Source organism: Mesorhizobium sp. M2A.F.Ca.ET.039.01.1.1 (assembly GCF_003998035.1).
Classification (GTDB): Bacteria; Pseudomonadota; Alphaproteobacteria; order Rhizobiales; family Rhizobiaceae; genus Mesorhizobium.
Genome location: NZ_RZRY01000001.1, coordinates 1 through 84,202, shown reverse-complemented (window position 1 = coordinate 84,202; position 84,202 = coordinate 1). Strand labels below are relative to the sequence as shown.

The 84,202-nt window shown below is 63.4% G+C and carries 91 protein-coding genes and 5 pseudogenes; 34 read left to right on the top strand and 62 right to left on the bottom strand.

Annotated elements, in window-relative coordinates:
• The 7 genes and pseudogenes from EOA24_RS00460 to EOA24_RS00430 form a co-directional block, all read right to left on the bottom strand.
• Positions 1-578: pseudogene (locus EOA24_RS00460) on the bottom strand (glycosyltransferase); the annotation flags it as partial.
• Positions 575-1,669 (bottom strand): glycosyltransferase, encoded by a 1,095-nt coding sequence (locus EOA24_RS00455; protein WP_126079196.1) that lies wholly within the window; start codon positions 1,667-1,669, stop codon positions 575-577. The gene EOA24_RS00455 and the pseudogene EOA24_RS00460, both read right to left, overlap by 4 nt.
• Positions 1,666-2,796, bottom strand: a complete 1,131-nt coding sequence (locus tag EOA24_RS00450) for a glycosyltransferase (protein ID WP_126079195.1) — start codon at positions 2,794-2,796, stop codon at positions 1,666-1,668. Before EOA24_RS00450 ends, EOA24_RS00455 begins: the two co-directional genes overlap by 4 nt.
• A gap of 2 nt (positions 2,797-2,798) precedes the next feature.
• Positions 2,799-3,899, bottom strand: coding sequence for a glycosyltransferase family 4 protein (locus EOA24_RS00445; RefSeq protein WP_126079194.1), 1,101 nt, complete (start codon positions 3,897-3,899; stop codon positions 2,799-2,801).
• A complete protein-coding gene (locus EOA24_RS00440; protein ID WP_126079193.1) occupies positions 3,884-5,176 on the bottom strand; it encodes a TIGR04295 family B12-binding domain-containing radical SAM protein in 1,293 nt (430 codons plus the stop codon). Before EOA24_RS00440 ends, EOA24_RS00445 begins: the two co-directional genes overlap by 16 nt.
• A complete protein-coding gene (locus EOA24_RS00435) occupies positions 5,173-6,246 on the bottom strand; it encodes an NAD-dependent epimerase/dehydratase family protein (protein WP_126079192.1) in 1,074 nt (357 codons plus the stop codon). The genes EOA24_RS00440 and EOA24_RS00435 overlap by 4 nt, the downstream gene beginning before the upstream one ends.
• Positions 6,243-7,349: an SDR family NAD(P)-dependent oxidoreductase gene (locus EOA24_RS00430; protein ID WP_126079191.1), complete on the bottom strand. Its 1,107-nt coding sequence runs from the start codon at positions 7,347-7,349 to the stop codon at positions 6,243-6,245. The genes EOA24_RS00435 and EOA24_RS00430 overlap by 4 nt, the downstream gene beginning before the upstream one ends.
• A gap of 189 nt (positions 7,350-7,538) precedes the next feature.
• Between EOA24_RS00430 and EOA24_RS00425 the strand changes: the two genes are divergently transcribed.
• Entirely contained in the window at positions 7,539-7,811 is a 273-nt protein-coding gene (locus EOA24_RS00425; RefSeq protein ID WP_042647258.1) for a hypothetical protein, read from the top strand.
• A gap of 199 nt (positions 7,812-8,010) precedes the next feature.
• Here EOA24_RS00425 and EOA24_RS00420 read toward each other — a convergent pair whose 3' ends face one another.
• The 3 genes from EOA24_RS00420 to EOA24_RS00410 form a co-directional block, all read right to left on the bottom strand.
• Positions 8,011-8,250 (bottom strand): hypothetical protein, encoded by a 240-nt coding sequence (locus tag EOA24_RS00420; protein WP_126079190.1) that lies wholly within the window; start codon positions 8,248-8,250, stop codon positions 8,011-8,013.
• A 41-nt stretch (positions 8,251-8,291) separates the two neighbouring features.
• Positions 8,292-9,470, bottom strand: coding sequence for a zinc-dependent alcohol dehydrogenase (locus EOA24_RS00415; protein WP_126062618.1), 1,179 nt, complete (start codon positions 9,468-9,470; stop codon positions 8,292-8,294).
• A gap of 88 nt (positions 9,471-9,558) precedes the next feature.
• On the bottom strand, positions 9,559-10,344 hold the full coding sequence (locus EOA24_RS00410) for an SDR family NAD(P)-dependent oxidoreductase (RefSeq protein ID WP_126079189.1): 786 nt from the start codon (positions 10,342-10,344) through the stop codon (positions 9,559-9,561).
• 84 nt (positions 10,345-10,428) lie between these two features.
• On the opposite strand from EOA24_RS00410, the gene EOA24_RS00405 reads away from it, so the two are divergent.
• The gene (locus tag EOA24_RS00405; protein ID WP_245467250.1) at positions 10,429-10,698 is read left to right on the top strand and encodes a hypothetical protein; all 270 of its coding nucleotides are present in this window, start codon (positions 10,429-10,431) and stop codon (positions 10,696-10,698) included.
• A 241-nt stretch (positions 10,699-10,939) separates the two neighbouring features.
• Here the strand turns inward: EOA24_RS00405 and EOA24_RS00400 are convergent, their stop codons facing one another.
• On the bottom strand, positions 10,940-11,257 hold the full coding sequence (locus EOA24_RS00400) for a hypothetical protein (protein WP_126079188.1): 318 nt from the start codon (positions 11,255-11,257) through the stop codon (positions 10,940-10,942).
• 128 nt (positions 11,258-11,385) lie between these two features.
• Between EOA24_RS00400 and EOA24_RS00395 the strand changes: the two genes are divergently transcribed.
• Both EOA24_RS00395 and EOA24_RS00390 read left to right on the top strand, forming a co-directional pair.
• Complete coding sequence (locus EOA24_RS00395; protein WP_127409377.1) at positions 11,386-11,826, top strand: hypothetical protein; 441 nt, start codon at positions 11,386-11,388, stop codon at positions 11,824-11,826.
• 297 nt (positions 11,827-12,123) lie between these two features.
• The gene (locus EOA24_RS00390) at positions 12,124-12,486 is read left to right on the top strand and encodes a response regulator (protein WP_126079186.1); all 363 of its coding nucleotides are present in this window, start codon (positions 12,124-12,126) and stop codon (positions 12,484-12,486) included.
• 32 nt (positions 12,487-12,518) lie between these two features.
• On the opposite strand, the gene EOA24_RS00385 is transcribed toward EOA24_RS00390, so the two are convergent.
• The 3 genes from EOA24_RS00385 to EOA24_RS00375 are packed head-to-tail and all read right to left on the bottom strand — an operon-like array spanning position 12,519 to position 17,516.
• Positions 12,519-12,908, bottom strand: a complete 390-nt coding sequence (locus EOA24_RS00385; RefSeq protein ID WP_126079185.1) for a response regulator — start codon at positions 12,906-12,908, stop codon at positions 12,519-12,521.
• 23 nt (positions 12,909-12,931) lie between these two features.
• Positions 12,932-16,507 carry a CheR family methyltransferase gene (locus EOA24_RS00380; protein WP_126079184.1) on the bottom strand — a complete coding sequence of 1,192 codons (3,576 nt, stop codon included), beginning with the start codon at positions 16,505-16,507 and terminating at the stop codon, positions 12,932-12,934.
• Complete coding sequence (locus EOA24_RS00375) at positions 16,461-17,516, bottom strand: chemotaxis protein CheB (protein ID WP_245467249.1); 1,056 nt, start codon at positions 17,514-17,516, stop codon at positions 16,461-16,463. The genes EOA24_RS00380 and EOA24_RS00375 overlap by 47 nt, the downstream gene beginning before the upstream one ends.
• A gap of 336 nt (positions 17,517-17,852) precedes the next feature.
• Between EOA24_RS00375 and EOA24_RS00370 the strand changes: the two genes are divergently transcribed.
• The gene (locus tag EOA24_RS00370) at positions 17,853-18,284 is read left to right on the top strand and encodes a hypothetical protein (RefSeq protein WP_126079182.1); all 432 of its coding nucleotides are present in this window, start codon (positions 17,853-17,855) and stop codon (positions 18,282-18,284) included.
• Positions 18,285-18,321: 37 nt separating this feature from the next.
• On the opposite strand, the gene EOA24_RS00365 is transcribed toward EOA24_RS00370, so the two are convergent.
• A complete protein-coding gene (locus EOA24_RS00365; protein ID WP_245467248.1) occupies positions 18,322-18,897 on the bottom strand; it encodes a response regulator in 576 nt (191 codons plus the stop codon).
• Positions 18,898-19,157: 260 nt separating this feature from the next.
• On the opposite strand from EOA24_RS00365, the gene EOA24_RS00360 reads away from it, so the two are divergent.
• Both EOA24_RS00360 and EOA24_RS00355 read left to right on the top strand, forming a co-directional pair.
• Positions 19,158-19,352 carry a hypothetical protein gene (locus EOA24_RS00360; RefSeq protein ID WP_126079180.1) on the top strand — a complete coding sequence of 65 codons (195 nt, stop codon included), beginning with the start codon at positions 19,158-19,160 and terminating at the stop codon, positions 19,350-19,352.
• An 8-nt stretch (positions 19,353-19,360) separates the two neighbouring features.
• Positions 19,361-19,963: a diguanylate cyclase gene (locus EOA24_RS00355; protein ID WP_126079179.1), complete on the top strand. Its 603-nt coding sequence runs from the start codon at positions 19,361-19,363 to the stop codon at positions 19,961-19,963.
• A 160-nt stretch (positions 19,964-20,123) separates the two neighbouring features.
• Here EOA24_RS00355 and EOA24_RS00350 read toward each other — a convergent pair whose 3' ends face one another.
• Positions 20,124-20,327: a DUF2934 domain-containing protein gene (locus EOA24_RS00350; RefSeq protein ID WP_126079178.1), complete on the bottom strand. Its 204-nt coding sequence runs from the start codon at positions 20,325-20,327 to the stop codon at positions 20,124-20,126.
• Between the two features lie 148 nt (positions 20,328-20,475).
• On the opposite strand from EOA24_RS00350, the gene EOA24_RS00345 reads away from it, so the two are divergent.
• Complete coding sequence (locus EOA24_RS00345) at positions 20,476-20,790, top strand: hypothetical protein (RefSeq protein ID WP_126079177.1); 315 nt, start codon at positions 20,476-20,478, stop codon at positions 20,788-20,790.
• Positions 20,791-21,131: 341 nt separating this feature from the next.
• Positions 21,132-21,299: a hypothetical protein gene (locus EOA24_RS41335; protein ID WP_189341784.1), complete on the top strand. Its 168-nt coding sequence runs from the start codon at positions 21,132-21,134 to the stop codon at positions 21,297-21,299.
• Positions 21,300-21,385: 86 nt separating this feature from the next.
• On the opposite strand, the gene EOA24_RS00340 is transcribed toward EOA24_RS41335, so the two are convergent.
• From EOA24_RS00340 to EOA24_RS00325, 4 genes are all read right to left on the bottom strand, one after another.
• Positions 21,386-21,694, bottom strand: coding sequence for a hypothetical protein (locus EOA24_RS00340; protein WP_126079176.1), 309 nt, complete (start codon positions 21,692-21,694; stop codon positions 21,386-21,388).
• 163 nt (positions 21,695-21,857) lie between these two features.
• Entirely contained in the window at positions 21,858-22,061 is a 204-nt protein-coding gene (locus EOA24_RS00335; RefSeq protein ID WP_126079175.1) for a hypothetical protein, read from the bottom strand.
• A 53-nt stretch (positions 22,062-22,114) separates the two neighbouring features.
• Positions 22,115-24,106, bottom strand: coding sequence for a protein-L-isoaspartate(D-aspartate) O-methyltransferase (locus tag EOA24_RS00330; protein ID WP_126079174.1), 1,992 nt, complete (start codon positions 24,104-24,106; stop codon positions 22,115-22,117).
• Between the two features lie 12 nt (positions 24,107-24,118).
• The gene (locus EOA24_RS00325; RefSeq protein ID WP_126079173.1) at positions 24,119-25,879 is read right to left on the bottom strand and encodes a thiamine pyrophosphate-dependent enzyme; all 1,761 of its coding nucleotides are present in this window, start codon (positions 25,877-25,879) and stop codon (positions 24,119-24,121) included.
• Positions 25,880-26,020: 141 nt separating this feature from the next.
• Between EOA24_RS00325 and EOA24_RS42725 the strand changes: the two are divergent.
• The 5 genes and pseudogenes from EOA24_RS42725 to EOA24_RS00305 form a co-directional block, all read left to right on the top strand.
• A pseudogene (locus EOA24_RS42725) lies at positions 26,021-26,275 on the top strand (alpha/beta fold hydrolase); the annotation flags it as partial.
• A gap of 49 nt (positions 26,276-26,324) precedes the next feature.
• Positions 26,325-26,906 carry an alpha/beta hydrolase gene (locus EOA24_RS00320; protein ID WP_245501727.1) on the top strand — a complete coding sequence of 194 codons (582 nt, stop codon included), beginning with the start codon at positions 26,325-26,327 and terminating at the stop codon, positions 26,904-26,906.
• Positions 26,907-27,140: 234 nt separating this feature from the next.
• Positions 27,141-27,329 carry a hypothetical protein gene (locus EOA24_RS00315; RefSeq protein ID WP_126079171.1) on the top strand — a complete coding sequence of 63 codons (189 nt, stop codon included), beginning with the start codon at positions 27,141-27,143 and terminating at the stop codon, positions 27,327-27,329.
• 370 nt (positions 27,330-27,699) lie between these two features.
• The gene (locus EOA24_RS00310) at positions 27,700-29,814 is read left to right on the top strand and encodes a catalase (RefSeq protein WP_126079170.1); all 2,115 of its coding nucleotides are present in this window, start codon (positions 27,700-27,702) and stop codon (positions 29,812-29,814) included.
• Between the two features lie 231 nt (positions 29,815-30,045).
• Complete coding sequence (locus tag EOA24_RS00305) at positions 30,046-30,309, top strand: hypothetical protein (RefSeq protein WP_126079169.1); 264 nt, start codon at positions 30,046-30,048, stop codon at positions 30,307-30,309.
• A gap of 27 nt (positions 30,310-30,336) precedes the next feature.
• On the opposite strand, the gene EOA24_RS00300 is transcribed toward EOA24_RS00305, so the two are convergent.
• From EOA24_RS00300 to EOA24_RS00290, 3 genes are read right to left on the bottom strand one after another with little or no spacing between them, the layout of a single operon-like run.
• Positions 30,337-30,549 (bottom strand): hypothetical protein, encoded by a 213-nt coding sequence (locus tag EOA24_RS00300; RefSeq protein ID WP_126079168.1) that lies wholly within the window; start codon positions 30,547-30,549, stop codon positions 30,337-30,339.
• Positions 30,550-30,608: 59 nt separating this feature from the next.
• Positions 30,609-31,208, bottom strand: a complete 600-nt coding sequence (locus EOA24_RS00295) for a hypothetical protein (RefSeq protein ID WP_126079167.1) — start codon at positions 31,206-31,208, stop codon at positions 30,609-30,611.
• A 14-nt stretch (positions 31,209-31,222) separates the two neighbouring features.
• Positions 31,223-31,951 (bottom strand): DUF4142 domain-containing protein, encoded by a 729-nt coding sequence (locus EOA24_RS00290; RefSeq protein ID WP_126079166.1) that lies wholly within the window; start codon positions 31,949-31,951, stop codon positions 31,223-31,225.
• 230 nt (positions 31,952-32,181) lie between these two features.
• Between EOA24_RS00290 and EOA24_RS00285 the strand changes: the two genes are divergently transcribed.
• From EOA24_RS00285 to EOA24_RS00275, 3 genes are all read left to right on the top strand, one after another.
• Positions 32,182-32,574 (top strand): hypothetical protein, encoded by a 393-nt coding sequence (locus EOA24_RS00285; RefSeq protein ID WP_126079165.1) that lies wholly within the window; start codon positions 32,182-32,184, stop codon positions 32,572-32,574.
• Positions 32,571-33,167, top strand: a complete 597-nt coding sequence (locus tag EOA24_RS00280; protein WP_245463192.1) for an isochorismatase family cysteine hydrolase — start codon at positions 32,571-32,573, stop codon at positions 33,165-33,167. Before EOA24_RS00285 ends, EOA24_RS00280 begins: the two co-directional genes overlap by 4 nt.
• Positions 33,168-33,563: 396 nt before the next feature.
• Complete coding sequence (locus tag EOA24_RS00275; protein WP_126079164.1) at positions 33,564-34,499, top strand: hypothetical protein; 936 nt, start codon at positions 33,564-33,566, stop codon at positions 34,497-34,499.
• Positions 34,500-34,675: 176 nt separating this feature from the next.
• On the opposite strand, the gene EOA24_RS00270 is transcribed toward EOA24_RS00275, so the two are convergent.
• Together EOA24_RS00270 and EOA24_RS00265 are read right to left on the bottom strand one after the other, a co-directional pair.
• Entirely contained in the window at positions 34,676-35,764 is a 1,089-nt protein-coding gene (locus EOA24_RS00270; RefSeq protein WP_127409375.1) for an HWE histidine kinase domain-containing protein, read from the bottom strand.
• Positions 35,764-36,507, bottom strand: coding sequence for a Crp/Fnr family transcriptional regulator (locus tag EOA24_RS00265; RefSeq protein WP_126079162.1), 744 nt, complete (start codon positions 36,505-36,507; stop codon positions 35,764-35,766). The genes EOA24_RS00270 and EOA24_RS00265 overlap by 1 nt, the downstream gene beginning before the upstream one ends.
• A gap of 107 nt (positions 36,508-36,614) precedes the next feature.
• Here EOA24_RS00265 and EOA24_RS00260 point away from each other — a divergent pair, with 107 nt between their 5' ends.
• Positions 36,615-37,004 (top strand): response regulator, encoded by a 390-nt coding sequence (locus tag EOA24_RS00260; protein WP_126062591.1) that lies wholly within the window; start codon positions 36,615-36,617, stop codon positions 37,002-37,004.
• Positions 37,005-37,018: 14 nt separating this feature from the next.
• Here EOA24_RS00260 and EOA24_RS00255 read toward each other — a convergent pair whose 3' ends face one another.
• Positions 37,019-37,237 (bottom strand): hypothetical protein, encoded by a 219-nt coding sequence (locus EOA24_RS00255; RefSeq protein ID WP_127409373.1) that lies wholly within the window; start codon positions 37,235-37,237, stop codon positions 37,019-37,021.
• A gap of 370 nt (positions 37,238-37,607) precedes the next feature.
• On the opposite strand from EOA24_RS00255, the gene EOA24_RS00250 reads away from it, so the two are divergent.
• Positions 37,608-37,823: a hypothetical protein gene (locus EOA24_RS00250; RefSeq protein WP_126062589.1), complete on the top strand. Its 216-nt coding sequence runs from the start codon at positions 37,608-37,610 to the stop codon at positions 37,821-37,823.
• Positions 37,824-37,910: 87 nt separating this feature from the next.
• On the top strand, positions 37,911-38,165 hold the full coding sequence (locus EOA24_RS00245; RefSeq protein ID WP_127257355.1) for a hypothetical protein: 255 nt from the start codon (positions 37,911-37,913) through the stop codon (positions 38,163-38,165).
• Positions 38,166-38,211: 46 nt separating this feature from the next.
• Here the strand turns inward: EOA24_RS00245 and EOA24_RS00240 are convergent, their stop codons facing one another.
• On the bottom strand, positions 38,212-38,394 hold the full coding sequence (locus EOA24_RS00240) for a DUF982 domain-containing protein (RefSeq protein WP_245467247.1): 183 nt from the start codon (positions 38,392-38,394) through the stop codon (positions 38,212-38,214).
• Positions 38,395-38,731: 337 nt separating this feature from the next.
• Here EOA24_RS00240 and EOA24_RS41330 point away from each other — a divergent pair, with 337 nt between their 5' ends.
• The 3 genes from EOA24_RS41330 (at position 38,732) to EOA24_RS00230 (ending at position 40,555) form a co-directional block, all read left to right on the top strand.
• Positions 38,732-38,893, top strand: coding sequence for a hypothetical protein (locus tag EOA24_RS41330; protein WP_189341621.1), 162 nt, complete (start codon positions 38,732-38,734; stop codon positions 38,891-38,893).
• A gap of 113 nt (positions 38,894-39,006) precedes the next feature.
• Entirely contained in the window at positions 39,007-39,813 is an 807-nt protein-coding gene (locus EOA24_RS00235; protein WP_126079160.1) for a hypothetical protein, read from the top strand.
• Complete coding sequence (locus tag EOA24_RS00230; protein WP_126079159.1) at positions 39,806-40,555, top strand: metallophosphoesterase; 750 nt, start codon at positions 39,806-39,808, stop codon at positions 40,553-40,555. Before EOA24_RS00235 ends, EOA24_RS00230 begins: the two co-directional genes overlap by 8 nt.
• A 116-nt stretch (positions 40,556-40,671) precedes the next feature.
• Here EOA24_RS00230 and EOA24_RS00220 read toward each other — a convergent pair whose 3' ends face one another.
• Positions 40,672-40,953 (bottom strand): hypothetical protein, encoded by a 282-nt coding sequence (locus EOA24_RS00220; RefSeq protein WP_126062585.1) that lies wholly within the window; start codon positions 40,951-40,953, stop codon positions 40,672-40,674.
• Positions 40,954-41,089: 136 nt separating this feature from the next.
• On the opposite strand from EOA24_RS00220, the gene EOA24_RS00215 reads away from it, so the two are divergent.
• Positions 41,090-42,301 carry an FAD-binding oxidoreductase gene (locus EOA24_RS00215; protein WP_126079158.1) on the top strand — a complete coding sequence of 404 codons (1,212 nt, stop codon included), beginning with the start codon at positions 41,090-41,092 and terminating at the stop codon, positions 42,299-42,301.
• A gap of 130 nt (positions 42,302-42,431) precedes the next feature.
• On the opposite strand, the gene EOA24_RS00210 is transcribed toward EOA24_RS00215, so the two are convergent.
• The 3 genes and pseudogenes from EOA24_RS00210 to EOA24_RS00200 form a co-directional block, all read right to left on the bottom strand.
• Entirely contained in the window at positions 42,432-43,442 is a 1,011-nt protein-coding gene (locus EOA24_RS00210) for an ATP-dependent DNA ligase (RefSeq protein ID WP_126079157.1), read from the bottom strand.
• Positions 43,436-43,867 carry a GFA family protein gene (locus tag EOA24_RS00205; protein WP_126083540.1) on the bottom strand — a complete coding sequence of 144 codons (432 nt, stop codon included), beginning with the start codon at positions 43,865-43,867 and terminating at the stop codon, positions 43,436-43,438. The genes EOA24_RS00210 and EOA24_RS00205 overlap by 7 nt, the downstream gene beginning before the upstream one ends.
• Before the next feature lie 47 nt (positions 43,868-43,914).
• Positions 43,915-44,357: pseudogene (locus tag EOA24_RS00200) on the bottom strand (PPC domain-containing DNA-binding protein).
• A gap of 244 nt (positions 44,358-44,601) precedes the next feature.
• On the opposite strand from EOA24_RS00200, the gene EOA24_RS00195 reads away from it, so the two are divergent.
• Genes EOA24_RS00195 through EOA24_RS00185 form a run of 3 tightly spaced genes read left to right on the top strand, consistent with a single transcriptional unit; the run spans position 44,602 to position 48,474 of the window.
• Positions 44,602-45,168 (top strand): (2Fe-2S)-binding protein, encoded by a 567-nt coding sequence (locus tag EOA24_RS00195; protein ID WP_189343248.1) that lies wholly within the window; start codon positions 44,602-44,604, stop codon positions 45,166-45,168.
• Position 45,169: 1 nt separating this feature from the next.
• On the top strand, positions 45,170-46,192 hold the full coding sequence (locus tag EOA24_RS00190; RefSeq protein ID WP_126079155.1) for a xanthine dehydrogenase family protein subunit M: 1,023 nt from the start codon (positions 45,170-45,172) through the stop codon (positions 46,190-46,192).
• A 2-nt stretch (positions 46,193-46,194) separates the two neighbouring features.
• Positions 46,195-48,474, top strand: a complete 2,280-nt coding sequence (locus EOA24_RS00185; protein ID WP_127409371.1) for a xanthine dehydrogenase family protein molybdopterin-binding subunit — start codon at positions 46,195-46,197, stop codon at positions 48,472-48,474.
• A 230-nt stretch (positions 48,475-48,704) separates the two neighbouring features.
• Here EOA24_RS00185 and EOA24_RS00180 read toward each other — a convergent pair whose 3' ends face one another.
• Positions 48,705-49,328 carry an NAD(P)H-dependent oxidoreductase gene (locus tag EOA24_RS00180; protein WP_127409368.1) on the bottom strand — a complete coding sequence of 208 codons (624 nt, stop codon included), beginning with the start codon at positions 49,326-49,328 and terminating at the stop codon, positions 48,705-48,707.
• On the opposite strand from EOA24_RS00180, the gene EOA24_RS41325 reads away from it, so the two are divergent.
• Positions 49,297-49,497 (top strand): hypothetical protein, encoded by a 201-nt coding sequence (locus EOA24_RS41325; protein WP_189343390.1) that lies wholly within the window; start codon positions 49,297-49,299, stop codon positions 49,495-49,497. The two genes, EOA24_RS00180 and EOA24_RS41325, sit on opposite strands and share 32 nt — an antisense overlap.
• A 473-nt stretch (positions 49,498-49,970) precedes the next feature.
• Here EOA24_RS41325 and EOA24_RS00175 read toward each other — a convergent pair whose 3' ends face one another.
• Positions 49,971-50,450, bottom strand: coding sequence for a MaoC family dehydratase (locus EOA24_RS00175; RefSeq protein WP_126079152.1), 480 nt, complete (start codon positions 50,448-50,450; stop codon positions 49,971-49,973).
• A complete protein-coding gene (locus tag EOA24_RS00170) occupies positions 50,447-51,463 on the bottom strand; it encodes an aldo/keto reductase (RefSeq protein WP_126079151.1) in 1,017 nt (338 codons plus the stop codon). Before EOA24_RS00170 ends, EOA24_RS00175 begins: the two co-directional genes overlap by 4 nt.
• A gap of 159 nt (positions 51,464-51,622) precedes the next feature.
• On the opposite strand from EOA24_RS00170, the gene EOA24_RS00165 reads away from it, so the two are divergent.
• From EOA24_RS00165 to EOA24_RS00150, 4 genes are read left to right on the top strand one after another with little or no spacing between them, the layout of a single operon-like run.
• Positions 51,623-52,768 (top strand): acyl-CoA dehydrogenase family protein, encoded by a 1,146-nt coding sequence (locus EOA24_RS00165; protein ID WP_126079150.1) that lies wholly within the window; start codon positions 51,623-51,625, stop codon positions 52,766-52,768.
• Positions 52,765-53,547, top strand: coding sequence for a 3-ketoacyl-ACP reductase (locus EOA24_RS00160; RefSeq protein ID WP_126079149.1), 783 nt, complete (start codon positions 52,765-52,767; stop codon positions 53,545-53,547). Before EOA24_RS00165 ends, EOA24_RS00160 begins: the two co-directional genes overlap by 4 nt.
• A gap of 27 nt (positions 53,548-53,574) precedes the next feature.
• Positions 53,575-54,723 (top strand): dihydrodipicolinate synthase family protein, encoded by a 1,149-nt coding sequence (locus EOA24_RS00155; RefSeq protein WP_127409365.1) that lies wholly within the window; start codon positions 53,575-53,577, stop codon positions 54,721-54,723.
• An 8-nt stretch (positions 54,724-54,731) separates the two neighbouring features.
• On the top strand, positions 54,732-55,592 hold the full coding sequence (locus EOA24_RS00150) for a sugar phosphate isomerase/epimerase family protein (protein WP_126079147.1): 861 nt from the start codon (positions 54,732-54,734) through the stop codon (positions 55,590-55,592).
• A gap of 124 nt (positions 55,593-55,716) precedes the next feature.
• Here EOA24_RS00150 and EOA24_RS00145 read toward each other — a convergent pair whose 3' ends face one another.
• Entirely contained in the window at positions 55,717-56,487 is a 771-nt protein-coding gene (locus tag EOA24_RS00145) for an enoyl-CoA hydratase/isomerase family protein (RefSeq protein ID WP_126079146.1), read from the bottom strand.
• Positions 56,484-58,055 (bottom strand): acyl CoA:acetate/3-ketoacid CoA transferase, encoded by a 1,572-nt coding sequence (locus EOA24_RS42345; protein ID WP_126079145.1) that lies wholly within the window; start codon positions 58,053-58,055, stop codon positions 56,484-56,486. The genes EOA24_RS00145 and EOA24_RS42345 overlap by 4 nt, the downstream gene beginning before the upstream one ends.
• A gap of 113 nt (positions 58,056-58,168) precedes the next feature.
• Here EOA24_RS42345 and EOA24_RS00135 point away from each other — a divergent pair, with 113 nt between their 5' ends.
• Positions 58,169-58,990, top strand: coding sequence for an aldo/keto reductase (locus EOA24_RS00135; protein ID WP_126079144.1), 822 nt, complete (start codon positions 58,169-58,171; stop codon positions 58,988-58,990).
• Positions 58,991-59,036: 46 nt separating this feature from the next.
• Here the strand turns inward: EOA24_RS00135 and EOA24_RS00130 are convergent, their stop codons facing one another.
• The 7 genes from EOA24_RS00130 to EOA24_RS00100 all read right to left on the bottom strand — a co-directional run bounded on the left by EOA24_RS00130 (position 59,037) and on the right by EOA24_RS00100 (position 67,856).
• A complete protein-coding gene (locus EOA24_RS00130; RefSeq protein WP_126079143.1) occupies positions 59,037-60,641 on the bottom strand; it encodes a GMC family oxidoreductase N-terminal domain-containing protein in 1,605 nt (534 codons plus the stop codon).
• Positions 60,641-62,137: an aldehyde dehydrogenase family protein gene (locus EOA24_RS00125; RefSeq protein ID WP_126079142.1), complete on the bottom strand. Its 1,497-nt coding sequence runs from the start codon at positions 62,135-62,137 to the stop codon at positions 60,641-60,643. The genes EOA24_RS00130 and EOA24_RS00125 overlap by 1 nt, the downstream gene beginning before the upstream one ends.
• Positions 62,138-62,203: 66 nt before the next feature.
• A complete protein-coding gene (locus tag EOA24_RS00120; protein ID WP_127409363.1) occupies positions 62,204-63,232 on the bottom strand; it encodes an alcohol dehydrogenase catalytic domain-containing protein in 1,029 nt (342 codons plus the stop codon).
• 8 nt (positions 63,233-63,240) lie between these two features.
• Complete coding sequence (locus EOA24_RS00115; RefSeq protein WP_126079140.1) at positions 63,241-64,182, bottom strand: ABC transporter permease; 942 nt, start codon at positions 64,180-64,182, stop codon at positions 63,241-63,243.
• Positions 64,183-64,191: 9 nt separating this feature from the next.
• Positions 64,192-65,697: a sugar ABC transporter ATP-binding protein gene (locus EOA24_RS00110; RefSeq protein WP_126079139.1), complete on the bottom strand. Its 1,506-nt coding sequence runs from the start codon at positions 65,695-65,697 to the stop codon at positions 64,192-64,194.
• A gap of 7 nt (positions 65,698-65,704) precedes the next feature.
• Positions 65,705-66,670 carry an ABC transporter permease gene (locus EOA24_RS00105; protein ID WP_126079138.1) on the bottom strand — a complete coding sequence of 322 codons (966 nt, stop codon included), beginning with the start codon at positions 66,668-66,670 and terminating at the stop codon, positions 65,705-65,707.
• 73 nt (positions 66,671-66,743) lie between these two features.
• Positions 66,744-67,856: a sugar ABC transporter substrate-binding protein gene (locus tag EOA24_RS00100; RefSeq protein ID WP_126079137.1), complete on the bottom strand. Its 1,113-nt coding sequence runs from the start codon at positions 67,854-67,856 to the stop codon at positions 66,744-66,746.
• Positions 67,857-68,047: 191 nt separating this feature from the next.
• On the opposite strand from EOA24_RS00100, the gene EOA24_RS00095 reads away from it, so the two are divergent.
• Complete coding sequence (locus EOA24_RS00095; protein WP_126079136.1) at positions 68,048-68,758, top strand: TetR/AcrR family transcriptional regulator; 711 nt, start codon at positions 68,048-68,050, stop codon at positions 68,756-68,758.
• A 513-nt stretch (positions 68,759-69,271) separates the two neighbouring features.
• On the opposite strand, the pseudogene EOA24_RS00090 reads toward EOA24_RS00095, so the two are convergent.
• From EOA24_RS00090 to EOA24_RS41320, 19 genes and pseudogenes are all read right to left on the bottom strand, one after another.
• Positions 69,272-70,581: pseudogene (locus tag EOA24_RS00090) on the bottom strand (integrase arm-type DNA-binding domain-containing protein).
• A 400-nt stretch (positions 70,582-70,981) separates the two neighbouring features.
• A complete protein-coding gene (locus EOA24_RS00085; RefSeq protein ID WP_127409361.1) occupies positions 70,982-71,470 on the bottom strand; it encodes a hypothetical protein in 489 nt (162 codons plus the stop codon).
• Positions 71,471-71,474: 4 nt separating this feature from the next.
• Positions 71,475-71,690, bottom strand: coding sequence for a hypothetical protein (locus tag EOA24_RS00080; protein ID WP_127409359.1), 216 nt, complete (start codon positions 71,688-71,690; stop codon positions 71,475-71,477).
• Positions 71,687-71,992, bottom strand: coding sequence for a hypothetical protein (locus EOA24_RS00075; RefSeq protein ID WP_127409357.1), 306 nt, complete (start codon positions 71,990-71,992; stop codon positions 71,687-71,689). The genes EOA24_RS00080 and EOA24_RS00075 overlap by 4 nt, the downstream gene beginning before the upstream one ends.
• Complete coding sequence (locus EOA24_RS00070; RefSeq protein WP_127409355.1) at positions 71,989-72,342, bottom strand: hypothetical protein; 354 nt, start codon at positions 72,340-72,342, stop codon at positions 71,989-71,991. The genes EOA24_RS00075 and EOA24_RS00070 overlap by 4 nt, the downstream gene beginning before the upstream one ends.
• A complete protein-coding gene (locus EOA24_RS00065) occupies positions 72,269-72,721 on the bottom strand; it encodes a hypothetical protein (protein ID WP_127409352.1) in 453 nt (150 codons plus the stop codon). Before EOA24_RS00065 ends, EOA24_RS00070 begins: the two co-directional genes overlap by 74 nt.
• Positions 72,722-72,824: 103 nt before the next feature.
• Positions 72,825-73,154, bottom strand: a complete 330-nt coding sequence (locus EOA24_RS00060) for a hypothetical protein (RefSeq protein ID WP_127409350.1) — start codon at positions 73,152-73,154, stop codon at positions 72,825-72,827.
• 5 nt (positions 73,155-73,159) lie between these two features.
• A complete protein-coding gene (locus EOA24_RS00055; RefSeq protein WP_127409348.1) occupies positions 73,160-73,672 on the bottom strand; it encodes a TIGR02594 family protein in 513 nt (170 codons plus the stop codon).
• 71 nt (positions 73,673-73,743) lie between these two features.
• Positions 73,744-74,847 (bottom strand): late control protein, encoded by a 1,104-nt coding sequence (locus EOA24_RS00050; RefSeq protein ID WP_127409346.1) that lies wholly within the window; start codon positions 74,845-74,847, stop codon positions 73,744-73,746.
• A gap of 3 nt (positions 74,848-74,850) precedes the next feature.
• Complete coding sequence (locus tag EOA24_RS00045; protein ID WP_127409344.1) at positions 74,851-75,087, bottom strand: tail protein X; 237 nt, start codon at positions 75,085-75,087, stop codon at positions 74,851-74,853.
• A complete protein-coding gene (locus EOA24_RS00040) occupies positions 75,084-75,506 on the bottom strand; it encodes a phage tail protein (RefSeq protein ID WP_127409342.1) in 423 nt (140 codons plus the stop codon). The genes EOA24_RS00045 and EOA24_RS00040 overlap by 4 nt, the downstream gene beginning before the upstream one ends.
• Before the next feature lie 10 nt (positions 75,507-75,516).
• Complete coding sequence (locus tag EOA24_RS00035) at positions 75,517-77,826, bottom strand: phage tail tape measure protein (RefSeq protein ID WP_127409340.1); 2,310 nt, start codon at positions 77,824-77,826, stop codon at positions 75,517-75,519.
• A gap of 146 nt (positions 77,827-77,972) precedes the next feature.
• Entirely contained in the window at positions 77,973-78,290 is a 318-nt protein-coding gene (locus EOA24_RS00030; protein WP_127409338.1) for a phage tail assembly protein, read from the bottom strand.
• Positions 78,291-78,296: 6 nt separating this feature from the next.
• Entirely contained in the window at positions 78,297-78,833 is a 537-nt protein-coding gene (locus EOA24_RS00025) for a phage major tail tube protein (protein ID WP_127409336.1), read from the bottom strand.
• Positions 78,834-78,893: 60 nt separating this feature from the next.
• The gene (locus tag EOA24_RS00020; protein WP_127409334.1) at positions 78,894-80,378 is read right to left on the bottom strand and encodes a phage tail protein; all 1,485 of its coding nucleotides are present in this window, start codon (positions 80,376-80,378) and stop codon (positions 78,894-78,896) included.
• Positions 80,379-80,451: 73 nt separating this feature from the next.
• Positions 80,452-80,985, bottom strand: coding sequence for a hypothetical protein (locus EOA24_RS00015; protein ID WP_127409332.1), 534 nt, complete (start codon positions 80,983-80,985; stop codon positions 80,452-80,454).
• Between the two features lie 8 nt (positions 80,986-80,993).
• Positions 80,994-81,803 carry a hypothetical protein gene (locus EOA24_RS00010; RefSeq protein WP_127409330.1) on the bottom strand — a complete coding sequence of 270 codons (810 nt, stop codon included), beginning with the start codon at positions 81,801-81,803 and terminating at the stop codon, positions 80,994-80,996.
• On the bottom strand, positions 81,800-83,074 hold the full coding sequence (locus tag EOA24_RS00005) for a pyocin knob domain-containing protein (RefSeq protein WP_127409328.1): 1,275 nt from the start codon (positions 83,072-83,074) through the stop codon (positions 81,800-81,802). Before EOA24_RS00005 ends, EOA24_RS00010 begins: the two co-directional genes overlap by 4 nt.
• Positions 83,075-83,147: 73 nt before the next feature.
• Positions 83,148-84,202 (bottom strand): annotated as a pseudogene (locus EOA24_RS41320) (DUF4815 domain-containing protein); the annotation flags it as partial.

Below are 84,202 nucleotides of genomic sequence, written 5' to 3'. Positions count from 1 at the left end.
GTGCCAAGATAGCCAAGGTCCCATTCGATGGCGTGTCTGGTGCGACGATGTCGCGTCGGATCGACGGAGCAGTAGAGCGCCTCCGCCCGGCGCGCGCCGAACTCGGACTCCAGCCGCTCCAGCGTCGGTCCGCCGGTGAAGGAGAAGTAGACGTCGAAATAGGGAATCTGCCTGCGGGCAAGATAGTCGCAATCGTCATCGGCAACCCGCGCCAGCGTCACCGGTGTGTCGATGTCATAAAAGCAGAACTGCCCCGTGCAGAGCGAAGCAAGATCGTCGATGATCACCCTGCCTTCCGGCACGAAGGAGCCTATCACCACTGCATCGGCGCGCTGCAGCTCCCGCCGGTGGTTTCGGCGCAGCTCCGAGACTGTCTCGTAGTAGCGCAAGTCGCAGAAATCGGGATCGCGCAGGTCCCGATGATGCGCGTACCAGGAGACGTCGCGTTCGAGGAAGGTGACGCGATGGCCGAGATCGTTGAGCGCGCGCAGCAATCCGCGGAAAGTCGTCGCATGGCCGTTGCCCCAGGACGAAGACAGGGAGAGCCCAAGGAAAACGATGTCGAGCGGTTTCGTCATTCCGCAGCCTCCATTGCGCGGCGCTCGAAATGCGCCTTGAAGATGTCGTCCACCAGCCGAGCCCTCAGCGTGTAGGTATGCTCGGCCCGAACGCGCCGCAGCGCTGCCGCGCCGATCGCCTCCGCCCGCTGTGGCGTCAGCGTGCGCATGATCTCGGCGACATCGGCCCCGTCGCGGGCGACCAGGATCTCTTCGCCGGGGGTCAGGAAAAATTCGATGCCGAGCCAGGCGTCGGTCAGAAGGCACGCGCCGGCCCCCGCCGCCTCGAAGACACGGGTCGCGGGCGAAAACCCGTTGGCCGCCATGCTGTCGCGGCTGATGTTGAGCACGGCCTTCGGCGTGACGTTGAAGGCGTTGTGATCGTTGGTGCCGACATGCCCCAGCCATGAGACATTCGGGGGCAGGGACTTGTCGTCCCAGCCGGAACCGCCCAGCAGGAAGCGCTGGCTGCCGAGCCTGCGGGCCGGGTCGAGGAAGAAGGCGTCGACGCGCGCCTCACGGTCGGGCAGCCGATTGCCGAGGAAGGCCAGGTCGCAGGCAAAGCGCGGATTTGCGGCGACCGGATGATGCGTCTCAGGATCGAGCGCGTTGTAGATCGGCACGCATTCCGCGGCGCCGAGCGCACGATAATCCCAGACGACCGGGTCGCCGCCGCCGTAAGTCAGCACGATGCCGATCCTCTTCAGTGCCTCATGCAACGGGTGTTCGGCGTCGTTGCGCAACTCGCTCAGGGTCGCCGGCGCGTCGACATCCCAGAAAACGGTCAGCGCGTCCGGGCGGGCATTGTCGAGGACTGCCCGCAGCAGCGCATCGTCTTCGAAGCCGACGCCGCTTGCCTTGACGACAACGTCTGCCTGCGCGGCGCGCGAGGCGACCTGCATCAGCGCATGCGGAGTCGGCTCGTAGACCACGACGCTGCACCAGTCCGGAGCTTCGATGTCGCGATGCTTCTGCCGGTCGTAGACGTCGGGCTCATAGAAGACGATGTCATAGCCGCTCTGCGACAGTGCCTTGAGCAGGCCGCGGTAATAGGTGGCGGCGCCGTTCCAGTAGGACGACAGAAGGCTCGATCCGTAAAAGGCAATCTTCATGCGGCCGCCTCCCTTGCAGGCTTGATTTCAGCCGCCGCGCGATTGCCGCATGCGGCGAGGATGTCGAACAGCTCGTCGCCGCGATGCCGGCATGTGTGCCGCGCCTGGATGGTCTCCAGGCCCGATGCGGCCAGCGCGTCCGCTAGCTGGCGATCGTTCAGCACGTCGCGGAGGTGGTCTCGCATCTCGGCGCCGTTTCGGGCGAAGAGGAAATCCGTTCCGGAGCGGAACAGGCCTTCGACATCCGACCATGGCGCAGACACAAGCGGAATGCCGCAGGCCAGCGCCTCGAACATGCGAATGGTGGGAATGCCCGGCAGGCTCTCCCGGTAGGGCCGGCGTGGGATGTGCATGGTGACGCGATGCCGGGCGAAGGCCTTCGGCACGTCGGCATTGGCGATCCAGCCTTCATAGCGCAAGCCGGTATCCGCGAGGGCCGTCAGCGCATCCGGCGGATAGCGCACGCCGTGCACGGTTCCCGACGGCGCGAGGGCGTGCGCGGGCTCGATCAGGAACTCGGCGATCTCGGCGCTGCGTTCGTCGTCGCCCCAATTGCCGATCCAGACGAGATCAGACTCACGGTCGATCTCGGGCAGCGGCTTGAACAGCCGTTCGTCCGCCGCCTCATGCCAGGTGAAGACCCGTCTGCCCCAGCCGGCACGAAGATAGCTCTCCCGCAGCACTTCGCCGAAGACCAGAACCCCGTCATAATGCTCGAGCTGAAGCACCGCGATCGCCTGCGTCGCCGATACGGCGCGATGATGGGTGTCATGGAACAGCAGCGTGAAATCGCCACCCCGGCCCCGAATGCGGCCGATGCGAGCGACGAGCTCAGGGTCAGTCCATTCATGAACGATGACGATATCTGCGCCGGCGAGCCAGGACTCATGCTGGAAACCCGCGTCGTAGGTCACCGCCATCAATTCCGGAAAATCCTTGCGGAAGCGCTCGACGGCGAAGGGGCCTTGCTGGGCGAGCAGGTTCGATCGGCTCCAGCCGTCGGCGGGCTCCAGCGCGATCACCTCATGGCCGCGCGCCACAAGCTCGCGCATGATGCCGCGCTGGAAGTGCGCGTTGCCGTGGTTCCAGTCGGAAACCGCCGAATGGGTGTAGAACAGAAAACGCATGGTCAACGCCCCGCTGCGGTCAGCGCCGCCCGATTGTAGATGTCGCGCATCATCCTCACTTGCTTGCCCAGCGAGAATTTGCGTGCCTGCCGCGCGGCGCGCCTGCCGAGCTTGCGCCGCAAGCTTTCGTCACGGGACAGGCTCTCGATGCAGCCGGCCAGCGCGTGTGGATCACGCGAGTTGAAGAACATGGCCGCGCCGTCCCAGATCTCGCGGTAGGTCGCGATATCGGCGAGCACCAGCGGCGTGGCCGAGAGCGCTGCCTCCAGGGCGGCCAGCCCGAAGGGCTCGTAGATGGAAGTTGACACGAAGATGCCGGCCCGCCTCATGCGGCGCCGAACCTCGCGGTGGTCGATTGAACCGAGAGAGACGCAGTGGTCGAAACGGGCGCGCTGTCCGTCGGGGCCGGCGAGCGGACCGGCGGCCTGAACGGGCCAGGCGCAGAGCGCGGCGGCGGCGTCGAGCGATGCCGCGTTCTTGCCCTCGTCCCACCAGCGCGCGGCAGCGAAGACAAAACGCTCGCGCCGTCCCGGCCTCGGGCCGGGCAGGGCGCCATTATGGACGACGCCCAAGCCTGCGATCGCGCCGTAGCAGGCTTGGAGCATCTCGGCATGGCTTCGGCTCGGAGCGATAACGACATCGGCGCGATCGAATCCGGCCCTGTTGCGATCTCGCTGCCAGGACCAGGCGTCCGCCGGCGCCTGCCCACGCACCGCGTGCAGCCAGGTGGCCACGCATGAATGCGAGACCGCGACGATGGGACATGTCAGATCAAGTCCGGCGGCTTGCGCCGGCGCATTGAGATGGACGAGATCGATCGCATAGGTCTTGGCAAGGCTTCGCAATTCGCCCGGCAAGCGGTCGAGATCTTTTTCATCGCGCGTCATCCAGTCCGGCGGGCTTTTCAGCCAAACCAGCGTGGCGAAAGACTGCGCCTCACGCGCCTGCTCCGGGGAAGGCTCCGGCCCCAGCCCGGCAAGCACGATGCTGTCGCCGCCGGCCGCCAGCTCGCGAGCCAGGTCGAGCGAGTAGCGCCACACCCCGCCGACGGCGTCGGTCGTCATCAGGATGCGCCGCGGACGATGGATCAGTGATTGCAGCATGAGGACTCCAACTCGGCCAGCGCATGCGGGCGCTGGTCCTGGATGTCGCTGAACGAGCGGAAGGAGGCGAGGTAGTGCTCATGCGCGCGCTCCCAGGCGAGGTCGTCGGGTTCGCCCCAGAGTTCGCGATAGCTGGGCGAGCTCGGATAGGGGTAGAGCGGCACGGGCTCGTTCGCCCAGACGCCATGATCGATGAGGTGCTTGCGCCAATAATCCACCAGCGCCGGGTCGTCCTCAACCACGCCGATCAGATTGGCCTGGACGAAAGGCACGTTGCGGCGGGCGTCGATAAGAAGCGCTGCGAGGTCCTCAGTGTCGAGGCGGCAGCGCTTGGCCAGCATCGCGCGGCCCTCGACGGTCAGGCTTTCAAGGCCTGCTTCGATCGAGACGCAGCCTGCCGCGCCGAGCAGCTCGAGCAGTTCCGGCTTCCACAGATCGATGCGCGTCTGGACGCCGAATTGAACGTCGCGATCGACCAGCGCTTCCAGCAGCGCCTTCTGCGGCAGGAAGATTTCGTCGATGAAATAGATGTAGCCGACGCCTTGCGCGATCAGCCCGTCGATCTCGGCGACGATGGCATCGTGCTTTCTGCGCCGATAGGCATCGCGAAAATCGATCTTGGCGCAGAAGCTGCAATTGTAGGGACAGCCGCGCGAGGCCTCCACCTCGGCGCCGGCGCCCTTCTGGACGGTATCGAACCTGTGGTGGTGGTGGCCATGCGCCGCGATCCAGTCGGACGGCCAGGTGAGCGCCAGGTGATCGACGAACGGGCTGACATGAACGCCGCCATTGCAGGCGAGACCGTCGCCCTGGAGGCTGGCCGTATGCGCGACCTTGCTCCAGTCGCTTTGCCGCGCGAGTTCAGCCACGACCTCCTCGCATTCGCCGCGCACGACGACATCGACGCCGAGCTTGCGCAAGGTGGGCGCCGGCGTCGCCGAGCCGTGCGGTCCGACCGCCACCGTGCGGCCGCCGCGCCCGGCGAGATGGTTGAGGAATTCTCCGGGAACACGCAGTTCCGGCGGCGCGCAGCGCCAGAACAGATAGGTCGGGGCGGTGGTCACCACCGTCATGTCCGGCGCGAATGACGCCACCTGCTCGGCCAGCGCCGCGTTGTCGAGGGCCTGCAATTGTCCGTCCAGCATCAGGACGTCGTGTCCATCGGCCTCCAACATCGCTTTGGAATAGCCGAGCTCCAGCGGCAGATGCGGCTGGCGGCAGCCGAAATAGATGCTGTGCTCATACGTCCAGAACGGATTGACCAGGGCTACCTTCATGCGACGTACCTCGTGGCTTCGGGGCGCGATTGGAGCCGATGCCGCAGCAGCCAGTTGGCGAGATCGCAGACGCCTTCGCGCCATAGGACATGCGCTTGCCAGCCGATCGTGGCTTGCAGCTTGCGCGTATCGGCGACGAAGTAGGGCTGATCGCCGGTGCGCTCGTGGTCGTGGCGGATCGCGATGTCGCTGCCGGTCATGTCGGCGATCTCCGCCAGCAGCAGGCGCAGGCTGACCGCGTTGCGCGGGCCGCCGCCCAGATTGAACGCCTGGCCTTTCAGGTCCTCGATCCTGGCGAGCACGCCGCGATAGGCGGCCACGGCATCGGACACATGCAGGATGTCGCGCACCTGCCGGCCGTCGCCGTAAACGGTGATCGGCCGGCCCGACAGCGCGCTGAGAAGAAAATGCGCGACCCAGCCCTGGTCCTCGGTGCCGAACTGGCGCGGCCCGTAGATGCAGCTCATACGCAGCACCGCCGTCGGCAAGCCATAGGACTTGGAATAGTCGAGCACATACTGATCCGCCGCGCCCTTCGAGCAGCCATAGGGCGTGCAGAAATCAAGGCCGACCTTCTCAGCGACGCCGCTCGTACGCACCTCCTCGTCGAGCGGTTCATAGTGATCGTCGGCTTGCCGAACCGCGATCTGGGGCAGGCTGCCATAGACTTTGTTGGTGCTGGCGAAGACCACGGGAGCTCCGGTGCCGCGGGCCGCTTCCAGCACGTTGAACGTCCCCTTGAGGTTTATGTCGAAGTCTTCAGCAGGATCGCTCAGGCTGGTCGTCACGGCTGTTTGAGCGGCCAGATGGAAAATCGCTTTGGCCGGCGCCAGTGCGGTGGCCAACGCGCTCAGATCGCGAATGTCGACGATTTCGACGATCAGCCGCTCGCCATGCTTTTGCGCCAGCCAATCGAGATTCTGCTCGACGCCTGGACGGCTGAGATTGTCGACGACCAGCACTGTCTCTCCATCGGAAAGCAGGCTGTCGGCCAGGTTGGAGCCGATGAAGCCGCTGCCCCCGATAACGGCCACGGGCGCCTGTCGGGCGGGGCGGTGCGTCTGGGTCATGAGACCAATCCTCGCTCTTCCAGCTCGCGCCGCATGTCGGCGCCCCGGTCGATGACGACGCTGTTGCGAACCCAGGCGGCGAATTCGCCGAGCGAATTTTCCAGTCGATGCTTCGGCTCGAAGCCGAGCAGCTCGCGCGCCTTGGCAATGTCGGCGAAGCAGTTGCGGATATCGCCGGAGCGCGCCTTGCCCAGGATTTCAGGCGGGCGCTTGGGAATACCCATCGCCCTGGCAAGCAGGCGAGCCACTTCGCTGATCGAATAGGCGTGGCCGCTGCCGATATTGATGGCATGGCCGGCGGCCTGGCGCTGTTCCAGAGCAAGCCGGAAAGCGGTGGCGACGTCGCGCACATGCACGAAGTCACGCTTCTGCTCGCCGTCCTCGAAGATCGTCGGCCGCTTGCCGCTGGCGAGACGCGAGGCGAAGTTGGCGAGAACGCCGGTATAGGGATTGGAAAGCGCCTGTCCGGCGCCGAAGACGTTGAAGAGGCGCAGCGCCACCGCATCGATGTCATAGGCCTGGCCGAAGATCAGCACCGCGCGCTCCTGCGCGTATTTGGTCAGCGCGTAGATCGAGGCGAGATCCGGCCGCTTCTCCTCGTCCGTGGGAATCGGCGACAGGGCCTCGCCCGATGCCGATCTGAGATCCCACAGGCCGTCCTTGATGTCAGCGTGCTTGCGTCGGGCATTATCCATCCGCTCGCCGTCCGCAGTCCGGTAGAGGCCTTCGCCATAGATGCTCATGGAGGATGCCACGACGATCCGTTCGACCGGATGCTTGATGAGTGCCTCGAGCAGCACCGCCGTGCCGAGGTCGTTGGTGCCGACATAGCGGGCGATCTCGTACATGGACTGGCCGACGCCGACCTCGGCCGCCAGGTGGATGACCGCGTCGATATCCGAAACCGCCTCGGCGACCGCATCGCGATCGCGCACGTCGCCCTTGATCAGCTCGGCTCCGGTCGGAAGGTTGATGGCTTCGGCGCCGTGTACCTGGTCGACAAGTGCATCGAGCAGGCGCACGCGATAACCATGGTCGGCGAGTTCCTGGGCGACGTGGCGGCCGATGAAGCCGCAACCTCCCGTAACCAATACTCGTTTCACGATGACTCCCTTGCGGATTTTGCTTCGGCGCCCCGAACTGCGCGGTAAAAGGTTTGTTCCCTGCATCAACAAAGTTCCCGCCGCGGGAGGTCACGCAGCTCGGACAAGGGCTGTGCAACCCGGTGGAACATTGCCCTTTGGCTGCTGTTAGGGCCGCTCACCAATCCCCGCTGCGAGAAAGGGAAATCCATGTCCGAGGCCAAGACGACCACCAATCACGACGAGATCCGGAAATGGGTGGAAGAACGCGATGGTCAGCCGGCCGTCGTTCGCACGAAAGGCAAGGGCGGCATTCTGCGCATCGATTTCGGCGAGCCCGAAGACACGCTGGAACCGATCGAGTGGGACGAATTCTTCCGCATTTTCGACGAGAACGACCTAGCCTTCCTGCATCAGGATGAAGCCGGCGGCGGAGGAACGAGCCGCTTCAACAAATTCGTCGAGCGCAGCCAGAAGGACTAGAGCAATTCCAGGAAAAGTGTCAGCGGTTTTCCGTTCGGAATTGCGTCAAAACAAAGAGATAGAGCGGCTCGCCGTTTCCGTGAAACGGCGAAACGCTCTAGTGGGTCGAGAAGCTGGCGTCGTGGCGCCGTTGGAGGGAGAGGAGGCCCTGCAACGGCGCCGCGGCAGGCGGTCAGGCTGCCGCATTTGTTCGTGCCGCTCAATCGAGCGGCTTGTCCGTCGGCCTGGGTGTCTGCCCGGTCTGGCGCCGTCGACCGGCGTTGCGGTTTGCAACAGGATTGTCGAGCGGCGAGGTCGAGGGCTCCCGTGCGCCTGAGGTCTTTGGGGCAGTCGGTCTCGCGCCCGCATCGCGGTCCTGCGCATCGCGATGCGGATGCGGAAGCCCCCCGGGATCGGGCGATTTCACCGCAGGCTTGGACGTGTCTTTCGGTTCAGCCATTTTCGAACCTTTCCTCGTTCAGCCGTTCGCTATCCGCGCGATCAGCCGTGCGGGCGCATCACCACCTTGATGCAGCCGTCCTGCTTGTCGCGGAATGTCTTGTAGAGATCCGGTCCTTCCTCCAGGCCCGCGCGGTGGGTGATGACGAAGGACGGGTCGATCTCGCCGCTTAGCACCTTCTGCAGCAGCGGCTCGAGATAGCGGTGAGTATGGGTCTGGCCCATGCGGAAAGTCAGCCCCTTGTTCATCGCCGCGCCGAACGGAATGTGATCCACCAGGCCGATATAGACGCCGGGCACCGAGATCGTGCCGCCCTTGCGGCAGCAATAGATCGCCTCGCGCAGCACATGCGGCCGGTCGGTGCCGAGATAGACGGTGGCCTTGGCCTTATCGAGCATGGAATCGGACGTTGCGGTGGCATCGGCCTCGGTGCCGACGCAGTCTATGCAACTGTCAGGGCCGCGACCGTCGGTCATGGCCATCAGGGCATCGTAAATATCGGAATTGCTGAAATCGAGCGTCTCGGCCTTGCCGTAATCACGCGCCATGGCGAGCCGTTCCGGCACTTTGTCGATGGCAATGACACGGCCCGCGCCGAGCATCCAGGCGCTCTGGATGGCGAACTGCCCGACCGGCCCGCAGCCCCAGATGGCGACAGTGTCGCCTTCCTGGATCCCGGCGTTCTCGGCCGCCATGTAGCCGGTGGGAAAGATATCGGACAGGAACAGCACCTGCTCGTCATCCATGCCGTCAGGCACCTTGATCGGGCCGACATCGGCAAAGGGCACGCGCAGATACTCGGCCTGTCCTCCCCAATAGCCGCCGACCAGATGCGAATAGCCGAACAGGCCCGCTGGCGACTGGCCCATCACCTTGGCGGCCTGCTCGGCGTTGGGGTTCGAGCGGTCGCAGAGCGAGAACAGGCCGTTCTGGCAGAACCAGCACTCGCCGCAGGAGATGTTGAAGGGAACGACGACGCGATCGCCCTTCTTGAACTTCGTGTGAGCGCGGCCGACTTCCACCACTTCCCCCATGGTCTCGTGGCCCAGCACGTCGCCCGATTTCATCGTCGGCATGTAGCCGTCCATCAGATGCAGGTCCGAGCCGCATATGGCGCAGCACGTGACCTTGATGATGATGTCGCGATCGTTCTCGATCGCCGGGTCGGCGACCTGGTCGCAACGAATGTCGCCTTTGCCATGCCAGGTCAGGGCTTTCATCGGTTGTTCCTTTGGGTTGTCGATGCTTAGCGGGCTACGAACCGAACTGGCGCTGGGCGGGAATGTTCCCGGATCAGAGCCCGCGTTTTCAGCCATTCTTCGCCGAACCCGGTTCGGCCATGTTGCGGTGCTGTTCGGCCAGCATGCCGGCCGGTGTGACATGGGCGGCGGCGGCCTGCATCTTGTTCTTCCAGCCGCTGACCACTTGCTCCTCGCCGGCCATCAAGGCGTCGTAGCCGTCCCTGGCCACATCGGCGGGATTGTCCTTCTCTTGCACCCCGATCTCGGTATCCATCATGTCGGCGCGCTCGAAGAAGCGCGTCTGCGTGGCGCCCGGCATCAGCACGGTGACGCTCACGCCGCTGTCCTTCAGCTCGTGACGCAGCGCGATGGCGAAGGAATCGATGAAGGCCTTGGTGCCGTTGTAGACCGCCTGGAACGTGCCTGGCGTGAAGCCGGCGATCGAGCCTGTGAACAGGATCCGGCCGCGACCGCGTCCGACCATCTTGCGGCCGAGCCGATGGGCCAAATAGACCGTGCCGGTGATGTTGGTGTCGATGACGCGGCGTGCCTCGTTCCAATCCTGGTCGATAAAGCCCCGGCCCAGGCCGCGCCCCGCGTTGAGGAACAGGAGATCGATGTCGCGGTCGCCGATCTCGGCGATCAATTTGTCGGCGCCATTCTCGCGTGCAAGGTCGGCCTCCACCGCATCGACCGAGACGCCGTGCGATCGGAGCGCCTCCGCGGCCTGCTCGATGGCCGGCTCATCGGCGACGATGACCAGATCGTAGCCGTCCTTGGCGCAGAGTTTCGCGAGCTCCCTGCCGATGCCGCTCGAGGCACCGGTGACCACCGCCAGTTTCCCGTTTCCCATTCGATCCTCCTGAGTGGTTCGGCCGAACATCCGGTTGGACCGAATGTTCCTTGGGATCGGAGGATTCCGCACGATGAAACTGCAATGCCTTCGGCCGAGGGAACCGCGTGGGCGCTCTGGCTGTTGGATCGGCAAGGAGCAATCGCCATGGGACTCTTTTCCGACCTGAACAAGAAGCTGACCGAAAACCTCTATGCCCATGGCAGCTATCTGAGCGATCCGAGCGCCGACCTGCCGCGGCGGGTGGAGGAGACGGTCGATCTGCTGATGGCCTTCGTGAAACCCGAGGCGCGGGAAACAGTGAAGCTGCAGATCCTCGGTATCATCCACGAGCATATCTTTGACGAGGAGTGACTCCGGCGATCGCTCGATCCACCGGAGACATAACCGTCAGGATGCGGTCATTCCGAACGGCGGGATCCGCGCTGCTTCTCGGCGTCGCGCAGCAGCCGCACAATGGCATCCACTGGAGAGGGGGCGGTCGCAGGCTGTGCTTTCCAGCGCCAAAGATGGCGAAACAGACTTCTCAAGCTGGGCATCGCAATAACCTCCTGCGTTATCAAACCTGGGACGGCGAATGATGTTCCTTCCATGGCTAGTGCAGGGCCGCGGCGAGCAGAAAGGCGACCGCGGCCAGGACAACCAGCGCCACGATGACCAGGACCGGCCCGTTCCTGCTCGGCTCGAGGTGTGGCGCGTTCTCCGGCGGTCGCATCGCGTTGGCAAAGCTCGACTGGTTGGTGAAGTTCGGTTTGCGCGGCTCGGCCGGCGCGGCGGACGTCGAGACAGCACCGGCTTCGGCGTCTGCTTCCTGCGGTGCCGCCGCCGGGTCGAATCCGGGTGTCTTGTCCTGCGTCCTGCCGGCCTGGATTTCGCCGCGGGCCTCGGCCGGTGTGCGTGGGTTGGGTGACATTCGGCGCCTCCTTTGTTCCCAAACCTTCATCCGGCCCCGCTGTTCCAACCGCGCCTTCTTGAAACTCGGAGGGAACTTTCCGGAGCAGGGCAGCTTTGTATTCTCAACACCAAGAGAAAGAGGCAGGAATGCAAGTTCTCGACACAGCGATACATGCCAGTCCCGGAACTGTGACGGTCGAATTTGTCGGCGAGGGCGGCGAAAACATCGCTGTCACGATGGTCGTGTCCAATCCGTTGCTTGACCACGGCGCCCTTGTTGATCGCGCCAAAGAGTTGATGGTTCAGTGCGCGGCTTTCGGCGGCCTGCCTGCACAAGACCGCTCGCAGGGGAACGCAGATGGCGGCCGGCCCGGCATCCAGCGGCAAAGCGATACAGGTGAGGGTCCCTACACATTCGAATATCGCGAGGGTGGCAATGTGAGGCGGCTCGAAGGCGTGGACTTGCCCAACCTGGAAGCCGTTCATGACGAAGCGTTGCGGTCGGCGATCGATCTGCTCGACGATGCGGCCGAACCCTTTCAGGACGGCTGGGCGGTTAGGCAGGAAAGGGCAACCGCCGCCATGTGAGGGAGGCGGCATCTGTGAAAGGTAATATGATGCGTTCCCTCATGTCACTGCATGCGCTTGCGAGTTCACGAGGCGACGGGCTGAGACCTGAGTTCCTTCGCCTGCTTGATGCCCGCGCGGCCTTGTCCCACCCCGACGTGATTGAACTTCAGCAGGAGACGGGGTTGAACCAGGCCGGTCCAAATCCTGTTGGGGAGCTCGAAACCGCTCCGAAGCAAAGCGTGGTGCGTTTCCCTGGCCGGCGGAGTACGATCAGTCGTGCGTCCGGCAGAAATGCGCCTGTCATAGGAGGTCGCCATGGCAACGCCCTTGGCACTGATCATTGAAGACGAATATCTGATTGCGTCGGACGTGGCGAATGGCCTGAAGGAGCGAGGTTTCGAGGCGGCCTGCGTGGCGTCCGAGCGGGCAGCCGCGACTTGGCTGGACGATCACAGGCCGGACCTTGCCATTATCGATATCCAACTGCTCGATGGCCAGCGCGGTGTCACCGCCGCCCGCCTCAAGGAAGCGGGCGTGCCTTTCGTCGTCCATTCGGGCTACGATCCGGAGTTCCAGTCGCCGATCTTCCACGGCGCGCCTTATGTGCCCAAGCCGGCGCCGATCCGGCATCTGGTCGAACTGGCGAGCCAATTGGTAGGGGATCGCACCGAGCAATAGATCAGGCCAATTCAACGAGCCCAAGCTGGACTTCAGCCCGACGCGGCATCACCTTTGCGGAACCGCGACACCGCCTCGATCAGCATCTTGTAGTCGACGGGCTTGGCTAGCTTCTGCGCGTCCCTGAATTGATCGGGGAAGACGGTGACGCTGTCATATCCGGTGAGAAAAATGAAAGGCACGCCGCCACGCGCCAGATGCTCGGCCAAAGGAAAGCTTCGCTCGCCGCGAAGATTCACGTCCAGCACGGCACCATCCAGGGCGATACTGTCCGCTTGATCCAGCGCTTGTTGAACCGTGGGCACCGGTCCGACCACGGTGCATCCGGCACCGCTCAACTGGTCGGCCAAGTCCTGCGCAAGCATGAACACGTCCTCAACCACCAGGACTTTAAGGTCGGACAAGAGTGTATTCGTGTTCATTCCCGGTACCCAGCGCGAGGATGTCAGCGGTCCGTGGCGGGTGCCAACGGTATCTGGATGTCGCACTCAAGCCCGGAGGGCTCGAACCGCAGGTCGACCTTCCCCCCAAGCTCATACTCTAAACTTTGCTTTATAAAGCTTGTTCCGAAATTCAGTCGCGTCGGCTCGTCTACGGCAGGCCCGCCGATTTCCTTCCATCGGATTGACAGCACACCCGATTTGTCGGTTCTCCAGGCCACTTCGACGCGGCCGTCCTCGGTCGAGAGCGCCCCATATTTCGCCGCATTGCTAGCAAGCTCGAAGAACACCATGCCAAGTGTCGCGGCCACGCTTGCGCCGAGCTGCAGTGATTTTCCGTCAATGACGATGTTCTGGCGAAGCTTGCTGCTGTAGGGCGTTAGAACTGCCCGCAGCAGCTGCTCGAGATCGGCATCGCGCCAGTTGTAGGAAGACAGCACTTCGTGCGTTCGGCCCATTGCCTGCAGCCGCTGCTGGAACGAGGAAAAGAAATCACCGATTGAACTCGATGTGCCAACCATGCGTGAAGCCAGCGCGGTGACTGTGGCCAGGATGTTCTTCACGCGATGTTGCAGTTCGTGCAGCAATCTCTCCTGGCTGCGCTCTGCCTCCTTGTGGCTCGATATGTCGACAAGGGTCGCGATGGCGCCGCGCACCTTGCCGTTTTCGTCGAAAAGCGGGTTGGCCGACATCATCACGTCGATGCCCGAACCATTCTCGTGCAGGATTTGCGCTTCGTAGCCGGGGATAGGTTTTCCGGTGCGAATCGCCTTTCGCAGAGGCTGCTCTTCAGCATCCACCTTAACGCCGTTGAGCGTCAGCGGCAGGACGGCGGGAACTGAAATGAGCTTGTCGCCGGTGGAGCGCTGCCCCATGAATTCCACCGCGCGGCGGTTGGCGCGGATCTCCGCGCCGTCGCCGTCTTCGGCGATGAAGATGCCGACCGGCACCAGGTCGAGCAGGGTCTCGAGGCTTTCGACGCGGTTGCGCAGGTCGTGCGAGAGCACGCCGATCTTTTCCTCCGCCCGCGCGATCTGCGTGACATCGACAAAGGTGACGACGACGCCGGCAATCACGTTGTCGACGGTGCGATAGGGCAGGACGCGCATGATGTAGCGCCGGCCGCTGTCGGTACCTTCGACCTGCCGCTCGATCGTGCCAAGCCTCAGCAGCACCTGCTCCATGTCGGCCTGCAGCCCGTCAGCGGGGAAGCGCGGCCGCACATGCGCCAGCGGCCGACCGACATCGCTCTCGACCAGGCGGAAAAGGTCGCGGGCGGTCGGAGTGAAGCTCTTGATGCAGAGGTCGCGGTCGAGAAACACGGTGGCGATCTGCGTGCTTTCGAGCAGGTTGGCCATGTCGTTGTTGGCGCGGCTGAGCTCGTCGACGCGAATGTTGAGCTCGGCATTGACCGTCTGCAGTTCCTCATTGATCGACTGCAGCTCCTCCTTCGAGGTTTCCAGTTCCTCGTTGGACGACTGCAGCTCCTCGTTGATCGACGACAATTCCTCGTTGGAGGATTTCAGCTCCTCATTGGAGGATTCGAGCTCCTCCGTGGTAATCTGCAGCCGCTCCTTGGTTTCCCTCAGCTCCCTTTCGAGCTGGCTGACATTGGCGCTTTCGACATCGTCGGTCGTGTGGACGGGCTCGTCCTCCGACTCCGCCTTGATGCCGCCGATGTCGCGGAAGACCAGCATGTAGAGCGGGTCCGCCGAGCCGTCGGAGGGCAACGGTTGCACGGCCAGGCTGATCGTCTGCCGGCCGCCATTGGTGCCGACGGTGATCTTGTTCTGGATCGCCACCTGTCCTGTGCTGGCCGCCTTGTGGAGCGCCGCGCGCAGGTCCATGCGAAGGCCCCGCCTTGCCATGGAAAAGACGTTGTGGTCGGGGGCGCCCGCGGCGAGCTCGAGATATTTGCCGGTACCGCCCGAACTATGCATCAATTCGCCACCAGCGTTGACCACCACATAGGCCGGCGCAAATCGCTCGACGAGAAGACGCTCCGCCACTTCCTGCAAGGTTCCGTTCGTCGCCCGCTGCCGTGTATTCGGCACGGTGTGCCTGGCGGCGGCGGCGAGCGGGAATTCGGGCAACCGCTGCGGGGTCATCCCGCCACGCTTCTGGAAGATGCGGCTCGCCTTGTCCACGGTGGAGAACAGGCGGGCGTGCCGCGTGACGTTCTCCGAGGATCCGAGAAAGAGATAGCCGTTGTTGCGCAGAGCGTAGTGGAAGATCGGAATGATTTTTTCCTGCAGTTCCGGGCCCATATAGATCAGGAGGTTCCGGCAGGTGATCAGGTCGAGCTTGGAGAAGGGCGGGTCGCGCAACAGGTTGTGCGAGGAAAACAGACAGACCTCGCGCAGATCGGCCGAAACGCGGTAAGTGCCGTCCTCGCGCGAGAAGAACTCCTTGAGCCGCTTCGGCGTTATGTCCGTGGCGATCGTTGCAGGATAGCGCCCGGCGCGGGCCACCTCCAGCGCACGCTCGTCGATATCGGTGGCGAAAATCTGCAGATTGGGCGAGGCGGCGCCCCGCGGAGCGCTCTCCTTTAAGAGCATAGCGATCGAATAGGCCTCTTCGCCCGTCGCACAGCCGGGCACCCATACACGGATCGTCTCGTCGGGCTTTCGGTTCTCGAAGAGCCGGGGAATGACCAGTCTTTCCAGCACATCGAAGGCGTGCTCGTCGCGAAAGAAGCTGGTGACGCCGATCAGCAGGTCCTGGAAGAGCAGATCGACCTGCTGCGGCTCGTCGCGCAGCCGCTCGTAAAAGGCGATCGGGTCGTCGATCTGCAGCACCTGCATCCGGCGCTGGATGCGGCGCAGGATCGTGTTGTCCTTGTAGCCGCTGAAATCATGGCCGGTGCGCACGCGAAGCAGCGCCGCGATGCGCGAAAGCTGCTCGGCGACATCGCGCTTGCGGCGGTCGCGCTCGCCATCGGTGTGGTTGGCGTGGCGGAAATAGCTGGTGAGCTTGCCCGCCATTTCCTCGGCCGGAAGCACCATGTCGACCAGGCCGCTCTGGACGGCGCTGCGCATCATGCCGTCATACTCGGCGCTTTCCTGCGCCAAGGTCAGGCCGCCGCGTTCCTTGACGGCTCTCAGCCCGATGGTGCCGTCACTGCCAGTGCCGGACAGGATCACTCCCGCCGCGTTCTCCGACTGCTCCTGCGCCAGCGAGGTGAAGAAATCGTCGATCGGCGTCCGTCTGGCGCGCGTCGTGGCCATTTTGGCCATATGGAAATGCTGGCCACGCACCGTCACCGATACACCGGGCGGCGTGACGTAGATCTTGTCGGGCTCGATCTCCATGTCTTCGGCCGCCGTCAGCGTCTCGATCGAGGTCGACCGCTGGATGATGCTGGCGAGAACGCTTTCGTGCTCGGCATCGAGATGTTGAATGACCACATAGGCAAAGCCGCTTTCGGCCGGCACTTCGGGAAAGAACCGTTGCAGGGCCGCGATGCCGCCGGCCGACGCGCCGATGCCGATAATCGGGAAAGGTGCCCCCTCCGTTGCGGCCTCGGGCGCGTCGTTAGCCTTCGCTCTTGTCGTGCCTGTCTTCCTCGCCGCCCGCGCCATTGCCGCCTAACCGTGCTCGCCTGCTCTCAAGGATGCGCTCGATGACGGCGGCATCCGCTTCGTATTCCCGCGCCCGCTGGCCGAACTGATTGGCCAGTTCGGAGCGACGCCGTGTCTTTTCCCGCTCGGCCATGCGCCGGGCAAACTCCGCCCGCTGCTGATGCGAGCGAAGCAGGCTCCACAGGATCTCGTCCGCTTCGATAGCCTGAGCCTCTATCACTGCGTCGGCGGTGAAGGCATGCCCGGTATGACACCGATAGCGGAGCATGTCACCGTCTTCGATCTCCCACAACGGCCCGTGGCATTCCGGGCATGTAAACACCGACAATTGCCCAAGTCGATCTTCGTCTTTCATGGTCGAATGCTCCTGCGCGGCGATGGCCGCTTCCAATCTTACCATCGGCGGTGCCGCAAAGGTCTCGCCCGGCGGCTCGGCAGTCAGCTTTGCAAGCAAAGCGCCGAGCTCGGCAGCAGGCAGGCAGTGGTCGACCTCGACATAATGCAGCGCGCTTTCCACCATGGAAGGTACCAGCGTATCTTTAGGATGCTGGACGACCGCCAGCCCGCCGACGGCCTTGACGGCCCTCAACCCGGCGGTGCCGTCGGACATCGCACCCGACAGCAGCACGCCGATGACGCTGGCGCCGTAGCTCAGCGCCGCCGAACGGAACAAAGGATCGATGGCCGGCCGGGCGAGGTTTTCGCGCGGGCCGCGCCGCAGCATCATATGGCCATCGTGAAGGAGAAGATGGAAACCCGGCGGCGCCACATAGATGCAGCCCATCCTGAACGCCGCGCCGTTCCTGGCCGGCTGCGCTTCGAGCCTCCCCGCGCGGTCGAGGATATCGGGCAGGTAGCTGACCTGGCCGATATGCACCACGACGAACACGGCCGCCGCCAGATCGGCGGGCAGATCGGCGACGATCCGCTTCAGAGGCTCGATCCCGCCGGCCGACGCGCCGATAACGATGATGTTGTGGTTGTTCGTTGGGCTTGTGGAACGGGCCATTCCGCGACGAGCCTCCATTGGGCTGTAAGAACCGCTCCGTTGCGGTGATGGCGCCATCGCGGTTCAGCGACCGGTCAGGTGTTTAACAATGCAATCCACGCGATGTTCCATCGCTGCCGGTTCAAGCGCCTGCCCGCTGTCCCAAAAGGTGGCTGGAACATAGGAGATCGCTGGCAGTTCGGGTTCGCTTCGGACGCCATACCAAGGCGTCTGTTGAAGACGGGTGGGCAACACCTGGTCGGCCCGCGCCTGCCCTCGCTGGCGTGGGCTTCAGGCCCCGGCAGAACCTGCCGCGCCGCCGTGCAGATGTCGCCGCCACAACCACAGGAGACAGCAATGAAGCATCAGACCTCATACGAACTTCAATCGGTGGCAATCGTCGATCGGCTCGGCTTGATTCCCCTTGCGACGAGAAGGCAGCGGATCGAGCGGTGGGCGGAATTGCTCGATCGCAATCCTCAGCGTTGCCTCTCGGCGCTGACGGGCACCGAATATGTCGATCCCGGCGTCCGTGAACGGGTGCGGGCGGATGGCTCGCCGCTCGCGGTTGCCTTCGATGATCCGCTGCTGCGCGCGGCCGGGTTGCAATCGGACACCTATGGCGAGGCGAAGCGCTTCTTCGAACTCTCCGATTGGCAATTGCATGATGTCGTCTGCAGCTGCCATACCGGCGCGACGATGCAGGCCAGCTGGGCCGCCGCGCGGGTGCGTCGGATTGTAAAGGGCAATCGGATCCTCGGATGGCTCAGAAGCCGCTTCGTGCAATAAGAGAGTTGCCGGCGAGCGCAGGTCGCCGGCGGCCCGATCAGTGCAAAAGAGAGGCTCCGCGCGACCAGGCTATCCTGCGCATAATGCTGTTCAGCCAGTCGGCGATCGATGAGGCCTCGGGCCTTTTGTCGATATCCTCAAGCGCCTGTTCCAGAGTGTGCTCGACAAGGCGGTCAGAGGCCCCGGCATCGTCCAGCAGCAAACGTGCGGTAAGCCGGAGCTTGGGCAGCAGCGCGACGACGTCCTCCGCCGCAGACACCGGCTGCGCGACGGTCGCTGGCTCTGCGGAGGGCTCCGGCGGGAACAACGCATCGACCAGGCTGATGCGGTTCGAGGACTTGCTCAGGCTGCTGGCGAAACGCAAATGTTCGGGGATGGCGATGTCGTCATATCCGCTGAAGAACACGAAGGGCACGTTGCGCAGCATCAGTTCGTCCGCCACCGGAAAAATCTTGCGGCCGTGCAGGTCGATGTCCAGGATCGCGGCCTCGGCTGCTTTGGCATGTCGTCCGGCCTGTTCCAGCGTCGCCACCGGTCCCAGGATGATCGCGCCCATGTCAGCGAAGAAGGTCGCGAGATCGCTGGCGAGCAGCCACTCGTCCTCCGCAATCAAGAGGTGAAGTCCCCTGAGGTTTCGCACACCCGAACTCCGTCAATGGCATTCCGACGTGGTGAGACCGCAGCCCTGGACCATGCCGCGCCGACATCGGCGCGCATGACAGGAGGCCGCAGGGAAGCCAGATGTTAGAACGCAGCGACGGGTGAACCGTTCCGGCCGTTCGCTGCATGCGCTTCGATCCGATCCGGCAGGCATGGAACCATTGCGCCGGCCCGCGGTTCGGCACGAGGCGGGACTTGGCCGGAACCAGGACCATGACATCGCACGGCGAAGCCTCCAAGGATGATAACGAGCGTGAGAATGCCGAACGGGTCCGCGACCTCGCGGAAAGAGCGGGAATTCCAAGCGGGTTGGCGCTGGCGCTGATCCTGAAATACGGAAACGATCCGCGCGTGCTCGATCGCGAGGCGGCAAAGCTGAAGCGGGACGCAGACAATGGCGATAGATAGGGGCAGCCGTGCTTGACGATCCGATGGTCCTCATCCTGATGTATTTCGTCTTGCCGGTCTGGCTGATCGCGGGGTTTGCCGATTGGCTCTGCCACCGCGCGACCCACATAGAATCCACCACCGGCGCGAAGGAATCGCTCATCCATCTCCTGATGTTCGCCGAGGTCGGGATCCCGCTGCTTGCGGCAATGTTCCTCGAGGTGAACGCCCTGGTGGTCTCCGTGATGATCGTCACCTTCTTTGTCCATGAAGCGACAGCGATGTGGGACGTGCGCTACGCGACCACGGCGCGCACGGTGAGCCCTATCGAGCAGCATGTGCACAGCTTCCTGGAGATGATCCCGCTGATGGGCCTGGTCATCGTGGTGGCGCTGCATTGGGGGCAATTCCTGGCGCTATTTGGCGCCGGAACGGAAGAAGCTCGCTTCGATCTGACCTGGAAACATCAGCAACTGCCGGTGACATATATTGCCGCCGTGATGGTCATTATCGTGCTGTTCGAACTGCTGCCCTATGTGGAGGAGTTCTTCAGAGGACTGCGCGCCAACTCGGGCCGGCTCGTTCCAGCCAAGGCAAAGCGGCACAAGGCCGGCGACACCGCCGCGCGATGAAGCGCCTCATCGTCTCAGCCATTCTGGTCGATAGCATGAGGCGAGGGCTGCTGGGCACCGCCAGCCGGACGCCCGCCATTCTGGCCAGCCCACAGCCAGAGGGCGACCAGAACGATCACCACAAGGCCAACTGCGAATATGATACGGCGCATCCGCGACCTCAGCCGCCTGGCCTGTTGGCGGCCAGGTCCGAGCCGACCCCAACAGCAGGATCGGGCGCCACCGGACCGCGCTCGGCCTCCGAACCTTCTGACTCGATCTCCTGAACGGCTTGATCCCAATGTTCCTGCTGGCGCCCCTCGGGGCGGCCTTCGCGTTCCCATATCTCGTGGGCGCGCTGCCTGATCCGTTCTTCCCTGTTCATGCCGGACTCCTCTCGCGGCTGAGCTCCCCTGCCGGCGCCTAATCCGGTGGGGGGAGGTTTGTTCCACCGAGGACTTTGTTTCGGCTGCCCGGGAGGCGGGAACTCCGTCCTCGCGCCGGTGTTTTCTTCCATCAACCGGAGATCAGTCATGAACAACATCCAGAACCATCGCGAGACGGGCGCCAGGAAATATCCGGCGAATACCGATCCGGATCCGAGCGACGAATTTTCCCAGGACGCCGCCAGCAACGAAAGACCTCACGTCGATCCAGGCCTTAGCCGCAAACAGGGCGAGGTCGAGGACAAGACCCACCAATCGGAAGGCCGCAATCCGCCGCGGCAACCGACGCCGAGCCCGGCGACCGAAAAAAGCTCAGGCGCCGGCCCTGCGGTCGCGGAGCATTCCAAGGACGCGAAAGCGCCCCGGAGCGGCCGTCAGCCCGGCGCCTATATAAAGGAATGATGGCGCCGCAGACGTCGTGGAACATAGCTATGACTTCTAAGTTCGGGGAAAGCCGCCGCCGACGATCCGGCGGCGGATCGTGAGGCTCTGGAACCGTCCGGAGCCGCCGCAACCACGGCGGATCGGCTATGAACACAACAGCGTCAAGCGAACATCTGCAGGCACGGGCAGCGGCGGTTGGGCTACGTCCACTCCGCCGGCGGGCATGGCTTCCTCTGACGGCAAGCGTCCTAGCGAGCCTCCTTTGCGTCCCGGCATCGGGCCACCAGGCGCCGGAGGGCTGGCAGTATGACCCTTCCTGCTGCGCTGGGGTGGATTGCTACCAGGCACCGCCTTCGGATGTGAAAGAGACGAAATACGGCTATCAGCTCTCGACCGGCGAGCTGATTCCCTACAGCGACCACCGCATAAAGCGATCGCGCGACGAAAACTTTCACGAATGCAAGCCGGGTGGCGATATGAAGTCGCAGCACTCCTTCTGCCTCTATGTCCCCGACCGCGGCATGTAGTGGGAAGTGCTCTAGCACGCGATCGCCCAAGAAGATGGGCCCGCTTCTGAGAAAGGCGGGCCCTTCGGCGTGAATGGGCTCCAGGCTTACTTGTTGCAGTTCTGGATATTGGATGTGGTGTTGCCGGTAGCGGTATTGTTGTCCGTGTCGTTGCCGGCCGCGTCCTTGCAGCGGTCGTTTGCGCCGTTGGACTTGGTGCTGTTCGTGCTGTTGGTGGCGTTTGGATCGATCGTGCCGTTGCTACTGCCCGTGCCTGTTGCGGCGCCGGTGCCAGTGGTGCCTGTGGTTGGGCCGGTGCCGTTGGTGCCGTCCCCGGTGCCCGAGCCGCTGGTTTGGGCCATCGCGGAAGTCGCCAGGACAATTGCAAGTACCGATGCGGAAAGAAGTTTGATCATGGTAATAATCTCCTGTTGATCGCCTGATTGCGATTAGAATCAACAAGAAATGCGCCCGGATGTTCCAAAGGTCGCTGATCGGGTGCAGATTTTGTTGATCAATGTTGATGTACGCCGGACAAATTTAACGATTATACTATGTTGATCGGTGTTGTTTCTGGATTTATTTGTTCGTGCGAACCTTCTGGCGCGGGTTGATGCCACCCGCGTCGGTGGTGTCATTCTCGACATCACCTTCGACAGTGTTCTCGCCGTGCTCCAGCTCGTCGCCTTCCTTGATGGTGCCCTTGGAGGTTCCAATGCCGGGATCATTGCCCAGATCGGCATCGCTCGGTTTTTTCGATTTCGGGTGCTGGTTTCCGCTCATGGTCGTTCCTCGTTATGTCTTTCGAACCGGAAGCGGCGCGGAATGTTCCGGCGTCAGACGCCGAACGGATAGGTTTCTGGCATGCCTTCAGCGGCGTGTTCGGGTCCGAGCGGCGTAACCGCGCTGGTCTCGTCGAACCAGACAAAGGCATCGAATTGCCGCGCCAGAGAAGCGTCGGCATAGTGGCTGTGCAGTTCGGTTTCCGGCCGGTAGATCACGCCGATGAACCGTTCCAGGCGGCGTTCGGTCAGCCGGTCGCGCAGCTTCGGGGCGCGTGTCAGGTCAAGCAGGAACCGGTCGATGCCGGCTTCGTGGCAGAGCCGCTCGTAGCTGTCCTCGCGCGATGGCCGCACCGACTTGATTTCCATCTCGCCGTCCCAGTCGTTCGCCGCCGCGACAGTGCCGGTGTGCGTGCCGAAACCGATGAGAGCCGCGGCATCGCCGAAGCGCTGCCGGCAGAGCTGGCCGATATTCACTTCCTCGCGCGAGATTCCCATTTCGGTGTAGCGGGCATCGCCGATGTGGGAATTGTGCGCCCACACGACGGCCTTCGCGTTCGGGCCATGCGCATCCAGCACATGGCCCAGCGTCTCGAACATATGCGTGTCGCGCAGATTCCAGGAGTGCGGTCCGCCATAATACATGACGCGGTAATACTGCTCCGCCGAAGCGACGAGCCGGGCATTCTGCGCGGCGTCGAACAGTTCCTCGCCGCCCCGGCCGGCATGATCGAGTTGCCTCGCCAGCATGTCGCGGCACTGCTCGAGGACCGCTTCCTCGCATTCGCGGTAGCCCTTGGTCAGCGCGGCGCGGCCGTAGGTCGACGGCTCGGTCTGCCACGGCGTAAGGCAGCCATAGCGTTCCCGCGCAACCCTTGCCGCTTCCGGGTCGACGCGGTCGAGATACTCCAGGACGGCGGCGATCGAACCGCGCATGTTGTAGATGTCGAGGCCGTAGAGACCTGCTTGCGGCTGCAGCGCCTTGACCTTGTCATTGTGCTTGCGCAGCCATTCCACGAATGCCGCGACATCGGTGTTGCGCCACATCCAGCTTGGAAAGCGCTGGAACGGCCGATTGGCGCCGGGCGAGGCGCCTCGACCGCGGACATAGCGGTCGATGGCCGCTGCATCGGGCCAGTCGGCCTCGACCGCGACGATTGCGAAGCCGTGCCTCTCGATCAGCCTTTTGGTGATCGCCGCGCGCGCCCGGTAGAATTCGGACGTGCCATGGCTGGATTCGCCGAGCAGGACGATCCGCCGGTCCGCGAAACGGTCGAACGGTTCGGCAAACGCAGGGTCGTCGAAGTCGGAAAGCGGCTCGGCGACCGCGGCGATCATTTCCGGCAGGCTGCGTTTGCGCGCCAGTGGCGTCGTGGGGACAGTCGCCGGGCGGCTTTCCTCCCGCCAGCCCTGTTCGCCGATCAACGGGGCGAAGCGCACGCCGCCGAAATCCTCCTCGCTATAGGTCGATGCGCCCGTGCGGGTCACCTTGAGCAGCCGCTGCTCGTCGGGATCGTCGCCCACCGGAATGACCAGCCTGCCGCCGACGTCGAGCTGCTGCTGCAAGGCCAGCGGTGCGCCCGGTCCGCTCGCCGCCACCACGATGGCGTCGAAGGGTGCTGCTTCGGGCCAGCCTTTGGTGCCGTCGCCGATCCGCACTTCGATGTTGCCGTAGCCTAGTCTTTGAAAGCGTCGCCGTGCGTCCTCGGCCAGTGGCGCGTGGCGTTCGATCGTGTAGACATGGTCGACGACGCGGCTCATGACGGCGGCGGCGTAGCCTGATCCCGTGCCGACCTCGAGCACCTGGTCGCCTGGGCCGATTTCCGCCATCTCCAGCATGAAGGCAACGATGTAAGGCTGCGATATCGTCTGCCCTTCCGCGATCGGCAGCGGTCCGTCCTCATAGGCGAATTCCTCATACCCTGGGCCCACGAAGACTTCGCGCGGAACCTCCCGCATCGCCGCCAGGATTTCCCGATCATGGATGCCGCGCCGGCCAAGATGCACATCGACCATCCGTCGACGCTCACGGGAAAGATCAAGCATCGCAATCGCCTTCTATTCGCCCGCCTCCATCATCGTCCTGGCAGGCTCCCGAGCGACGTTTTCCTCGATCTCATCGTGGCCTGGAGTCTGCGGCAGCGCCTTGCGGAAGTTCTTGGCGTAATCGGGCGGCATTTTTGGCGGCATCATCGGCTCGTAGGCGTCGACCAGCGCCTCGATGATCACCGGCCCGCTGGTGGCGAAAGCCTGGTCGAGCACGCGCTCGACCTCCTCCGCCCGCTCGATGCTGAAGCCTTTTCCGCCCATCGCTTCGGCGGCCTTGGCGAAATCGATCGGCTGCAATTCGCAGCCGAATTGCGGGTTGCCGAGGAACATCATCTGCTCCCAGGCGATCTGGTTCAGCATGTTGTTCTTGATGACCAGGATTTTCAGCGGAATGCCGTAGCGCACCGCCGTGGAGAACTCGCCGAGCTGCATGGCGAGACCGCCGTCGCCGACGATCGCCGCGACAGGCCGGCCCGGAAAGGCGATGCCGCCCGCGATCGCATAGCTCAAACCGCAGGACATGGAGGCGAGCGCGCCCGAAACGCCGAAAGCCTGTCCCGCGCGGAGATCGACATGGCGCGCGGCAAGTTCCGTGTTCTGGCCGGAATCGGTCGCCAGCACCGTATTCTCGGCAAGGCGCTCGCCGAAGGCGCGCACGACGCGTTGCGGCTTGAGCGGATGGGCCAAGCCATCTTCCGACTGGCGCATCATCTCGCGCCATTTCTGCATCGAGCTCTGCGCGGTCGCCAGGAATGCGCCGTCGCCCTTCTGCTTCAGCCGCTTGTTGAGGGCGCGCAAGGTCTCCGCCGCATCGCCGACCAGACCGGCCTCGACCGGGAAGCGCAGGCCGATGCGCTGCGCGTCGCAATCGATCTGGACGCCAAGGGCTTTGCCAGGCTGCGGATAGTACTCGATATAGGGGAAGGTCGAGCCGACGATGAGGACGGCGTCGCACGTCTCCATCGCCTCCTGCGATGGCAAGGTGCCCAGAATGCCGATGCCGCCCGTGGTGTAGGGATGGTCGTCCGGCAGCACCGCCTTGCCAAGCAAGGCCTTGACGATCGGCGCCTGCAGCAACCGGGCCGTTTCTTCGAGCTCGGCCGCCGCCCCGATCGCTCCGCGCCCCGCCAGGATCGCCACGCGCCGCGCGTCGTTGAGGATTGCCGCCGCTTTGTCCAGCTCCACATCCTGCGCGAGGCAATGCGGAGCGAACATGTCTTGCGGCGTGTGCGCCGGCCGGTTGCGCTTGGATCGCTTGGCCGCGTCGGCGGGCTGTTCCTGGATATCGCTGGCGATCGAGAGATGCGCGACGCCCTTGCGGGCGAGCGCCGTGCGGCAGGCGAGGCTTGCCACGTTTTCCATATGCGCCGCGTCCGAGACCTGGACGTTGTAGACGCTGACGTCGTTGAAGACGCGGGTAAGATCGACATCCTGCTGCGTGAAAGTCTCGATCAGGTCATGGAACTGCATGCCGGTGATCGCCAGCACCGGCGCCTGGTCGAGCTTGGCGTCGTAGAGGCCGGTGAGAAGATGCGTGCCGCCGGGCCCGGATGTTGCGAGGCACACCCCGAGCTTCCCTGTCCATTTGGCGTAGGCGCAAGCCATGAAGGCGGCCGATTCCTCGTGCCGCACCTGGACGAAGGATATCCTGTCCTGGTTCTTGCGCAGCGCTTCCATGACGCCGTTTATGCCGTCGCCAGGCAACCCGAACACGACTTCGACGTTCCAGGCAATCAAGGTGTCGACGAGAATTTCGGCTGCATTTTGCATGGCGAGGCTCCGCTGTTGGCTTTCCGAACCAGCGAGGCTGCGGTTGGTTCCCTCGCCGGATCGAGGCGGCTCAAGACCAAAAGGAACCCGATTGCGCAGGGTTGGGCGCCCACTGCACTGTGGGCGCATGAGGAGGCGTCCATGCAAGAACCTGTTTTCTGCGATACTTCGCTTTTGCGGGTCGCCTATCTGAGCGGTGGATCCGAGGATGGACCGCCTGTGCTGCTCCTCCATGGTTGGCCGGATGATGCGACGACTTTTGCGGATGTGGCGCCATCGCTTCAGGCCGCGGGCCTCCGAACCTTCGCGCCATGGCTGCGCGGATTTGGGAAGACCTCGTTCCACTCCGATCAAACGATGCGCTCAGGCGAGATCGCCGCCATGGCGCAGGACGCGCTCGATTTTGCCGACGCCATCGGCCTCGAACGGTTCGCGGTTGTCGGCCATGACTGGGGCCTATCTGCTCGCCTCCGTCTTTCCGCAGCGCATAACATGCTGCGCGGCGCTTTCGCTGGGGTGGCAGCCCGGCCCGCCTCCGACGCCGCCTTTGGAGCAGACGAAAGCCTTCTGGTATCAGTGGTTCATGGCGACCGGGCGCGGCGAAGAGTTCGTGCGGCAGCACGGTCGCTCCTTCGCGCGTTTCCAGTGGGACAGTTGGAGTCCCCCAGGCTGGTTCGACGACGCGCTGTTCGAACGGGTGGCGAGGTCCTTCGAAAATCCCGACTGGCCGGATGTCACGCTGCATTCCTATCGCGTGCGCTGGGGCGAGGCGGATCCCGACCCGCGCTATGCTGAACTTGCGCGCAAGCAAATTGAGGCGGAGGTCATCTTGGTGCCGACATTGGTCCTTCATGGCGACGACGATCGCGTCGTTCTGCCGGATTCCTCCGAAGGCAAGGAGCCGTATTTTACCGCCGGTTATGAGCGTGTGCTCCTGCCGGGTGTCGGTCATTTCCCGACGAGGGAAGCTCCTGGCCAGGTCCGGGAGAGGCTGGAGAGATTCCTGGTCGACTTCGGCAGGCAATAAAGCATGTCTCCCGAAGTGGGAACCGGTTTCGGGATAAAGACATGCGTAAGATCAAAAAACCTAAAGCGCATGGAGCGAATCTGAAAGATCGCGACGCGCTTTAGGCGACGTCGACTTCCGGGTTCGGGAAAGCTGCATCGAAAGGAGGTTCGTCGGTCCAGCGGAGAAGCGAAGCAGGAACCTTTTTTCCGTCAGTGGGTTAGTGGAGGCATTAACCCATGTTAGGGCGCGGCCGTGGCACGGAAGGTTCGTGAAGCACTGAGATCGGAACAGACGCTGTCCGAGACGACAACGCCGGAACGCGAGACGACCGTCGCGTTGGAGGCGCTGGGATCCAAGGAAGCGCCTTCCCGAATGCTGGAATTGGCGCGAAAGCTGGACGCCGCGATCGCGTTGCGTGCGCGCAAGGCCCGTCCCAATTGATTTTCAACTGACGACGCTCTGATCGCGCCGACCCGGAACAATCAGGGCCGGCATCCGTTCGCCTGTGAACCCTCCATGGGCAATCGGATGAAACCATGGGCAATCGGATGAAAAGCCTGATTCAAAGCCTGATGGCCGAGTTCCTGCCGCGCTGGTGGCGCCGAAAATCTCGCATCCCTGCGCCGCGAGAGATGCCCGTGCGTGCATCGTCGCGGGTAACGCCGGACCGTTCCCAGGCAAGCGGGGCAGGGGATGGGTCGGACGCCGTTCAAAAATAGTTCGAGCTGGGGATGCCCGCTCCACCGGCTGGAACATTCGCCCTGATTGCTCGTTCGGCAACATCATTCAGCGAGCACAAGGGACACCGACAATGCCGAAGAAAGCTTCCCCGGCCGACGCTACAGCCGTGGCTGAGATTCACGACCAGAAACTTGTCCGCGGCAGTGGCGGCGAGCTGCATCAGGTGGCCGAAGGCAAGGTCGAGGTGCAGACGACGGCGCTTGGCGCGCCGATCGCGGATGACCACAACACGTTGAAGATCGGCGACCGCGGTCCCACGCTGATCGAGGATTTTCATTTCCGCGAAAAGATCTTCCATTTCGATCATGAGCGCATCCCCGAGCGCGTCGTCCACGCGCGCGGCTACGGCGCCCATGGCTTCTTCGAGACGTATGAGTCGCTCGCCAAGTACACCAAGGCCGATATCTTCCAGCGGCCCGGCGAGAAGACACCCGCCTTCGTTCGTTTCTCGACCGTCGCCGGCAGCAAGGGGTCCTTCGACCTGGCGCGGGATGTGCGGGGCTTCGCCGTGAAGCTCTATACCAAGGAGGGCAATTGGGACCTCGTCGGCAACAACATCCCGGTCTTCTTCATCCAGGATGCGATCAGGTTTCCGGATATGGTCCATGCCGTGAAAGAGGAACCGGACAGGGCGTTCCCGCAGGCTCAATCCGCGCATGACAATTTCTGGGATTTTATCTCGCTCACGCCGGAATCGATGCACATGATCATGTGGATCATGTCCGATCGCGCCATTCCCCGGTCGTTCCGGTTCATGCAGGGTTTTGGCGTGCACACGTTCCGTCTTGTCAACGCCAAGGATGAATCGACCTTCGTCAAATTCATCTGGAAGCCGAAGCTGGGCATGCAGTCGGTGGTCTGGAACGAAGCCGTGAAGATCAACGGCGCCGATCCCGATTTCCACCGCCGCGACCTCTGGAACGCCATCCAGTCGGGCGATTTTCCGGAGTGGGAGCTCTGTGTCCAGCTCTTCGACCAGGATTTCGCCGACAGTTTCGACTTCGACATCCTCGATCCGACCAAGATCATTCCCGAGGAGATCATCGAGCCGATCCCGGTCGGGCGGCTTGTCCTCGATCGCATGCCTGAGAACTTCTTCGCCGAGACCGAACAGGTTGCCTTCATGACGCAGAACGTGCCGCCAGGCATCGACTTTTCCAACGATCCCCTGCTGCAGGGACGCAACTTCTCCTATCTCGACACGCAGCTCAAGCGCCTGGGCAGCCCCAACTTCACCCACCTTCCCATCAACGCGCCGAAATGTCCCTTCCATCATTTCCAGCAGGACGGTCACATGGCGATGCGCAATCCCGCCGGCCGCGCCAACTATCAGCCGAATTCCTGGGGCGAGGGGCCGCGTGAGTCACCCGAGCGGGGCTTCCGCTCCTTTGCCGATGCGGAGGAGGGGCAGAAGGTCCGGCTGCGGGCGGAGAGCTTCGCCGATCACTACAGCCAGGCCCGGCAATTCTTCCTCAGCCAGACCGAGCCTGAGCAGCGTCATATCGGGATGGCTTTGACGTTCGAACTGAGCAAGGTCGAGACGCCGGTCATCCGCGAGCGGATGATCTCCCATCTGCTCAACATCGACGAGACGCTGGCGACCACGGTCGCCGACAAGCTCGGCATCAAGACCATGCCGGCCCCTGCCGACGCCGCTGTGCCGACACGCGATGACCTCGAGCTGTCGCCCGCGCTCAGCATCATCAACAACGGGCCGGACAGCTTCAAGGGCCGCAAGATCGGCGTGCTCGTCAGCGACGGCATCGATTCCGGCTTGCTGCAAGCGGTGCGGGATGCGGCGCAAGCCGAAGGCGCCAAGGCGGAAATCGTGGCGCGCCGGGTGGGCGGTGTCGAGGCAGGCGATGGCAGCTGGATCGAAGCCAATCACATGATCGACGGCGGTCCTTCCGTTCTCTTCGATGCGGTCGTGCTGCTCGTTTCCGAGGAAGGCGCCGAGATGCTGTCCAGGGATGCTGCGGCAAAGGACTTCGTGTCCGATGCCTTCGCGCATCTGAAGTTCATCGGCTTCGTCGCGGATGCCGGACCTCTGCTGGCAAGCGCCGGGGTAGCAGCCGATGCGGATGAGGGGCTCATCGAACTCACGGGCGGCGATTCCGCGCGCTCATTCGTCGAGGCTTGCCGCAAGCTGCGGCTTTGGGCGAGGGAAGGTGCCGTCAAACTCTGATTTTCGCGGGAACATTTCGAGCGCCTGCCGGTTCGAAAGAAGATCGCCCTCCCTCCAGCGATCCAGGGTCCCATCAAGACCTGACAAGGCCCGTTGCCGCATGCAGGCAGCGGGCCTTCTCTATCTGCCGATATTCGGTTGCGGCGAGCCTACAAAACCGGGCCCGACGGGAACAAGCGGATGCCTGCGGGGTTGCTTTCGAGAGAAGGGAACTGTCAGCAGGAGGCCGCAATGAGCGAGGCCATGACCACCTCAAATCACGAAGTGATCCGAGCTTGGATCGAGGCGCGCGAAGGCCGACCTGCAGTTGTCGCGACGCCGGGGAAGGCTGCAACGCTGCGGGTCGATTTCGGCGCCGGCGACGAAGATCTGAGGCCGATCGAATGGGAGGATTTCTTCAAGGTGCTGGACGACAACAACCTGGCGTTCGTTCACCAGGACATGACCGCGGAGGGCAGCACCAGCCGTTTCAATAAGTTCGTGCCGCGCGAGTAGCCATTCGGGAGCAACGGATTTCGACTGTCACTGAGCCCCCGGCATCTTGCTGGCGTCCTGTGGATTCTTCGTGATGCCGGCAGCTGGCGAGCTATCCTGCGGCGCATTCCCGCCCTGGTTTTGTTCGGGCGTGCGCTTCCATGGCGCCGAAGATGAGCCGCTGTCGACACGAATGAAGACCCAGTAACATGCCAGCAGCACGATCAAGGTCAGTATGAGCGGCAAAACAACACGTCTCATGCCGATTCCTTCCTGGCCTTTGTCGAGGGCAAGCCGGTCCGAGTGTCTGGGTGTCTGGCTCAGGCTCCCCGCCGTCGCGCCGCCTCGCGCTCGACATCGTCAGCCGAATAATCGCCGGCAGCCGGGTCGAATGCTGTCCATCCGTCCGCTTGGTATTCACTGCGGCGGTCGGCGATGTCGACCGATGCGGAGCTGCGGAGAACTTCACGGGCTTCCGAAGCGAGGTCGTCCTCGACACGAGCCGTCACCAGCGTGCCGCCGCGGCGGACGCCTTCGGCATAGACATGCGCGTCCTGCTCCGGCACGCCGGCGTCGGTCAGGCTGCCGATGATGCCGCCGGCCGCGCCGCCCACAATCGCCCCGGCGACGGCGCCCGCGGCCGTCGCCGCCAGCCAGCCGGCCGCGACCACCGGCCCGACGCCCGGTATCGCCATCGCGCCCAGGCCCGTTGCCAGGCCGCCGGCGCCACCCACGACCGCGCCGATGCCGGCGCCGCTGGCGGCATCCTCGGCTGCGGGGGATTGCGTGTTCCTATGCCAGCCGCGGGCATTGTTGGCCATGATGCTGATGTCGGATGACGGAACGCCGGTGGACTCCAGCGCGCCCACGGCGTCGGCGGCATCGTCATAGTCGTCGAACAGGGCGGTGATCGTTTGCATGTCGGTTCTCCTGTCTACTGTTGGCCGGCAAAGACGTTGCCCTGGTAATCGAGCGCGACGGAGGTGCCTTTGCCGTCCTTCGTCGCCTGGCCGCGCCAGATGCCCTGTTCGTCCTTGGCGAGGGCGGAGACGTCCGCATAGCCGGCGTCCTGGATGCGCTTCTTCGCCTGCGCTTCGGTGAAGCTGTTCGCGCCGGGGACCGGAGCGGGTGGTTTGGGCGTCGATGCCGATTTGACCGCCGGCGTGCTCGCGCTGGCGCCTGCGATCTTCTCGATCATGTCCTGATGCATCTTCAGCGTCGGCAGCGTCTCCGCTGCGAAAGATTTGAGGGCAGGATTGTCTCCATCCTTGGCGTAGGCCCCGAACAGGCCGACGGCGTCGGCATGCGCCTTACGCTGCATCTCGACGTAAGGCTGGTCCAGCGAAGCCGTCGTGCTCTGCAATCGTTCCAGATCGCTCTTATGAGCGGCATCGGATTGCGCCGGCACCTGCAGCTTCTGCTCGCCGGCGATCTTCTGCAATTTGGCGTTCGCCGCGCCGTGATCGGTGATCATGCGCTTGGCAAAATCCTTGATCTGCTGATCCTTCGCATTGTCCTGCGCGATCTTGCTCGAATCCACTTCGAACATCCCGCCTATCGCAGCCTTGTTGACGAAGGTCTGCGCGTCGTCGGCCGCGAAGGCAGGGAGGGCAAGCATCAGCGCGGCGGTCGCCGATGGGATAAGGAATATCCGCATGCTCATGGGGCAAGGCTCCTTTGGTCTTGGTGGCACCGAACCACCGTTCCGGCCCTTTGTTCCCCAACGACCTCGTTTCCATGACGTAAAAAATCGCCCGGCCGTGGCGGGGCGGGTCTTGGGGTGGATCCGCTTGGGTGCCGAAGGTGCCTGGACGACAAATCCGGCAGCGTCAGCCGCCACGCTGGCTCTGCAGCCGATGACGGCAACAAACCTCGTATCGGGCCAATCGTTCGATGAATTTTCCGGCGCACTGGCCAAAAACATCATTTGTTATTGCGACTTGGCAAATCGAGGCCGGTCGGCGCGAGCGCTTTTCGAAAAATGTGGCAAGCGCCTGCCTTGATGGAACGGAGGACTTTAGTCGGAGTTTAGCGGCAGACAACGCGATGGAGAAATCCAACATGGAATATGCTGCCGAGAATCTTTGTCCTGAAATCGCCGAACGGGAACGGTGCGCGGCCATGGCCGAGGCGCAAGCGAGGGAATTTGAACGCATCAAGATGTATCCCGTGGCACGCGCAATGCGCGCCTTGGCCTGCCGCATCAAAGAGTCCAGCCTGACACAGGAATTCGACACGCGAACTGCTCTCGCGATATCGCCGCGATTTGAGGGTCATATGCTTTGAGCGCGCTCTCACCGATCTCGGCGAAAGCCGTCCATATTTGCGTGGACATGCAGCAGATGTTCACGCCGCCGTGGCCATGGGCGGTCGATTGGCTGCCCGTGATCCTGCCACAAGTTCAGAGGCTGGTGCGCAAGCGACCAGAAGCCACGATCTTCACCAGGTTCATCCCCGCGCGAAATCCGGGCGAGGGCCACGGCCAGTGGAAACAATATTATGAGCATTGGGCGGACATGACGATCGCAAGGGCCGGCAAGGAGGCGGTGGACCTTCTGCCCGAGCTTGCCGTCCATATCCCGCCGGCGCGCGTGTTCGACAAGCCGATCTATTCGCCGTGGCTGAGCGGCGAACTCGCTGGTGTGCTTCAGTCCGAAGGCGTCGAGGAGGTCATCGTCAGCGGCGGTGAGGCCGATATGTGCGTTTTGGCGACCCTGCTCGGCTCTATCGATCTTGGCTATCGAACGATCCTCGCGGAGGACGCCATCTGCAGCGCGTCCGATGAGGCCTATGAGAACATCCTGAAACTCTTCACCAAGCGGTACTCCCACCATGTCGAGGTCGCGCCGGTGGAGGCAATTCTCGAATGCTGGCGATAGCGGAGAGGCGGCGCCCCCGACCAGCAGACTGCTTTTCGTTCGGAACATCTCGCTACTTTCTTAGTTCGGTCGGCGCCGGCGCGTTCCGCGTCCCGAATGCGCGGTCTTGGGCAGGCGTCCTATCGAAAGGCTCGCCCGTTCACCCCCTTTGCGGGCGAGCCTTCGGTCGGTCCAAGATTTGTGGGCCGTGATGGCGTTTGCGTCAGGCCCTGAGTTTAACAGCTGATTGAAAGAAGTAGATCAGGCGGAACGAAAGCGAGATCCAGGAATTAAATACAAGAATTCAAACACTACTTATAGGAGGACGAAATGGGACGAGGTATTCTGCTCTGGCTGCTCGGCGTTCCAATTCCGATCATCATCCTTTTGATGCTTTTTGCACGTTAGGAGCCCACGATGACCTTTTCCCCGGCCGACGAACCGGCAACGATTGAGACATCATCCTCCGCCGTCAATTGGGGGCCGATCGTGGCCGGCGCTTTTGCGGCAGCCACCTTGACCGTCATCCTCATGCTTGTCGGTTCCGGACTCGGCTTGGCGATGATGTCGCCATGGGGTAGCCCTTCCCTGACGACATTTGCGGTGTCGACCGCGGTCTGGCTCGTTATCGTGCAATGGCTGTCATCTGCGTTAGGCGGCTATGTCGCCGGGCGGCTCCGCACGAAGTGGGTCAACGTGCATACCGACGAGGTGTATTTCCGCGACACCGCGCATGGGTTCCTGGCCTGGGCCCTGGCTACGCTGCTCGTGGCCACGGTCCTCGGCTCGGCGGTCTCCGGAATTGCGGGGACGGGCGCCCAGGCGACGACTGGTTTGCTGAGCGGCGCGGCCGCCGGTGCGGCTTCGCAGGCTTCGTCGGCGCAAAATCCGTCCGCTAACGATCTCGCCGGCTATTTCGTGGACGCGCTCTTCCGGCCGGCCGGCAACGCGGCCGCGCCTACAGCGGCGGCAACGCCCCAAAACAACGCGGACGCCGCGGCACAGGCCGCGCGCATACTGACAATCAGCGCTGCGAACGGCGAAATGAGCGCGGATGACAAGGCCTATCTTGCCCAACTCGTGGCATCCCGCACGGGCCTTCCCCAGGCGGAGGCGCAGAAGCGGGTCGACGAGGTCCTGGCGCGTGCCGAGGACGCCAAGAACAAAGCCAAGGCAGCCGCCGACAAGGCCCGCAAGGCGAGCGCCGCCGCTGCACTGGTTGGCGCGCTGTCGCTGGTGATTGGCGCGTTCATTGCTGCGGTCGCGGCAGCGCTAGGCGGCAGGCAAAGAGACGAAGACGAGGCGGGCTATTTGCGCAGCGACTCCCGGACGGTTACGACCGCTGTCGGCTAAAGCATGTCTCCCGAAAGTGGGAACCGGTTTCGGGATAAAGACCTGCGTAAGTCAAAAACCTAAAGCGCATGGAGCGAATCTGAAAGATTGCGACGGCTTTAGAGTGGTTCGCCGCTTCACCGAAGCGGCGAACCACTCTATCTCTTTGTTTTCTCGCAATTTCCAGCGGAAGCCGCTCACACTTTTCCTGCAATTGCTCTAATGGCGCGAAGCGGGACGGCAGCCGTGAAATTGAGACCGCTCGGAGCGAACCGCAACTCCACCGTCGCTCCGAGCTCGTAAGGCAAGGTCCGCTCGAGCACCTCGAAACCGAAGCCTCGTCGCTCGGTCTGCTCCAAATCGTCAACACCGCTTTCAGCCCAGACGAAGCGGAGCAGATCTTCCTCCAAACGCCATCCGATGTCGATGCGGCCAGCCCGGTTGGAGCTGGCAAGCGCCCCGTATTTCAACGCGTTCGTCGCCAGTTCGTGGATGGCCAAGCCCATCGTCTCGGCAGCCTTGGGGGCGAGCGTCAATGGCGGCCCCTCGATCGTCAGGTTATCGCCCTCCCGGCCCCCGGCGGCGCGCAATTCCTCGGCGACGATTAATGCCAGGTTGATCTCGATCGACGGACGGCGTGTGATCGCCGCCTGCACGCGGGCGAAAGCGTTGATGCGCCCTTCCAGGTGAGCCGCGGCTTCGTCCAGGGATTCGCTTTTCTCCGTCGTACGCCGCACGATCGAGCGGATCACGGCCAGCGTGTTGCGCATATGATGCTGCAACTCGGCGAAGCGAGCCTGCTGCTGTTCCTCGGCTTGCTTCCGGCGCGTGATGTCCTGGCCGACGCCGCCGATATGGGCGACCTTTCCAGCCTCATCGCGCATCGGAAAGCCGGAATCGCGCAGCCAGCGTATCTCGCTGTCGGCCGGCCGGCAGATGCGGTATTCGAAGGTTGCGCGTTCGCCGTCGCGTATGCGCGCGATCTGGCCCAGCACATGCTCGCGATCCTTGGGCACGATAAGTTCGATCCAGGTGGCGAAATTGTCGCCGGCCAGGGCCTTTTGGCGGCTCATCCCGTAAATGGCGTCGAAGGCCGGCGTCAGGTATTCCCACTGCAGCGTGTCGGCATTGCGGGCCCAGAGCACATCCGAGGCGGCTTCGGCGAAATCCCGCAGGGTCTCGTCGCTCTCACGCAGCCGGGCTTCGGCGCGCCCATGCCCGCGCAAGGCCGTCTTGACATCTGCCAGACCGCGTTCAAGCGGCTTGTTGGGCGGGCCCTTGGACATCACTCCTCGTTGGCGTCGAGATGCCTGCCCTCGCGATCGAGATGCAGATAATTGGGATTGAACAGCGCGACATCCTGCAGTGCCTGGAGGTTGGGAATGGTCAGCGTCCTGTCCTTCAGCACGATGAGGTTCGAGGCGCGCAGCTCCTGCAGCGTGCGATTGACGTGAACCGTCGACATGCCCAGCGTCTCGCCCAGTTCCGTCTGCGTCAACGGGAATTCGCAACTGCTGTCGCTTGTGCAGCCGGCGGCCTCCAGCCGGATGAACAGCTCGCACAACAGATGCGCCATCCGCTCGAGCGCATCGCGCTGGCCGAGGTTGACTGTCCACTCGCGCTGGATCGCCGCCGCGACCAGCGATTCCCACCACAGAGCCTGAGTGATGCGCGGATGTCCGATCATCATCTCGTCGAAGGCGGCGCGCGAAATCTCCGAGACCGCGACTGGCGTGATGGCGCCGATCGAGTGGTCCATTTCTTTCAGGATGAAGACGTTGAGGTCACAGAGATCGCCGGGGAGGAAGAAAGCAATGATTTGCCGCCGCCCGTCCTCGAGGGTCTTATAGCGGCAGGCCCAGCCCTCGTTGATCAGGTTGATGAACTCAGGTTTCTCGCCTTCGTGGATGATGTCTTCGCGCGCGGCGAAGCGTCGGACGCGTTGCGCCGCAATTCTGACCAGCATCTCCTTGTCGGCCTGCGAAAGCCGCGTGAATTTCTCAAGCTTGCGGATCAGAGGTCGCCTCATCCCAGTCCTCTTTCCCGTGATACACACAATGATGCGGCGGCGACCTTACCTATGTTAATGTCGGACCGCGTAAGACGGTCCAAATGACTCCGCTCGGGAGGCTTGCCATGAACGAGAAATTCGCCGGCGCTCGTGTTCTGGTCATGGAAGACGAGTATTTTCTGGCTGAGGATATCACAAAAGCCCTCTTGGGGCTCGGGCTGACGGTCATCGGACCCTTCGCGACCCGTGACAAGGCCTTGAACTCCCTTGACCTGGATTGCGTCGACGCCGCCATACTTGATCTCGATCTGGCCGGTGGCATCGACTTTGCCGTGGCGGACGCGCTGCTGGAAAGGCGGCTTCCGTTTGTGTTCGCCACCGGCTATGACGCCGCTGCCATCCCCCCACGCTTTGCTGAGATTCGCAGGTTCGAAAAACCTTGCGACGCAACGGAACTGGCGCACCACATTGTGGACATGACGCGCGAGTCGCTGCCGATCCCTTGCGATCGATAATGGGTTGGTGCGGACTAGATGGCCGTCAAATCGAAGCTCACGGCGTAACCATGCCTGACGGCCGATCGCGCAATCATGTTGCTCAATTGCGGCCTCTCGACCGAGCAATCCGGCATGACGGTCAAGATGGCCCTCGTGGCCGCGGCGACCGACACCGGCGTGCGCTGCGAGGAACGCGTTTCCATGTAGTGTTCTATAAGCTCGTTCAGCCGCACAGGATAATATTTGATCACGCCGCAACCTTCCCTTAGCCGCGCTTTTGTTATGTTTGCATTTGATAATTGCGCCCTGCCTCGCCACGCATTAACCCATGCGAGGGAGGCGGAAATTCTTTGGAAGCTTGGGCGCGGTCAAGACCCCGATCGCAAAAAGGGCCCGCCTCGCCTGGGGGTAGAGTTAGGCGGGCCCTCCGGCTCTCTTCGGTTGCCACCGTCTTGTAAGCCAGGGTTGAAATTTATCCGAGCCCGGAAAGAGTCGCTTTAACCTGCGTTATTGTCGGGGACCTGAGCCGGGCGCAGATATCTTCAGCGTCACCCGGCGGACCCGGTTGAGTGGCGCCTGGGGACGCCCGCGAGGCGCTCAGCCAAGCAACAAGAGAACAAAATGGTCTCCGCTGCCAATGGCTATGACTTTTCCGACATCAAGGCTGTTGCGCGCGAGCTCGTGCAGTCCGATCCGTCCGTGTCGATAGAGGACATAGTCCGCTCGCTTTACGAAGATCTCTACGAAGGCCAACCCTGCCCGCCGGCGTTGATTGAAGCCGTCAAGCAAGCGTTGCAGCACCCGGCCAGCGGGCAAACAGGCGCAGGTGGTACCTGATGTGCGCCGCTCTTGTCCGCCCTGAGCTGCATCGGCCGCTGAGAGTTATCATGGCAGCGCTGGAGCGGTTTGGCGGCTGAAGGGAACATGCGGCTTCCCCCGGTGTTCGGCATCATGGATGATCTGCGCTCGCCTCGCATCCAGCTCGACCTGGAACATCTTCTCCAAACCCGCCGACGCGCGGAGCGTCTGATCGGCGAAACCGGTTCCGCTATCGCCAGAAGTCGGATTTTGCTGCAGCAGTCCCGACAGTTGCTGGCCAAGATCGGGCGAGACAGAAGCCTTGATCCGCCTTGGCAAAGTGCTCAAGGCACCCGGCCAGAAGCGCGCGGCCAGAAATAGCGTCAGGCTTGGTCGCCCAGGAAAATCCTGGCGTCCTTTGCGGCGTCTACGAAAGCCTGGCGCGCCACGCCCTGATGGCGTGATGCCGGGCGCGGGAGTTGGGCTTCGGCCAGGTATGCAGAAGGACGTCGGCCGCATCCAGCACAGTGACCACCACCCGATCACGATCGATCCGGCCGGGCTGCACGATTACCGGTTTGCGAAAACGTTTGATGCGTTTTGAGCGCATGATCGCTTTACCGCTGACCATTCGCCCAAAGAGAAGCGCTCAATCCCCGCCGCCATCAACAACCTATGTTAAGGCGGCGGCGCAATCATCGTGCAACATAGGTTGGCCTTTGTCCCTCACTTAGGCCAGGCCCGGCCTGCAATCCTGTGTCACGGACGAAAACGCAGGTCGGGCTTCATCCCTACGGGGTCAGGCGAGCTGCCAGCGTGTTCAAGCCACCAACGACTGATGTGCGGTCTCCGTTCCGAAAGCGGAACATTTGAACCTTTCACCGGTTAGCGCACCACCGGCGCCTCTGCTTGCGGGAGCACAGCCTTCAGTCCGGGAAGGAAGATCAATGTCAGGCACCGACTTGTGGTTCATCGTCGTCGCGGGCGGTCCCCTCATTCTCATGCTCGTGATCGTCTACGTTCTCCTTACCCGCCGCCGCCGCGGACCGGCAGAGCGGCGCGAGAGCGACCGGGCAACCCAGCGTCTGTACCGGGACGAAGGCGACTAGCGCCTCTGTCCTGGCGAAGCTCGTCGAAGCGTGACGTCAAGCGCGGAACAACGTCGGTCTGCCGCTGTTTACCGAAACATGGGAATGAAGATCGAAAGCCGGAGCAACGGTTGATGGCCAATGACGAGTTGCCGGGAGTGCTGGCGACGCTGCCGGTTATCGATGCAAAGGCGGAGCCGACGCTGAAGAGCGCGGAGGCGGAAGCGTTCTACACGAGTGCAATCCGCGAGCTCACCGCCACCGACATTCCTTTTCTGGTCGCCGGGACCTATGCCGTCAGCGCCTATACCGGTGTCGTGCGCCAGACCAAGGACCTCGACATCTTCTGCAAGCCCGGCGATTGCCCACGCATCCTCACCCATTTCAAGGATATCGGCTACGCCGTCGTGATCGAGGATGACCGCTGGCTGGGCAAGGTCTTCGAGGGCCCGCATTTCTTCGACGTGATCTTTGCGTCCGCCAACGGGACCATGCAGGTCAAGGACCAGTGGCTGGAGCATGCCCGCCAGGTCGAGCTGCTGGGCAGCCGGGTCAGGATCATCGGCCCGACCGAGCTTATCTGGTCGAAATGCTTCATCCAGGACAGGGGCCGGCATGACGGCGCCGACATCGCCCATACCATACTCAAGGCGCATGAGCAGATCGACTGGCAAAGATTGCTCTCCTATCTCGACACCCACTGGGAGGTGCTCTTGATGCAGTTGCTGAATTTCAGATGGATCTATCCCAGCGAACGCGACCACATTCCCGACTGGCTGCTCGACAATCTGCTCGACCGGCTCGCCAGGCAGCGGCAACTGCCTTCGCCGCGGATGAAGATCTGTCGCGGCCGGCTTCTGTCGCAGGTCGACTACGAGATCGACGTCAAGGAATGGGGCTTCGCCGGCGTCGGCGGCGTTGGAGAATTCCGCGATGGCTGAACAAAGCAGGACGGGCCGCAAAGCGAGCGGCAACGGCAAGGTCAAGATTGCCGCCATGGGCGACCTGCATGTTCAGGAAGATGCGCAGACTTCCTACCGCGACCTGTTCGGCGAGGTTTCCCGAGAAGCAGACGTCCTGGTGCTCACCGGCGATCTCACCAATCTCGGCAAGCCGAAGGAGGCCGAGCTCCTCGCGGAGGATTTGCGCGCCTGCTCCATTCCCGTGGTCGCGGTGCTCGGCAACCACGATTACGAATCCGGCTGCGTCGACCAGATCGCGGCGACGCTCCGCCAGGCCGGTGTCTATCTCCTCGATGGGCAAGCGACGGAGGTGATGGAAGTCGGCTTTGTCGGCGTCAAGGGTTTTGTCGGCGGCTTCGGCCCGAGGATGCTTGGCTCTTTCGGCGAGCCCGCGATCAAGGCCATGGTGGCCGAGAGCGTCAACGAGGCGATGCGGCTCGAGAACGCCATGCGGCAGGTCCGCGCCAAGCGCACGCTGGTGGTGCTTCACTATGCGCCGATCGCGGAGACGGTCGCCGGCGAGCCGCCGGAAATCTTTCCGTTCCTCGGATCGTCGCGGCTTGCCGAAACGATCGACAGGTTCAAGGTGAGCGCGGTCGTGCACGGCCATGCCCACCGTGGCACTTTCGAGGGCCAGACCCCCGGCGGCGCCAAAGTCTACAACGTCGCCATGCACATCACGAAGCCGACGGGCCGTCCCTACGCGCTGCTGGAAATCTGAGCCGGTCGGCTCTTAAAGCGCGTCGCGTCGAAGCGGATTCGCGCGACGCGCTTTAAGTCTTTGTTTTGATGCATGTCGTTCTCCCAAAACCGCTGCGCACTTTTGGGCGACATGCATCAGACCTCGTCGAACCGGTTGCCTTCCTTGGAAGGGTCCTTCGACAGGACGCGTTCTTCTTCGTCATCAGGCAAGGCTTCGTCGCTGTCCTGGAAGGGGTTGTCGTCATCCTCTTCCGGAAGGTCCCCTTCGGCTTCGGCATCATCCTGCGGATCACCGTTCACCGCGACGCTGTCAGGCAGGATCCTGCTGCCCTCCAGAGCGTCCCAGTCCTGCTGTTCGATGGTCGGCGCTTCGGTTTCGTCGGTCTTTGCAGGCCGCTGTTTGTCGCGCGGGTCCATGAGGTTCTCCATTTCTGAGCTTCAAGTGAAGAACCTCTCGCCGAAACAGTTGTTCCGCTTCATATCCAATCACGGCGCGGTTGCCCGGGAACAGCACCGGCGCCTTGTGACTTATCGTGCGGAACCGGGAACTTTCATGCCTCGCCAGCTCGATCTCAGAAGCGGCAAACCTGTCTGGTCTGCCTATCGCTCGCCCGCGGTGCCGGCGGAACGCCTGACCCGAGATGCAAAGACCGATGTCCTGATCGTCGGCATGGGCATTAGCGGCGCGATGATGGCCGAAGCTTTGACCCGCGACGGCCACGCCGTCATTTGCATCGACAGGCGTGGGCCGTTGCAGGGCTCGACGGCTGCCACGACGGCGCTCGTCGCGTTCGAGATCGATCAACCGCTGACAAGGCTGTCCAGGATGATTGGAGGCGATGCCGCTCGGCAGGCCTGGATCCGCTCGAGGCTGTCGCTGCTCAATCTGCGCGGACGCATCGCGGAACTCGATATTCGCTGCCGGTCGGCCGAGACGCCGTCGCTCTACTTGGCCGGCAATCGGCTCGATGCACCGGAGCTGCACAGCGAGGCCGAAGCGCGTCGTGAGGCAGGCATTGGAGCGTCCTTCCTGCCACGCAAGAAGCTGAGAGAAGATTTCGGGATAGAGCGCGCCGCAGCGATTCTGAGCCATGGCAATCTGGCGCTCGATCCACGCAAATTGACGTCCGGACTGCTGATGAGGGCGCTGCTAGGCAAAGCGCGGTTCTATGCGCCGGCGGAAGCAACCGCCATCGACGATACCCGCCTCGGCGTGACGGTGGCGACGCGACATGGGCCTGTGATCAAGGCTCGCCATCTTGTTCTTACGACCGGCTACGAGCTGCTCGATATCGTGCCGAAGATGCGCCATCGCATCATCTCGACATGGGCGATTGCCACCCGGCCGCAGCCGGAGAAGATCTGGCCGCTCGCCGCCCTGATCTGGGAAGCTTCGGACCCTTATCTCTATCTCAGGGCGACATCCGATGGTCGCGTGATCTGCGGCGGCGAAGACGAGGGGTTCACCGACGAGGAGAGGCGCGACGCCCTGACCGCGCAAAAGACGGACCGGCTTGAGGAGAAACTCGGCAAAATCTTCCCGCGACTCGACACCGCGGCGGAATTCGCCTGGACCGGCTCGTTCGGAGCCACCGACACCGGACTTCCGATTATCGGCAGTGTGCCCGGCCACGCGCGCGTTCATGCGGTGATGGGCTACGGCGGAAACGGAATCACGTTTTCACAGATCGCGTCCGAGATCGTCTCGGCTTCCATCGCCGGCAAGGAGGATGCGGATGCGAGCCTCTTCGCGTTCAAGAGATGATCCTCCAGGCTGTCTCCGACAGATTAATGCATGTCGCCCAAAAGTGATCTCGGTTTTGGGAAGACGACATGCATGAAACAAAAACCTAAAGCGCGTCGCATGAATCCGGTTTAACGCGACGCGCTTTAGGCTACGCGATCTGCTCGAACGTGCACTGCTGCGGCGCCTTGTCCGGCCGCCAGCGCAGCAACCTCGTGCCATGCCGGAAGCGCTCACCGGTGACATGGTCGAAACGAACCTCGACAACCAGGTCCGGCTTCACCGGCTCCCATTCACCGCTGCGCTCTGTGCTCCAGCGGCTCGGACCGCCCGGGGCCTTGCCGGTGAAGCCCGGCCCTCCGCGCAACGCCTCGAGCTTCGCCGTGAGCGCCGCGCGGTCTTCATTGGCGATGGTCGATGTGAAGCCGACATGATCGAGTTGCCCATTGTCGTTGTAGAGGCCGAGCAGAAGCGATCCGACCTGTCGTTTGCCGTTCAGATAGCGGAAACCGCCGACCACGCAGTCGGCGGTGCGCAGCCGCTTGACCTTGACCATCGCGCGCTCGCCCGGCCGATATGGCTCGTCGAGCATCTTGGCGACGACACCATCGGTCGGGCCGTGGCCGGCGCCTTGCAGCCATTGCCTGGCGGTGGCGACATTGGTGGTCGATGGCGACAGCTGGAGGCCGAGATTGGCCGCCTTGGACAGAAAAGCCTCCAAAGCCTCGCGCCGGGCGCGCAAGGGTCGTTCGAGCATGATCTTGCCTCCCGGGGCGACCAGCATGTCGAACAGGATCAGCCGCGCCGGCGTCTCTATGCTCAGCTTGCGGATACGGCTCTCCGCGGGGTGCAGCCGCATCTGCAGCGCGTCGAAGGAAGCGCGACCGTCGATCTCGATGACGATCTCGCCGTCGACGACGAAATCCTCCGCATCGAGGCTTTGCATCGTCGCCATCAATTCGGGAAAGTAACGGCCAAGCGGCTTTCCGGATTTCGCCCTGAGATCGACGGCCTTGCCGTCCTTGAAGGCAAGGCAGCGAAAGCCATCCCATTTCGGCTCGTATTGCCAGGAACCATTTCCCTCGGGCAAGGCTTCCGCCGTTCGCGCTTCCATCGGCGGCGTTTCCGATGGCAACGGCAAGCTCCGGTGCGCCGCTACCATCGTTCTTCCGTGTCATGGTGCGGCAGGTCGATGCCGCAGCAGACCCAGCCGAGCCGTTGCGAGGAACCGTAATTATGACGCGGCTCAAGCCCGGACGGATCGTCAAAGGTCCCGATATGCATCGCGACCTCGTACGGGTTCGCGTCGTAGGCAAGGGTAAGCGGCGTACCGCAAGACCGGCAGAAGCTTCTGCGGGCAATCGGCGAGGAGCGGCGATAGGCTGGTTCCGTGGTCAGCCACGAGAGGCCGGCGACAGGCGCCCAGCCAAGCACGGCGAAGGCGCTCCCGGTCGTGCGCCGGCACATATCGCAATGGCAGTAATGCACGCGCGGCTCCCCCGTCAGGCGGTAGCGGATGTTGCCGCACAGGCATCCGCCGTATCGCTCGACGGCTGCGTTTCGCGTAAAGACATCCGCATGTTCCATCAAGCTTGAACGCTCGATCGAAGATGCGGTTTCGGTAGCGCGAGATTTTACGCGTCGAGATCGATCAGGGCGATGCCGAGGCCGGGTCGTTTCGTACGCCGCAAATGGACGGGCGATTCCGTCACCGTGACTTCGAGGGTCGGCTTCACCACGCCTTCCAGCAGGTGCCCACCGCGGGTGGATCCGTCGCTCAGGCCCAGCACCGCATGCAGATGCAGGCTGGCTTGCCGCTGTCGTCGACGGCGATGTCGCCGATGGCGCTCAGCACCTCACACTGCTCGTCGACCGGTAGCTTGCGGTAGGATTTCGAGCCGAAATCGAACCATCCGACCGTTGCTCTCTCGAAGGCGCCGATCGCCGTCAGCGAGGCGCCGGTAATTCCCTTCTGCCCCGCGAAAGCCGTGAGGGAGGCGAAGGCTTCCTCGCCCGGATCGAGCACGACCACGAATATTCGTTGTCCAGAGGTTTCAGTGACCAGCTTTGATTTCATGATGCCCTACTGACGGAGAGATGGACTGGCACAGAACGCCTCGCCACGCCGCATGTTCCCGGCGAAGCCTCGCGGCACTCCGGTTGAGCAGGAGCCTCACAGTTTGGTGAAGTGTCGCGGTTCTGCGTTCAGCGCCGGAACAATGGAACCATCGAAAGGTTAGCGCACAAGACCAGCCAGCCAGGAGCGAGCCATGTCCCAGCCGTCAGTCGCATCAAACAACGGGTTCAGTCGAAGAAGGTTCATGGCAGGTACTGTTTCGGCGGCGGCAGCACCGTTGCTAGCATCGACCGCGCGGGCTGAGGCGCCAGTCATCCCCCAAACAAAATTGAGGCAGCCGGTCGTAACGTCGCTCAGGATCAACGAGCAGCCCTATGAACTTTCGCTCGACACCCGAACCAGCCTGCTCGACGCCCTCCGCGACCATGCCGGCCTTACCGGCACCAAAAAGGGCTGCGACCACGGCCAGTGCGGCGCCTGCACGGTGCTGGTCGACGGCAAGCGGGTGCTGTCTTGCCTGAGCTTCGCCGTGATGAACGAAGGCAAGGACATCACGACGGTCGAAGGGCTCGCCTCCAGCGACGGCAAGCTGCATCCGATGCAGCAGGCCTTTATCGACCACGATGCCTTCCAGTGCGGCTATTGCACGCCGGGCCAGATCCTGTCGGCGATCGGTTGCGTCAATGAAGGTCACGCCGAATCCGAGAATGACATCCGCGAATATATGAGCGGCAATATCTGCCGCTGCGCCGCCTATCCCAACATCGTCGCCGCCATCCTGCAGGCGCGCGACGAGACGAAGGGAGCCTGACATGCGTCCGTTCGTCTATGAACAGCCTGCCGACATCTCCGCGGCGGTCGCGATCGCGTCCCGGTTCACGACCAACGACGATCAACCCACGCGAGCAAATGCGCAGTTCATCGCGGGGGGTACCAACCTTGCCGACTACATGAAACTCGGCGTGGCGGAACCCAACCGCCTGCTTGATCTCAACCGGCTCAAGGAGTCTGGACTGAGGCAAATCCGGGTAACCGATGACGGCATCCGCTTCGGCGCCCTGGTGCGTATGGGCGAGGCTGCGGATCACCGAGAGGTCAAGGAGCGCTATCCCGTCATTGCCGACAGTTTGCGTTTGGCGGCAAGCGGCCAGATCCGCAACATGGCAAGCCTGGCCGGAAACATCCTGCAACGCACGCGCTGCGAATATTTCCGCGAGACGTCTTGGCAATGCAACAAGCGTGTGCCTGGCTCCGGCTGCGCGGCGATGGAAGGCTTCAACCGGCAGCATGCGGTTCTGGGGGACAGCGATGCATGCATCGCCACTTACCATGGCGATTTCGCCCAGGCGTTGATAGCGCTCGATGCTGTCGTCCATGCCGAAGGCTCGCGCGGCGCACGAAAGATCCCGTTCGCCAAGCTGCATCGGCAGCCCGGCGACACGCCACATATCGAGACCGATCTCGCCGCTGACGAGATCATCACTGCGATCGAAGTGCCCGCCATCCCGTGGGCACGGCGCTCGCTTTACCTGAAAATCCGCGACCGCGAATCCTATGCCTTTGCGCTGGCTTCGGCGGCCGTCGCGCTCGACCTGGACGGCGAGACCGTGCGCGAGGCACGCATTGCGCTCGGCGGTGTGGCGACCGTGCCCTGGCGTGCCGGCGCGGCCGAACAAAGCCTGCAAGGCAAGAAGCTCGACGAGACATCGGCAGAAGCGACGGCCGACGCCGCCTTCGCCCAAGCCCAACCGCGCCAGCACAACGCATTCAAGATCGAGCTTGGAAAACGAACGCTGGTGCGGGCGCTGCTTGAAACCCGAGACATGAAGGTGTGACCATGGACGCTGCCGCTCCCAGACCCAAGGAGAACATGGGCGAACCGCTGCCGCGCGTCGATGCACGGTTGAAAGTCACCGGACAAGCCCACTACCCCGCCGATCTGCCCACCGCCAACATTGCTTATGGCGCGCTGGCCACCAGCAGCATTGCCAAGGGCAAAGTGACGAAGCTTCGTCTCGACGACGCCCGCGCGGTGCCCGGCCTGCTCGACATCGTCACCTATGGCGACATGGACAAGGTGGACAAACCGAAATTCGGCAATTCCGGCGCGACTTCTATCGGACCGCTGCACGATCGGACGATCTTCCATGACGGTCAGATCGTCGCGCTCGCGGTTGCTGAGACATTCGAGGCGGCCGAAGAAGCGGCGCGGCTGATCCGCGCCGAGTACGAGGAAGAGAAGCCGACTGCGACTTTCGACAGCCCGGGGACGGCGACCATCCCTGCCGCCGGAAAGAGCCCTCTGTTCAAGGAAGATGTGAAGGCAGGCGACTTCGATGCGGCCTATGCCGATGCCGCGGTCAAGATCGACCAGCGCTATTCGACGCCCACGCAGCATCACAACCCGATCGAGCTGTTTTCAACGACGGCCTTCTGGGAAGGCGACCAGCTGACCGTTCACGAGCCGTCGCAGAATGTGACCGGCTGGAAGGTCGAGCTGGCAAGGCAGTTGAAGATCGACCCTGCGAAGGTGCGCATCGTCAGCCCCTTCATCGGCGGGGCCTTCGGCTCGAAGGGGCCGATGACTCCGCGCACGGCAATCGTGGCGGTGGCCGCCAAGCGCCTCGGACGTCCGGTGCGCTGCGTGACCAGCCGCATGCAGGCTTTTGGCACGCAGACCTACCGGGCCGAAACCCGGCACCGCATCCGCATCGGCGCCGGCAAGGACGGCCACATCACCGCCTTCGCGCATGAAGGCTGGGAGGTGACGTCGCGCCCGGACGCCTATGTCGTCGGCGGCACGTCGGCCACCGGCCGCATGTACGGCTACGGCTCGGTGCTGACCCATGTCTCGCTGGTGCAGGCGGACCGCAACACGCCGGGCTACATGCGCTCACCGCCTGAGACGCCTTATGTTTACGCGCTTGAAAACGCTATGGACGAGATGGCAGTGGCGCTTGGCATGGATCCGGTCCAATTCCGTCGGATCAATGAACCGAAGGCGGAGCCGATCGGCAAGAAGCCGTTCTCCAGCCGTTCGCTGATCCAGTGCTACGACCAGGCGGCGGAAGCTTTTGGCTGGGCCGACCGCGATCCGAAGGTCGGCGCGATGCGCGACGGCGACTGGCTGGTCGGCATGGGCTGCGCCACGGCGATTTACCCCACTGCCGTCGCGCCATGCGCGGCGCGCGTGCGCCTGACGGTCGACGGCGATGTGCGGCTGCAATGCGGTTCGCACGAGATCGGCACAGGCGTTCGCACGGTGGCCGGCCAGATGGCGTCGGAGCGTCTCGGCGTGAGCATCGATAGGATCAGCGTCGAAATGGGCGACAGCAGCCTGCCTCCGGCTCCGGTCTCGGGCGGGTCGATCTCCACGGCAAGTGTTTGCTCGGCGGTGCTCATGGCCTGCGACGCTATCCGCACCAAGCTCTACGCCGCAGCGACCGCGGAAGGCGGTCCGCTGGCCAGCTCCCATAATGAGGAATTCGAGCTTGCCGGCGGCAAGATCGTGGCGAAGAGCGGCGCGTCGGCCAAGGTCGGGGATGTCCTGAAAGCCATGCAGGTCGGCGCGATCGAGGAATATGCCGAGTTCGCCCCCAAGAACGCGACGCCGGAGGCGCTGAAGAAGCTCTATGCCGGAACGCCGGAGTTCCATGGCGGCGAGCAGGACGAGGATTCCGTGAAATACGCCTTCGGCGCCGAGTTCGTCGAAGTCCGCATCAACCGCTATACCAGGGAAGTCCGCGTGCCGCGCATCGTCGGCGCCTTTGCCGCCGGCCGCATCATGAACACCCGCACGGCGCGCAGCCAGCTGATGGGCGGCATGATCTGGGGCATCAGTCAGGCGTTGCATGAGGCGACCGAGGTCGACAGGCGCTACGCGCGCTATGTGAATCGCGACCTGCAAGACTACCTTGTGCCCGTCAATGCCGACATCAAGGACCTGCAGGTGATCCTGGTGCCGGAGGTCGACCATGCGGTCAACCCCGCCGGCGTGAAAGGCCTCGGCGAGCTCGGCAATGTCGGCACGGCCGCTGCCGTCGCCAGCGCGGTCTACCACGCCACCGGCAAGCGTATCCGCGACCTGCCGATCAGGATCGAGCAACTGCTCGTCTAACAGTCCTGCTACTCCTTCGGACGGGCAAGGCGCTCAGCCGTGCGTCCAGCTCCCGAAGATGATCCTCGGCACGCGGACTTGGTCGGCATTAGCGGCAACATGGGCGACGCTCCCGGCAGTTGGCGCTATAGGCGTTGTCCCGCACCTTCGGTCCAAGCGCCATTCTTCCTTTGCCGGTGCGGGCATCGGCGGAAATGCCGATGTCCTGGCCGGGCGATAAGAGTACGATATCACTCGCCGGCAGGCACGCCGGCATAGTTTTTGGTCTTGAAGAGCCCGGCCAGATGAGCGGCATTGGAAGCCGCCATCTTGATCATGCTGACGACTTTCTCCGGTGTCCCGGGAAGATCGACGAAGTTGACGTCGCCCATCGCTTCTCCAACCCAGTAAACGCCGCCATTGGCGGGAACGGTGAAGCCGACATCGTTGAGCGCCTGATAGCACTCGGCATGGCAGTGATGGGCGCCATCCTCATTGCCGACGATCGCCACCAACGCGACCTTGCCTGCCGCCGGCATGCGTCCGCTGTCGTCGGTCTCGGACAGGAATGCGTCCATCCGCTCCATCACGCGCTTGGCAACGGACGACGGCTGCCCCATCCAGATTGGCAGGCCAAGGATGAAGATGTCGGCGGCCAGGATCTTTTCCCACAGCTTCGGCCAGTCGTCGCCTTCGCCCAGGTCGGAGAGCACGCCGGGCTTGATGTTGTGGACGAGCGCACGTGCCGTTTCGCATCCGACGTCATGTGCCGCCAAAGCGTTGGTCAACTCAGCAAGCATTCGATCGGTCGAGGACTCGTCATCGTCCCGAGGAATCTTGAGTGTGCAATTCAAGGCAAAAGCGGTGAGCGGCATCGAATCTTCCCGGCTGAATATGATGACCAACGCGAAGGGCAGCCACTGGTTGCCTCTTTCTGCGCAACAGCCAGCCGGAAAGAGTCAGGTGTTTTCATTGGCAAGGTGGGCGTGGCCGGAATGCCGTCGCGACCTCACGCGCCTCAAGCGCCGGTTCGGTTCCGGTTAACGGAGCCGAATGTTGCGGTTAGGCTGTTGAAGATAGTAACGAAAGAAAATCGCATTGAAAAACAAAGGTTTAGGTGCAGATACGCACAACCTTAAGTCGATGGTGCCAGAGGCGGAATCTTAGTGAAAAAAATCCTCGTTTGCTTTCAGATGCGTAGGGAAGGTCAGCCGCAGTTGCTACCAATAGAAATGGATAGGTTCGGTTCCCCAATAGAACCTGTGCGTCCCTTGCCACTGTATCTCGGATGGCGCGGTGATCGGGCCTCAGGGTTCGCTACGCGGAGGCAGCGTATCGGAGATTGAAACCGTCATCATCTTGGGACTGGCGGAGTGAGCATCAATCTTAGGCGATATTCGAAAGTCATGCGCAAGGAATGTCAGCCTTGCGCCTCATCTCGGTCGTAGAGTCAAGCTCCGTCGTTGCCTGAAAGCAGATCGCGTGCTTTGCCTCTATGGAGGTAGGAACGAATTCTCTCAAGCCATGTCACGTCGATAAATCATCAACTCGTTCTCGCCTTCCTGTACGGTCCGTCCCCACTGATTGCAAACGACGAACCGCAGACGAACAATCGCGCGGGCCGGATTGCGAGTGGCCCGCTTTTCCGCGACCGTCACCTCGGCTTTGATGATGTCGCCGGCGAGCACCGGGGCTGAAAACCTCCAGCTCCAGCCGAGCGAGGCCACGGCTCGGAACCGGGCGACGGCATTGTTCTTCAGACCATCGACAAGGGACAGCACAAGCAGACCATGCGCTACACGCGCCGGGAAGCCGTGCCGATGTGCCGCCTCGTCGCTCATGTGGATTTCGAACCGGTCACCGGTCATTTCCGCGAGCGCTTCTATGATGGCCGCGGTCACTTCTGTGGAAGGCGTTTCGAAATGGTCGCCGATCTCCACGTCCTCGTAGCTCAACCCGAGGCCTGTGAGCGATTTCCCTCGGACGTCGACACTCATGCCGGCACCGGCGCGTCTTCCCGCAACAGCCCGTTCTTCTTCAGGTCTTGCCAGAACTCGCCGGGGATCGGGTAACTGAACCAGGCAAGGTTCTGCTCGAGTTGCTGGACAGTGCGAGTGCCGGCGCAGAAGGACGGGATGGCCGGATGCGCCACCACGAACTGCAAGGCGGCGGCCGGCAGCGGCACGCCATGCGCGCGGCAGACCTCCTCGATCTTCGCCACTTTCTCCATGACGGGCTTTGGCGCCGGTGAATAATTGTACTTGGCGCCGGGAACGGCGCCCGTGGCCAGGATGCCGGAATTGAAGCCCCCGCCGACCAGCACCGCCGCGCCGCGCTCGACGCAAAGCGGCAGGAACTCGTCGAGGGCTTCCTGTTCGAGCAGCGTATAGCGGCCCGCCAGCAGGAAGCAGTCGAAGTCGCGCTGCTTCAGCGCCTCGTGGCAAACCTGCCATTCGTTGACCCCAACGCCGATCGCCTTCACGACGCCTTCGGAGCGCAGTTTCTCCAATGCCCGCCAGCAGCCATCCATCGCCTGCCGGAACACTTCCGGCTGCTCGTCGCCACGGGTGAACCGATCGATGTCATGGATGAACAGCATGTCGATGTGTTCAAGCGCCAGGCGCTGCAGCGAATCCTCGAACGACCGCATTGTGCCGTCGTAGGAGTAATCGAAATTCATGGTGTTCGGCGCGGCGTTTGACCACGGCGCGAAGTCGATCTCGGAGCGCTTCGCGGGCTTCAGCACCCGGCCCACCTTGCTGGCGAGGACGAACTCGTCGCGCTTCTTCCAGCGCAGCGAATGCCCGGCCCGCAGTTCCGAGAGGCCGTGGCCGTACATCGGCGCCGTGTCGTAGAAGCGTATGCCCGCGTCCCATGCGGTCTGAATCATGGCATCCGCGGTCTGCTCGTCTATGGGATGAAGGAAATTGCCGATGGGAGCGGTTCCGAACGCGAAGGCCGTGACGTTGAGGCCGGACCGGCCGAATACGCGCTTGTCAGATGGCTTCATGATATCCTCCATTAGTAACCATCTGGTTATTTCTAGTTAAGTTCGACCGAAGCCGCAAGCACTTGTAACGGCAACGCATGGCGATGCGAAGTCCGCCGCTTGACGCCGCCGACGATTCCAGCGTAGGAGTAACTAGATAGTTACATAGGGAGGTCGGCCGTGCCGCTGAGCGAAACGCAGCAGCAGGTGCGCGAGATGGCGCGCCAGTTTGCCGAGGATGTCATTCGTCCAGTTGCAGAGGCGCTTGATCGGGATGAGCGCTTTCCTGGCGAGATATATGAGCAGATGGGCGAGCTCGGTCTCTTCGGTATCGGCGTTCCGGAGGCCATGGGCGGTCCCGGCTTCGACACGCTTACCTATGCGCTGGTGATGGAAGAGCTGTCGCGCGGCTATGCGTCCGTCGCCGATCAATGCGGCCTCGTCGAGCTGATCAGCACCTTGCTTGTCCAGCATGGCAGCGAGGCGCAGCGGCAGCAGTGGCTGGGTCCGGCCATGCGCGCCGAGAAGAAGGCTGCCTACTGCATCACCGAGCCTGAAGCCGGGACCGATGTTTCCGGGATACGCACCACCGCCACGCGCGACGGGCACGGATGGCGGCTGGACGGCGGCAAGATCTGGATCCACAACGCGCCGGTCGCCGACGTCGGTTTCGTGCTGGCGCGCACCGACAAGGATGCGGGCCATCGCGGCATGTCGATCTTCATCGTCGACCTGCACGCCAAGGGAATAGAGCGCGGTCCGAAGGAACATAAGATGGGTCAGCGGGCCAGCCAGGTCGGCGCGCTCAATTTCAACGATGTCGTCCTGGGTCCCGAAGCGCTGCTGGGCGAAGAAGGTCGCGGTTTCCACATGATGATGAGCGTGCTGGACAAGGGGCGTGTCGGCATCGCCTCGCTGGCCGTCGGCATAGCGCAGGCCGGGCTCGAGGCAGCGGTCGACTATGCCCAGCAGCGGCGTCAGTTCGGCAAGCCGATTGCCGATTTCCAGGGCGTGCAGTGGCTGCTTGCCGACATGGCGAAGGACATCGAGGCGGCCCGTCTGCTCGTGCGCAGCGCCGCCGAGAAGATCGATGCGGGGGAGAATGCAACCAAGGCCTGCTCGATCGCCAAATGTTTCGCGGGAGACATAGCCGTGGCGCGCACCGCCGATGCCGTGCAGGTCTTCGGCGGCTCCGGCTACATACGCGGCTTCGAGGTCGAGCGCCTCTATCGGGATGCCAAGATCACCCAGATCTATGAAGGCACCAACCAGATCCAGCGCATGATCATCGCCCGCGAGCTCCTCAAGCATGGAGCCCGGGCGTGAGTGCCGGATCGCGTCATGCAGCCTTCGTCACGGGATCGAGCCGCGGCATCGGGCTTGCGACGGCATTGGAGCTCGCCCGGCGCGGATTCGGCGTGGCGCTCAACGGTCCGTCCGATGACGAGGAATTGAAAGCCGCCGAAGCCGCCGTCGCTGCGCTCGGCGGCCCGGTCGCGCGTGTCGCGGGCGACGTTGCCGATCTCGGCGGCCACGAAAGCATGCTCGAAGCCGCCGAGGCCGCCATCGGTCCCCTGTCGACGCTGATCAACAATGCCGGCGTGTCGGTCATTTCTCGCGGCGACCCGCTCGACGTGACGGAGGAGAGCTACAACCGCTGCCAGGCAATCAACACCAAGGCGCAGTTCTTCCTGTCGCAGCGTTGGGCTAGGCGGCTGCTTGCCCGCGAGCGCGATGACGGCCGCTTCTACAGCCTGATCAACGTCTCTTCCTCCAATGCCACGGCGGTGGCGGAGCCGCGCGCCGAATATTGCGTGTCCAAGGCCGGGTCCGCGATGGTCAGCCAGGTCTTCGCCGTCCGCCTTGGTCGCGAGAACATCGCTGTCTACGACATCAGGCCTGGCCTGATCGAAACGGCCATGACCAAGGCGGTCAGCGAGACTTATCAGCGCCGCATCGACGAGGAGGGGCTGACATTGATAAGCCGCCTCGGCAAGCCGGAAGATGTCGGTCGCGTCATGGCGACGCTCGCCACGGGCGAGCTGCCCTATACGACCGGCCATGTCATTGCCGTCGACGCGGGCATGCTGGTGCCGCGGTTCTGACTGCGGCGTATCGTCAGGGAGAACGCCATGATCATCCAACTGCCGGATAACACGGGCAGACTTTCCGACTACCGGCTTCAAGGCAAGACGATTCCGGCCGCGCGATTGCCCTCTGATGCGCCACGTACCGTGCTGTCGGCGGCCCATGTTGTGGCGGATCCTTTCAGCTTCAACGATCCCGGCGGTCCCGCCGCCATCGACTGGAAGGCCACGATGGCATTCAGGTGCCATCTTCACGGCCTCGGCCTCGGCATCGCCGAGGCGATGGACACCGCGCAGCGTGGCATGGGCCTCGATTGGCCTTCGGCCTTGGAGCTGATCCGCAGGACCAGGAGCGAGCTGCCCGACGCGCTCGTCTTCAACGGCGCCGGCACCGATCAGCTCGGACCGGCCGATGCACGCACGCTCGACGATGTTCGCCGAGCCTATTTCGAGCAGCTCGAGGCCATCCAGAAGGTCGGCGGCAGATTGATCGTCATGGCCAGCCGGGCATTGGCGGCCGTGGCGCGTTCGCCCGAGGATTATGTTTCGATCTATGGCGATGTGCTCGCGCGCTGCGACAGGCCGGTGATCCTGCACTGGCTGGGAGAGATGTTCGATCCGGCCCTCAAGGGTTATTGGGGAGCCGCCCGCTTCGAGGACGCGCTCGAGACGGTCTTGGCGATCATCGGAAACAACACCGCTAGGGTCGACGGCATCAAGATTTCCCTCCTCGACAAGGAGAAGGAGATCGCGATGAGCCGCCGTCTGCCCGCCGGCGTGAAGATGTATACCGGCGACGACTTCAATTATCCGGAGCTGATCGCGGGTGACGAACAGGGGTTCTCGCACGCTCTGCTTGGTATCTTCGATCCCTTGGCGCCGGCCGCCGCCTACGCCATCGATCGGCTCGGCCGGGGCGATAGCCAGGGGTTCCACGCCGCGCTGGATCCTACCGTGCCGCTCGCGCGTCTGATCTTTCGAGCGCCCACCCAATACTACAAGACGGGGGTCGTGTTCCTCGCCTGGCTGAACGGGTTCCAGGATCATTTCGTCATGCTCGGGGGCGCCCAGTCGATGCGGCCGCTGCCCTATTTCGTGGAAGTGTTCAAGCTGGCCGACGGCTGCGGCCTCCTGGCGGATCCCGAGCTGGCGGCCGCACGCATGCGCAAGCTGCTTGCCCTTTATGGGCTCTGACCGGAAACATGCGCGACTTCACGGCGAACCATTCCGCGCTGGCGCTCAATACGGCGACGCTCGGCCATAATCTGGACGGGCACGGCGCGGGCTGGCCTATCGAGCGTGTGCTTGATGCCTGCGCTGAGCGCGGCATACCCGGCATCGTCTTCTGGCGTCGCGAAATCGGCGACCGCGCCGTCGAGATCGGCGAGCGGGTTCGCGCGGCCGGCCTGAGTGTCGTCGGCCTGTGCCGCGCGCCTTACCTCACCGGCCCCATGGGGCTGCCCGGCCGCGCGGCGATCATGGACGATTTCCGCGCCGCGATCGACATGGCCGCGGGTCTCGGCGCCCCTGTTCTGACCATCGTTTGCGGCGGCGTCGAGCCGGGAACGAAAGGCATCGGCGAAAGCCTCAAGCTGGTCGCTGACCGTGTCGCCGAAGCTGCAGCCTACGCGGCGGCCAGAAGCGTTCGCCTGGCTCTCGAACCGCTGCATCCGGTTTATGGTGGCGACCGCTCCTGCCTGGTGACGATGCGCGACGCGGTCGATCTTTGCCTTGCCATTGATGCGTCCAACGTTGGCGTCGCGGTCGACGTCTACCACGTCTGGTGGGATCGCGCGCTCGCCGGCGAATTGCTGCGGGCCGGGCCGAAACGCATTTTTGGCTATCACCTGTGCGATTGGCTGGCGCAGACACGCGACGTGCTGCTCGACCGCGGCATGATGGGTGACGGCGTGGCCGACCTGAAGGCGATCCGCGCGGCGGTGGAAGCGGCCGGCTACGACGGGCCGTGCGAGGTGGAGGTGTTCTCGGCGCAGAACTGGTGGAAGCGTGACCCCGGGGACGTGCTGGACGCCTGCGTGGAGCGCTTCCGCTCCGTTTGTTGAAGACAGAAGCTGGACAGCCGGGCATCGCTCGCAACCGTACGGATATGCCACGTTCGAGGGCTGTTGAGTGGTCAGCCGCCGCCCTGCGAAACAGATTTCTACTGCGTTCAGATCGGGCTCGAGATCAATCTCTCGACCGGAGGCCCTTTTCCCGGAAGGCAGCCAGGCCCGCCCGAAGGTCGTCGCTGCCGGCGGCGATACGTCCGGCAAACGCATCCAGGACACGCTCCCGTTCCTCGCCTTCGGCAGCGTTGATGAGCATCTTGGCGAGCTCCGTGGCGGTAGCGGACCGGCCTGCGACGATAGCGGCAAGTTGTTCGGCCGCCGCGAGGCCGTCACCCTTGCCGACGACCTTGTCGACAAGCGACAATCTCAAGGCCTCGTCGGCGGAATAGACCTCGCCGAAGAGCGACATGCGGCGGATCAACTGGGTGCCGAAACGGCGAGCCGTGCGCTGGGTGCCCGACCAGCCCGGTGTGATCCCAAGGCCGGTTTCAGGCAGACCGATGCGGGCGTGGCTCTCGGCGATCCGATAGTCGGCGCAGGCCGCAAGCTCCAGGCCTCCGCCAAGGCAATGGCCGTTGAGGACGGCAATGACCGGTTGCGAAAGCCTGGCGAGAGCGTCGAAGCCGGCATGGCCGTCGCGGATCCAGTGGCGCGCGAACTCCGCCGGGTCGAGCGCGCTCCAGGCGGCGACGTCGCCGCCCGCGGAGAACGACTTCTCGCCCTCGCCGGACAGGATCAGCACCTTCGCCGCGGAACGCTCCACCGCCCTGCACAACGGCACGAGCGCATCGACCATCGCGGCATCGAGGGCGTTGAGCTTCTCAGGCCGGCGGATGGTCACTCGCGCGACTGCTCCGTCGAAGCTGAGGTCGAGGCGGGGATCGCTCACAGCCGCAACCCGATCGGCTGGTCGAGGAACAGCGCCGCCTCCATCAGCTTCAGTGCCGGCGAGACCACGAGAGGAGCCGCCGCCTGCCGCAGGACATCGCGCTCGAGGTCGAGCCCGGGGGCTATTTCGGTGACGACCAGGCCGTCGGCGGTCAGGCGGATGACGCATCTTTCCGTCACATAGGTGACGTCCTGGCCCTGGCTGACGGCGCGCGCGCCTGAGAAGCTGACCTGGTCCACCTTCGGGACGATCTTTGCGACCTTGCCTTCCTTGTCGATGACCAGCTTGCCGTTCTCCAGCCGCATCTTCGCGCCGGCGTTGAAGTTGCCGGAGAACACGATCTTGCGCGCCCGCGAGGTGATGTCCACGAAGCCGCCGGCGCCGGCGGTGCGATGCGGCGTCGAGGAAAGCCGCGAGACGTTGACGGATCCGTCGGAGCCGATTTCGAGGAACGACAGCAAGGAGCAGTCGAAGCCTCCGGCCTGGAAGTAGGTGAAAAGGTGCGGGGAGGCGACGAAGGCTTCCGCGTTGGAGGCGCAGCCGAACTTGAAGTCGAGCAACGGCACGCCGCCCACCGGCCCTTGCTCGATCACCCAGGTGACGGCGCCGTGCAGGCCCTCTTCGATCAGGATGCGAGGCACGTTGGCCGAGATTCCGAAGCCGATATTGACTGCCCAGCCCGCTCGAAGCTCCTGCGCGACGCGACGCGCGATGACCTTGGAGACATTGTATTCCGGGGTACGGAATGTGTGCAGCGGCCGGAACAGTTCTCCCGATATGGCCGGGTCATAAGCGGTCGCCGTGGTCTGCAGCTGGTCCGGCGCCTCGACGATGAAATCCACCAGGATACCGGGCACATGCACATCATGCGGCCGTAGCGTGCCCGGAGCCGCGACGCGCTTGACCTGGGCAATGACGATGCCGCCGCAGTTGCGCGCCGCAAGCGCCATTTCCATGGCGCCAAGCGTCGCGCCTTCCTGCTCGAAGGTGAGGTTTCCCTTCTCGTCGGCGGTAGTCGCGCGGATGATCGCCACATCCGGCCGGAGGGGAGGGAAGTGAAGCCAGGTCTCGCCGTTGAATTCGACGCGCCGCACGATCGGCGCCTTCCGGGCCGAAGCGTTCATGGCTCCGCCCTCGAGCATCGGATCGACAAATGTCTCCATGCCGACCTTGGTCAACACACCCGGACGCTGCGCCGCGCCCTCGCGTAGCATGTCGAACACGATCCCGGAGGGGAAGTTCCATGCCGCCACATCCTCGGCAAGGATACGCTGCCAGATCAGCGGCGGCTCGGCATTGGTCGGTCCTGAGGGATATGAGCCGCCGATGATGCGGCTGATCAAGCCCGGCAGGGCGATGTGATCGACCCCCTTGGTGCCGAACATGTCGCCGGCGGCAATCGGATGGATGGTGGTGATGTTGCGCGGCGCCCCTTCGCCTAGGAAACGTTTGCCAAGGGCTTCAAGCACGGCATCCGGGCAAAGCAGGCCGGACGACGAATTGACCGCTACCACCGCTCCGTCGCCTATCGCGGCGACAGCCTCCGCTGCGGACCTGACCTTGCTCACGCTACCTCTCCAAAGGCTTGGCAATAAGTAACTAGATAGTTATAAACGTGATATAGCCGCCTGCGGCTTGCAAGGCAAGCTCCGCGCCGACGGCAACCAGCGGGAGGATTTTTATGAACATCATGTTCCAGAAGGCGAACCAGCGGATGTTTGGAACTTTCCCTCTTAAGGGGGATACGCTGCGGGCTGCGATCGCGGCTGCGATCGATGCGGGTTACCGCGCATTCGACACGGCTCAGGCCTATGGCAATGAAGCCGACACGGGCCTGGCCCTGGCCGAGAGCGGCATAGCCAGGGACGAGCTCTGCATCACGACAAAGGTCACGGTTGAGAACTTCTCGCGGGAACGGTTCATGCCATCGGTCGAACAGTCCTTGCGGGATCTGAGGTTGGATCGTGTCGATATCCTTTTGCTTCACTGGCCGACGCCGGGAGGCGATATCAAGCTTTCCCTGGAACTGCTTCAGGAGGCGCAGGAGCGGGGTTTCGCCGGCACCATCGGCGTTTCGAACTACACAGCGGCGATGATGCGCCAGGCTAGGCAGATTACCGGCGTGCCGCTCGTCACGAACCAGGTGGAATTCCACCCGTTGCTTGACCAGCGCAAGCTGTTGGCGGCCGCGAGTGAAACGGGTATCCCTTTGTCTTCCTACTGCTCGGTCGCGCGCGGCGAGGTCTTCAAGCATCCGCTTTTCGCCGATATCGGCGCCGCATACGGCAAGTCGGCCGCCCAGGTCGTGCTGCGCTGGATCCTGCAGAAGGGTTTGCCGATCAACACAATGTCCACCAAACCGGACAACATCCGCTCGAATTTCGACGTGATGGACTTCACCTTGTCGAGTATCGACATGGGCCGCATCAACGCCATGAATGCCGTCGGTTATCGCGTTGTCGGGAAGCGGCTGATCCCATACGCTCCGGATTTCGACGCCTGAGCGCGCGAACCGGAAGAGCGAGCAGATCCGAGGTGACTGGCAAATCCTAGCGGTTGCCTCGGATCAGGTCCGACGCATGCTCGCCGATCATGATAGTCGCCGCGTTGGTGTTCGAGCCGACCAGGGACGGCATTGCCGAGCTGTCGCAGATGCGGATGCCATCCAGCCCGTGCACTCGCAGTTGAGGGTCGACCACGGACATCGCATCATTCCCCATCTTGCAGGTGCAGGTCGGGTGATACGAGGTGCGGCCGGAGCGTCGCGCATAGGCTTCATAGTCTGACTGCGAGCGCACATTCGTGTCAGGGAAACGGAGTTCCTTGATGAATTTTCGCAGCGAAGGCTGATTGAATATCTCCCGGCTGATCTTGATGCCTTCGACCGACACTCTGAGGTCGTCCGGGTCCGCGAGGAAATTGGGATCGACGACCGGATTGTCGCGCGGATCCGGCGAACGGAGCGTCACGCTCCCACGCGATTTCGGGCGCAGCGTGTAGCTGTTCAACGTGATGCCGGACGATCCCTTCGGGACCGAAGGAACGCCCGCTTCCGCGCCGGCTCCGGCCAGGAAGTGGAACTGCAGATCGGGAACCGCTCCGGCATGATTCCCCGAGGAATGCCAGAAGGCGCCGCCCTCGACGACGTTCGACGTTATCGGTCCGGTCTTGAACAGCATGTACTGAATGCCGGCCCACAGCATCCAGTGCGTCTTGTTGTACTTGTCGAGTGAATCGTGGCCTTTCAGCTCGGCCACGATGTCGATGCCGAAATGATCCTGGAGGTTCTGCCCGACGCCCGGGAGGTCCTGGATCGTTTCGATACCATGTTGACGCAGGTGATCCGCAGGGCCGACGCCGGACAGCATCATCAGCTTCGGCGTTCCGATCGCTCCCGAGGTGACCAGCACTTCGCTGTCGGCATTTATGACCTTCAGCGAGCCGCCGACCGAGCATTCGACGCCAACGGCCCGGCGGCCCTTGAAGACGACGCGGTGGACCAGCGCCCCCGTGATCAGCGTGAGGTTCGGGCGCGCCAGGGCAGGCTTGAGATAGCCCACGGCGGCCGAGCAGCGGCGGGCGTTGCGCGTCGTGGTCTGGTAGATGCCGGCGCCTTCCTGCTTCGCGCCGTTGAAGTCCGGATTATAGGGCAGCCCGTATTCCTGGCAGCTCTGGACGAAGGCGCGCGAGACGACGTTCGGATCGGGTATGTTCGACACCCCGAGCGGTCCGTCGGTGCCGTGGAGCCTGCCGGAGAATATGCTGTTGCCCTCGGAACGAAGGAAGTACTTGCGCACGTCCTTGAACGCCCAGCCGTCCGCGCCTTCCTCGTTCGCCCACCGGTCGTAGTCGGTCTCGTGGCCCCGGGTGTAGACCTCGGCATTGATCGACGAGCCGCCGCCCAGCACCTTTGCCTGCGCGTAGAGGATCTCGCGATTGTCCGCGTGCTTCTGCGGAGCCGTCACCAGGCCCCAGGTGAGCGGTCCGGTGGTCATTTTGGCGAAGCCGACCGGCATATGGATCAGCGGATGGCTGTCCTTGCCTCCGGCCTCGATTATGCAGACGCGGACTGCCGGATTCTCGGACAGGCGCGCGGCAAGAACGCAGCCCGAAGAGCCTGCGCCGACGATCACATAGTCGAAACCTGTCGTCATCACTTGATCCAATGGGCACGCTTCCTGATCTCGATGTGGACGGACTTCACCTGTGTGTACTCCTCCACGCCGTACATTCCGGCCTCTCTTCCCCAGCCGGACTGCTTGAAGCCGCCGAGCGGCATTTCCGGCCCTCCGGCCATGATCGTGTTCACCCAGAACCGGCCGGCGCGCACGCGCCGCGTCACCACCAGCGCCTTGTCTATGTTCTTTGTCCACACGCTGGCAGCCAGGCCATACACCGTGTCGTTGGCGAGGCCGATGGCCTCCTCGACCGTGTCGAAATGGAAGGACGACAGGACGGGCCCGAAGATTTCGTCGCGGGCAATCGACATTGCGGGCGTGACCCCGGAAAACAGTGTCGGCGCGATATACTGGCCGCCGCCGAAATCCAGCGCTTGCCCGCCGGCGACAAGCGTTGCCCCTTCGGCCTTGCCCTTGTCGATATAGCTCAGGATGGTCGAATTCTGCGCATCGGTGGTGATGGCTCCCACCTGCGTCTTCGTCTGCAGCGGATCGCCGACGACGATCCTGGCCATCTTGGCGGCAAGGATTTCCTCGAACTCGCGAGCGACCGAGCGCTCCACGATGACGCGGCTCGACGACACGCAGCACTGGCCCGTGTTGAAGCTTATGCCGAAGGCTGCGCCGTCCGCCGCGTCCTCGAGGTCGCTGTCCGCGAAGACGATGATCGGATTCTTGCCGCCCAGTTCCAGGCCGAGTTTCTTGAAGTTCGAATCGGCCGCCGCATGGACGCATGAGCGTCCGACGGATGTCGATCCGGTGAAGGACAGCATATCGACATCGGGATGCTCGCTCAAAGCCTGGCCAATCGTCCGGCCTGATCCGGTGACGACGTTGTAGACGCCGTCCGGCGCGCCGGCTTCGGAAAGGATCTCGCCGAGCATCAGCGTGGTCGCCGACGTGACCTCCGAAGGCTTGACGACGACGGTGCATCCGCTGGCAAGGATGAAGGGAATGCGCTCGCACAGGATCAGGAACGGGAAATTCCAGGGCGTGATGAGCCCGACCACGCCGACCGGCTCGCGCAGCACCATGCCGAAAAGGCCGTCGCCGAGACTGTTGAAGCTGTCGCCATGCAACAGCCTCGCGGCGCCCGCGCCGACCTCGAAGCAGGCAATGCAGTGATCGATCTCGCCGCGCGCCTGGGAGATCGGCTTGCCGTTCTCCAGGACCTCCCAATAGGCGATTTCGTCGCGGCGGCGGCGCAGGGTCTCGGCCGCCCTCAGCAGCACGCCGGCCCGGTCGGCGCCTGGCAGTCCGGCCCACCGGCGATCCTCGAATGCGCGGCGCGCCGCCGCGACGGCGGCATTGAGGTCGTCCACCGTGCATCTGGGCGTGAGCGTCACCGGCACGCCGTGGCCCGGCGACCGGCGCTCGAACAATGCGCCGCCCTTGCGCCAGGATCCGTCCGACCAGAACCCGAATTCGCGTGGTGCATCCGGCAGGGGTGCGCGGTCAGTGAAATCGAGCATGGAATGCCTCCGTTCTGGCGGTGCGCCGGCCGCCCACTGCTCCTGGCAAGCGGGTCGCGCCGGCGCCTAGTTCAATATGATTTGCGTCTTGAGATCCCGGGGCCGCTCGGCCAGGGTCTCGAAGGCGCGCTGGATGTCGTCGAGCGGAAAGGTCGCGCGTGTGAACGCCTCGGTTCGGAAGCGGCCATGCGACAAGAGCGTCAGCGCATCGTGCATGTCTTCGCCCATGCCGGCAACCGAGCCCTTGAGACTGTTCTCCTCGAGTATGGTGCGAAGGATATCGACCGGCACCGTGTCGTTGGGTCCGCTGAGGCCGAAGAAAGCGACATGGCCGCCCTTGCGGATGAGCTCGAAAGCGAACGCGTAAAGCCGCGGCGAACCGACGCTTTCGATCACAAGATCCGCGCCGCGCCCGCCGGTCCTTTTCAGCACCTCCTGCTTAAGCTGGGCGGGATCGGCGACCGCTGCGTCCGCCCCGGCTGCAAGGGCAAGGCGGCAACGGTCTTGCGACAGGTCGGCGATGATGATCGGCGCGGCGCCGCACAGGCGCATCATCTGGACATGCAGATTGCCGATTGGTCCGGCTCCGAGGATCACCACGGACTGGCCGAAACTCGCCTGCGCCTTGCGCGCGGCGCGCACCACGCAGGACACCGGCTCCGTCAGGGCAAGCACCTCGACCGGCACATCGTCCGGGGCCGGTATGACAAGCCTGGCCGGCACGCACACATATTCGGCGAAGGCGCCTTCGCGCCCGATGCCCACCTGCGTCATCGACGGGCAGTTGAGGATCTCGTTGCGGCGACACCAATAGCACTGGCCGCAGCCGATATTGATATCCGCGACGCAGGTCGTGCCCGGCTTGATATGCTTCACACGCTCGCCTGTCGCTGCGACCGTCCCGGCAAACTCGTGGCCCGGCACCAACGGCAGCCGGTCGGCCGCATAGTGACCGTTGAACATATGGATGTCCGTGCCGCATATGCCGGTCCGCTGGACACGGATCAAGGCGTCGTCAGGTCCCACCTCCGGAACGGCGACCTCGCGCAGATCGAAACGGTGCGGAGCGGTCAGGACGGCGCGCATTGTTGCCATGGCTTGTCTCACTTCACCGTGCGAAGCTTGGAGCGGTCGATGGTCAGGGCGATGGCCGCGATCAGCACCAGGCCGAAAACCATCTGTTGCTGCGTCGCCGCGATGCCGAAATAGAGCATCGAGGCGCGGATGACCGCCACGATCAGCGTGCCGATCGCGGTGTTGAGCACACCGCCGACGCCGCCCGTCAGCGGTGTTCCGCCGACAAGCACCGCCACGATGGCCGGCAGCAGGAAGCCGTTGGCGATCGTCGGCGCGCCGCCCGACAGCTTGACGGAGAACAGCAGCCCGGCCACCGCGGCCAGCCCTCCGGATATCGCAAAGGCGAGGATTTTGTAGCGGGCGACGTTGAGACCGGACGCGGCTGCAGCCAGTTCGCCGGCGCCCACTGCCTTCAGCGCCCGGCCGAGGACCGTGCGCCGTTCTAAGAGCAAGCAGATCGCCAGCAGGCCGATGGCGATGAAGAGCTCGTGCGGCACGATACCGGTTCGACCGATCATCCAGCCGAACGTCTCGTTGCGCTGGGTGGCGTCCATGTTCAGGGCGCGGTTGCCGGAAAGCCATTGCGCCACCGAGAAGCAGATCCCGCCGACGGCCAGCGTGGAGATGAAGGATGGGACGTACATGCGGGTGGTCAGGTAGCCGGAGAGCGTTCCCAGCGTGAACCCGGCAAGGATGCAGAGCGCCGCCACCCAGATCCCCAACGGCGCCAGATAGACCGAGGCGACGACGGTGATCATGTTCGCCATCGACTGTGCCGACAGGTCGATGCCGCCGATGTAGATCGCGAAGGTCAGTCCCAGCGCCATGATGAACAGCGGCACGATATCGCCTGCGAGGCTCAGCAGATTGGCGGGCTTGAGAAAGCTCGGATCGGCGATGCCGACGATCGTGACCAGGACCAGGAGGGTGATCCAGGGGAAGTGCGGCTTGAGGCGTTGGATGTCCATGGAGGCCCCTCAGATCATGTAGTGCAGAAGGTCGTAGAGCGTCGGCTTGGAACCGGGCACGCAGTCGAAGCGCTTCTGGATCTCACCGTCCTTGATGACGACGATGGTGTGGGAGAGGCCGATCGCCTCTTCGAGCGTGTCGGCGACCAGGACAACGCCGACCCCGTCGTCGCACATCTCCCTGATCATGTCGTACACATCCTCCTTGGCGCCGATGTCCAGGCCTCGGGTCGGATGATCGAGCAGCATGATGTCGGAGCCGCCCGACCGCCATTTGGCAAGCACGACCTTCTGCTGGTTGCCGCCGGAAAGGTTGCCGCAGTCGGCATATTCGGAGCTTGCCTTGATGGCGAGCTTGCCGATCCATTTCCGGGCAAGGGCACGCTCGTCGGCCACGTCGAGCCAGCCCATCCGCGCGTAGTGCGGCATTTGCGAGAGCGTCATGTTCTCGTAGACATTCATGCCGGCCACGATGCCCTCGATCTTGCGCTCGCGCGGCACATAGCCGACGCCGCGCTCCACCGCTGCGCGGGCGGTCAGCCTGGAGACGGTCTCGCCCTTGATCTTCAGCGTGCCCTTGGTAGGCGTGCGCATGCCGTAGATTGTTCGAAGGATCGCTTCGCGGCCGGAGCCCTCGGTGCCGACCAGGCACAGGACCTCGCCGGCATGCAGCGTCAGCGAGATATCGTGAACCCGTCCCGGCAGGTCCACGCCCGACAGCTCCACCAGCGGCCTCGTCGCGTCGTAGGGCTTTTGCCGCTGCTCACGGTAATATTCCTTATCGACATGGCGGCCGACCATCTTGTGCTGGATCGCCTCCGGTGTCGCTGCGCCGCGCGAGACGACATCGACCACCTGGCCGTCCTTCATCACGTAGATTCGGTCCGAGAGCTCCATCACCTCGTCCATGCGGTGGGACACGAAGATGAATGAAGCGCGCGTCGTCAACTCCCGCACGAGCTTGAACAATAGCTTCACCTCTTCCTCGGCCAGCACCGAGGTGGGCTCGTCGAGCAGGACGACCAGATGACCCTGCACCCGCTCCTCCAGCGTCAGCACCTTGGCCAGTTCCACAAGCTGGCGCTGCGCGAAGGAAAGGCTCGAGGTGATGGTGCGCGGATCGATATCGAGCTTGACCTTTGCAAGCTGCTTCCCGGCGGCTTTGGCCATCGCCTTCCAGTTGACCACGCCGAAGCGCGAGAACTGGTCTTCATAGCCCAGGAAGATGTTTTCCATCACGGACAGGTTGGTGATCAGCGATTGCTCCTGAAACACCATGCCGATGCCTCGCTCCATGGCGTCGCGCGGGCCGCCGAACCGGACAGGCTTGCCATCGATGAGCATCTCGCCGCCGTCGGGCTGGTAGGCGCCGTAGATCACCTTCATGAGCGTGGATTTGCCAGCGCCATTCTCGCCCACCAGCCCGACGATCTCCCCCCGGCTGATGGAAAAGTCGACCGATTTCAGCGCATGGACGCCCGGAAACTTCTTTTCGACGGCTTTCAATTCATACATTGCGGCCTCACTTGACGAACGCGACCGCGCGCCGGTCCGTCGACAGGATGACCGCTATGATGACCAGCAGCCCGAGAACGGCGGCCTGCAGGAAATCGGGCAGGCCGATGACCACCATGCCGTTGTTGATGACGGCGACGATCAGGACGCCGACGAGCGTGTTCCAAACGCCGCCGATGCCACCCCAGAGCGCCACGCCGCCGACCACCACCGAAGTGATGGACATGAACATGAAGTTCGATCCGGTGACGGATTCGGCCTGGCCGAGCTTCGCCACCTGCAGGATCGCCGCGATCGCGTAAAAGAAGCCGGCAAGCGAGAAGCCGGCCATCCTCACATGCTGCACCCGCACGCCCGAGGCATGGGCGAGTTCCTCGCCGCCGCCGACCGCATAAAAGTAACGCCCAAGGCGGGTCTGAGATTGGATGAACCAGGCGAGGACGAGGCAGAGCCCCGCGACATAGACCATCAGCGGAAAGCCGAGGATGCGCCAGGTCAGCAGAGCGCGGAACGTCGGATCGTTGAATTTGACGATGTCGCCGCCGGTCAGCAGGATCGCGGCGCCCGTGCCGATGAATCCGAGCGCGAGGCTCGCCATGAAGGATGGTATCTTCAGCTTGACGTGGATGAAACCGTTCACCAGGCCGATCGCGGCCCCGACGGCGAGAATGACCGGGATTGCGATCCAGCCGCCCGACGCGAGCGTTCCGCCGAGCGCCAGCATCAGGAAGCAAAAAAGAACGGCCGTCAGGGAAACGACGCCCTCCATGGAAAGGTCGATAGAACCCATCACGATGATGAAGGTCACCCCGACCGCCACCATGAGCGCGGGCGCCGCCGCGATCGCGATGCGCGCGAAGTTGCGTTGCGACAGGAATGAGGGGTTTATCGCCGTGAATAGCACTATGAGCGCGAGAAGCACCATGAAGGGCGCCCAGCGGATCGCGTTCTCCCGCGTGAGGATGCGTGGCAACTCCGGCCTCCCGTCCAAGCGTGCCGTATAGGGGGGAGCGGCCCGTTTCAGGGCCGCTCGATCGAGCTTCGTATTACTTGTACTTGATCTGGCCGTTGCTCGGTCCCCAGAAATCCTTCCAATTGTACGAAGGAACGGCGTCCAGATATTTGGCCTTGAAGTCCGCCGCGTCCTTCTTGGTGACCAGGACCGTCGGGCCGTAGAATTCGCGGTGCTCCTTCGGCTCTTCCGAAGGCTTGAAGGCGCCGGTCGCGGCGTAATAAGCGAGCGCCGCCGTGATGCCGCCGCCCCAGTGCGGATTGGTGAAGACGGTCGCCAGGAGCTTGCCCTCCATCACCAGCTTCACGGCCTCCGGATTTCCGTCATAGGCGACGATCGGCATATTCTCGATCCCCTCGGCGCGCAGCGCCTCGATCACGCCATAGGCGATGTTGTCGTTGGCGCAGTGCACGCCGGTGATCTTGTCGCCGAAGCGCGTCAGGAAAGACGCCATCAGCTCCGTGCCCTTGGTCGTGTCCCAGTCTGCGGGCTGAGCATCCAAAAGCTCGATATCGGGAAAGTCCTTCAAGGCGTTCTTCAAGCCGTTCAGACGCTCGATTGCCGGGTTGTTGGCGGCAATGCCACCCAGATGCACGACGCCACCCTTGCCGCCCATGGCGTCGAACAGGATCCGCGCCGTCTGCTCGGCCGGCTTCTCGTCCGACCAGGTCATGTGCGAGACGTAATTGTCGCCGATGTCCCACGGGTGCAGGTCGTCGGTCTTGTTCCAAATCGTGGAAATGTAGGCGCCGGCGTCGCGCACAGCCTCGACCACCGGACGGGCGTTCGGGCTGTCATTGGCGTCGCAGGCGATAGCGCACTTGCCGCCGGTCTTGGCCAGGAACGCCTTGATGTCGGCCAGCGACTTTTCGGAGGAGCCTTCGTTGATCAGCGAGACGAGGGAATCCTTGGTCTTGCCGAGGGATTCCACGAGTGCCTCGCCGCCCGACACGATCGAGTTCCAGTAAGCCGAGGCGCGGTCGCGGTACGACCAGGCGATCGCCGGGTCGCTGATCGCCGCTCGGGCAGCGCTGCCGCCGAAGGCGAATGGCACGGCCATCGCCCCCATGCCGGCAGCCGTGGCGAGCAGGAAATTGCGTCGGTTGACGGTCTCGCGCTCGATGAAATCCTTGATGAAAGTCGACATGTTACCTCCCATTTGGCGACAGCCCGCAAGGGCGGGCCGTCTATTGAGCAACCCCGAGAAGCCAGGCCGTCCAAACCGCTCTCTTGGTCGCTGAATGCACCATCTAGTTACTTCCTGAATGTGTGAGAGTCAAGCGGCGGCACGGTGCGCGGCCTGTTGACTTCTTGGACAATTGAAATGACTTTCAGCGCATGACCGATCGTCGACAACACGCTGGAACTGGAACCAAGGGAGCGGCCAAAGTGGACGCAACGTCCGGAAAATCAGGCAATGTCGCCAAGAAGAAGCGGCTTCGGGATGCCGAAGCGACCAAGCTTCGTATTCTGGAAGCGGCGAAGAGCGATTTCGCCAAGAACGGCCTCGGCGGCGCGCGTGTCGATGTTATCGCGGCCAAGGCAAACGCCAACAAGCGTATGATTTACCACTATTTCGGCAGCAAGGACGGTCTCTTCCAGACTGTGGTGGAAAATGCCTATCTGGACATCCGCACGGCCGAGCAGAAACTTCATCTCGACGACTTGGAACCGAGGGATGCCCTTGAACGCCTCGTGCGGTTTACATGGCAGTATTATCTGAAGAATCCGGAGTTCATCACCCTGGTCAACAGCGAGAACCTTCACCGCGGCAAGCATGTGAAGAAGTCCGAGCTGATCAAGACCGCCAGCCGCAAATTCGTCGCCATGGTGTCGGGCATACTTGAGCGGGGCGTCAGCAGCGGCGACTTCCGCGGCGGTATCGACCCAGTGCAGCTCAACATCACGATCGCCGCGATCGGATACTACTATCTGACCAACAGGTTCACAGGCTCGATTATTTTCGAGCGCGACCTCATGGAGAAAGACGCTCTAAATGAGCGTCTGGAATTTAATATCGACACCATTATGAGGCTTGTGAGCGCATGATGCTTGCCTCGGAATGCTGACGTCCCCACGGCTGTGTCACCTGCATTTTGGCCGACCGCGTCACCCTTTTCAGGACCTGCTTTCCCATGTCGCCGATATCTTTGGTGGACTAGCGAGAGTTCGCGGCCGCGCGCAGATCCGGAGTATCCCGGCATGCCGCGCAGGCGTTCCGGCAAGAACAGACGACGCGTCGGCAGGTCCGGTGGTTTGCCTCGGCTGATGTCAAGGTGGGCTTCCTTACCCTGCCATCCAAGAACAGTCGTTCCGCTTCCGGCCCCAATTCGGACATCCGCCGATGCACCAAGCAGCGGCAGCTACCGCACCAGCACGCGGCCCGGTCAGGGATGGCTTGGGCGCCCTGCCAGATACCAGTAGGTTCGTCTGAGAATTGGGTTAGAGCGAATGAGCGCCGGAACCATACGGAACTATACGGGAAAGATCTCGATTTCTGCCCACGAAAAGCTTAACAAAATAAAATATTTGACGTCGTCCTCCGGGCCAACCATTTCGCTTTCAGAATTGCCGAGTGTTCGATCGGTAGGTTTTTCGGGAGTGGGATATTCGTCTCGCCGTTTGGTGACCTTTCGATGTTGGGTTCAAAATCGACCCTCCCGGTGGCGCATAGACAGCTGGCTTGCCGCGTCCTCCGATTGAGATCACCCGCACGCTGTTGCTCTCGAGTTCATCCAGATAGTCGGCCCACCATTGCATCATCTTGACGCGCTCTTCCCAGCGCTCAGCCCGGGCCGTCCGGATGCCATTTTCCGCATTCGTTCAGCAGAGTTGATGCTGTTGCTCGAAAACCATGCGCGGTAGCCTCTTATAGGCTCGACGAACGTCGTTGTTCTCAATGTGGGCCAGTTGCCGCTCTATGGCGTCGCGGCGTTAAGCGTGTTGTCGGAGATCGGACGCGAATCCGATCGAGCACTGGGAAAGAGCAGGGATCCACCGCCGGAGAGTTCTCTAAGCGAGGTCAGGACACTGACGGCCTGCCTTGAAAGGGGTACGCGGTGCGGTCGTCGCATTTTCATGCGTGCTTCAGGAATGATTCCACACCGCGCTTTCGAAATCGAACTCTTCCCATTCTGCCGCGCGCAGCTCGCCGGGTCGGGGAAACAGCATTGCCATCAGCTTCAGGGCGGCTCGGGTTGTTGGTTGTCCGTCGAATGCATCCACTGCCCTTAGCAAGCCGGCCAGGGCCTTAGGATCGGTGATCGCGGCACGTGGACTCACCGTTGGACTGATGAGCGCGCCCCTTAAAGCGATCGTCGGATCTGCCTCGGCGCGCGCAGTCGCGATTGCATATCGAAACACGGTACCGATGGTGGAGCGTAATCGCCTGCCGATTCATATCGACCGCGAACCTCCACGCGACGAAGGCAGTAAGGATGGTGGCCGGATCGATTTCCCGAATGCACTTGTCGCCGATTGTCGGATAGGCAAAGCCGAGGAGCCATTTTGACCTTGCTGATCGTCCGGTCGGCACGTCCCTCCTTCTTCAGCTTCTCAACATATTCGTCCGCAATTGAGCGAAAGGAGTCCTTTGCCGAATCGGCCTTCCGCAAGCTGCGTTCCTTTCCAGGATCTATGCCAGCCAGCAGGAGCCGTTTAGCGTCATCGCGCGCCTGGCGCGCCTCGGCTAGGGAGACAAGGGGATAGCCGCCCAGTGCTAGCAGTTTCTGCTTGCCGTCAAAGCGGTAGGCGAGCCTCCAGAGGCGAGAGCCTGTGGGCTGCACCCATAGTTGCAGCGCGCCCCCGTCTGATAATTTGACAAGCTTGGAAGCGGGGCGGGCGTTGCGGCATTTCACGTCGGAGAGGGCCATTTGTCAGGTCTCTCTTGGCTGTTTCGATACCATCAGGATGTCGAATACCAACGGAAATACCATCCCCCCCCGCCTCGTTGGACCAAATGCGCCCGAAGCGCTCCCGGCCCAGCTCAAATGCGCTATTTGACAGAAAAGTATCAACGATTTCAGGCACTTGCAGAATCCGCAGCGTAGAAGCTTCGGCGAAAGGGAATGTCGGGAGAAGAGGGGATGGTGCCCAGAGGCGGATTGCCCATAGGCCCGGAAATCAATGAGTTAGGAAAAGTTCGGGGAAGCGGTTCTCTCGGGATTTCCCGCATGATCCCGAACCGTCGCGCCCGACCCTGAAACGCAAAAAGAGCCCCGGCGGATTTCTCCGGCCGGGGCTCTTGCATGAGATCAGCGATGTGGACGGGCGCTAGGCGGTCGAGATCGAGGCCCAGAAGAGAACGCCTGCAACAAATGAGCCGAGGGCCACGGCGGCAATGATGGCCCACATCGCTCGCGATTGAAGACCGTCGCTCTTTACGCCAGGCGCGGCGAGGAAGAGCAGGCCGGCGATCAGATACGAATAAGGCCAGAAGCCAGCCACAGCGCTATTCGCCCACGCCTCGGGTCGATCGTACCAATTGAAGGCGATCACGTAGATGCGCTGCCACATGACCACGAACCAGACGAGGAAAATCGCGAGGATCAGTTGCCACTCGCCGCTGTCCGCATTCTCGCGGATCGCGCGCAGGGCCGAAGGCATCCACGTGATCGTGATGATGATCGAGCTGCCGAAAGCCAGGCTGTTGAACACGTCTCGAAGAATGAGCGGCGGCACAAAGAGCGCCGCGAGCCAGTAAGCGATGAAGGCTCCTACGGCGAAAAGAACGACCCTGTTCGGGGTGATGGTGCTGACCATGATCTTAGTCTCCCGACACGATGGACAAAACATTGCCGGCAAGCTCCTGCCGGATTTCCCATGAAGTCCGCCCAACGGACAGCAATTGATGAGCGAGGGCGGCCTGCGCCGCCTTGATCTCGCGTTCTTTGTCCGGCTCCCGAGGGGCCGGCGGTACGTCATTGTGGGTCACCGGCTCCACCCGGTTAAGCCAAAGGAGACGCTTCAAGCTCGACATCATGGATGGCCCTTTCCGCGCAGTGCCGTGAGAAATGCGTCCAACGTCGCCTTCGACTGGTTCGCGATTTCAAAGCCCACCCGAGCCTCTTTTAGCCGTTGCTCCTGCAACTCATTGATCAACGCGTCCTTCGCGGCGATCTCGACCTTGTGCGCAGCGCGCGTGTCCCGCAGCTCGCTCCGCAGCATCAAGATAAAGTAAACGAGGGCGATGACGATCGCCCCGAGCAAGCCTTGAGACAAAAAAATGTTGCCGACGCCCTCGGTGATCGGATCGATGGTCGCGGCTGCGGCGGTTTCAATCATGATTTTTCTTTGGGCTCCCGCGCCTGCCGGGTTTCGTCGTACCAGACGGCGCAACCCCTGATCTGCCTGTTCGCCGCATAGAGGGCGTTGTCGGTCTTCTTGGCGATCAGCTTGTAGCCGTCGCTATCCTTCGCCCCGCTGCGGTGCTCGGTGCGGCACTCGGGCGGCAGCTCGGGCATCCGCCTTGCCTGGGCGATCAGCCTGTCGGCCTCGTGCCGGGCTTCCTCGGCCGCCGCCGCGTCGTTCTTGACCTTGAGGGCGTCGCCGAGGGCGGCCCTATCGTGCCCGCAGCCCGTCAACGAAAGACTTGTCGCCACGGCCACAGCCATCAGGATCAGCAGCGATCGCATCGAGTTCTTCCTGCATCTTGGTGTTTTCGGTTGGGCTCACCGCGAGCTGCGCTTGAAGCGCCTGGCGGGCAGCTCGATCGCTCTCGGCGATCGCCTGCGCCTCGGCCGCCTTGCCCTCGGCCCACGCACGCATCCGCCGTTCTTCTGCCACCTGCGCTTCGAGGGCATCGAGTTTCGCGCCGGCCACGAGTTCGGCCGTTGCGTTGCTGACCGCCTCGCGGATCGCTGAGTTCCGATCGAAATAGAGCCAGCCGCCAATGATCAGGAAGGCCCATACGGGCAGTGTGATCCCGAAGGTCAAGATCGGCTTCAAGATCGCCCAGGCGGCCGAGAGAAAGGGCTTCACGGCGAGCCACAGGGGAAGGAGGAAGGCGGGCATCAGAGATACCGCCACCAAATGTAGATGGCGATCCCCACGATCGGGGCCGCGATCAGGAACGCGACGACTTGGGCCGCCACGTCCCACAGGAACTTTTTGATGGTCATTCGGGAGGCCTCGCGTCGGGATCGGCAGCGGCCGGGGCGGTCGTAGTCTTGGTCTCGATCGTCGCCTCGGGCGTCTGCATCGTCGTGGTGGTTTCGGATCGGCCCCCGAGGTTAGGGGCCAACTGGATGCCGAAGATTGCGGCGAGCAAGGCCACGATGGGCCAGAACACGCCGCTGATCAGGCCGACGTAGCCCTCGACATGCTCGGCCGGCGTGTAGGCGAAAACCCGGATGATGATGAAGGTCATCCACGCCCAGCAAAAGACGATCGTCTCCCGCTTGAGCGTCGCGCCCCGGCCGAAGAGCCTGTCGAGGACTTGCCGCATGACGCTTACGCCTCGTTCTGCGACAGCGTGCCGTCGCTGTTCAACAGCGGCAGGTTATAGCGCTCGGGGTAGGGGGCGATCCCCGGCCACCGGAAGCCCTTGATCCGGGCGTTCGGGCCGGACAGCGCGAAGGGCTTGATCGAGACCGTATCGCCTTGGTTGCCGCCGAGGACCATGATGTTGCCGTGCTGATCCTTGCCGACGACAAAGCCGACGTGGCCGAGGCCGCTCGTGGGCGAGTTACGCCAGAAGACGACGACGCAGCCGAACGCGGGACGATCGAGCTTCACCGGCATCTTGAGGTATGCCTGCGACGAGGCTGCGCCCGGCGGGGGCTTGATCCCCGTCTCGGCGAGGACGCCGCCGACGAAGGCACCGCACCACGCGGTTTCGTCGTCCTTGAAGGGCGCGCCGATGTCCTTCCACCATTCGAGGATATGAGGGTTGTGGTGCGGCCCCTTGATCTCTCGCTGCCCGACATACTTGCGGGCGGTCGCAATCCAGGCTGGATCGTCCATCGTCTTGCTCCTTCGATAAAAGAAAAGGCCCGGCGCAGGGGCCGGGCCGTTGGGGGAGGGATGGGTTCGAACTAACCAAGGTCGGGGTCACGCGGCAGGCTCACGTCGCCGCCGTCGTCATCCCCGCCGCTATCGTTCGTCTTCGTCACCTTGCGCGTGTCTTTGCCGGCGCTGCCCTTGGGCTGTTTCAGCTCGCAAGAAGTCGTCCAGCCGGATCGCGAGTAATCGTGATCGACGCTCTCGATCCGATAGGCCCCGTCGATGCCTGGGCGCGCGCCGATCAGATTGAGGGTGCCGCCGGGCACCGCTGACGCGGTGCCGTCGATCTGCACGGTGCCGCCGCCCTTTTGCTTCTCGGCGTCCTTGGCCTGACTGTCCGACGATGCCTTGGCCTCGTCCTCGTCGGCGCGGCTCTGCCTGTCGCCGAAGATCGCCTCGGCGTCCTCGTCCTCGACCTCGGCTTCGACCTGTTTCCACTTCGCGCCTTTCTTGTCGTAGAAGCGCGCGCGGACCTTCTTGTGCCGGGGCCTGCCCATCGCGGGCGTAATGTCCCACGAAATCAGATTGTCGCCCCATGCGGCGTTGACCGAGGCAAGGGCCGCGCCCGAGGGTGAGCCGCCGGTCTTGGCCGCGAGGATCGCCCTCTTGCCCCTGATCTTGAAGATGCCCCCGACCTCGCGAGCGATCCGCTCGCCGAAGTGCAGGAAGCTCTCGTCATTGAGGCCCCACCACTCACGCTTGATCGAGGCGAGGGAGGGATCGACCTTGATATCGGTGATGCCGGCGATCTCGCCGGCCTTCGAGAGCGCCGTCTTCACGTCGGCGTTGTCCACGTGGAGCTGTTGGGCTTCCTTCGCCTTGCCCTGGGTATCGACGCCCTTGCCCGAGATCGAGAGGGTCCGGCCGCCGCCGCGCGAGCCCGACGATTTCACCTCGTCCACGGTCCCCTCGAAGACGACGGAGAAGCCTTCGCCCTCCCACCCGATCGCGACGGACATCGGCGCGCCGGTCTTGGGGAAGCGGATCATCCCCGAGCTGTCGTCAAGCTCGATCGAGGCCGTGTCGGAATGTGTGCCCTCCTTGTCGCTGATGCGCAGCGACAAGAGGATCGGGGCGATCCGCGAGCTGATGTCCTGCCCGGCGACGGATACGCTGTAAATGGCGCGCTTGGTCACGGATCAGTCCCACAGCGAAATGACGGGCACGGTGTTGATGTCGCGTTCCTGCGGGATCGGGATCGTGACGACGGTCCCAACCGGCAAGATCACGTTGTCGGCGAGCGCCCAATTCGCCGGCAGTTCCAGCAGCACTTCGAGCAAGCCTTGAACCGGCCGATGGAAGCGACGCCACAGGATCGCGTCGAGCAGGAAGCCCTCGCTCTCGACCGTGACCGTCTCATAGGAAACGATCTTCATCCGAGCAGCCCTTGAATGATCGAGAAGACATTGCCGAGGCTCGGACCATCAGACCGCTTGAGGCTGATATCGACCTCGATCACCTTGCCGACGCCGTGGGCGTCGAGATAGCTCGACCGTTCGGTGATCTTGTCGATCACCACCCACCCGAGGGCTTCCCCGTCGCCCCGAATGAAGGGCATCGGAGATCCTGATTGCCGCTGCGAAGACAGCGCTTCGAGCGACGACAGGCCGCCGAACTTGTGGGGGAAGAGCTTCGCCGAGATCGTCCAACTCTCGCTGGCCTCGCCGACGAATTCGAGCGGCGGGCGACGGCCCATGACGGATTTCTCCGCATAGTCCGCGCCCGCGTCGTGGCTGATCTGGTTGGCGTTGAGCGGGTAGAGCTCAAACTGTACCGCTCCAAGCTGCGCAAGCACGTGCTGCCCCCTATGACATCTTGAGGCCGTAATCGGCCTGCACGCCGCGCAGCGTGCTCTCGATCTCAGATTTCAGCCGACGCAGCACCGCCTCGGTGTCCGAGACGCCTTGAATGACGATGTCGCCGAAGCTGACACTCATTCCACCGCCCAGGCTCGAGTTCGGCCGGACGTGGCCGCTGCCGCCCATCGTGACCACCTCGGGGCCGCGCTCGCCGACGAGGTAAGACGCGCCCCGTCGCACCGGGCCGCCGCCGGCACGATGCCCCGCAAGCGCCCCGGCCTGCGCCCCTGCGGCTGCGCCGGGGTTCGCCGGCCCGCTGAACGACGGCAGGAGGCTCCGAAGCTTTCCGATGGCAGCGCTGGCGGCGCTCGCGATCGCGTTGCCGATCTGCGCGCCGAGGCCGGCCGCCCACCCCACGAGTTCGGAGAAGGCGCTCTTGATTGCCTCGATCATGCGGATCGCCGCGTCGTGGCCGGCCGTGGCCCACTGCGCTTTCTGATCCTCGCTGAGAACCTCTTGGGAGAAGAAGCTGCCGATCCACTCGGCGAAGGACGAGAGCGCGGCCTTGGCCTTGTCCCACCCTGCGGCGATCGTGTCGGCGATCGGAGCAAGCCACGTCAGGTATGGCTTGATCGCGTCGATCGCCGGTTGCAGTTCCTCGGCGAGGGCCGAGGCGACGCCGGAGAGGACCGAGCTGATCCGATCCCAATACTTCCACAGCAAAGCGCCGGCCGCCGCCACAGCGGCCACGCCGAGGGCGATGAGGCCCCAAGCAGGGGCCGTGATCGCCGCCAGGGCCGATCCTACAGCCGCGAGGGCGCTCGCGATCATGCTGACGCCTGGCACGGCGAAGATCATGCCCCGCAGGGCCGTGGCGAACGTGCCGAAGGCCCCGAGCTTCTGGCCGGACATTGCCCCGAGGGCGCGCTGTAGGGCGACGGCATTCTTTGCCGCTTCGGCGGCCCCGCCAGCGACTTGGACGAAGGCCGACGCCACGCTCAGCAGCCCGCCCCGGCCGAACAGGCCCGCGAAGGCGAGACCTGCCATCGCAATCCGCAAGGCGATCAAGGCCCCGGTCAGACCGACGATGCCGGCCGTGAGCTGCGGGTGAAGAGCGGCAAAGTCCGCGAAGCGATCGATCAGCGGCGCGAGCTTGTCCATCAGCTCCGTCAGCGGCGGGATTAGCGCATTGCCGATCTGGATGCCGAGGGCGGTAAGCCGGTTCTTGAAGAGCTGAAGGTTGTTCGCGAACGTCTTCGCCCGGACCTCATATTCCTTTGTCGAAGACCCCGCATAGTCGCTCTCCTTCGCGACGAGCCCCAGCGACTTTTTCAGCAGATCGAGGTTGGTGAGCAGCGGGCCGAGAGCACGCGCCTCGTCGCCGAAGAGATCGGACGAGACGGAAGCCTGCATTTCCTTGGGGAGCTGGCTGATCTTTTCCAGCACCTTGACCGTGGTGCCCACGGCGTCCTTCTGCATCGCCTTCGACACCTTTCGGGCATCGAGGCCGAGGCGGCTGTAGGCCCTTTTCTGCGCCTTGGTCGCCGAAGCGCCCTTGGTCAGGGCGCGGCCCATGTTGCGGAACGACGTGGCCGCCACGTCGCTTTCAGCGCCGGCCGAGAGCATGGCCGAGGCGAAGGCCGACACCTGTACGGCATTGAAGCCGAATTGCTTGGACTGCGCGCCGACGCGGCGCACCACGTCGAGGATATCGGCCGCGCTCGATGCCTGGGCGTTCGAGAGATAGTTCATCGCGTCCGCAAGGCGCTCGGTCTGATCGATCGACAGGCCAAGGCCGGTCATCATCTTCGCCAAGCTATCGCCTGCCTGATCGGCGGTGATGTCGAAGGCGACGCCGACCTTCGCGGCCATTTCCGCGAACTTCATCAACTGATCGCGCTCGATGCCGGCTTGACCAGCAGCGGCCACGATCTGCGACAGGCCATCGGCCGCCATCGGCAGGCGCTTCGACAGCTCGATGACTTGCTGCTGGAAGTCCTTGAACTGCGCCGCGCTGTCGAAGTTCACGACCTTGCGCACGTCAGCCATGGCGCTCTCGAAGTTCATGGCCGCCTGGATAGGCGCTTCGAGGCCGCGCTTGAGGACATAGCCGGCCGCGACGGCATCGAGCATTCGCCCGCGCGCGCGATCGAGAGCCGCGTTGTTGCGTTCGATGGCGTCGCGGAGCCGGAGCTGCACGCCATTGATCCCGTTTGCGGCTTTGCCGATACCGAGAAGGGAACGGGCGGCCGCCCTGGCAGGCGCAGAAACGCCATCGATCAGCTTCACGAGAAGCTGCGAAGTGAGATTTGCCATGTGGGGAGCCGCCCTTTAGTTAGGCTAGTGTCTCGTGGCTTTCGCTATGCGCGCGGCTTGATCCCACCACGATAGGAACGCCACGGCTTCCATTTCCAGAAGCATCGGAACCGGGGTCGAAAGCAGGTGCGCCGTGTCCGCAACGGCTATTCGCCAGTCTGCGCCTCGCCATCCGACCCCTCGACTTCCCCCAACGATGCCGTGGCCTCCCCGGAGGCCGCGATCAGGTCAACGAAGTCCAGCAGGCCGGCGGCTTCCTCGCCTATGTCGGAAAGGGTTCCGACGATCGCGATGGTCGCCTCGATCGCGCCCTTCGACATGGCCTTCTCGGGCTTTGTCGGATCGATGTCCGTCAAGGCCGCCATATGGTCGGCCAAGACGAGCATGTCCTTGGCGCGGGCGCGCCGGAACGTGAGGCTGTCGATGGTCTTGCCATCGACCTCGATTGGATACTTGAGCTTCATGATCGATTAGCCCGCCCTCGGAACGCGCAGGATGCGGTTCGTCGCCTCGTTCTGATCGACGCCATCGATCCGCCACGTGTTCGTCCAGAAATCCCACAGGATTTTTTCCTGGCCGTTCCACCACACCTCGTAGTGGCTCATTTCGTTGATGGCGTATTCGTTGGCCGCGACCTCGCCGCGCTGATGCGCGTCGGGGGCGACCTTGCCGAGGCGTCCCTCCATGATCGCTTTGATCTCAAGCGACTGCCCGGTGCGGCGATCGATGATTTCGCCGTAGGCGGTGAAGATGTTCTTGATCTTCGAGCCCAGGCCGAACTCGGCGAGCAGGGCGGGATCGAAGCCGACGAGCTTGAAGGTCGGCTCCATCTTCTGGACACCGACCTCGATCTCGATCTGCACGCGAGCGCCGCCCGCGTGGTGATCCTGATAGATTTCCTGCAAGTCGGGGAGCTTAAGCTCCATCAGCGACAGGTGCTTCGAGTTGGTGGGATCGTGGTCGCCCACGAACAGGTTCGAAGCGTTCAAAATGAAAAGGGTGGACATCGGCCGGGTCTCCTACCGAGCGAGAATTGCGGGAAAGGGGGAAGGGGGTGGCGGCCCGGATCAGGCCGCCACGTCGATCTGCGCGAGCAGCTCGTCCAACAGGGTGTCGAGCGCCGGCCGATAGCGCGCAGAGCGGATACCGAGGTAGCGCAGGACGGGGGCCTCTTCCGCTGCGAAATCGACGGTGAAGCGGCCGAGGCGCAGGTTCTCGGGGCTGTTCTGATCGCGGGTGAAGCCGACCTTATAGTCGAGGATATCGCCGTCCGCCTTGAGATCGCGGAGGGCGAACTTCATGGTGTTGACGATCGCCTCGACCGTCTGCCCCGTGATGTTGAACTTGCCGAGGTAGAACCGCAGCGTGCGCAGGAAGAGCAGGTGGATATAATCCCGCCCGCGCGTCACGTTGTAGAACCGCCACAGATCGTCGTCGCCGCAGTTGTCGGTGCCGATGTAGACGAAGCCGCCCGAGGCGATCGCGCTCTCGACACCCATTTCGCCACGCACGATCACGCCGCCGTTGCCGGCGAGGATCGTCTGCCCTTCCGTCGATCCGTCCGTGAGGCTGAAATCGATCGGCCGGTTCGGGCCGACAATGCCCTGCACAGCCTGATTTGCCCACGAGTGGAACGGCCGGCCTTGGAACTCGTGATCGCGCCGGACGCCGATGCCGACGACGCGGGGCGAGCCCGGCTTGACAGAGGCATCGACGCCGACCTTGACCGCCGTCTCGACCGGGATCAGGCGCTGGCTCGAAAGCGTCTCGCGCCAGTCGGTGAAGTCCTGCAACGTGGTCGCGGGACCGTCCACGACCGCGTGGGCGAGCAGTTTTTCGAGGATCGGCGGCAGGGCCGCGCAGACCGGGTTCGCGAGCTTCTCGACCGTGGCCGTGGCAGTCGCGCCCGCGCCGCCGCCGCCGCCGGTAAAGGCGACAGCCGGCGCGGTGGTGTAGCCGGTGCCGGGATTGTCGATGACCACGCTCACGACTTTGGCGGCGTCGGGGCCGGTGCCGAGCACAGCGTGAGCCGTAGCGCCCGTGCCGCCGCCGCCCGTGAAGGATACGGCCGGGGCCGTGGTATAGCCCGCGCCCTGCGCGGTCACAGCGATCGAGCCCACGCCCTTTTTCTGCTGGCTCGTGAAGCCAGGCGCGAGGATCAGGCGCGGGATCACGCCGAGCAGCGGGCCGGCTTCGAGGAAGGCGAAGAGGCCGGTCTTGGTGCCGGCGTTGCCGAGGACATTGACGAGCGTCGCGTCGATGTCCGCGCCTTCCTGCACGCGAACCACGACGATCTTCGCGGCCACCTGGAATTCGCCGAGCTGATCGTTGATGCCGGCGATCGCGTCAGCGAGGGTGCCGGTCAAGCCGAGGGACGCGATCTTCGTCGCCTCGTCCGAATACATGAACACGGGCGTATCGAGCGGGAAGGTCGCGGCGTTGGCGGCCGGCGCGGTGCCGATCAGGCCGACGACGGCCATGTCGGAAGCCACGGCGGGACGCGGTTCGTCGTCCACGCGCGTGATGTTGATACCGAAGATCGGGTCGCTCATTTAGGGAGCCTCCTTAAAGAAGAAGGCCCCGCACGATGGCGGGGCCGTTCGGTTGAGATTTGGGTTTGCAGGCTTAGATGGCGGCAGCGTCCCGCCAGAACTGATCGACTTCGGGCGCATCCCATCCGAAGGCCATCCCGAGGGTGGCCGTCAGCGGATGGTCCCGCTTAAACTCCGTCGCTCCGGAGAGAAGCATTTCGGCCGGGAACCGGCTGGCCTCGGGCAGGGCGTTGATCAGGTTGATCATCGCGTAGGGGATATCCCCCGTCTTGACCGCTGCAAGCGCCTCGGCCTGCGTGATCAGCTCGTAGGGCGGCATTGCGAGCCGCTGGAAGAACTGCCGATCGGAGATCACATCGGGGACTGGCTCGACCTTGTCGGCGAGCACGTTGACCCACTTCGGCGCGCCCCCGACCAATTCGACCGACGAGGACGCGACCACCTTGCCCTCGGGGACTGGATCGGGATCGAGCACGGTGGCGAGCGAGTAGCCTTCGCTATTCGCCCACCCGGCGTAGGCCGGGACCGTCCAAGCTTCGCCGATGGCGAAGCCCGAGCCTTCAACGACTGTCTGCACGATGGCGGCGTCTTTGATTAGGGCGAGCATTTGATCTCCTAGATGCCGGTCCAGCGTTTGAGAAATTGGGTGCGCAGAGCGTCAAACTCGGCCTGGCTCAAAATCTTGTCGAACACGGCAAGGGCGAAGACCTTGCGGTTGGTGCCGAGTTGCCCGGTGCCATCCGAGAGGGCACCAAACCGCATTTTCGCCATCGACGCCGCGCCGGCCGAGGGCGTGAAAGAGCCGGTATCGGTGCCGCTCGTGAATGTGCCGTTGTCGTATCCGACCCAGGGCTTGCTCGTGGGGCTCACGAATTGGTGGCCCTTGCCGATCAACTTCTTGCTGTTGTTCGGGTTGGAACCGCCGGTGAATAGCCGGCGGCTTTGTGAGCCGTTGCCGACTTCCCATTGCGCCGGAAAGCCGCCGCTGCCCCCGGTGAAGTGAAGGACGCCGGTCGGTGGCGTCCCGGTGGTGCTGCCGGTGTGGGTCGCCCAGCCGACGCCGTAGCTTGTCGCGTAGCTTTCGATGGAGACCCACGTGACGCCGTTGCCGCCCTGCTGATGCCAGCTATTCGTGAACGCATCGACGCCGTTCACTTGCTCGAAATAGCCGCTGAGATTGCCGACAAAGCATTCGTTGTCGCTGCACGCTCCGACCGTGCCGCTGAACGGCGTGACGGTCGTGCCGGCCAGCACGAAATCGTAGCCGTTGCCGGAAATATCCTTCCAATTGCCGCTGCCCGACCACGAGCTGCGCGCGCCTGCGTCGTGGCACATTTTCAGGTTGGCCAGAAGTCCGGCATCTTTCACGAGTTGCTTGAGGGTGCGCCCCCGCTGCGCCGGGGCGGCATAGGGCATCACGCTCATTGCATCGCCTGAATGTTGATAGCTTTGTAGCCCCCGATCTTGACGATCGAGCACATGAAGACGTGGCCGACAGTCGTGGTCAGCGGGTCTCCGGTGATAGCGGTAAAGCCCGAGAAGGTGATCGCGCCTGCGCCCGCCGCGTTCGTGACAGCCACGACCATGGTGTAGGCGGTCGAGGCGTTGCCATCGGCGGCCCACCCAAAGGCCCCGCCGTTGTTGATCGCACGCATGTTGCCGCCTGCGGGCGTGGGGGCATAAGTGCCGCTCGACTTGGTTCCGTCGTTTACGAAAGAAGCCTGGCTGAAACCCGCAGCGAGCGCCAAGTTATCAGCCGCCAATCGCAGATAACGAGCATCGAGTTCGGCAGCGTGGTCGATCACCGAGAACCAAGCGCCCCACGCTCCATTCGTGCGGATGCGTCGCTGGATGCCGCCGCTCGCGGCCGTCATGGTCGTGAAGGGATAGGCGGTCTGGATCAGCCACAGCCCCTCGATGTGGGTGATCGTCTCGATCAGCCACCAAGCGGCGCTCGGGGCATTGGCCACATTCGAGCCCATATACCAGCCGTTCGCGGTCGCGGTGTTGGCATCGGTGATCTGCAAGCAGGTCAGCCCGAGGCGGGCAGGAAGGCGAGCGTCCGCAAGGGTGCCGGTGGTCAGGCTTGCGGCGTTGTTCGCGCCCGACACGTCTGCGACGGTCAGGCCGAGCGCCGTCTTGAGGCTGGCGGCGGTGATGACGCCAACGAGGCCGGCCACCGAGGACACAGCATCGGTATTGTCGATCTTGACCCACTTCGCGCCATCCGACACGGCCCAATCGCCGACTTTCCAGTCGGTGATCCCGCCGACGTTCGAAGCGCCGGCAGTCGAGACCATGAAATACCAGCCCTTGTTTCCAAGGGCCGCAGCCGGGATCGTCGGCGTGTTCGTGTTGGCGTTCCAGTCGCCCTGATAGTTGAGCGAGCCGAAGAGCGTCGTCGGCAACTGCGCCGCCGGCACCTTGCCGTCCGCGCCGAGTGAAGCGTAGCCGTTGGCGTTGCCCTTCTCGCTCTCGTCCTGCTTGCTGTCGAGCGCGGCCTGTAGGCCGGTCGTGTCGGCGATCACGTGCGTGTGCCCGACGAGCGAACGCTGGCCGATCGAGACGAGCATGTTGGCCACGTCAACGTCGATCGCCGAGAAAGCCGAGATCAGCCGCAGCACGTCCACGGCAAGCTCGTTGTCGGCGAACGGGAGCTGATAGCCACGGTTCGCAGTGGTGTTTTCCGTCGTCATGGCGATCCTAAAGCGAGAAGGGATCACGCCGGCCTCTCGGCCGGCGCGATGTCAGTCCTCGGTTGCGGTGGGGTTAGGGGGTCGAGATCGCCCGGAAGTCGTAGGCCATCGGGCGCGCTGCCGGCGTGCCGGTCAGCGTGATCCTGATGCGGCCCACCGGGTTCGCGTTGAAGTTCAAGAGGCTGTACTTCCTCTCGATCCACCCCGCGTCCTGCAATGGCGTCTGCGCGACCTGCGGCACCGCCGTCCAAACATCGTTGGCCGGATCGGCTTGCATGACGATGGTCGAGCCGGTCGGGATTTTCGTCTTGAGGTACGCGAGGATATCGATCCCCGTCCCCATGGTGAAAGCCCGCGTGACGTAGGTGCCGCTCGTCTGCAATTCGCCTTCGATCGCGAGGATCACGGGGAAGACGACGGGCGAGACCTTGGCCGAACCGGACAGCACTGCCCGGACTTGGACGTTGCCGGTGTAGAACGATTGAAGCTCCCACGCCTGGCCGGGATTGAGCAGGGTGATCGATCCGTCGTCCAACTGAACCTCGAAGTGCATCGAGGCGGCTGCGGTCGGAAGCTCGACCTCGGCGCGGATCAGCAGGTCGCTCATGTTCACCACGGCGAAGGTGCCTACCGCCACGGTCTTCGTCGTCGGCGCGAACTTGGCCGCGATCAGTTGGAAGGTAATGTCCTCGTCCTGATGCGGGGTCCAAGACTTCGCGTTCGAAGACGAAAGCATGACGCCAACCGAGTAAGGCTGCGCCGCGATCGGGGTCTGCGTGTCGATATCGAGCTGCCCGAGCTTCGCGGTCTTGATCGAGTGGTTCGCGTCGTTGGTCTTGACCACGAAAGCGAACTCGACGCCGGCCGGAAGCCAGATCGGATAGGGGAAACGGATCTCCGTCCAGTCGCCGATCACCGCGTTGTTCATGTTGTAGAACGCCTGGGCGATCACGTTCACGGTCGGGATGCCGTTCTCGACCTCGACAAGCTCGATCACGAGCGGATTGTCGGGATCGCCGATCTGGCAGACCTTAAGATTAAGGCCGGCGATGTGCCGGCCTTCGATGAGCGTAAAGGTCTGCGCCAGCGGATCGGCGCGGCTTCCGCCGTTGCCGCCGCCCCCACCGC

Excerpts from the sequence above, each read along its gene's own strand:
- EOA24_RS00285 (WP_126079165.1), top strand. The coding sequence starts at position 32,182 with ATGAATTTTCCGGCGCACTGGCCAAAAACATCATTTGTTATTGCGACT.
- EOA24_RS00135 (WP_126079144.1), top strand. The coding sequence starts at position 58,169 with ATGAACATCATGTTCCAGAAGGCGAACCAGCGGATGTTTGGAACTTTC.
- EOA24_RS00120 (WP_127409363.1), bottom strand. The coding sequence starts at position 63,232 with ATGGCAACAATGCGCGCCGTCCTGACCGCTCCGCACCGTTTCGATCTG.
- EOA24_RS00400 (WP_126079188.1), bottom strand. The coding sequence starts at position 11,257 with ATGTCACCCAACCCACGCACACCGGCCGAGGCCCGCGGCGAAATCCAG.
- EOA24_RS00375 (WP_245467249.1), bottom strand. The coding sequence starts at position 17,516 with ATGGCCCGTTCCACAAGCCCAACGAACAACCACAACATCATCGTTATC.
- EOA24_RS41330 (WP_189341621.1), top strand. The coding sequence starts at position 38,732 with ATGTCAGGCACCGACTTGTGGTTCATCGTCGTCGCGGGCGGTCCCCTC.
- EOA24_RS00310 (WP_126079170.1), top strand. The coding sequence starts at position 27,700 with ATGCCGAAGAAAGCTTCCCCGGCCGACGCTACAGCCGTGGCTGAGATT.
- EOA24_RS00005 (WP_127409328.1), bottom strand. The coding sequence starts at position 83,074 with ATGACGACGGAAAACACCACTGCGAACCGTGGCTATCAGCTCCCGTTC.
- EOA24_RS00455 (WP_126079196.1), bottom strand. The coding sequence starts at position 1,669 with ATGAAGATTGCCTTTTACGGATCGAGCCTTCTGTCGTCCTACTGGAAC.
- EOA24_RS00125 (WP_126079142.1), bottom strand. The coding sequence starts at position 62,137 with ATGCTCGATTTCACTGACCGCGCACCCCTGCCGGATGCACCACGCGAA.
- EOA24_RS00260 (WP_126062591.1), top strand. The coding sequence starts at position 36,615 with ATGAACGAGAAATTCGCCGGCGCTCGTGTTCTGGTCATGGAAGACGAG.
- EOA24_RS00175 (WP_126079152.1), bottom strand. The coding sequence starts at position 50,450 with ATGAGTGTCGACGTCCGAGGGAAATCGCTCACAGGCCTCGGGTTGAGC.
- EOA24_RS00170 (WP_126079151.1), bottom strand. The coding sequence starts at position 51,463 with ATGAAGCCATCTGACAAGCGCGTATTCGGCCGGTCCGGCCTCAACGTC.
- EOA24_RS00435 (WP_126079192.1), bottom strand. The coding sequence starts at position 6,246 with ATGACCCAGACGCACCGCCCCGCCCGACAGGCGCCCGTGGCCGTTATC.
- EOA24_RS00440 (WP_126079193.1), bottom strand. The coding sequence starts at position 5,176 with ATGAAGGTAGCCCTGGTCAATCCGTTCTGGACGTATGAGCACAGCATC.
- EOA24_RS00370 (WP_126079182.1), top strand. The coding sequence starts at position 17,853 with ATGAAGCATCAGACCTCATACGAACTTCAATCGGTGGCAATCGTCGAT.
- EOA24_RS00335 (WP_126079175.1), bottom strand. The coding sequence starts at position 22,061 with ATGAGCGGAAACCAGCACCCGAAATCGAAAAAACCGAGCGATGCCGAT.
- EOA24_RS00010 (WP_127409330.1), bottom strand. The coding sequence starts at position 81,803 with ATGAGCGTGATGCCCTATGCCGCCCCGGCGCAGCGGGGGCGCACCCTC.
- EOA24_RS00410 (WP_126079189.1), bottom strand. The coding sequence starts at position 10,344 with ATGGGAAACGGGAAACTGGCGGTGGTCACCGGTGCCTCGAGCGGCATC.
- EOA24_RS00130 (WP_126079143.1), bottom strand. The coding sequence starts at position 60,641 with ATGACGACAGGTTTCGACTATGTGATCGTCGGCGCAGGCTCTTCGGGC.
- EOA24_RS00215 (WP_126079158.1), top strand. The coding sequence starts at position 41,090 with ATGCCTCGCCAGCTCGATCTCAGAAGCGGCAAACCTGTCTGGTCTGCC.
- EOA24_RS00155 (WP_127409365.1), top strand. The coding sequence starts at position 53,575 with ATGATCATCCAACTGCCGGATAACACGGGCAGACTTTCCGACTACCGG.
- EOA24_RS00015 (WP_127409332.1), bottom strand. The coding sequence starts at position 80,985 with ATGCTCGCCCTAATCAAAGACGCCGCCATCGTGCAGACAGTCGTTGAA.
- EOA24_RS00290 (WP_126079166.1), bottom strand. The coding sequence starts at position 31,951 with ATGAGCATGCGGATATTCCTTATCCCATCGGCGACCGCCGCGCTGATG.
- EOA24_RS00195 (WP_189343248.1), top strand. The coding sequence starts at position 44,602 with ATGGCAGGTACTGTTTCGGCGGCGGCAGCACCGTTGCTAGCATCGACC.
- EOA24_RS00385 (WP_126079185.1), bottom strand. The coding sequence starts at position 12,908 with ATGAACACGAATACACTCTTGTCCGACCTTAAAGTCCTGGTGGTTGAG.
- EOA24_RS00345 (WP_126079177.1), top strand. The coding sequence starts at position 20,476 with ATGAACAACATCCAGAACCATCGCGAGACGGGCGCCAGGAAATATCCG.
- EOA24_RS00275 (WP_126079164.1), top strand. The coding sequence starts at position 33,564 with ATGACCTTTTCCCCGGCCGACGAACCGGCAACGATTGAGACATCATCC.
- EOA24_RS00180 (WP_127409368.1), bottom strand. The coding sequence starts at position 49,328 with ATGCCGCTCACCGCTTTTGCCTTGAATTGCACACTCAAGATTCCTCGG.
- EOA24_RS00360 (WP_126079180.1), top strand. The coding sequence starts at position 19,158 with ATGACATCGCACGGCGAAGCCTCCAAGGATGATAACGAGCGTGAGAAT.
- EOA24_RS00210 (WP_126079157.1), bottom strand. The coding sequence starts at position 43,442 with ATGGTAGCGGCGCACCGGAGCTTGCCGTTGCCATCGGAAACGCCGCCG.
- EOA24_RS00045 (WP_127409344.1), bottom strand. The coding sequence starts at position 75,087 with ATGAAGATCGTTTCCTATGAGACGGTCACGGTCGAGAGCGAGGGCTTC.
- EOA24_RS00380 (WP_126079184.1), bottom strand. The coding sequence starts at position 16,507 with ATGGCGCGGGCGGCGAGGAAGACAGGCACGACAAGAGCGAAGGCTAAC.
- EOA24_RS00115 (WP_126079140.1), bottom strand. The coding sequence starts at position 64,182 with ATGGACATCCAACGCCTCAAGCCGCACTTCCCCTGGATCACCCTCCTG.
- EOA24_RS00220 (WP_126062585.1), bottom strand. The coding sequence starts at position 40,953 with ATGGACCCGCGCGACAAACAGCGGCCTGCAAAGACCGACGAAACCGAA.
- EOA24_RS00450 (WP_126079195.1), bottom strand. The coding sequence starts at position 2,796 with ATGCGTTTTCTGTTCTACACCCATTCGGCGGTTTCCGACTGGAACCAC.
- EOA24_RS00445 (WP_126079194.1), bottom strand. The coding sequence starts at position 3,899 with ATGCTGCAATCACTGATCCATCGTCCGCGGCGCATCCTGATGACGACC.
- EOA24_RS00100 (WP_126079137.1), bottom strand. The coding sequence starts at position 67,856 with ATGTCGACTTTCATCAAGGATTTCATCGAGCGCGAGACCGTCAACCGA.
- EOA24_RS00185 (WP_127409371.1), top strand. The coding sequence starts at position 46,195 with ATGGACGCTGCCGCTCCCAGACCCAAGGAGAACATGGGCGAACCGCTG.
- EOA24_RS00055 (WP_127409348.1), bottom strand. The coding sequence starts at position 73,672 with ATGGACGATCCAGCCTGGATTGCGACCGCCCGCAAGTATGTCGGGCAG.
- EOA24_RS00025 (WP_127409336.1), bottom strand. The coding sequence starts at position 78,833 with ATGTCCACCCTTTTCATTTTGAACGCTTCGAACCTGTTCGTGGGCGAC.
- EOA24_RS00110 (WP_126079139.1), bottom strand. The coding sequence starts at position 65,697 with ATGTATGAATTGAAAGCCGTCGAAAAGAAGTTTCCGGGCGTCCATGCG.
- EOA24_RS00340 (WP_126079176.1), bottom strand. The coding sequence starts at position 21,694 with ATGATCAAACTTCTTTCCGCATCGGTACTTGCAATTGTCCTGGCGACT.
- EOA24_RS00060 (WP_127409350.1), bottom strand. The coding sequence starts at position 73,154 with ATGCGGCAAGTCCTCGACAGGCTCTTCGGCCGGGGCGCGACGCTCAAG.
- EOA24_RS00305 (WP_126079169.1), top strand. The coding sequence starts at position 30,046 with ATGAGCGAGGCCATGACCACCTCAAATCACGAAGTGATCCGAGCTTGG.
- EOA24_RS00270 (WP_127409375.1), bottom strand. The coding sequence starts at position 35,764 with ATGTCCAAGGGCCCGCCCAACAAGCCGCTTGAACGCGGTCTGGCAGAT.
- EOA24_RS00405 (WP_245467250.1), top strand. The coding sequence starts at position 10,429 with ATGCCTTCGGCCGAGGGAACCGCGTGGGCGCTCTGGCTGTTGGATCGG.
- EOA24_RS00085 (WP_127409361.1), bottom strand. The coding sequence starts at position 71,470 with ATGGTCAGCACCATCACCCCGAACAGGGTCGTTCTTTTCGCCGTAGGA.
- EOA24_RS00265 (WP_126079162.1), bottom strand. The coding sequence starts at position 36,507 with ATGAGGCGACCTCTGATCCGCAAGCTTGAGAAATTCACGCGGCTTTCG.
- EOA24_RS00080 (WP_127409359.1), bottom strand. The coding sequence starts at position 71,690 with ATGATGTCGAGCTTGAAGCGTCTCCTTTGGCTTAACCGGGTGGAGCCG.
- EOA24_RS00070 (WP_127409355.1), bottom strand. The coding sequence starts at position 72,342 with ATGCGATCGCTGCTGATCCTGATGGCTGTGGCCGTGGCGACAAGTCTT.
- EOA24_RS00235 (WP_126079160.1), top strand. The coding sequence starts at position 39,007 with ATGGCCAATGACGAGTTGCCGGGAGTGCTGGCGACGCTGCCGGTTATC.
- EOA24_RS00150 (WP_126079147.1), top strand. The coding sequence starts at position 54,732 with ATGCGCGACTTCACGGCGAACCATTCCGCGCTGGCGCTCAATACGGCG.
- EOA24_RS00390 (WP_126079186.1), top strand. The coding sequence starts at position 12,124 with ATGGCAACGCCCTTGGCACTGATCATTGAAGACGAATATCTGATTGCG.
- EOA24_RS00325 (WP_126079173.1), bottom strand. The coding sequence starts at position 25,879 with ATGCAAAATGCAGCCGAAATTCTCGTCGACACCTTGATTGCCTGGAAC.
- EOA24_RS00320 (WP_245501727.1), top strand. The coding sequence starts at position 26,325 with ATGACTGGGGCCTATCTGCTCGCCTCCGTCTTTCCGCAGCGCATAACA.
- EOA24_RS00030 (WP_127409338.1), bottom strand. The coding sequence starts at position 78,290 with ATGAAGCTCAAGTATCCAATCGAGGTCGATGGCAAGACCATCGACAGC.
- EOA24_RS00395 (WP_127409377.1), top strand. The coding sequence starts at position 11,386 with ATGCAAGTTCTCGACACAGCGATACATGCCAGTCCCGGAACTGTGACG.
- EOA24_RS00095 (WP_126079136.1), top strand. The coding sequence starts at position 68,048 with ATGACCGATCGTCGACAACACGCTGGAACTGGAACCAAGGGAGCGGCC.
- EOA24_RS00295 (WP_126079167.1), bottom strand. The coding sequence starts at position 31,208 with ATGCAAACGATCACCGCCCTGTTCGACGACTATGACGATGCCGCCGAC.
- EOA24_RS00425 (WP_042647258.1), top strand. The coding sequence starts at position 7,539 with ATGTCCGAGGCCAAGACGACCACCAATCACGACGAGATCCGGAAATGG.
- EOA24_RS00035 (WP_127409340.1), bottom strand. The coding sequence starts at position 77,826 with ATGGCAAATCTCACTTCGCAGCTTCTCGTGAAGCTGATCGATGGCGTT.
- EOA24_RS00230 (WP_126079159.1), top strand. The coding sequence starts at position 39,806 with ATGGCTGAACAAAGCAGGACGGGCCGCAAAGCGAGCGGCAACGGCAAG.
- EOA24_RS00250 (WP_126062589.1), top strand. The coding sequence starts at position 37,608 with ATGGTCTCCGCTGCCAATGGCTATGACTTTTCCGACATCAAGGCTGTT.
- EOA24_RS00020 (WP_127409334.1), bottom strand. The coding sequence starts at position 80,378 with ATGAGCGACCCGATCTTCGGTATCAACATCACGCGCGTGGACGACGAA.
- EOA24_RS00240 (WP_245467247.1), bottom strand. The coding sequence starts at position 38,394 with ATGCGCTCAAAACGCATCAAACGTTTTCGCAAACCGGTAATCGTGCAG.
- EOA24_RS00075 (WP_127409357.1), bottom strand. The coding sequence starts at position 71,992 with ATGATTGAAACCGCCGCAGCCGCGACCATCGATCCGATCACCGAGGGC.
- EOA24_RS00300 (WP_126079168.1), bottom strand. The coding sequence starts at position 30,549 with ATGAGACGTGTTGTTTTGCCGCTCATACTGACCTTGATCGTGCTGCTG.
- EOA24_RS00205 (WP_126083540.1), bottom strand. The coding sequence starts at position 43,867 with ATGGAACATGCGGATGTCTTTACGCGAAACGCAGCCGTCGAGCGATAC.
- EOA24_RS00245 (WP_127257355.1), top strand. The coding sequence starts at position 37,911 with ATGCGGCTTCCCCCGGTGTTCGGCATCATGGATGATCTGCGCTCGCCT.
- EOA24_RS00350 (WP_126079178.1), bottom strand. The coding sequence starts at position 20,327 with ATGAACAGGGAAGAACGGATCAGGCAGCGCGCCCACGAGATATGGGAA.
- EOA24_RS00190 (WP_126079155.1), top strand. The coding sequence starts at position 45,170 with ATGCGTCCGTTCGTCTATGAACAGCCTGCCGACATCTCCGCGGCGGTC.
- EOA24_RS00065 (WP_127409352.1), bottom strand. The coding sequence starts at position 72,721 with ATGCCCGCCTTCCTCCTTCCCCTGTGGCTCGCCGTGAAGCCCTTTCTC.
- EOA24_RS00420 (WP_126079190.1), bottom strand. The coding sequence starts at position 8,250 with ATGGCTGAACCGAAAGACACGTCCAAGCCTGCGGTGAAATCGCCCGAT.
- EOA24_RS00415 (WP_126062618.1), bottom strand. The coding sequence starts at position 9,470 with ATGAAAGCCCTGACCTGGCATGGCAAAGGCGACATTCGTTGCGACCAG.
- EOA24_RS00330 (WP_126079174.1), bottom strand. The coding sequence starts at position 24,106 with ATGCTTGATCTTTCCCGTGAGCGTCGACGGATGGTCGATGTGCATCTT.